Here is a 115,343-nt window from a genome sequence, read left to right as displayed (position 1 = left end):
TGCGCTTCGTGTGAGATAGAACCAAAACTCATTGCGCCAGTTGCAAAGCGTTTTAAAATGCTTTCAATCGGTTCTACTTCTTCAAGAGGAATAGAGCCAGCTGGGTTTTTAATAAAGTCTAATTGGCTACGTAATGTTGCTGCGTTATCACCTTGGTCATCAACCGTTTTCGAATATTGCTTAAATTGAGCGTAATCTTTATTACGTGTCGATTGCTGTAGCAATGAAATGGTTTCAGGGTTGAATAAGTGCTTCTCACCACGTTGTTTCCATTGGTAAACCCCACCCACGTCCAACATTTGCAGTGGAATTTCGCGAGTTGGGTAGCCCACACGGTGACGGATCAGCACTTCGCGTGCGATGTCATCGATGGTTAAACCTTGGATACGAGAAACGGTACCGGTGAAATACTTATCCACCACTGATTTACTGATACCGAGAGCTTCAAAGATTTGAGCGCCATGGTAAGACTGCAGTGTTGAAATACCCATTTTAGAGAAAATTTTCAATAAGCCCGCATTGATGCCTTTACGGTAGTTGTTGAATAAATCTTCGGTCGGTACTTCAGGATCCAGTTTTCTCTTCTTCTGAAGATCAACAATGGTTTCTGTGACTAAATATGGGTTAACTGCATTAGCACCGTAACCGATTAGGGTGGCAAAGTGGTGCGTCTCACGTGCATCACCAGTCTCAACCACAATGTCACACTTAGCACGTAAACCTTTACGGATAAGGTGATGGTGAACAGCGCCGACTGCAAGCATGGCAGGGATCGCTGCGTGGTTAGAGTTGGTTGCACGGTCAGTCAGTAGGATGATGGAGTAACCATCAACCACTGCATCTTCTGCGTATTGGCAAATACGTTTAAGTGCACGCTCTAACTTGCCCGCTTCATCGGTTGCTCGGAAGACTATATCCAAGGTTTTTGCTTGAAGGTGTTCATTATCAATGGCGCGCAATTTCTCGAGCTCATCATTTGATAAGACGGGCGACTCCAACTCAACTTTACGGCAGTGTTCAGGTGTTTCAGATAGCAAGTTGTGGTCACGACCTAAATAGGTATTAAGTGACATCACCATACGTTCACGAATTGGATCGATAGGTGGATTGGTTACTTGCGCGAACAATTGCTTAAAGTAGTGAGATAGATGCTGTGATTGATGCGATAGAATGGCGAGAGGCCAGTCTGCACCCATTGACATTAAAGGTTCATAACCGGTTTCTGCCAACACATGAATAATATCTTTTACTTCTTCAGAGCTAATGCCGAATGCTTGTTGATGCTGCAATAAACGCGCTGGTGATGGCTGGTGATGCATGTTGTCTGCATCGGGTAGCGTTTTTAGCGTCAGTAAGTTATCCATTACCCACTGCTCATAAGGTTGAGAGTTAGCAATCGAATCTTTTACTTCTTCATCCGAAATGATGCGACCTTGTTCTAAATCGGCAACAAAAATACGCCCTGGTTGTAGACGACCACGGTATTCAATATTTTCTGGTGCGATTTCTACTGCGCCAGATTCTGAAGCCATAATTAAAAAATCATCTTTAGTTACGGTATAGCGAGATGGGCGAAGACCATTACGGTCAAGTGTTGCGCCTACCTGAACACCATCGGTGAAACAGACAGAAGCCGGGCCATCCCAAGGTTCCATGATATTGGCGTGATATTGATAGAAAGCACGACGCGCCGGATCCATGTTTTTATTTTCTTGCCATGCTTCAGGAATAAGCATCATTAAAGCATGTGGCAAGGTACGCCCTGAAAGAACAAGCAGTTCTAGTGCCATATCAAAGTTAGATGAATCGGAGCCATTTTCTGAGCAAATCGGCAATAACATGTCGATTTCAGCTTGTGAAAACAGATCAGATTCTAAGATGGCTTCACGAGCTTTCATCCAGTTTAAGTTACCACGTACAGTGTTAATTTCACCATTGTGTGCAATGTAACGAAATGGTTGCGCTAAGCGCCATCTTGGAAATGTGTTTGTCGAGAAACGAGAATGAACAAGAGCCAGAGCGGTGACCATTGTTGGATTTTGTAAATCCAAAAAATATTGAGGTACTTGGTCTGTGGTTAGCTGGCCTTTGTATACAAGCGTTTTGTATGAGAGGGAATTGATATAAAAATCATCATCAATATTTGATACAGATTCAAGGCAAACACGAACGGTATAATTTCGTAAAACGTAAAGTTTACGTTCTAGCTCTTCAGGTGACATACTTGCGCCACCAGAAATAAAGACGTGTTCGAATTGTGGTTCAGTGCTAAGAGGGTCTTCACCTATCATTGAATTATCAACAGGTAATACGCGGTAGCCTAAAATTTCTAAATCTAGACGATTAGCGTTACGTGCTAGAATATCTCGGCATTGTTGTCGCTTGTGTTCATCTTTTGGAAATAGAACAACACCTACGCCATACTTTTCAAATGATGGTAGTTTGATACCAAGAGTAACCGCTTCCTCTAAAAGAAACTCATGAGGTTTTTGCAGTAGAATACCTGCACCATCACCACTACAAGGATCACAACCTTGACCACCGCGGTGTTCCATACGAGCCAGCATATCAAGTGCTTGAGTGACGACTGCATGAGATTTGCGGTTCTTCAAGTGAGCAACAAAACCGATCCCACAGGCATCGTGCTCCAGCTCAGGAGTGTACAATCCTTGTGTACTTTGCTCTCTACTTACCATAGATACATCCTTCCAAGTTAAATAGCAGTGATAGAATCAGCATCTATGCTTATCTTGTCACCACTTTGTCCTTTTATTTACTTATAATCTTTCACTTACATTGCTCGGTAGTAAGTGCGATTCCTTTCAACTATTCGCAGAAAACTATGTGCGAAAAAAGTTATTCCTTAGTTCTTATTGTTACGGAAAGAAAAACATCCAGTTTTTTATTCTCAAATAACTCAGATTTAAAGCGATTTATATATTCACTTTATCGTGATGATCATCACGAAAAAGACAACATCGTACAACTATCCTACATTTTTGTACTATGTAATTCCAACGAAACTTCACCTGAAAGTGATAAATATTTCATCGTTTTTGCATATTAACAGAGTTAAAGTGCGTGTAAATGCAAATAATATGCTGTTTTTTTGAATGTTTATTTTTTTGGGAATGAGTTGTGAGGGGGGGGGGAATGAATGAAGCTTGTAAATAAGCAACTTTTTTGAGCTTTAGGTCATGTGTAATAGGTTGAAATTTTCTAGTATGAAAATGCATAATAAAAATGTCATAAAATGAATGATATGTCTAAATTTCGAGTCAAATGATTGTGTGAGTATAAAGAAAAAGGGAAAGAGAATCTTTTTCGATAGATAAAATGAGAATAAAGGTGCCACCATGTTATTAATTTCCTTGTAAGATTGAGGGATGAATCGTATTTAAATTGAGCGTGGATAGCGGATGGAATGGTTTTCGATCGCAAAACATGGCGTGGGTTTTGATGTAACATTGATTCTTGCCTGCCTATTTACCGTAATATTTATTCAATATAGAAGTCGAACTCGTCTCTTGAATTTAATTCATGAGGCCACGACAGCAATTTTCTTACTTGAAAAAGATTCTGGTTTGGTTATGGATGCCAACCAGATGGCCATACAATTGCTTGGTATTCGTCGAGTTGGAAAGCGTTACTTTTTACCTCCTTTAATCACGCCAGAATCATTATTGATGATGATAGAATCGGCGAAGAAAGAGCCTTGTCAAACATGGATGGTGTCAGAGCTTAATTGCCGTCAAGTGAACCTAGTCTTGAATCCTACGACTGTTCGTAAACGTAAAGTTTGGGTTGTTCACGCACATCCGGTCAGTGATTTTAAAAAATATAGTTGTTTAGACCGTCTGCCATCGCACATGGCTCAAACTGCATTAGATTCGTTATCTGAATTGGTTTTTTTAAAAGTTTAGATAACAGTCTATTAGGTACAAATAAGGCTTACGAGCGATTTTGGTTGGAAAGAAAAGAGGAAGGATGCGCCTCGCTTGAAGTAGATATTTCATCAGGTCGTTCAACTCATAAACGATGGACAACAACCATTGATGGTGAAAGTTGTCTATTAGAAACTCATATTAGCCCTTTGATGGGCCCTGATGGTGTGGCTATTGGGATGCTAGGCATTAGTCATGATGTGACGGATTGGTTTACGATGCAGAAGTCCTTTAGCGCTGAAATGGATAAACGCCAAACGTTAGAAATTGAGCTTGCACAAAGAGAAACCTTATTGCAATCCATTTTATCGGCTTCTCCCGATCCCATTGCGATCTTTAATGAAAATAGAGTACACGAAGCGTGCAATCAGCCGTATGCCGATTCGCTTGGTGTTGCTTCTATTAGTACACTTTTGGGGCGACGATTAGATGAAGTTTTACCGGAAAGTCTTGTAGGTCGGTTTACAAAAAGTGATTTAGAAGTGTTAGAAAAAGGACGCACACTGCGCTTTATCGACATGGTTAATCGAAAGAATGGTGAAACCATCTGGTATGACGTATTAAAAGCGCCTTATGTTGATCCCGTTTCGACTACTACAGGTTGTTTGTTGATTGCTCGGGACGTGAGCGAACGTTTTTTAGCAGAGCAAAAACTAGCGACTGCCAATGCTGAATTAGAAAAGTTGAGCTTTTTTGACGGATTAACGAACATTTCTAATCGTCGTCGTCTTGATAACCAACTTAATGCGCTTTGGGCATTGCATTTACGGCAACAAAGCCCGCTGACTATTATGATTTGCGATATTGATTATTTTAAATCTTTTAATGACCACTATGGACATCAACGGGGCGATGAGGCTTTAATTAAGGTTGCTGAGGCATTTTCTAAGGTTACCCAGCGTGGTGCCGATTTAGTTGCACGTTATAGTGGGGAAGTGTTCGTTTTTTTATTACCTGAAACGGAAATGCCAGGTTGTATGGTTATTGCGGATAAGATTCATCAAGCGGTTGCCGATTTAAATATTCCACATGAATATTCACCGATTAGCAACCAACTAACTATTAGCTTGGGATTGACAACGATTATTCCACAACGAGAAATATACCCTGAATTTACCCTTGATCTTGCCGGTAAAGCACTTTATGCCGCTAAGAATGCGGGTCGTAATCAAACCCAGATTAGTGTGTATAAACCATCAGATGATTTCAGTTCAAAAGATGGACGAGGAGAATAATGAAACCGTTAAAAAATTTAGCTCGTTATTATGTTGATCTGCTTGTTAAGTTGGGCATCGCTCGTTTTTCTATACTGCTAGCATTAGCTTTAGTGTGTTTTTCTGTATTACTTCAAGTGTCTGTCAGCTTGGTATTACGGGGGGAAATTGAGAATATTGTTATTATTCGATCGGTTTTCTTTGGTTTATTAATCACACCTTGGGCGGTTTATTTTTTGACTGTTGTCGTGGATCAGCTAGAAAAATCCCGGCAACGTTTGACTAGTATGGTGTTTAAACTCAAAGATATGAGAGCTCGTGATCGTGAGTTAAATGTTGAATTGCAAGAAAACCTTAGAAAACTGCATCAACAAATGGAAGAGCGTGAGAAAGCGGAAGTTGAACGTTTTGAGGCGATTCAAGATTTAGAAAATGAAGTTTATCAACGTGAAAAAACCCAAGTGGAACTGGCAGAAAGAACGGCTTTGATGCGATCTTTTTTAGACGCCTCTCCTGATTTAATCTATTACCGAAATACGAATGGTGAGTTCTCCGGGTGTAATAAGGCTTTTGAAGAGTTGGTTGGTTTACCAGAAAAAAAATTGGTTGGATTATCTATCTATGATGTTTATAGCGACGATTGTACTCGCCAACAAGTTGAGGCGACTGATGCGAAAGTTTTTCAATATAACAAAGAGTTAACGTATGAGATTTGGCTTCAATATCCAGATAATAAACGAGCCTATTTTGAGTTTCGTAAATTACCGTTTTATAACAAAGACAACCAATTGCTTGGTCTAGTCGGTTTTGGCCGAGATATTACCGAGCGTAAGGTGTATCAAGATGCACTGGTGAAAGCGAGCCAGGATAAAACCACTTTTATCTCTACGATTAGTCACGAATTACGCACACCCTTAAATGGTATTGTTGGGTTAAGCCGCATTTTGCTTGATTCGAAACTGGATGAATATCAGCGTAAATATATGCAAACGATTAATGTTAGCGCTATTACTCTAGGGCATATTTTTAATGATGTAATTGATTTAGATAAGTTTGATCGCAGTGAACTTGAGTTATTAGCCGTTGAAACTGACTTTCATAGTTTTATAACCGACATTGAAAGCATTTCAGGTTTGATGGCAGAGCAAAAAGGTCTTCGATTTGAATTAGATCGGTTAAGTGAGTTGCCTCATGGCATTCTTGTTGATGCAACACGTCTAAGACAAGTTCTGTGGAATTTAGTCAGCAATGCCATGAAATTTACAAAAGAAGGGGGCGTGTCGGTCAATGTAAGTGCTGATTTTGATAATGAATATGCCGAGATTCAATTTGACATAGAGGATACGGGGATAGGTATCCCTGAGTCTGAGATAGACAATATATTTGGCATGTACTATCAAGTTAAATCAGGAAAAGACAATTTACATGCAGTGGGAACCGGTATAGGTCTTGCTGTCTCGCAAGAAATTACGCATAGAATGGGGGGCGAAATTACGGTTAATAGTGAGCTTGGTTTCGGTAGTACCTTCAGTGTCTCAATTCGTGTTCCAGTTGTTAAGCTTGGTTATGAGTCTGAACCGCATTTTTATTCCAAATCCAGTTTGCGTATTTTTATGGTAGAAGATATTGAGCTAAATATTACAGTGGCTTGCTCTGTTTTGGAAAATCTAGGGCATAGCGTTGAGGTAGCCATGAGTGGTGAGGAAGCTTTAGCTAAATTTCATCCTCAAGATTATGATTTAGTGTTACTGGATATTCAATTACCCGATATGACCGGGTTTGATATTGCTCAGCAATTACGAAGAACTTATAAAAAATTACCTCCACTTGTGGCCTTGACAGCTAACGTGTTGAAAGATAAGCATACATATCTACAAGGTGGGATGGATGATGCGATAAGTAAGCCTTTATCCGTTAAAGCAATATATAAAATTATTGAACAATGTATCGAAGGATCATTGCATAATGATTTATATCTTCACTCTGGATCATTAAAGGAAGAGACTCTCCCTTTTGTGTCATTAGAAAAAAAGAGCATTGCGTCCCTAGACTTGGCCAAGACTGAAGATGAGGAAGGAGTGTTAGATAAAGAGATGCTTAACGCTTATATTGACATTGTGGGCTCCCAGTTAGTGATGAATAGCGTTGTCATGTTTGAAGAAACGATGCCTAATTATATGACGTTATTAAACCTTTACCTTGAGTCGGGTGATGACGAAAATTTAGTTTCTGAAGCGCATAAAATAAAAGGTGCGGCTGGCTCGGTTGGTTTACAACGAATTCAGCAGTTAGCACAGAAGGTGCAGTCGCCAGAAGAAGAGAATTGGAAGCGGTCAGTTGGTAAATGGGTAACCGACATCGATCAAGTCTATCAATCAGATATCAATACACTGAAACAGTGGTTACAACAGAAAGGTTAACAAATTTATATTTTTGATTATTGTATCTTTTAAAAAAAGCCTCATTAAAAGTTAATAAGGCTTTCTATTTAATAAAAAATTATTCGCTTACGAGGTCACCACAAAATCGGTAGCCTTCACCATGAATAGTTGCAATGATTTCCGGCGTGTCGGCAATTGATTCAAAATGCTTACGGATACGACGAATAGTGACATCCACAGTACGATCATGTGGCTTAAGCTCACGACCGGTCATTTTTTTTAATAAATCGGCGCGAGTTTGAATTTTGCCAGGGTTTTCACAAAAGTGAAGTAAAGCGCGAAATTCTGAACGTGGCAGCTTGTAACTCTCGCCCATCGGGTTAACTAAAGAGCGGCTGTTGATATCAAGAGCCCAACCATTAAATTCATATTTTTCAACAATACGCTTTTCGTCGTGAGCATCGTTTTTATGCATTGAACGGTGTAATAAGTTACGGGCACGAATGGTTAACTCTCGAGGATTAAATGGTTTGGTGATATAGTCATCTGCACCGATTTCTAGCCCCAAGATTTTATCAACCTCATTATCTCGGCCAGTTAAGAACATTAGCGCAACATTCGCTTGTTCACGCAGTTCTCTTGCAAGTAATAGACCGTTTTTACCTGGCAGATTGATATCCATAATGACCAAGTTGATTTGATTCTCAGAAAGAATCTGGTGCATGTTATCACCATTGATGGCCTCAAAAACAGTATATCCTTCTGCTTCAAAAATAGTCTTCAGCGTATTGCGTGTGACTTGTTCATCTTCAACGATAAGAATTTGTGGGGTATGCATAGGAGTACCTAAATCGTGACTAAAATAATGCTTATGTGAGTAATTCTAGATAAAAATAACATTTAGTTAGGGAATTCAAGAGAAAGACACTTTTTGATGAATCGTAATTTCTGATTTATCCATCTTCTACTGTAAGTATTACTGCTATAATCCAACAAAATATGGGATATCGTCAGTAACTTTCTCTAATTTACTCAATGTAGATGAGTTTACAGTCTTAACAGCTTGCTAACAATAAGAGGATGTTGACTAATATTCACTTTGTTGATTTGAATCAATCGAATAAAAGAATACTCTATATTCACATATACAATAACCACATAATTTAAATGAAATTTATTGCATATTAACGGTTTATGTTTGTATGCGTTATTTTTACTAAAATATAACAAAAGCCAGGGAGGCAATATGAATGATTTATTACCTGAGTTATGCGATCAATTTGAAGATAACCTTATATTACTTAATTTACCTCTTAGTAATTACGGTCAGAAAGTTTCTTTTTATGGTGAAGTCGTCACTTTGCGCTGTTACCACGATAATAGCTTAGTGCGTGAAGCGTTAAGCCAAGATGGTACAGGTAAAGTGTTAGTGATAGATGGAAATGGTTCTCTAGAAAAGTCGCTACTTGGTGATCAACTAGCGTTGTTCGCAGAACAGAATCATTGGCAAGGTGTTATTATAAATGGTGCGATCAGAGATGCATATGCTCTTTCTAACATACCCATTGGTGTGAAAGCGTTAACCACCAACCCATTTAAAACAGAGAAAAGAGGAGGCGGTGAAATGCAAGTCAGTCTAAACTTTGGTGGTGTCAGTATACACCCCGGTGATTTTATTTATTCGGATTGGAATGGTGTGGTCATCAGTACCGAAGCATTGGATTTATCGGTATTAGTATGATTTTCACTTTTAGTTAAATCTATTCTCTCTTGTGATTTTAAAGTCTTACTTTTGTTACTTTATGCTGTTTTTTTTATGTTAGGCGTTTCTTTATTTCTATATAGATAAAGTTATCGGAGTTATTGATGCGTGATGAAATGATAGCTAGAGAATAATTTTTGTCTATTCTATCGAGTTCTTAGACCTAAATAGGAATAAATTCAACTTTTCATTGACTCTGCCTCGTTTAATCGGTAAATCTAGAAGCTGTTCAAGTGAATGAAGAAAGCTAATTATTATGTTTTTTACCAGCGCGACGATTATGACCTCAATTATTACCGACACGATTAATGTTGGGGCAGGCTGGTAAGCGAAAGTTTTCAAAAAAAGGCCTGTATCCCACCAGATACAGGCCTTTTTTTATGCAAAATTAAAAAATAAGAGTGGAGGAATGGATGCGAGTATTAAAATTTGGAGGGTCATCACTGGCCGACGCTGATCGTTTTTTAAGAGCAGCAGATATTATTATTAATAATGCTCAGCAAGAAGAAGTTGCCGTTGTGTTATCTGCTCCTGGGAAAACGACGAATAAACTTGTTGCGGTCATTGAAAACACCTTAAAAAATGGTGAAGCTGAATTAAATGTTAATGAGTTAGAAGCCTCGTTTTATGCTTTGTTTTCTGAGATTAAAGATCAGGTTTCTAACCTAGAAAATACTGACTTTGATAATCAAGTGAAAACATCAATGTTACAATTGCGCCAATATGTGCACGGTATAGCACTATTAGGCATGTGTCCTGACCACGTTAACGCCCGGATCATTAGTAAGGGTGAAAGAATCTCAATTCAACTAATGAAAGCGGTTATTGAAGCAAAGGGTAAGCAAGCCAGTCTTATTGATCCCGTCGCTTATCTTTTAGCAAAAGGCAGTCACCTTGAAGCCATGGTTGATGTCGATGCTTCAACGTTGAATTTCCGTCAATCACCATTGCCTATTGGCCATATTAATATTATGCCTGGTTTTACTGCGGGTAATGAGCAAGGTGAATTAGTTACCCTTGGCCGTAATGGTTCCGATTATTCTGCGGCCGTCCTTGCTGCTTGCCTACGTGCGGATTGTTGTGAGATTTGGACGGATGTTGATGGCGTTTATAATTGCGATCCTCGATTAGTTGAAGATGCCCGCCTATTGAAATCCCTTAGTTACCAAGAAGCGATGGAGTTATCTTATTTTGGTGCTTCGGTTCTTCACCCTAAAACCATTGCTCCTATCGCACAGTTTCAAATTCCATGTTTAATAAAAAATAGCTTTAGCCCTCAAGGTGCGGGAACACTGATAGGTCAAGATACGGGTGAAGATAATCTTGCTATTAAGGGGATTACGACACTTAGCCACTTAACTATGGTTAACGTATCTGGCCCTGGTATGAAAGGCATGGTTGGTATGGCGAGCCGAGTCTTTGGCGCAATGTCAATTTCTGGTGTATCTATTGTTTTAATTACTCAATCCTCCTCTGAATACAGCATCAGTTTTTGTATTGAAGCGGCGGATAAAATGAAAGCAGAACAAGCGCTTCAAGCAGCATTTGAACTGGAATTAAAAGACAGTCTTCTTGATCCGATTGAATTTACGGATGATGTTGCAATTGTCACTTTAGTTGGTGACAAAATGCGCACCGCACGTGGTGTTGCATCTCAATTCTTTTCTTCATTAGCCGAAGTGAATGTAAATGTGGTCGCGATTGCTCAAGGCTCTTCTGAGCGTGCTATTTCAGCTGTGATCCCAGAGGACCGAATTGCGGTTGCGGTTAAAGCCTGTCATGAAAACTTGTTTAATTCTAAGCACTTCTTGGATGTTTTTGTTGTTGGTATTGGTGGTGTCGGTGGCGAGTTAGTGGATCAATTCCAGCGTCAGCAAGCTAAGTTAGCGGAAAAAGGAATTGTCATTCGAGTTTGTGGTTTAGCGAACTCAAAAGGATTATTGCTTGATAGTGATGGGTTACCTCTTGATAACTGGCGCGATCGCATGAACCATGCTACAGAAGAATTTAGTTTATCTCGTATGATAGCTTTGGTACAACGTAATCACATTATTAATCCTGTGCTGGTCGATTGTACGTCAAGTGAAACGATAGCTAATCAATATATTGATTTCTTAGCGGCGGGTTTTCATGTTGTCACTCCAAATAAGAAAGCCAATACTGCCAGCATGAGCTTTTACCACCAGTTGCGTGAAACGGCGCGTAATAGTCGTCGAAAGCTCATGTATGAAACCACCGTGGGCGCCGGTCTGCCTGTGATTGAGAACTTACAGAATTTAATTTCTGCAGGTGATGAGTTAGAAAAATTTAATGGTATTCTTTCTGGTTCACTATCTTATATTTTCGGTAAGCTAGATGAAGGCATGACGTTAAGTCAGGCCACGAATATTGCAAAAGACAACGGTTTTACCGAACCAGATCCTCGTGATGATCTTTCCGGTATGGATGTAGCGCGTAAGTTACTTATTCTTGCTCGTGAGGCCGGAATGGAGCTAGAGCTGGATGATGTCATTGTTGAGCAAGCACTTCCTCCTGGTTTTGATGACTCAGGTAGTGTGGATGAATTCATGGCTCGTTTACCGCAAGCGGATGGCTATTTTGCTGAGCTGTCAGCGAAAGCGGCGGCTGAAGGCCGGGTATTACGTTATGTTGGTAGTATTGATGATGGTCAGTGTCGAGTGAAAATGATTTCGGTGGATGACAATGATCCAATGTACAAAATCAAAGATGGTGAAAATGCATTAGCGTTTTATAGCCGCTATTACCAGCCAATCCCATTAGTCTTACGTGGTTATGGCGCTGGTACGCAAGTGACCGCAGCGGGAGTATTCTCCGATGTCATGCGTACTCTTGGCTGGAAATTAGGAGTGTAACATGACATTAAAGAATAAAAGTGTGGTGGTGTATGCGCCAGCATCGATTGGTAATGTTAGCGTTGGTTTTGATGTATTAGGCGCAGCCGTTTCTCCTATTGATGGGACATTGCTTGGCGATCGCGTATTGGTCTCCCCAAGTAACACTCCGTTTGAATTAAAAACGGCAGGCAGTTTTGTGGATAAACTGCCGACAGATCCAACTGAAAACATTGTTTACGATTGCTGGCGTGTGTTTGCTCGTGAGCTTGATAAAAAAGGCATCAACCTTTTGCCGTTAGAAATGACATTAGAAAAAAATATGCCAATTGGTTCAGGGTTAGGATCGAGTGCTTGTTCGATTGTGGCGGCATTGGATGCGCTTAACCGCTTTCATGGTGAACCTTTATCGGAAATGGAACAGCTGGCCTTAATGGGAGAAATGGAAGGGCAGATTTCAGGTGGGGTGCATTACGATAATGTTGCGCCATGTTATTTGGGTGGTTTGCAATTAATGCTAGAAGAATTAGGCATTATTAGCCAAGAAGTACCTTGCTTTGATGATTGGTATTGGGTTATGGCGTACCCGGGGATTAAAGTCTCTACGGCCGAGGCTCGTTCTATCCTGCCCTCTCAATATCGTAGGCAAGATATTATTGCTCATGGTCGTCACTTGGGCGGGTTCGTTCATGCGTGTCATTCTGGGCAACCAGAACTGGCCGCAAAATTGATTAAAGACGTGATCGCGGAACCTTACCGTGAGAAGCTATTAGCTGGTTTTGCCGATGCGCGTAAATATGCGATGTCAGCGGGTGCTCTGGCTTGTGGTATTTCAGGCTCAGGGCCGACCATCTTTACTATTTGTTCGAAAAAAGATGTCGCGGAACGTGTCGCACATTGGTTAGAAGATAATTACCTACAAAACGAAGAAGGTTTCGTGCATATTTGTCGCTTAGACAAGGATGGTTCGAGAGTAACAGGAAGTGAATTATGAAGCTGTACAATATCAAAGAAAACGATGAACAAGTCTCTTTTGGTCAAGCGGTCCGTCAAGGGCTAGGTCGTAATCAAGGATTGTTCTTCCCGTCCGACATTCCTCAATTTGATAATATCGATGCATTACTGTCTGAGGGTTTTATTGCTCGTAGTAGCAAAATTCTTTCGGCCTTAATTGGTGACGAACTTTCTGAGCAGCAAGTTCATCAGCTTGTGGATTCAGCGTTTCAATTCCCAGCACCGATTAAATCAGTAAAAAATGGCGTGTATGCTCTGGAATTATTCCATGGCCCGACTTTAGCGTTTAAAGACTTCGGCGGCCGTTTTATGGCGCAATCTTTGGCGGCGGTCACTGCGGATAAAGGGCAAAAAATTACAATTTTAACAGCCACTTCAGGGGATACTGGCGCGGCGGTTGCTCATGCATTTTATGGCATGGAAAATATCAATGTAGTGATTTTATACCCGAAAGGCAAAATCAGTCCACTTCAAGAAAAACTGTTTTGTACATTAGGCGGTAATATTCACACTGTCGCGATTGATGGTGATTTTGATGCTTGTCAGTCGTTAGTCAAAAAAGCATTTGATGATCAAGCCTTACGTGAAGAGATCGGCTTGAACTCGGCGAATTCAATCAACATCAGCCGTTTAATGGCGCAAATTTGTTATTACTTCGAAGCGGCTTCGCAAATGAGTAAAACAGAACGCGAAAACTTAGTTATTTCAGTCCCTAGTGGTAATTTTGGCAACTTAACGGCAGGTTTACTTGCTAAAGCACTAGGTTTGCCTATTAAGCGCTTCATTGCAGCCACTAATGCTAATGATACTGTGCCGCGTTACCTTGAAACGGGTAAATGGGATCCTAAGCCGACCGTAGCAACGACATCAAACGCGATGGATGTTAGCCAGCCAAATAACTGGCCACGTATTGAAGAGCTTTGTCGTATTAAAGGTTGGGGATTAGATACGCTTGGTAAAGGTATGGTGACTGATGAGCAAAGTGCAGCCTCTGTTGTTGAATTAAACCAAATGGGGTACTTATGTGAACCTCATGGTGCGATTGCCTATCGTGTATTGAATGAACAACTACAAGAGGGTGAAACGGGATTGTTCTTATGTACCGCTCACCCCGCGAAATTTAAAGAAGTCGTGGATGATATTTTAGGCTTGGATATTGATGTGCCAGCACCTTTAGCGAAGCATGGTGCGATGGAATTGCTTTCAGAAGATCTTGCAGCTGATTTTGATTTATTGAAAGCGGTGTTGAGAAAAGTACAGAAGTAAATAAGAAAGGCTAGTTTATTCGCCTCTTGTTTCTGGGAAAAAATAAAGTGACTGTTTTGTAATTAGTTCAGAAAATAAAAAGGTGCTCATAAGAGCACCTTTTTGGATCTTTCTAGAAGCTAAGAACTTGTTTCCTGTTTCCTTAGAATTACATCGTTTCTGTAAACGTACGAGCGATAACATCGCGTTGTTGTTCTGTTGTTAACGAATTGAAACGTACAGCGTAACCGGATACACGAATCGTTAATTGTGGGTAGTTTTCTGGATGTGCGACGGCATCTTCAAGAGTTTCTCGTGAAAGTACGTTAACGTTTAAATGTTGGCCACCTTCAACGCGAGGCGCAGTTTCAATTACGACTTCACGGAATTCGATTTCACCTAGTGTATCGACTGCAACGACTTGATCTGCTTCAAAACCTGATTGAGCAGCAACACAGCGAGCTTCATTTTTTTCGCTGTCTAAAAGCCAGATTGAATTTAATAATTCGTCGTTTGCTGCTTTCGTAATTTGGATACCTTGGATCATATTGATCTCCTTTACCACTAAAGTGGAGTTAATAGGTTGTATGTTTGATGATTTGTTGGATGCATTATATACATAATAACCATGTTTTTAATATTGATTTGAGTCAAAAAATTACTAACTTAAGTTTTCATTCTTGGTGGATTATTCACTGTAAATCAACAAGTTATTAATAAATATGATTTTATTGTACCTTTACTACTATTTGATGCTAGAAATGCTCTGAGGTACCATCGCTTATTCTTAGTAAGATATCTCGATAATAAGAATCATAAATTGATATAGATAAGGTAGATATGAGCAAGTTGAGTTGGTCTAATATTATTGAACAGCAAAAAAAACAAAATTATTTCAAAGAATTGCTGTTGTTTGTTGAGGCTGAAAGAGCACAAGGAAAAACGATTTATCCTTTGCAAGAGAATGTTTTTTCAGCTTTTGAATATACGTCGTTTCCGGAGGTTAAGGTCGTGATCTTAGGTCAAGATCCTTATCATGGCCCCAATCAAGCTCATGGATTGGCTTTTTCTGTTTTGCCTAATGTTAAGATACCGCCTTCATTAATGAATATGTATAAAGAACTTGCTCATGATATTGATGGATTTGAGATCCCTCAACATGGTTATCTTGCTTCTTGGGCTCAGCAAGGAGTATTGCTACTAAATACTGTTTTAACAGTTGAACAAGGAAAAGCACATTCACATGCTAAAGCTGGTTGGGAGAGGTTTACCGATCATATAATTAGTACCATCAACGAGCAACATGATGGGGTTATTTTCTTGTTGTGGGGGGCTCATGCTCAAAAGAAGGGACAATCAATTAATAAAGATAAACATCATGTGTTGACGGCACCTCATCCTTCACCGTTATCGGCACATAGAGGTTTTTTTGGGTGTCGGCATTTTTCTCAAGTGAATCAAATTCTAAGATCTGAGAATAAATCGATAATTCAATGGCAGTCGAGCTCAAAAGATGAAACCTTATCACTACGACGTTAATTGACGTTTTATTGACCAAGGACAATGGCAGTTTCTCCTAATATTCCTATATTGTAAGCATGAGATGAAATAGTGTCTGGACACTTAAGGGAGGGATTATGCTTGGAGAAATGATTAGTCGAGAACATAGTTATATGGTGAGGTTATTAGTTGTTCTTGATGAGAAACTTAAGAACCTTCAGCAAGATAAAGAAATTAATTATCATATTGTCCATGATGTGATTACCTATTTACAGAGCCATTCTGAGCATACCCATCATCCTAAAGAAGATATTATCTACCATTATTATATGCAGCATTATGGTAATGTATCGACTATCGCTAACTTAGCCAAAGAACATAAAATATTGGCTAAGGTTACTCAAGATTTTGCAGAATTAATCGATATGGTGTTACAAGATGCGATAGTGCCTAAAGATGTGTTTATTCGGCAGCTTGATCACTTTATCCATGAACAAAAACGACATTTAGATTTTGAAGAACGCGAAATTCTGCCTAAATTGAAACGTGAGTTTAGCTTGCAAGATTGGAAAGAAGTTGAAGCTCTATGGGGAGAGGAAGTGAATGATCCGCTCTTTGGGCAGGATATCGAAAAAGAATATTATCGATTATCTGAATATATCAATAAGAGTTAAAATGTGTCAGAACAGGCGCTATCAGCGCCTGTTTTTAGAGGTCGCTTAACGGCCTAATTGAATTCAATATCGTCGAGTTTGTATTCTCGTGAGTAATCCAATTCCATCAATTCTTTTTGTAATTGACGTTTATCTTGAATCGCTTCAATCTCTCTCCATTTTCGTTTGGTTGCTTTAACCTTATTTGAACGGTAAAGACTAGGTTCCATTGCCATGATGTCGTCTAATTGAAAGCTTTCCATATTTGATCCCTCTCTTTTTAGATGCTGAATTCCATGTTCAGAATGAATAGATATCACACAATCCTAAAGTTTAACCTTGATGTATTTCTCATTTATTTCTAAACCATGAAGTTTTTATGTCGTTCTGCTATTGAGTTCATATTTTAAAACTAATGTCTAAAAAATAGACATGTAAAAAAATATTACGGATAAAAATGGAATCAATTAGAGCCGAGGTTGTGTTTTTTATGTTTCAGTTGTTATTTACTTGTTATCGTTTGTCGTTTTTCAATTGATTTCACAAAACCGATACAAAATTAAAGGAAATGAATAGAGGTTAGCCCTTTCTCTATCAAGGTTTCGTTCTTATTGTGATTTACTCATCTTCTATGAAAAAATGCATATCGAATTATGGTTTTTTATGAGTAAAAGATTCTTTTTGATGCATGAAACTTGGTTAAATATACTAATTATGCTGTATGAAATGGTTCAATAATGCATAGTTATGAAAATAATTTCATATTGATTTTTGGTGCTTAGATCTGCATTATCTTTCCAGTCAGAATATCTGATGGGTATCAAAGCGTGTTCTTTGGTGCGTCTTTATCTTTCAAAAAACACTAAAATAAACGAATTTGAATTGAATGATAAAGGCAATGAGGGAGCTCATCTGTTATATGGATGAGAGGTTAATATTGTCATAATTCTAGGTGAGGTTTGTGTGACAGATCTAATTGCATTATTAAATGATCTTCTGTGGGGATCTATTTTAGTTTACTTGTTGGTTGGTGTAGGTATTTACTTCACCTTGCGTCTTGGTTTTATTCAGTTGCGCCATTTTGGACATATGTTTTCGGTTTTAAAAAATAGCCGACAATCAGATGAAGCGGGGATTTCTTCTTTCCAAGCATTTTGTACTAGCTTAGCGGCGCGTGTTGGAACCGGTAATATGGCGGGTGTAGCTGTAGCATTAACCGTTGGTGGCCCTGGTGCTATTTTCTGGATGTGGGTTATCGCTATGGTTGGCATGGCGACTGCTTTTGCTGAAAGTACCCTTGCACAGCTATATAAAACGCGCGGTGAAGATGGTAATTATCGTGGTGGCCCTGCTTATTACATGGAGAAAGGACTGGGCATGCGCTGGATGGGCGTGTTGTTTTCGGTACTTCTTATTATTGCATTTGGTTTAGTATTTAACGCGGTTCAATCTAATTCGATTGCTGATGCGATGCATACTGCATTTAATTGGAACAAAGCCATGGTTGGTGGTGTGCTAGTCGTACTTTCTGGGTTTGTTATTTTTGGTGGTATTCGTAAGATTGCTCGTACCGCTGAAATTCTAGTACCAATAATGGCCGTTTTCTATTTGATTCTTGCTGTCTTCGTGATCATTATGAATTTGGATAAAGTACCTGGTGCGATTGAGCTTATTTTCAAAAGTGCATTTGGTCTGCAAGAAGCCGCTGCTGGTGGTGTGGGTTATGCTGTCATGAACGCGATCAAAGTGGGTGTGGCTCGTGGTTTGTTCTCGAACGAAGCAGGTATGGGTTCTGCGCCTAACGCAGCAGCCGCGGCAACGCCGTATCCTCCACATCCAGCTTCGCAAGGTTATGTGCAAATGCTTGGTGTCTTTGTTGATACGATCGTTATTTGTACGGCAACGGTTTCAATTATTTTACTTTCAGGTGAATACGTTCCTCATAGTGAAGTAACGGGTATTATCTTGACGCAAAATGCATTGAGCGCACAAGTCGGCGAATGGGGTAAAATCTTTGTTGCGATTGCGATTTTCTTTTTTGCATTCACATCAATCATTGCAAACTACTCTTATGCTGAAAGTAACATTATGTTTATTTTCAAGAAGTCACGTTATGCGAAACAAATTTTCCGTTTTGTCGTTTTAGGGATGGTTATGTTTGGTTCGTTGGCGACATTACCGACGGTTTGGTCGTTAGCGGATGCTTCAATGGGGTTGATGGCGATTGTTAACTTAATTGCCATCTTACTACTTTCTGGCATCGTGATTAAGCTAGCGAAAGATTACAATAGGCAATTAGATGAAGGTAAAGTCCCAACATTTGATGCGAATGATTTCCCTGAGTTGACTTCTCAAATTGAGAATGGCGTTTGGAATAAAAAATAAATAGTATCGATTGTGAAAAGCAATTGAATTGATTGGAAAAGCCATACAGCGATGTGTGGCTTTTTTGTTATACTGGCTTTGTCATTATACAAACAAGAAATGGATTGAATATGCTGATATTGGTTTCTCCTGCTAAAACGTTAGATTATGAATCACCGTTGCCGACGAAAAAGCATACTATGCCGGTATTGACTGAACACTCTGCTCAATTGATTGAGGTTTGCCGTGAGCTGGGTCCGGAAGATATCTCTAGCTTAATGAAGGTGAGTGACAAGATAGCAGGCTTGAATGTCGCTCGCTTTGCTCAATGGAACCCAACGTTTGATTTTAATAATTCCCGCCAAGCTATTTTTGCGTTCAAAGGTGATGTCTATACCGGGTTAGATGCACAAAGCTTGTCTGAAAATGATATCGATTATGCTCAGTCTCATTTACGTATGTTGTCTGGTTTATATGGATTATTGAAACCACTTGATTTGATGCAGCCATACAGACTTGAAATGGGGACTAAACTTGCCAATGAGCGTGGTAATAATCTGTATCAATTCTGGGGTGATATTATTACGGATGAAGTCAATAAAGCCTTACACGAGCAAGGGGACAATCTTTTAGTCAACTTAGCCTCTAATGAATACTTCAAGGCAGTGAAGCCACAAAAAATTGATGGAACGACCATTACACCAGCATTTAAAGACTGCAAAAATGGCACTTATAAAGTGATCAGTTTTTATGCCAAAAAAGCACGTGGAATGATGGCACGTTACATTATCGAAAATAAAGTGAAAACATTAGATGAATTAAAGCGCTTTGATGTTGCGGGTTACTCTTTTGTGCCAGCGGAATCGAATAATAATGAGCTTGTTTTTAAACGTGAAGAACAGAACTAACAATCCGCTACGCTTTTTCTTAAACGGCTTTTGCCAGAACGTTTTGCATTCTGCACCTTGAAATCACTTGCGTATAACATAATAAAGGGAGCACATTGTGCTCCCTTTTTGATCCTGCATAATGAACCATGTTCGATATTATTTTTTCTTTTTCTTCTTTTTTAGCGCCGCTTGTTTTTTAGAAATAGTTGCCGCCGCCGCTTTAACTTTCTTTTTATTCTTTTTCTTAATTACTGGCTTTTTAGTATTAGGACGAAGGCCTTGAACATAGCGTTCTTTGATTTCATCTTTGGTGTAACGCATTACACGCTCAATCATTGATTGGTCATGAGCTTCGACTAAAGAGACAGCATTTCCTTTTTTACCTGCGCGAGCAGTACGACCAATACGGTGTAAATAGACGTCGGCAGTACGTGGCATATCGTAGTTAATGACATGGCTCACATCGGGTAGATCAATACCACGAGCTGCAACGTCGGTCGCGATAAGCACATTTACGTCACCATCGCGGAAACGAGTGATGGCATTATTACGACGATCCTGTGGCATTTCACCTTGGATCCACGCACACACTACTTGAGCACTTTCCAAGTGGCCACGCAGTTCGGCTAAACGCTCACGAGTTTTTACAAAGATAATGGTACGTTCAGCTTGGATTAAAATTGCTTTAAGTAATTCCAGTTTGTGCGCAGCGGTATCGGCGCGGTGATACCACTGAGTGATCTTTTTACGTTCACGGCGAGAAGGATCGGCTTCTAACTTAACTGGATTCTTAAGAAGATCTTCTGTGAAACCTTCTACGCCACGGCCTTCTAATGTTGCTGAGAATAAAAGGGTTTGTTTACGCCAGCGACATTCAGCTGATAAGCGATCAACCACAGGACCAAAGCCCATGTCTAACATGCGATCAGCTTCATCAAGAATAAGCCATTCAATCGCGCGACAATCAAAGCGTTCTGCCTCAATGTATTCCATTAAACGACCAGGAGTTGCTACCACGATATCTTGCGTTGTCGCCAATATATCAGCGTGATCTTGATACATTACACCACCAGTGATAGTGAAAATGTTCAAATTAGTATTTTTGGCTAAGGCACGAGTTTGATCGGCTACTTGCATTGCTAGCTCACGAGTAGGCGTGAGAATCAATACACGAGCAGGACCTGCTTTCTTGCGCGGAAAATCTTGTAAATACTGCAGAGCAGGTAAGGCAAAGGCTGCGGTCTTACCGGTGCCGGTTGGTGCGGAAGCAAGTACATCCTTGCCATCAAGAGCTTGTGGAATTGCATCTGCTTGAATTTGAGTAGGGCGCTCAAAGCCCATTTCTTCAATCGCTTCGATAAGGTTTTGGTCTAGATCGAGTTCTGCAAAAGTTCTGATCACGTAATTTCTCCAGCAAGCCTTCCGGCGTTGTTAAACATGGTTCTAATAAAGATAGTGTGAACACATGCCACACGCAGAAAAAGGTTCGTTAAAACGGTCGCGCATTATACTTCAAGATCACACTTTCAGCGAGAGATCTCTGAGTTTTTCCTTAGCATGCTGAAAGGTCAATGCTAAGGGATCTTTCTATATTACATTTTTAGATAGAAATCTTGGGTTAATTCAATGAAAGCTTGGCTATAGTGACCATCTTGATGGATGGTTAATTGGGTATGTTCGGTATTAACTGGGTATCGAGTTAATGCGATTAGCATACGATAACTTTGTTTATTAACCGTGGTGTTTATTTCGCAAAGACGACTGACAAACCAACCTAGTGATTTAGCTCGTTCAATGAAGGTTCTTCCTTCCTCTTTTGGGAGTATAAAGCTCGCTTCACCCTGTGCAGATAATAAAGACTGGCAAGCTGTTAATAGTTGATTGTGGCCTAACGTTAACGTGTGACGAGCATTTGCTCTTGCTTGCCATTGGCTTACTTCACCTGAATTAAAATAGGGAGGATTACAGATAATGTGATCATACTGTTTGTCGTTTTTTTGCTGAGTGACATCATTTTTTTCGACAGTAATACGATCAGCCCATGGGCTATTTTTGACGTTTATTTTAGCCGAATTAATAGCATCAGAATCAATATCAATAGCTTGAATTATACTAGTTTGGTTTCGTTGCGCAGACATTAATGCGAGTAAACCTGTGCCTGTACCAATATCCAATATTGTATTAGCAGACAGTAGATTCGCCCATGCTCCCAGCAAAATAGCATCAGTACTGACCGCCATGCCCGAATGCCCGCCAATGATTGAAAACTGCTTTAAATGGAAATCTTTTATTTTATTCATTTAATCATTCAATACCTTGCGTGGTTTTTAATGCCAATAAATATAATATATATAGTTTTTTATGTCGATTTTTTGGTTTTTGTTTGTAATTTGTTAAGTTTTTAAGGCTGTTTATTTTTATTTTTATAGTCTAATAAACTGCATTTGTGTTGCGGTGTTGTTATTTTATGATGTTTTTGTTGGTCAACTTGCCACTTTGTCTGAATTTCGTCATTATCTCATTAAATGGGACTATCGTTAGTTGTTTTCACTTTCGTTATTCTGGAATTTATCTACCTATTATTTTATTAAGGTTTTATTTTGAACCAAAAGTTAAAAATAACCGATGTTTGGGCTTTAGGCTTTATGTTGTTTGCGTTCTTTTTGGGCGCGGGGAATATTATTTTTCCACCTTTAGCGGGTCAATTGGCTGGTGAAGCTGTTTTTTCAACTATGTTGGGCTTTCTTAGTACGGCGGTAGGTTTACCTTTACTTGGTATTATCGCGATTGCTCTTGTGGGAGGTGGTTGGGATAAACTCACGCAAGATTTACCAAAGACAGCCGCAACTGTTGTTGCTGTGTTGTTTTTCATTATTATCGGCCCGGCTTTTGCGGCACCTCGTACCGGTCTTGTAGCTTATGAAATGGGATTAAAGCCATTTATTTCTGAACCGTCACAATTTCATTTGACCGTTTTTTCTATCATTTTCTTTGCTGTTGCTATGCTCTTTGCTTGGTCTCAAGGTAAGCTTCTTGACGTGATAGGTAAGATATTAACGCCAGTGCTTTTCCTTGGTTTGTTGATTTTATCTGTCATGGTTTTTATTAACCCCCAAGGTGAGATCATTGCCGCTCAAGCTAATTATGCATCTCAACCTTTTAGTACTGGTTTTCTTGATGGTTATAACACCATGGATACTTTTGCTTCATTGATGTTTGGGACCTTGATTATAGAAGCCTTGCGTAGCAAGAGTATCACCGATAAACGTTCGGTCACTCGCTATGTCATTTATGCTGCTTTTATCGCTGCAGGGGGCTTAGCACTTGTGTATATTTCATTATTCTATCTTGGAGCAACCAGTAATGGTATTGCTGCCGGTTTAGATAATGGTGGCGCGATTTTAAGTGTTTATGTTCAAGCGTTATTTGGAACGGAAGGACAATTTGTTTTAACGACGATTGTGTTGTTGGCGTGTTTAACCACTTCAATTGGTCTGATTTCTGCTTGTGCAGACTATTTTAGTTCATTGACTCCGATAAGCTATAAAGCGTGGGTAATCGTGGTTGGCGCGGTATGTGCGTTGGTGGCGAATGTTGGTTTGGCTCAACTTATTGCATTGTCTGTACCAGTGCTCTTTGCGCTGTACCCAGTTGCGATTGCGATTGTGTTATTAACATTAGTTCGTTCACGTTTACCAAACCGTCCTTTGGCATATCGTGTGGTTGTGTGCTTGTCATTAGTATTTGCGTTAATTGACGCTGCGAAAGCGATGAATATTGATGTATCGGCTTTTCACTTCTTACCATTATTTGATTATGGTATGGCGTGGATGCTACCGACATTAGCGGCTATCGCAGCCATGATATTTGTGCCTAAGCCTCAACAGCAAGAGAATGAGAACAGTGAGTTAAGCGAAGATATGGCGTAAATATACGATTGATTTGACGCCACATGGTTGGTTAAAAAGGCTGAGTGATTTTAGTATTATCACTCAGTCTTTTTTGTTGTTTGAAAGGGGGGGGGGTTATAGGCTGTTGTGATATTCCACGAGAATTTGTTCACACCAAGTTTCAATGCGCTCATCACTTAATTCATATTGTGAATCTTCATCTAATGCTAGGCCAACAAAATGGCTTTGATCGCTAATTAATGCTTTGGATTTATCAAATTGATAACCTTGATTAGGCCAATACCCTAGAAATTGAACACCGGTTGGGAGTAGCTCATCATGCAGCATCCCCATCGCATCGAGAAACCATTCGCCATAGCCTTCTTGATCGCCTAGCCCGAATAATGCGACGTACTTGCCGCTTAGAGATAGCCCATCGAGTTGCTGCCATACCGCACTCCAATCTTCTTGAATTTCACCAAAATCCCAGGTTGAAATACCTAAGATCAGAAAATCATAATCTTGTAATGTTGTCACTGGGGTATCTTTGATGTTGTAAATATCAACCAGTTCTTCCCCCATAATGGCACGAATCTTCTCTGATGCCATTTCGGTATAGCAAGTACTTGAACCGTAGAATAAACCAATCTTCATAAGTTAACTTTGATCATTTTATTAAGTTTGTGGGTAATTCTAACGAGAAAATGCTGTGCTTTATATGTTTTGATTGAAAATAGTGGTAAATGATAAAAGGCTACCGTACCCTCAATTCGGCTTAAATTAGAATGAAAGGAAAGTATGTGAATGCAAAAGAATCTGAATTAGCTCTAGTGGAGCGTTTTTTAGATGCCATTTGGATGGAGCGAGGCTTGTCTGAAAATACGTTGCAATCTTATCGCCATGATTTAGACAAATTGGTGTCGTGGATTCACGATAATAAACTTGAACTGATTTCCATATTGACCTCGGATCTACAAGCTTACCAAGCATGGCTTTATGATAAGGGGTTTAAGCAAACTTCTCGCGCGAGAATGTTATCGGCCATTCGTCGTTTTTTTCAGTACCTCAATCGTGAAAAAATTCGTAATGACGATCCTAGTGCATTATTGATTGCGCCTAAATTGCCGAAGCGATTGCCTAAAGATCTTTCTGAAGAGCAAATTGAAGCGTTATTGGATGCTCCTATTGTGGAAGATCCACTCGAACTACGTGATAAGGCCATGCTTGAACTTTTGTACGCAACGGGCTTGCGTGTGACAGAGTTAGTCAGTTTAACTATGGAGAATATGAGCTTGCGTCAGGGAGTGGTTCGGGTAACCGGTAAAGGCGGTAAAGAGCGCCTAGTACCAATGGGAGAAAACGCCATTGAATGGATTGAAACCTTTATAGAACAAGGCCGCCCAGCCTTATTAGGGGAAAAAAGTTCGGATGTGGTCTTCCCCAGTAAACGCGCGCAACAGATGACTCGTCAAACCTTTTGGCATCGGATTAAGTTTTATGCGGTGCATGCTGGAATCGATAGTCATGCTTTATCGCCACATGTTCTTCGCCATGCTTTTGCCACGCATTTATTGAATCATGGCGCGGATCTCAGAGTAGTACAAATGCTACTTGGACATAGTGACTTATCGACCACACAAATTTATACTCATGTGGCGACTGAACGATTAAAACAAATTCATCAGCAACATCATCCTCGAGCTTAACTGCAATTTTCTTAATTTTTATAGCCATTTAAGGTGAGTACATGCGTTTATTATTTTTAACTAATAATGCTTTTCGAGGCGGTCTTTTTGCCTTGATATTCGCGGTTGTTAGCTTTTCATCACACGCGGCCGAGTCTTCAAGCCAACAAGACATTACTTCTCGGTTTGCTAAATTAGGGTTACAAGTGACCAATGTAGCGGATTCACCAGTGAAAGGGTTAGTGGAAGTAACGACGAATCAAGGTGTGTTCTTTGCTACACCAACAGGCGATTTCTTCTTACAGGGCAAGATGTATAGCCTAGATTCATCGGGAAACTTTACCGATTTAATGGCTCAGAAATACGCCAAGAAAATTGAAAAATTTGCGGATGACATGATTGTTTATAAAGCTGAAGATCAAAAATATGTGGTCACGGTTTTCACGGATATCACTTGTGGCTACTGCGTAAAATTGCATAAAGAAATGCAAAAGTATAATGATGCAGGCATTACGGTTCGTTATATGGCTTATCCACGTCAAGGGCCGACAGGCAATGTTGCGAACACGATGGCGAAGGTGTGGTGTGCGGATCATCGTAAAGCCGCATTAGATGAAGTGAAATTGAATCGTCGTTTTGACTTTGACTCAAAGAATCTGCCTAAATGCCAAAAAATGATTGAAGATCAATATGCTTTTGGTGCTCAACTTGGTATTAGTGGAACACCAGCTATTTTATTGTCTAATGGTCAGTTAGTGGGTGGTTACTTACCGGATAGTGATTTGTTGAAAACACTTCAATCTGCGGGCCTATAATGAATTCAGTGATTAATGCCCCAATAGAAATGACGTTTTTTTCTCGCTTTGAAGCCGATATTCTGGCGGGAAAAAAGAAGATTACGATTCGAGATAAGTCTGAAAGCTATTATATACCAGGTTCCATAGTCACCGTCTCCACATTGGAAGAAGGGCGAGTGTTTTGCCAGTTAAAGATTATCTCGATCGACCCATTGGCTTTTTCAGCGCTCACGGAGTTTCATGCAGAACAAGAAAATATGACGTTGCCGCAATTAAAATCGGTTATTCGAGATATTTACCCTAATATCGAAGAACTTTACGTTATACATTACCAATTGTTATCGAATTAGTGGTTCGTTAATCTCCATAATTTTAATAAAACCCCTTAAAAAGAGTGTTATGACTACGATTACCCGCCGCCCTGATGTTGACCTTTCGCGCTTACCAGAGTCGATTCCTGCTTTGTTACGTCGAATCTATTTGAATCGTAATATTGATGATGTTTGCCAGCTTGAAAAAGGGGCGAAGGGATTACATTCTTATCAATCCTTGCATGGAATCCGGTTAGCGGTTGAGCTGCTGTTTATGGCGATTAAAGAGCAAAAACGGATTATTGTGGTTGGGGATTTTGATGCTGATGGTGCAACTAGCTCAGCATTATCGGTATTGGCAATTCGTATGCTGGGTAGCTCAAATGTTGATTATTTAGTACCGAATCGTTTTGAAGACGGTTATGGCTTAAGCCCTGACGTTGTAGATCAAGCGATTGAACTTGGTGCTCAAGTGATCATGACAGTGGATAACGGCGTTTCATCGATTGAAGGGGTTCGTTATGCTAAAGAGCAAGGTTTAACCGTTATAGTCACGGATCATCATTTACCTGGCAGTGAATTGCCGATTGCTGATGCGATGGTTAACCCGAACTTGCAAGAGTGCGCTTTTCCTTCTAAAGCGCTGGCTGGAGTGGGCGTTGCCTTTTATTTGATGTTGGCACTTCGCGCTCAAATGAGAGCCGAAAATTGGTTTGCAACTCAAGATATTCCTGAGCCTAATTTAGGCGTACTGCTTGATTTGGTGGCGCTTGGTACTGTGGCGGATGTTGTCCCTCTGGATGAAAATAATCGCATTTTAGTACATCAAGGCTTACAGCGTATTCGTGCCGGCAAAGCAAGGCCGGGTATTCAAGCGTTAATTGAAGTTGCCAAACGGGATGCAAAACGTTTAGTCGCTGCTGATTTTGGTTTCGCATTAGGGCCAAGAATTAATGCCGCAGGACGATTAGAGGATATGTCCTTTGGTGTTGAATTACTTTTATGTAATAACATTCATGCTGCCCGCCGGATGGCAAGTGAATTGGATGGCTTAAACCAAATGCGTCGCGAAATTGAGCAGGGTATGAAACAAGAAGCGATGGCATTTTGTGAGCGATTACTCAATAGTAAAGAGGCTAACGCTAGTGGCCTTGTTGGTAAAAATAATGCGATGCCTTATGGGTTAACGCTATTTCAAGCGGATTGGCATCAAGGGGTTATCGGCATTTTAGCATCGCGCATTAAAGATGAATTTCATCGTCCCGTTATTGCTTTTGCTGACGGTGGGCAACTTGATTCAGGTGAAAGCATCTTAAAAGGTTCATGTCGCTCAATTCCAAGCTTACATATGCGTGATGTTTTGGATCGTATTGATACACAACATCCCGGTATTATTTTAAAATTTGGAGGGCATGCTATGGCGGCAGGCTTAACCATTTACCAAAATAAATTCGAGCAATTTAGTCAATTATTTGATGTGGCTGTAAGACAAGAGCTGGATGAATCTGCTTTAGAAGGGGTTATTTTGTCCGATGGTGAATTAAAACCTGAAGAGTTTTCTATGCATACAGCGGAAGAAATCCGTGCTGGTGGTCCATGGGGGCAAGCATTCCCTGAACCTTTATTTGATGGTGAGTTTAAGCTGTTGCATCAAAAACTGGTGGGTGAAAAGCATTTGAAAATGATGTTAGAGCCACTGTTTAAAGGTCATCCAACAGGCATTATGATTGATGCAATTGCTTTTAATGTTGATTTACGCCGTTGGCCGGATGCTTCGGTGAAAATCGTTCACTTAGCTTATAAACTCGATATTAATGAGTTTCGTGGCAATCAATCATTGCAATTGATGGTTGATCATCTAGAAGCTAAATGAAACGAGTAAAATCCCTGTATATTCATCACCAATTTAGGTAGAATTCTGCGCCTATATTCGTATAAGAATTGACCCAATATCTCAAATAAGTGATAAGCCAACATGTTTGAAATCAATCCGATTAAAAACCGCCTTCAGGACGTTGCCGAGCGCACGAATGTTCTGAGGGGGTATCTTTGACTACGATGCTAAGAAAGAGCGTCTAGAAGAAGTAAATGCCGAACTTGAACAACCTGATGTCTGGAATGAACCTGAGCGCGCTCAAGCGTTAGGTAAAGAACGTTCAGCATTAGAAGCCGTCGTTGAAACCATAGATCAACTGGATCAAGGTTGTGATGATGTTGAAGGACTATTAGAACTTGCGGTTGAAGAGCAAGATCAAGAAACCTTTGACGAGATCGAACCTGAACTTGCTGATCTTGAAGCGAAATTAGAAAAGCTTGAGTTTCGCCGTATGTTTGCCGGTGATCACGATGCTTCTGATTGCTATATCGATTTACAATCAGGATCTGGTGGTACCGAAGCGCAAGATTGGACTTCGATGATGCTACGTATGTATTTACGTTGGGCAGAAGCCAAAGGGTTCAAGACGGAAGTGATTGAAGTATCAGAAGGGGATGTGGCTGGCCTTAAAGGCGCGACCGTTCGTATTTCTGGTGAATATGCTTATGGCTGGCTACGAACTGAAACTGGCGTGCATCGCTTAGTTCGTAAATCACCATTTGATTCAGGTGGTCGCCGTCATACCTCATTTGCGTCGGCATTTATCTACCCTGAGATTGATGACAACATCGAAATTGATATTAACCCATCGGATTTACGTATTGATGTATATCGTGCATCTGGTGCCGGTGGTCAGCACGTAAACACCACGGAATCAGCGGTTCGTATTACGCACGTACCAACTAATATTGTGGTGCAGTGTCAAAACGATCGTTCTCAGCATAAAAACAAAGATCAAGCGATGAAGCAGCTTCGTGCAAAATTGTTTGAGTTTGAATTGCAAAAGCAAAATGCTGAAAAACAAGCCAATGAAGATTCCAAATCGGATATCGGTTGGGGCAGTCAAATTCGCTCTTACGTATTAGATGATTCGCGTATTAAAGATCTACGTACTGGTGTCGAAAACCGCAATACTCAAGCAGTATTAGATGGCGATCTCGATAAGTTTATTGAAGCAAGCTTGAAGTCAGGGCTCTAAGTTCGGCAACAAGCTAAGCACACAGAATTCCTCTTCTTTAAGAAGATAACTCATTTTTTATAAGGGCACATGATGACTGAATCAAACAGCCAAAACCAAATTGATGCAGCAGAAGAAAATAAACTGATCGCTGAGCGTCGTTCTAAACTGGATCATATCCGTCAAAGCTGTAAAGCAAACGGCCACCCAAATGACTTTCGTCGTGAGCATTTAGCGGCGGATCTTCAAGCTGAATTTGGTGAAAAATCAAAAGAAGAATTAGAAGCGCTGAATCATGTTGTTGCGATTGCAGGTCGTGTGATGGCAAAACGTGGTCCATTTCTAGTGATTCAAGAAACGTCTGGCCGTATTCAAGCGTACGCAGCAAAAGATGTACAAAAAGAATTAAAAGAAAAATACCAAGGTCTAGATATCGGTGACATCATCGGTGTGAAAGGGGCATTGCATAAGTCAGGTAAAGGCGATCTTTACGTGAATATGGAAAGCTATGAATTACTAACGAAAGCCCTTCGTCCTTTACCTGAAAAATTCCACGGCTTAACTGACCAAGAAATGCGTTATCGTCAGCGTTATGTTGATTTGATAGTAAACGAAGATTCACGTAATGCGTTTATTATTCGTTCTAAATTAGTCATGGCAATCCGTAATTTTATGTCTAAAAAAGCGTTTTTAGAAGTGGAAACGCCAATGATGCATGTGATCCCTGGTGGTGCAACGGCACGTCCATTTATCACTCACCATAATGCGTTAGACATTGATATGTATCTGCGTGTTGCACCAGAACTTTATTTGAAGCGTTTGGTTGTCGGAGGCTTTGATCGTGTATTTGAAGTGAACCGTAATTTCCGTAATGAAGGTTTGTCTCCACGCCATAATCCAGAATTCACGATGATGGAATTCTACATGGCGTACGCTGATTATAACGATCTTATGGATCTGACTGAAGAAATGCTAAGTACGGTAGCACTTGAGGTTTTAGGCGCTACGTCTATGCCTTATGGTGAAGAAACGGTGGAATTTGGTGGTCAATATGCCCGTATGAGCATGATTGATGCGATTAAACATTACAATCCAGATCATTCTGATATCGCAAATCTTAATGAAGAAACGGTAAAAGATCGTGATTTCATGGTTAAGATTGCCAAGTCAGTACATGTTCAAGTTGAAAGCTTTTGGACTTGTGGGCAATTACTTGAAGAAATATTTGGTGAAACCGCTGAACCTCAGTTGATTCAACCAACTTTCATCACAGGTTACCCTGCCGATATTTCACCGTTGGCTCGTCGTAGTGATTCAAATCCTTTCTTTACTGATCGCTTTGAATTTTTCATCGGTGGACGTGAAGTGGCAAATGGTTTCTCTGAGCTTAATGATGCAGAAGATCAAGATGCACGCTTTAAAGCACAAGTCGATGCCAAAGATGCGGGTGATGATGAAGCGATGTTCTATGATGCTGATTATATTAATGCGTTAGAGCATGGTTTACCACCAACGGCGGGTCAAGGTATTGGTATTGATCGCTTAGCGATGTTATTTACTAATACACATACTATACGTGACGTGATTTTATTTCCTGCGATGCGCCCACAGCAATAATATTGTTGTATATGAATATGCTAAGGTGAATAAAACGAAATAATTTAATAGCATTAGCATGAACGAATTAAACCCACCGACTAAGGTGGGTTTTTTGTTTTATCGTGACTCGATTTAAGATAAAACATGAATCATGCATTATTAAGTGACGTAGTTATAGACTTATTTTAGAAAAAATTTAAATTTGTTATTTGCCTCTATTTAATACCAATGATGTCTTACTATTGAGACATTCATGCAGCATAATATCGATATAGTGAAGTTTTTAGCCATTATTTATAATTAAATGGCCATAATTGGTCTGAACGGAAAATAAAAAGGATATTTTATGGATACTCAATTTAAAATGGATTCCGTTCCCGGTTCATTATTAGTGATTGGTGGTCGTCATGATTCTTGGCTTGATAATATTTCACTTGCCGGTTGGAAGTGCTATCGCTGCGATGATTTACGCCTTGGACAGCAACAGATTGATAAAATTGGCCCGTGTATTGGCTTGGTTGATTTAAGTTGTGATGATTTCAGTTTAAGTGCCATCGCTTATTTAGTGAGTAATAATAAACAAGTACGTTGGATGGCTTATATTAAAGATCAACAGCTTAACCACGATCCTATTTGCCAGTTTATTGTTAACTTCTGTATTGATTTTTTTACTGCGCCGATGCCGGATAAGTTGTTATTAAGCAGTATTGGTCATCAACTTGGAATGTTGAAATTAGAAAAAAAAGTGTGGCCAGATAATCCTATCGAGACACAAATATCTCTTATTGGTGAGTCTTTGGTCATCAAACGCTTAAGAGAACAAATTAAACGTATCGCTAATACGGATGCCACTATTATTATTTCAGGCGAGCAAGGTGTTGGCAAAAGCCTAGTGGCTAAGTCTATCCATCAGTACTCACCTAGGTCGAAAGCCCCAATGGTGGTTATTAATTGCAGTGCATTATCGGAAAAGCGTTTTGAGCGTGAAATATTTGGTATTGATGTGGAAAACCCCCATCCAGATTGTAAAACGAAAATAGAAGAAGCGGATGGGGGAACACTTATTATTAAAGACATTACAGCACTACCACAATCTCAGCAGAAAAATTTACTGCAATTTTTATCAAGCCAAACCATTGAAACAAGCAGTGGAATAAAGTCAATTGATGTGAGGATTTTGGTGACAACCTATAAAAATTTAGAACAAAGTGTTCGAGATAACGAATTTAATGCTGAGCTATTTTATCTCCTTAATATATTAAAAATTCATGTATCACCTTTAAAGGAACGTAGCCTCGATATCGGTTTAATTGCTCATTATTATGTTCAGCAATTTAGCAGAGAATATAATACTCAAGCTAGAAATATTTCAGCAACCGCAATTAAAGTATTGGGGCAATACCAATGGCCGGGTAATATCCGCGAATTGATTAATCAGGTAAAACGAGCTGTCTTGATGTCAGAAGGGGGAACGGTTGAGCTGCATCATTTTGATTTACCCAAACAAGCAAGTAAGGCAAGGAGTTTAAGAACAATTAGAGAGGACTCTGAGCGTGATGCTTTATTCTATGTATTAGAATCATATGATGGGCAAGTTGCTATGGCTGCAAAGGAACTTGGAATTTCTAGAGCAACCATGTATCGATTATTAGGTAAGCATAATTTGATATCCGAGGGTCGGAACTGCCCTTGACCATGTGGAGTAGTATTTTCTTATCGATCCAATTAACTTATCCCAATCATTGATTGAGAAAGATTGATAACGAAAGGATATTCTATATTTTAATTCAATTGATTCGATATTCCATATATTAGCTTCATATTGAATGTTTAAATAAGGTTAATAGATTGTTTTCATTTAGATCCAAAATAAATACTTGAATAGAGTACAAAATTGGTTAAAATTTAATCGTGAATTTCAAATCACGAACTTAAAGTGTTTAGGATTAATTAGTTACCAAGGAGGCACATCATGAAAAACTTTCGTTTTGTAACATTTTTGTGCGCCCGATTGGTGAAAATTATTAGTCATCACTGTCACCCTATTTCTCATCGAGTAATAGGGATGTCTACCATGATGTCCGATAAACGAAATAACTAATTATTCCGTAACCTCTTGGCTGCGGAAATAGCAGCCGATAGGATACCTGTCTTTATCTCCCTTCATGCTGCTATTTTCCCCATCATTATTTTGGAGAAAATTATGCGTCATTCTATTTATATTCAACTTGCCACATTATTGATTAAAGCGGATATCAAGCGTGATGAAAATGCTTGGAAAAGAAAGATACGCCGTTCTCAATATGAAATTCCTTGGCATAATGAACATTTATTACGAGATATTGGTTTAGATATCACTGGCCGACCATTAGGTGAAAAATCACGTCCATCAGTGAAAGCGGAACGTCGCGTGAGCTTAATGCGTCGATTACTTCAAGCTCGACAGAGTCCATAAGATGGAGTGCTGGTAAAGAATATTTACTAGCACCTGAAAAAAGGGAAGCGACTCATAGTGGATTGCTTCCCTTTTTTAATTATGAAAAGTATGATTTAAATGAACTTGGCCTTTTATGGGCAAGGGTTTGAATACTCAAGGCTTACGGCAAAAAGATCTTTTATGATGCCATCTGAAAGTTCAATATCAATACTATCAATATTGGCTGTAAGTTGCTTCATGGTGGTGGCACCAATAATATTAGATGCAACAAATGGGCGTTGGTTAACAAAAGCGAGCGCCATTTGTGCAGGATTGATACCGTATTTGTTTGCGACATCGATATAAGCTTGTGTTGCGGCTTCACCTTGTGGGTTCATGTAGCGAACAAAGCGTTCAAATAAGCTGCAACGGGCGCCCTTGGGGCGAGCTCCATTCAAATATTTGCCACTTAATACGCCAAAGGCGAGTGGAGAATAAGCTAATAATTCAACACCTTCGTGATGGCTGATTTCAGACAGACCGATCTCGAAGCTTCTATTTAGTAAATTATACGGATTTTGTATTGAGACTATTCTTGGTAAATCATGCTTTTCAGCCAAACGCAGCAAGGTCATAACCCCCCAAGGTGTCTCATTGGAAACACCAATGTAACGAGTTTTTCCCGCCTTTATTAATTCAGCTAAGGCTTCTAAGGTTTCAACTAAAGAAACTTCTTGTTGTTCGTCTAGATAGGGATAATTGAGTTGGCCGAAGCTATTTGTACTACGTTGTGGCCAATGGATTTGGTAAAGATCGACATAATCTGTTTTCAGGCGTTGTAAGCTCGTGTCTATTGCAAGGTGAACATTACGACGGTCAAGGCTCATATTGTCGCGAATATGAGTCATTCTACCTGGGCCCGCTACTTTCGTTGCCAAAAGAATTTTTTCCCGTTTCCCTGATTTTTCTAGCCAATTTCCTATATATTCTTCTGTGGATCCTTGGGTTTCAGGTTTGGGAGGCACTGGGTACATTTCTGCGGTATCGATGAGGTTTATGCCGCGTTCTACCGCATAATCTAATTGATTGAAGGCATCGGTTTGTGAGTTTTGCTCTCCGAATGTCATTGTACCTAAAGAAATTTTACTTACTTCAAGGGTTGAATGCGGGATCTTGTGATATTTCATTGCACTTCCTTGTCATGATATGAAACGAATATTTCCAATATATAGGAAAACATCGGTTTGAGTAAGTGAAGAAAGATCGATAGGGATAATGTTTTATTTTGTTCTAGACTAAAACAATAGCGTTGTTTTGAATCACTCAACGTTGACAGAATATGAACATGCCGAAGGAAGATAACATGAAAAAGCAGCAGCTCGATCATTGGCTTCAGGCACGCAAAAATGAGTTATGTGATCCACCCAAAGTCTTTGTGGTAAGTTGTGCGGATCTTTCACATTATTCATTAGCGGTTGAATACAAACATAAGTTAGAGCCAATTTTAGTGAAAGATCAATTAGCCTATTTTAATTCTTTGGAATCAGTAAAAGATGAGTTGAGAAAACTTGGTTTATCATCGGCTTATCTAAGATTACATAATGCGTATGATGAATTTGGTCATCATGGTGATGTGATTTACCAAGATATTGAACTGTATTTGGTTTCTTAGTTTTAGATTATTTAAATGAACGATCTTTTTACTAAAGAACCAATTACCACTGAAGCCATATTCATTAAATATATGGTGAGAGCTACGTAAGCCCTAAATGATGCTTTAATATTTGTTCGGTAAACTGAGTGCGTAAATAAAAGCCTCTTGGCATGGCCTTTATTGGTTGGCCTAATTCGCTGTAAGCTTCCGTGACGACTTGGCTGTTTGCAGCTTTCGGTCTTAATTGCATAACATGCCCATGCTTTGCTGTGATTTGTTCAACTTTGCCTAATACAATAAACTCCATTAGCTCTTCCCAATCTTGCTTGAGTTGCTGCTCTTCTTCTGAGGTCGGGCTCCAGATTAAAGGTAGTCCGACACGACGATCTGCAAGCGGGATCTCTCTTTCTCCTTCGATAGGAATCCACAGTACTCTGGATAACTTATGCCTTACATGACTATCTTCCCATGTTAAACCATGGACACCAGTAAGAGGCGCGACGCTGACAAAAGTTGTTTCTAATGGTTTACCACTGTAGCCGATTGGGATTGTTTTTAGTTCGATCCCTAGGTGTTCAAAATCAGGCTGAGGTTTACTGCCAGACTCCGCGCCTAAATGCCATTCCAATAATTGACCAACCCATCCTTTTTCTCTTTTTAAGTTATCAGGAATGGCCATGTTGGCTTGTTGGGCTAACAAACCAAAAGGTCTACCAACAATATGTTGTGCACGAATAAGAAGTTCTTGTTCAGATCGAGGAGGTAATGGCATAGTTTCTTTTGCTAATCGATAATTTGTAAGTTTAAAAACAGGATCATGGTACAACATTTCTTTATGTGGATCTTACTAGTATCAAATTATAGTTATCCACAGGAAGGTGGTATGGTAAAAATAAAAGCCTTATTCTGGATCAATTTATTCACATTTGAAGTAAGTTTAGAACATGATTGAGCTATTATTAACCCATTTATAGGTTTCTTGTGTGGATAATGTTTAGCGTGGTGGATCTTTGACCGATCAACATTGAACAAGGATCTTTTTGGATCTTTATTGCGGTGGGATACTTTGATTTTTTATTATATTATTGTTTTTTAATGAAATAGTTATCATATGTAACGTGGCGAGACTGCTTTTTATTCAGTGGTTGCTATGGTGTTTTTTTCTTTTCTCATTTTCTTCACACATTTATTCACAGAAATAGTGAATAAAATCCACCTCGCACTATTATTTGTGTTGATAACTGGGGTTGATATAAATTTTTATTCAAGAACTGCGTGTTAGCTAATAAAAAACGCCAGTTTGTGCACTTGAAATTTGCCCCTTTTGTGGATATGTGAAAAAATCAGCCTCAACAGAGATTTATATTAGAGGTTAGCCGTGATTGATGGCGATGGTTACCGCTTAAATGTGGGAATTGTAATATGTAACAACCATGGTCAGGTCTTCTGGGCGAAACGATACGGACAGCACTCTTGGCAGTTTCCACAAGGTGGAATGGATGAAGGGGAAACCCCTGAAGAAGCCATGTACCGAGAGTTGTATGAAGAGGTTGGTCTGACCAAAAAAGACGTGAAGATCATCGGAGTGAGTCGGCATTGGTTGAAGTATAAATTACCAAAACGCCTTGTTCGTTGGGATTCAAAACCGGTTTGTATTGGACAGAAACAGAAGTGGTTTCTACTGAGATTAGAATGTGATGAATCGAACATCAACATGACTCTAGGTCGAACCCCTGAATTTGATGGATGGCGATGGGTAAGTTTTTGGTATCCAGTTCGGCAAGTTGTTTCTTTTAAACGTGATGTTTATCGACGAGCGATGAAAGAGTTTGCGGCTTTTGCTATGCCTTTTCGTGAACTAAAGGTAAAAGGTAAGCGTAAACTGCGTCGATGATTAACGCTTTAAGTTGATAATCTCGTTATGGTCTTAAAGCAAAAATAGGGTGTAATGAAGAATGCTGATTCAACTGAGGGATATTGTTGAACAGGTCTCTAAGGTAGATGATGTTCGTCAAGCTTTGGATATCTTGGTCAAGGACACTTGTAAGGCGATGAAAACGGAATGTTGTACCGTTTATTTGGCTAATAATGAAAAGAATCGGCTTGAATTGATGGCAACCCAAGGCTTAAAATTTTCAGGTCAAACGATTCATATTCCTTTTGAAGAAGGTTTGGTTGGTTTAGTGAGACGCAGCGCTGAACCTATCAATTTGGCGAATGCTCAAGAACACCCTAATTTTAAATATTTTTCAGAGTTAGGCGAAAATATTTATCAATCTTTTCTTGGAACTCCGATTATTCACCGCCGCCAAGTCCTGGGCGTTTTAGTTATCCAGCAACGATCTTCTCGTTTATTTAGCGAAGTTGAAGAATCATTTCTCGTCACACTTGCGGCTCAATTAGCGGTGATTATTGCCCATACTCAAGCACAGGGGCAGTGGCTTTTAAATAAAACTAAAGTTCGTTCCCTTAAAGGAATTCCTGCTTCAAGTGGTATCGCTATTGGTACGATGTGGTGGGATGATACCCACCCTGATTTGTCTCAAATATCTCCCGCATCTTGCTTAAATGTGACTCAAGATCAAGAGTGGTTAGCTTTAGCTATTGAAAGTGCGATTGCTGATTTTAGACGCATGAGAAAGCGTTTTGACACTGAATTGAATAAAGATACGCTTGCGATTTTTGAACTCTTCATACACTTACTGCATGATCCTATGTTAAGAGCAGATCTTAATGCTCAAATAGAAAAAGGGGATCGCGCCGATTGGGCTGTACGGCAAGTTATTGAAATATATTCAGACCGGTTTGCAAAAATGACCGATGCCTATTTGCGGGAACGCTCGAATGACATTAAAGAGCTTGGGCAGCGTTTATTGTATTTTCTGCATAACAGTGAAGTGAGAGAGACCTCTTTCAAACATCCGGTTATTCTTGTTGTTCGAGAATTAACCGCTTCGATGTTGGCAGCTATTCCGAAAGAAAAACTCCTTGCGGTGATTTCCTTGGAAGGCGCTGCCAATTCTCATGCGGCTATTTTATCTAGAGCGCTTGGCGTTCCTGCCATTATGGGGGCGAAGATCAAGCCTGAGTCCGTGATGGGAAAATTGGGCATTGTTGATGGTTATAGTGGCGATATATTTATTGAACCTGCGGCTCAACTACTTAATGAATATCGATCTCTGGCTAATGAAGAAGAAGAGCTGTCAGAACTGATTGCTCAAGAATTATCTCAACCAGCATTTACACAAGATGGTCAACGTGTTGAACTAATGCTTAATGCTGGGTTAAGCGCTGATACTAATATTTCGATTAATCAAGGAGTTGATGGTGTAGGGCTATATCGAACGGAAATTTCTTTTTTGCTGCAGCATCGTTTTCCATCGGAAGAAGAACAAACTCAGCAATATCGAACGATTTTATCTTCCTATCCAGATAAAAGAGTAGTGATGCGCACTTTGGATATTGGTGGAGATAAAGCTTTGCCTTATTTTCCTATTGAAGAAGACAACCCATTTTTAGGGTGGCGTGGTATTCGCTTTACTCTCGATCATCCCGATATATTTCTTATTCAATTACGATCCATGCTAAAAGCCAGTACAGGTTTGGGCAATTTGAACATTATGTTGCCGATGATTTCTGGTTGTCAGGAAATTGATGAGTCCTTATTACTGATTGAGCGAGCCTATTTGGAAGTATCTGAAGCAGATGAAAACATCCAGCGTCCTCAGATAGGCATTATGCTTGAAGTACCATCGATGCTGTATTTATTACCATTAATAGCGGATAAAGTTGACTTTGTTTCTGTTGGGACGAATGATTTAACCCAATACCTGTTGGCGGTTGATCGTAATAATTCGCGGGTATCGGACGTTTATGAACATGTCCATCCTTCCGTTGTTATGGCTCTCAAACATATTTTTGAAACTTGTAAACAATATGATTTACCAGTCTGTATTTGTGGAGAGTTAGCAGGTGATCCTATTGGAGCATTATTACTTATTGGGCTCGGATACCGTTCGTTGAGTATGAACACTTCGAATGTGGCCAGAATTAAATATATTTTGAGAAAATCAGACTCCAAGCAATTAGAAGATTTAGTTGAAAAAGCGATTAAGCAACCTTACGGTAGCGAAATTCATAGCATGATGTTGACTTATTTAGAAGAAAGAGAATTAGCCGGCTTTATTCGTGCAGGCAAAAAGTAGAAAAGACTGCATCCATTTAGTGTTTACTTTATGATATGCGTCATTCAGTGAGCCTGTTTGGATTAGCATTGCACTATTTGTCTCTTTGCTTGTCAGACATTATTCACCATCATTATTTCCATTTTTTACAGAGAGACTTTTATGAGTCAGGGATATTTTATTTTCCCGCAGATTGATCCGATCATTTTTTCAATTGGACCGATAGGCGTGCGTTGGTACGGATTAATGTATTTACTTGGCTTTGCTTTTGCGATGTATATAGCAAACCGCCGAGCGGATAAAGCTGGTAGCGGCTGGACTCGTGAACAAGTTTCAGATTTATTATTCGCTGGATTTTTGGGCGTAGTTTTAGGTGGACGCATTGGTTACGTACTTTTCTATGGCTTCGATTATTGGATGGCCGATCCTCTATATATTTTCAAAGTATGGACCGGTGGTATGTCCTTCCACGGAGGATTATTAGGTGTTATTACCGCGATGTGGTGGTATGCACGTAAAAATAAACGTACTTTCTTTGGTGTTGCTGACTTTATTGCTCCTTTAGTACCATTTGGATTAGGTGCAGGTCGTATCGGTAATTTTATTAATGGTGAATTATGGGGGCGTGTCACCGATGTGCCTTGGGCGGTAATTTTCCCGACGGGTGGGCCTTATCCAAGACATCCTTCTCAGTTGTATGAGTTTTTCTTAGAAGGCGTGGTGTTATTCTTTATTCTTAATTGGTTCATTCGTAAGCCAAGACCTGCTGGTGCAGTCTCTGGATTATTCTTGATTGGTTATGGTACTTTCCGTTTTTGTGTAGAGTTTGTTCGTCAACCTGATGCGCAATTGGGCTTGTTTGAAAACTTTATTTCAATGGGGCAAATTTTATCAACACCAATGATTTTGATTGGTGCATTAATTATGATTTGGTCTTATAAAACGCAAAAGCCCACGACACAGGCAACAAGCAAACCAACCAAAGCAATGAAAGGGAAGTAAGTTTGAAACAGTATTTAGATTTATGCCAACGTATTATTGATGAAGGCCATTGGATTGAGAATGAGCGTACTGGTAAGCGCTGTTTAACGATCATTAATGCGGATTTAACTTATGATGTTGGTAATAATGAATTTCCTTTAGTGACCACACGCAAAAGTTTTTGGAAATCGGCAGTCGCTGAGCTTTTAGGGTACATCCGTGGCTATGATAACGCGGAAGATTTTCGTAAGCTTGGTACCAAAACTTGGGATGCTAATGCGAACTTAAATGATGCTTGGCTCGATAATCCTTACCGTCAAGGTGAAGATGATATGGGTCGTGTTTATGGGGTTCAAGGCAGAAGTTGGGCCAAACCAGATGGTGGGCACATCGACCAATTACGTAAAATTGTCGATGACTTAACCCGTGGTGTTGATGACCGCGGTGAGATTCTAAACTTCTATAACCCAGGTGAGTTCCATATGGGATGTTTACGCCCGTGTATGTACAGCCATCACTTTTCATTACTAGGTGATACCTTATATTTAAACAGTACGCAGCGCTCTTGTGACGTCCCTCTTTTATAACCCTATCTATTAAATGAACAGTTAGTAATTAGATATATGATCCGCACCAGCAGTTTTGGACACCGAGTTAAGTGAGTACAATCACTAACGAGGTGAACCATGACAAGCAAGAAAAAACGTATTATCCATTCCCCTGAATTTAAAGCAGAAGCCCTGAAGCTAGCAGAGAAAGTGGGAGTAGCTGCGGCAGCGAGACAACTGTCGTTACACGAATCCCAGATCTATGGTTGGCGTAAGTCAGCTAAGAGCGACACCAGCACCAGTCAGCGGGAAAAAGATCTAGCCGCTGAAGTTGCCAAACTCAAACGACAATTGGCTGAGCAAGCTGAAGAGCTAGATATAGTAAAAAAGGCCGCCACCTACTTCGCGAAAAACCTAAAGTAGATTGCTACGAATTTATGCTCGAACACCTGCTGTGCTTCAGAGTTGCCCGCATGGCTAAGGTGTTCGGTGTTTCACGAAGTGGGTTTTATTACTGGATTAAGCATCGCCACAAGGCCATCCAGCGCGAGGTAACTCGCCAAGAGCTTGATACGAAGGTCAAAGAGGCTTTTGATAATAGCAAAGGTCGTGATGGCTCAAGGCGCATCCAGAAAGAGCTGGCTGAGAACGGTGATAGCCGTAATGTTAAAACCATTGCCGCCAGTATGAAGCGGCAGGATTTAACGCCGAAAGCGGCACGTAAGTTTAAGTGTACGACGGACAGCAAACATAAAATGCCAGTTGCTCCGAACCTGCTGGCTCAGGATTTTAAGGCAGAGGCTCCGAATCAAAAGTGGGCGGGAGACATCACCTATGTTGCGACAAGCGAAGGCTGGCTGTATTTGGCGGTAATCATTGACCTTTATTCCAGGCAAGTAGTCGGTTGGTCTATGGATACCAGAATGACGGCAACTCTGGTTTGCGATGCGTTATCAATGGCCTTGTTCCGTCGAGGGTTCCCTGAGCAGGTTATCGTTCATAGTGACCGAGGTAGTCAGTACTGCTCAAAAGATTATCGAGACATCATAACTGCTTATAATCTAAAGCAAAGTATGAGTAGGAAAGGAAACTGCTGGGATAATGCTTGTGTTGAGAGCTTCTTCCATTCATTGAAAGTTGAAGCGATCCAGTATGAGCCGATCATGACGCGAGACGAGATGCGCCAAACGATCTTTGAATACATAGAGGTTGATCTGCTCCAGCCAGACTGGACACTTCATTAAGCGACATTTTGCTGTTCAAAGTTAACAGGGCTTAGATACCCAAGAGCACTGTGCCTTCTTGTCCGATTATAATCAACCTCTATGTACTCGAAGATCGTTTGACGCATCTGGTCTCTCGTCATAATCGGCTCATATTGGATCGCTTCAACTTTCATCGAATGGAAGAAGCTCTCAACACAAGCATTGTCCCAGCAGTTTCCTTTCCTACTCATACTTTGCTTTAGATTATAAACAGTTATGAGGTCTCGATAATCTTTTGAGCAGTACTGACTACCTCGATCACTATGAACGATAACCTGCTCAGGAAATTCGCGACGGAACAAAGCCATTGATAGAGCATCACAGACCAGCGTAGCCGTCATTCTGGTATCCATAGACCATCCGATTACTTGTCTTGAGTAAAGGTCAATAATTACTGCCAAGTACAACCAGCCTTCGCTTGTCGCAACATAGGTGATGTCTCCCGCCCATTTTTCATTCGGAGCCGCTGCGTTAAAGTTCTGAGCCAGCAAGTTTGGAGCAACTGGCATTTGATGCTTGCTGTCTGTCGTGCACTTAAATTTACGTGCCGCTTTCGGCGTTAAATCTTGACGCTTCATACTGGCCGCAATGGTTTTCACATTGTGGTTATCACCGCTCTCAGACAGTTCTTTTTGGATTCGCCTTGAGCCATCTCGGCCTTTGCTGTTATCAAAAGCTTCTTTGACCTTTGTATCAAGCTCTTGGCGAACTGCCTCGCGTTGGCTAGCCTTATGGCGATGTTTAACCCAGTAATAAAACCCACTTCGGGATACCCCGAATACCTTAGCCATACGTACAATATTGAAGTACATCAGGTGTTCGAGCATAAATTCGTAGCAATTTACTTTAGATTTTTCGCGAAGTAGGTGGCGGCCTTTTTTACAATTTCTAGCTCTTCTGCTTGCTCAGCCAACTGCCTTTTGAGCTTGGCAACCTCTGCGGCTAGCTCTTGTTCTCGCTGACTAGTATTGGTGTCTTTCTTCGAGTTCTTCCGCCACCCGTAGATTTGAGATTCATGTAAAGAAAGCTGCCTTGCAGCCGCAGCTACTCCCACTCTCTCTGCTAGTTTTAGGGCTTCTGCTTTAAATTCAGGGGAATGTTTAATTCTAGTTTTCTTAGTTGTCATTGTTCACCTCGTTAGTGATTGTACTCACTTAACTCAGTGTCCAAAACAGCTGGAGCGGATCAGGTTGATTATAATCGGACAAGAAGGCACAGTGCTCTTGGGTATCTAAGCCCAGTTAACTTTGAAAATCAAAATGTCGCTTAATGAAGTGTCCAGTCTGGCTGGAGCAGATCAATATCCTCGTTTTTGTTTGTACTGAACTTTAATGTGCCGTAGTTAATTTGCATAGTATGCAATCCTATCTATAGTTAAGATGGCTTAGTGCACACTTCGAGGGTGTATGGATAACTCTGTTGTCATCTCTGTTGGTAAGAGGCTTGATGTCTCAAACTCTGTAGCTCATGAAAATTATGATTCGTATCCAAATGACTTTTTATTGTCTGAAGGTGTCGTTGTTTTTAATGAGCGAATGGAATTGTTACCGCTCGTATCTGATTTTCTAACTCACTATAGAATTAATCATAGTGACTATTCCGTAAAGACCTACGCAAACAACCTGCTCTATTTGGTTAAATATCTTACTACGTATGATGATAATTACATCGGCTCTAAGCGAGACGATTGTCTATTGACCGTACATGCAACAGAGATTCAAAAGTACTTTCAATATTGCAGAAGTAATAAAGATAAGAACGGCATAAAGAAAAGGTCTATAGGTGGAAAAACCATATCCAATAGAGATGCTACTTACTGCAGGTTTTTCTCTGAATTTCTATGTAACTCACCCGCCGGTTACAAGTCTCTTAGAGAGGAAAACCCTTATGAGAATGGCAGTCTAGTCATAGCCGCTAAAGAGTCGTTAATTAAACCCGCACTTTTCTTAGAAATAGAAGCTTTGATCCGTGTAGCCCACCATGAGAGAGAAAAGTGCCTTATCCAATTTATGTACGATTCAGGTGTACGCCGTGGAGAGGTGGAAAGTATATGTCAAGAAAATATCTTAAGGTTATCTAGAGAGTGTCGGAAGAGCATAATTGTGGATAAGAATACAATTCAGTTACCTTCAGAGTATGTTGCTATGGAAATCAAAGGTAATAAAGGTAGAGGAAGAGAAATCAAATTTAGAAATACGGTTGTTTCAAAAGAAACAATTAATAGAGTTCAAAGATATCACTCAAGCCTTGAATATAAAAAACATAAAAGAAAGTGGGGTCAAACCAGTACTCCAGCCTTCTTGAATCAAAATGGTGATCCATACACACCAAACGCTGTTAGTAAGTTAGTCACAAAATTATCTAATAGAGCGTTGAAGCTTGGATTGATACCTCTACCACTCTCTCCACACAAAATTCGACATGGTTTTGGTGCAATGCTTCTAAATTCAGAGGATCTAGGTAGGTCACAACTGGACAGACTATTACTGTTACAGCAATGCTTAGGGCACAATTATTTAACTACAACCGAAGGCTATACAAAAATACCTGTCGGAATCTGGGCCAAATTTGTAGATAGCAGTGGAGCAGCACTCAAAAGATATCAGTTGATGAAAAAGCTAAAAGATAGAACCAGATCGAAGAAAGGAAGCATTAAGTGAAGCTTGAGGAAAATAGAGATCGTCTTCTCAATTGGTGGCAGGGGTTGACGGATGAGCAAAAAAAATCAGTTCCGACAACAACGAGAAACTCCATCGACTTGCGAGATCTATTCGCTGATGCACCGATAAGCTACCAAAAAATTCGTAAAGACTTGAAATATGAAATCGATAAGATAAACGCAGAGCTTAGGTCGTTAGGTGTTTTGCCCGATGTTGATGCATACAGAGACCGTTTACTTAATTGGTGGCAAGGGTTGACGGATAAGCAAAAAAAATCGGCTCCGCTCAGAAATGGTAAAACAATCGACTTGCGAGATCTATTTGCCGAGTCTCCGGTAAGTTATGGGGTGATACGCCGGTACTTGAAAAAAGAGATTAAGCAGATAGATACTGAGCTTAAGTCACTAGATGTTTTATTTGATGTGGAAACATACAGAGATCGTTTACTTAATTGGTGGCAAGGGTTGACGGGGGAGCAAAAAAAATCCGTATCGACCTTAAATGGCAACACCATTGATCTGAGAGATCTATTTGCCGAAGCTCCGATAGGTTATGGGCAAATACGCCAATACTTAAAAGAAGACATTAATAAGATCGAAGCAGAGCTTAAATCGTTCAATGTTATATTCGATGTTGAAGCATACAGAGAGCGTCTGCTCGATTGGTGGCAAGGGTTGACTGATGAGCAAAAGCAATCAGTTCCGACTACAAATTTCTGCACCATCGACTTAAGAGATCTATTTGCCGAAGCTCCGATAGGTTATAGGCTAATATGTCGATACTTAAAAAAAGACATTAATAAGATCGAAGCAGAGCTTAAATCGTTCAATGTTATACCTGAAGTTGAAGCGTACAGAGAGCGTCTGCTCGATTGGTGGCAAGGGTTGACTGATGAGCAAAAGAAATCAGTCTCGACCACAAAAAGTAACACCATCGACATGCGATCTTTATTTGCTGATGCTCCAGTAGGATATGGCCTAATACGCCGATACTTAAAAGAAGACATTAATAAGATCGAAGCAGAGCTTAAATCGTTAAATGTTATATCTGATGTTGAAGCTTACAGAGAGCGTTTACTCGATTGGTGGCAGTCGTTAACGGATGAGCAAAAGAAATCAGTCCCTACCACAAAAAGTAACACCATCGACTTGCGAGCTTTATTTGCTGATGCTCTGGTAGGATATGGGCTAATACGCCGATACTTAAAAGAAGACATTAATAAGATCGAAGCAGAGCTTAAATCGTTAAATGTTATATTCGATGCTGAAGCATACAGAGATCGTCTACTCGATTGGTGGCAGTCGTTAACGGATGAGCAAAAGAAATCAGTTCCGACCACAAAAAGTAACACCATCGACTTGCGAGCTTTATTTGCTGATGCTCCGGTAGGTTATGGGCTAATACGCCGATACTTAAAAGAAGACATTAATAAGATCGAAACAGAGCTTAAATTGTTCAATGTTATATTCGATGTTGAAGCTTACAGGGAGCGTCTACTCAACTGGTGGCAGTCGTTAACGGATGAGCAAAAGAAATCAGTTCCGACCACAAAGAATCGCACCATCGATTTACGTTTTCTATCTGCCGAGTTTCCAGTAAGTTATCAGCACGTACGCCGATACTTGAAAGAAGACATCGATAAGATAGATAAAGAGCTTAAAGTATTAGGTGTCTTGCCTGATATTGAAGCATGTAGAGAGAGTCTGCTCAATTGGTGGCAGTCGTTAACGGGAGAGGAAAAAAAGGCTGTTTCAACCTCAAAGAATACAATCGACTTGCATGATCTATTTAATAAAGCCCCGATAAACTATGAGGCTTTACGAGTACATTTGAAAGAGGATATCAAAAAAATAGATGCAGAGCTTAAAGTCTTAGGCGTTCTATACAATGATGATGATGAAGTGATTGCAAAATTAATGCATGAGTTCATCTCTGAGTGCAAATCCAACCCTGAGTTGTTATGGGATATAGAACTATCAGTTAAAGGGAAAACAAGGTTGAAGCTGGTAGCAGAAGAACCAGATAGTTACTGGGAAAAAATTGGGTTCGTCTCTACAACATACCTGTCAAAGAAGCTTTTCTGCAGAGTCGCAAGGTTACAATCTCCAGCTTTGCTTGAGCTTAGAAAGGTGCTCAACCAATTGCTATTGAAGCACGAGGTCACTTTTCCTTATCATGAAATTAAAAGCAGTAGCCATTCTGTTTGTGCAGACCTTAATTACCGTAGAGTTTTTCTTAAGTGGAAAAACAGTTTAACGGATAAAGAAAAACTGGTATTGCCAATGCAAGGTAAGGCACTTCGGTTAAAAGCGTTCAGTGAATTAATTCCTATCGAACGCAACTTAGCGAAATTTCCATTGTTCCAGTCAGAATATCAACGTTTTTCAAGTGAGCTACTTGAGCTTAAAGGTATTGATTATAAAACGCTCAAAGAGCGTACAGAAATACGTAAAGAAAAAGCGTTAGAAAAAGGGGGAAGTAATATATCGCTATTTAAGATGTTACGAGATAAAAAACTGGTTTCCATAGAGGACTTTAGCTCCAAAAAGGGGCATTACGAAGATGTGAAACTTGCATTTGCAGTTTCATCTTTAAAGGTAACATCAAATTCATCCATAGGATCTTACCATTTGGGGTGTAATCAATATTGTGATTTCTTAGAAAGCAAAGGTATTTCACCAGAAAGCACGTACAAAGATTGCTTTGATTTATGGTCTTTGAGAAGTTTTAAAGAGTATATAGGCGAAAAAATTAAAATAGGGGCATTATCAACAAGCACGGCGAACACACTGTTATCAATGTTACGAATAACCTTGGATAAACTTAAAACAATTCGAAATTTAAACTTTAGTTATTATCCTGCAAATGGGTTTGAAATAGTTAGGAACTGGGTCGCATACAAGCCTTACTCGCCAAATGAAAGAAATCAAATACACGAAATGCTAGAAAAGGAAATGGTGCTAGCTAAAAAAAAGCTAGCGCCATACCAGAGATTAGATAGAAGTAGGGCTAATCTCGATGACCCAAAGATCCAAGCAAGGATTATTTTTGAAGATGACTGTAAATGTGACCCTGTACACTGGTATTCAAAAGATCGCACTAAAGGACAGAATCGGTTTGCTGCTTTTACTAGCAGTAGAAGGCTTTCTGTAAATGAATTGTACGATGAATGGGGACTGATTACTCGAAAAGTGATAAGTCGTGAGCTCGGTGTGTACATATTAAAAATGGCGCAAGTTCTGGGGATGAATCTTAACTCTATTCTTGATCTAGAATTGGATGATTTCCAAGAGCACCATCCACTTACTAATAAGCCCTGCTTAACTTACTGGAAAGAGCGTTCTACAGGGGAGAAGTTGTTACATCTAGACTTATTTCATGCTGACCTGCAATGGCTAACAATAAGCCAGAAGAGCTTTGTAGAAAGTGTGTTTAATGAAGTTATTCAGTTGACCTCAGAGGCAAGAAAATATGCACCAGATGAATTGTCAAATAGACTTTTTATAACTTATTACAAAAACACCTCCACTATAAGCGAGGTGACTATGTCTTTATTTTACTCTGAATTGGTAGGAAAATATCAACTAAAAGATGATAAAGGTGAACCTTTGGTTCTCACCACAACCAGATTCAGACCAACGCTTGTGAGTGAGTTAATCGATGCAGAAGTTTCAATAAGAGAGATCCAATACCTGCTAGGGCATGCTTCTATTTTAACGACGATAAACTACCTAGATACATTAGACTTTGATAGAGTTGCGCAAGAGAAAGCAAGAAAAGCAATAGAGAGTATTTATACTAACTCTGTTCATGCAATTAAGCACAGTTCTAATCAGAAACAACAGCGTAGATTTGATGATTGTGAGATCATCATGAAAACTCCCCTTGGTGGCTGCAAAAATATATTTTCTCCCCCCGACTTCATCAAGAAGTCATCCCTTTACGTCAAGGGAAAGCCATGTAGTCAGTACAATAAGTGCTTATCTTGTGAATATGTAATGCTAACAGAAAAACACCTTCCAGAGCTATTTTCGATGCAAAGAGACTATCTGGCATCGTTAGAAAGTGGTGCTGTTGTTAATACGCCCTATTTTTTCGTGGTACAAGAAAATATCTCACTGCTTGATGACATATTGAACCCAGAAACGTCGGAATTTGAAGAAGATATTTTGATACAAGCCAAAGAAGACTCATTATTTATTGAAACCACAATACTTGATTCATGGGGAGGTTAACAATGGACCAACGGCAGTTAGAACATTTACAGAAAATAAATCAGTATTGGAAAGAGATTTTTTCTAATTTATCCGTTTTAAATAAAATTAATAAAGACGAGGATGATGATGAAGTTAATCCGTATATAGCCCAACTTGCTATGTTAAGAGTATCAAATAATAGCGTATTCAGAGATATGGTTTGGGACTACGATGAGGATACTGAAAATCGAGCTGCCTCAGTTACTTTATCAGCCGTTCAGCTTAATTTTAGTCGCCATATGCATATCCCACTTGGAGTCATCACTGAGATAAAGTGTTTATTTTTAGCTGTTAATGCATCACCAAAAGACTTCGGGCATAGAAAAAATGAAATAAAGCCGAATACTTTGATTTCAACATTTCAACGTGGGCTTAGCTTTTTAGATTTTGTTTTCTCCGAACTGCAGAAGAGACTCGGCGAAGATTATGTACAATTTGAATGTAATAAACTTTCCAAAATCTCGTTGCTAGATTTTGAAGAAGCAGCAGCAAAGACCACGTTAGCCATTACACGCAAGAAGAAAGGGAAGTTATCTGCTTATCAAGCATTTTTTGATTACTTAAATACGCAAAAAGCAAAACAAGTTGTTGGCATAGAGTGTGACGCCGATTTTGACGTGATAAGAAAAGCGTATGAGAAAGGTAACAAGAAAAAGTATGATAGTAAAAGTGAAAAACTTCCCTACCTTGAAACAAATATATTCGATTTAACTCTTAGGAAAGCTTCATTTAATGTAGTGAGCTTTTTAAAGTCAGTTGATGAGAAAGTGAATGATCCTGTTATGGAACAGCATTATGATGTACTAGCTACAATGTATGAAAAGTTCCCATATTCAAAAAAAGAATTTCACGACTATGGTGCTTATCGTTTATCTCAGCAAGGCTATTCAATCACTTATATCAACACTGCTTTTCCCGAAAATGAAGTAGCAAAATTAGTTTCTAATGTGCCAGTTACTATTTCAATGGTAAATACACGTTTTCGGAATAAATATGAAAGTTCCAACATTTTTCGTGTCTCCTTTAATAAGGCGTATTTATCGGCACAGTGGGTTATCGGGACACTCATGGGGGCAAGACCAAATGTGTATTCGGACCTAAAGCTTGATGGCTGTTTGGATTTGGAAGACAAAACCATCGTATCGGAGGAGCATAAGGGGAGAGATAATCGATGGAATTTGTTTAATGATCGCTGGGTGGCGATACCAATTATTATCGACGCATTTAAAGTGATAGAGTTGATAGGTGGTAAAATATTCCAAAAAAAATATGTATTTTCAAGTACTTATACATTAAGTGCTGGGGAAATAAACACACCTACAACAAGCCTATCTTGGATTACTGAACAGGCCTTCTCGGCAATAACAGGACTATCTCTAAAAGATATTAATAGCAAACTCAATGGTTATGTATTCAGACACAGTTTAGCGCATCAAATGTATAGAGCAGATGTTGGCTTGCCTATAATTTCGTACCAATTAAAACACATAGTATCAGCAACAGATGCTCTTTCACGCAAGGGGAAAGTCAGTCAAACAACGCTCGGTTATGGTGGTATCGCGAATCAATTAACAAATGATCAGAGCAAGTCGCTAGATATGAGACATGCAGCTGAACTAGAGGCGATTAAAGCAAATTTTGACCCGACTGGAAAATATATGGGGGGAAAAGCCGATGAGCATATATTAACAATTAAAAAGTTTTTTAATGGCTGTATGGAAGCAGGATATTCAGAAGATGAAATATATGAGGCGATGGTTAAGCAAGGGTTAGCTATTATCAATGTAGGGAGTGGGTACTGTTTTGGTGGAGTCGAAAATTTTGATGAGACCTTACCATGTATCGGTGGTTTGAGGTGTAACCCTGTTCGTTGTCATAATGCGGTAGTAACCAAAGCGAATGCACCAAAATGGCGAGAAATATACCTTTCAAATCTAAAACTGATCGGTCTAGATGGATACGAGGATAGGCAAGATCAAATTGGCGAAGCTATAGAAGAGTCGAAAAGGGTTTTAGAATATTTAGGTGAGGACTTGATCTGATGGCTGAATATGATAAAAAAAATCAAGAACTTTACGATGCAAATACCGATAAAATCTGGTCTGCATTGGATTCCATAAGGCAAGATAAAAAGCTAAAGCTTACTACTAAGCAAATAGTTGAATTAACTGGACTTCATCGTAATAATTTTGGTCCTCAAGGCGCGAGGGGATGGGTAAGTGGTGAGCTTGATCTGATAAAGAAGCAGCGAGCAGAAGATATTAGGCGTAGCAACGTAACTAAGAAACAACAAGAAAATAACTTGCAGGAGTTACTTGATCAGTCCAAGTTAGAGATCTTGCATTGGTTTACTAAATACTCAGAATTAGGAAGAGATCTAGATAAATTAACAATTCGTTCTAACCGTGATTATGAAAGTCTTGAATGGCATAAAACAATGCTCGAAAAAGAACGTAAAGCCAAAAAAGAGCTTGAGGAGAGGATTGAGTTATTGGAGTGCTTATTAAATGCGGAGTCAGTCAATAATGGGGCTTAGCGCCCTATTATTGTTAAAACTAAACCGAAAATGGGTATTTGATTGGTTCGTGATGTTGGTAGTCAACCACTTCGAAATCATCGACTGTTACCCACGTTTCCAAGTCATTTAGTGACTTGATATTAGGATTAATAAGGAGCTTCGGTGCCGCGTAAGGCTCTCTCTTAATCTGCTTTTTCATTAGCTCTATTTGGTCTTCATAGATATGAGTATTGACGATCTTATGGAACGCTTTGCCTGCCTTTACCCCTGTGATCTGAGCTGTGATCTGAAGCAGCCAAGCCACTTGAATTTGATTGAAGACTAAGCCAAGAGGTACGTCACAACTGCGTTGAGTGCTGTTTAAATAGAGGGTATCACCAAGCAGTGAAAAGTGGTGGCTGTACATGCAGGGGCGCAAACAGCCCATGTGGAACTCACCAGGGTTGTAAAAGTTAAGGATTTCACCCCGGTCATCAATGCCTTTGTTTAGATGATCGATGATCTTCTTATATTGATCGACAAAACCACCATCAGGTTTCGACCATTTACGTCCCTGAACGCCGTATACACGGCCCATGTCATCTTCACCTTTACGATGCGGGTTATTAAGCCACGCTTCATTGAGGTTGGCGTTAGCGTCCCAAGTCTTGGTTCCTACTTTTCGGAAGTCAGCTGCGTTGTCATAGCCACGTAAGTAGCCAAGCATTTCTGCAATAGCGCTTTTCCAAAAAGTTTTTCTTGTTGTTACTAGAGGAAATTCATTAGCGGCTACATCATATTCTAAATCTGCATTAATAACAGTTAAACAGCGTTTTCCTGTTCTTTCGTTCTCAATCCAAATTCCTTCATTAATAACTCGCTTACACAAGTCTTCGTACTGGCTGTGTTTGCTCTTCATTATATCTACCAAATATCTTTTCTATTCATTATATTGTGATTTTTTATCTTATCCCTCTATCCGTCACAAAAGGTTAGAAAGTGATAATTTTAGGCACAGTACCATATAACATAGGATTTATAGTATAACTAAAAATTCATGGATCGTAAAAAGTGATAAGTTGTGCAAAAAATGTACTCTTCCTGAATGCATTGATTATATTTGACAGGGAAATACACCTTAGATCTATTGAAATCATACTAAATAATTGGCAGCCGCTTTATTTAAATGATACATAATTAGTACCCATACTATTTTTACATACTATTGTAATGTAACTATTCACCCAGGAGCTATTGACAGCAAATTTATGTGACTGAGTTAACTTGATCCCACATTCAACTTGAGTGATCTGATCTGCTCCAGCCAGACTGGACACTTCATTAAGCGACATTTTGATTTTCAAAGTTAACTGGGCTTAGATACCCAAGAGCACTGTGCCTTCTTGTCCGATTATAATCAACCTCTATGTATTCAAAGATCGTTTGGCGCATCTCGTCTCGCGTCATGATCGGCTCATACTGGATCGCTTCAACTTTCAATGAATGGAAGAAGCTCTCAACACAAGCATTATCCCAGCAGTTTCCTTTCCTACTCATACTTTGCTTTAGATTATAAGCAGTTATGATGTCTCGATAATCTTTTGAGCAGTACTGACTACCTCGGTCACTATGAACGATAACCTGCTCAGGGAACCCTCGACGGAACAAGGCCATTGATAACGCATCGCAAACCAGAGTTGCCGTCATTCTGGTATCCATAGACCAACCGACTACTTGCCTGGAATAAAGGTCAATGATTACCGCCAAATACAGCCAGCCTTCGCTTGTCGCAACATAGGTGATGTCTCCCGCCCACTTTTGATTCGGAGCCTCTGCCTTAAAATCCTGAGCCAGCAGGTTCGGAGCAACTGGCATTTTATGTTTGCTGTCCGTCGTACACTTAAACTTACGTGCCGCTTTCGGCGTTAAATCCTGCCGCTTCATACTGGCGGCAATGGTTTTAACATTACGGCTATCACCGTTCTCAGCCAGCTCTTTCTGGATGCGCCTTGAGCCATCACGACCTTTGCTATTATCAAAAGCCTCTTTGACCTTCGTATCAAGCTCTTGGCGAGTTACCTCGCGCTGGATGGCCTTGTGGCGATGCTTAATCCAGTAATAAAACCCACTTTGTGAAACACCGAACACCTTAGCCATGCGGGCAACTCTGAAGCACAGTAGGTGTTCGAGCATAAATTCGTAGCAATCTACTTTAGGTTTTTCGCGAAGTAGGTGGCGGCCTTTTTTACTATATCTAGCTCTTCAGCTTGCTCAGCCAATTGTCGTTTGAGTTTGGCAACTTCAGCGGCTAGATCTTTTTCCCGCTGACTGGTGCTGGCGTCGCTCTTAGCTGACTTACGCCAACCATAGATCTGGGATTCGTGTAACGACAGTTGTCTCGCTGCCGCAGCTACTCCCACTTTCTCTGCTAGCTTCAGGGCTTCTGCTTTAAATTCAGGGGAATGGATAATACGTTTTTTCTTGCTTGTCATGGTTCACCTCGTTAGTGATTGTACTCACTTAACTCGGTGTCCAAAACTGCTGGTGCGGATCACCATTGATAAATCCAGAAATTCCACAATGATTAAAAATAACAACGTCAGTGGCGATCTCGCAGGACGTAATGTCATTAAAAAGCAATAAGCTAAACATGATGAATATTGTTCGTGGCAATACAGCCCAAGGCGATCTCGCAGGCAGAGACATCTACAAAAACTACAATGTCGCACGGGAACTGACGGCAATGGCCAAGCTAGTCGAGCAGTATCTTGCTGAGACGCTCGAAGGCTGATCCGAATGTTTGCAGACCACAAAATCAATGCGTAAGCGCACCTTGATGCGCAATGCCTTTTTTCAGTAAAATCTTAAATACTCCCGCATCAGAAACATGCATTACCATGCTTCACTAAAAGCCTGAGAAATTTGACTCCCCATCATGTATGAGTGACGCCAAAAGCAACCTAATTCACGCTCTGCCGATAAAGCGGGAGGAAGCTCCATCACTGCTAAATGATCCGGTAAATGCACATCTCTTACCCAGCCATACGGCAATAATGCATGACCATAACCTGCGGCAACTAAAGCCATTCGATGCTCAACACCAAGGCCATATGTACGAGTCAAGCCGGAGCTTAATAATTTACTTAAGCCTTCAGTAATTAGCGATGGAACAAAATCATCCTCGCTAAGTGGTAGTAATCCAGGCTCACAGAGCATAAGAGGATGGAGTTCAGGCTGAAGTTTATCGGCTCGCACTAGTAAGACAAAGTGTTCCTTGAATAAGCTTGTATATGCCATCCCCTCAGGAACCGACTGTGCTGCACTAATTAGCAAATCAATTTCACGGTTCTGTAAACGCCGTAACAGACCTTGATGCTTGCCACTAACCAACTCGACTTTAGTTTTACCTGAACGGTGAGCACAAATCTGGATGATCCGTAACAAGTTATCCGGTGCCAGTGAGGAAATCACTCCAATACGTAAGGTTTGCCCAAAGGGAAGAGCTAAGCCATCATCACGTAACCCCTCAAGCCGAGTCACGCCTTCTAAAATCACGGCGATTAAGTCTAAAACTTCCTTTCCAAAGGCAGTGGGTGTTATTTTACTCCCCCTTTCAAAAATGGGCTGTCCGAGAATTTCCTCTACTTTTTTTACTTGATAAGACAAGCCCGAGGTCGAAATACCCATGTCTATGGCCGCATAACGAAAACTACGTTTCATTGCGACGGCCTCAACTAAAAGCAAGTCACGCACAGACACTGCTGCTAGCTTGTTCGAAATTACTTCACGCACCGTCATAAACATTCGATTCCAATTGATGAAAAAAACTTGCTATAATATTTTTAATCAATATGATAATTAATCTCATTCTTATTCTCAACTGGAAAAGTTATGACCTCAATACCCCGTTGCTTTGCCGTGCTAGTAGCGACAACCTTGTTATCAGGTAACTTGTCAGCGCAAGAATTTAACTTTACTGATGTAACCGGACAGGAAATTAAGTTAGAAGCCCCTCCTGGACGTATCATTACTCTGCCCAAACCAGCTGCAGCTACCTTCATCGCAATAGATGGTTCTACCGAGCTGTTAGTGGGTATGAATGAGGGCTCTAAACGAGCCTTTGAGAGCGGTATGATGAGCGTTATGTTTCCTGAAACTGTTGATATCTCCAGTGACATTTTGTCGGAAAACGGTGGTTGGATGCCCAACGTAGAGGCCATCGCAGCACTTAAACCGGATTTAGTCATCCAGTGGGGTGAGCGCGGCGATGATATCGTAGCTCCACTTCGCAATGCAGGTTTGCCCGTTGCTCTAATGGTAGGCGGTGGCAATGCGGGTACAGAAGAGCAGGCCCGAGCCAATATGAAAATGGTGGCTCATATCACGGGTAATACTGAAAAACTGTCAAAGCTTATTGATTGGCGTGACCGTGTACAAAGTGAAATTACTACTGGTTTAAAACAAGTAGGCTCTCATGCAACACCAAGCATTTTGCATTTGCGCTCTGCCAAATCCAGGTTGACTGCTACTGGTGAGAAAAGTTATCAACAGACCTTCATCGAGCTGGTTGGCGCTAAAAATGTAGCTCAAGGAGCTGGCGTACAAAGCACTGTTAGCGTGGAACAGATTCTTGAATGGAACCCAGATATTATCTTACTTTCCGCAGCAGAGACGGATGCTGGATTAGAAGTGATATACGACGACCCATTACTTTCTCGCTTAAATGCCGCCGTACAAAAACGCGTTTATAAGACACCTCAAGGTGGATATATCTGGGATAGTGCTTCCCATGAAAGCCCCTACACATGGATGTGGCTGGCCAATCTTACTCATCCCGATATTTTCTCTTTTGATCTACGTCACGAATTAAAAGAAGGCTTCAAATTACTTTATAACTTTGACCTATCGGATGAGCAGATAGATCGAATTCTGCGTATTGCTATGAACGGCGACAGTCACGGTTATCAAGAGTTTCGTAAACAATGAACACATATACGCGATCGATTCACTCGTCCTCAGAAATGGTTGAGCCAGTTACCCTGAGCACTTGGCGTGCTAGTCATTGGCCTCTTTTGTCCCTACTGCTTATAGCGACTGTGCTAATCGGGCTATCAGTAGGTCGATACAGCGTAGCGCTAGATGAGATTGTAGCCATCCTATATGCAGCCTTACGAGGTGATAACTCACAGCATATGGATGCGTTGGTGATCTTGAATGTACGCTTGCCGCGCATATTATTGGCAGGAGTATGTGGGGCTGGGCTTGCCATCTGCGGGGTAGCCTTACAAACCTTATTTCGTAACCCTCTCGTTTCACCTAAAGTGCTAGGTTTATCCTCAGGTTCAGCATTAGGAGGATCACTGGCAATTTTGGCTGGAGTAGGGGGGCCGCTACTGATGGGGGCTACGTTTGTATCAGCATTTGCTGCTCTGTTTTTAGTAGTGCTGATTTCAAATATGGCGGGTCGTACTTTGATGACTATTGTGCTTGCTGGAATTGTTATTGATGCTTTATTTGCAGCAGGTATTTCGTTAGTTCAATATGCCGCGGATCCAGAAACGAGTTTACCTGCCATCGTCTTTTGGCTGATGGGAAGCTTTGCAACGGCGAGTTGGGAAAAATTTGCACAAACTGCTCCTATACTCATTGCCAGCATTTACCTACTGAATAGAATGCGCTATCGCATTGCTGTACTCGCTATGGGTGACGACGAAGCTAAGTCGTTTGGCATCCATGTTGCACGCTCCCGGATGGTCGTCTTCGCGTTGATTTCTATCATTATCGGCGCCTGCGTAACCGCATCGGGCGTAGTGGGGTGGGTAGGACTCGTAATCCCACACTTTGCTCGTATGTTAGTAGGCGAAGATCACCGCCGGCTCTATTTCACGAGTCTTATGCTGGGTGCCACTTTCATGATTTTGACTGATACGTTGGCTCGTAGTTTAACTGCTGCAGAGATTCCTTTAGGCGTACTCACAGCTCTAGTTGGCGCCCCCGTCTTTGTGTACTTACTATGCACTCGTCGACGTGAAAGGGCTTAATCATGCAAACCGTCTTTACCTCTCATCTCAGTTTAACTGGAGCGTGCGTACGTTTTAGTGAACGTGTGATTTTTCAGGATTTAAGTTTTAACGTACAAAAGGGCGAAACGTTGGCCATTTTGGGCCCAAACGGACGCGGTAAGACTACGTTGCTAAAAGCTCTATTAGGCTCACAACGTTTAGATCAAGGACAACGGCAGGTACCCCACCTCATCGGCTATGTACCTCAATACCAATACGGTAGTGAAAACCATTGTTGCCTCGATGTGGTACTCATGGCACGAGCCGCCTTGCTTCCCATGTTCAGCCTTCCTTCACAGCGGGATCGTAAGCTAGCTCTTGAAGCATTGGAAAAAGTAGGCGGAGGGCATTTTGCTTATCGTTTATATGGCTCTCTATCCGGCGGCGAGCGCCAATTAGTGTTGCTTGCTCGTGCTTTAGCTACTGGTGCTGAGGTACTCATACTTGATGAGCCGGCTTCAGCTTTAGATTTAGCTAATCAGGACTTATTGCTTAACGTCTTATTCGAGTTACGCCGAGTACGTAGCCATTCGGTCGTTTTTACCACTCACCATCCGCAACACGCTCTGCATCTCGCAGACAAAGTACTGCTGATGCACACCAACGATCAGATTAAATTTGGTCCAGCTGATGAGCTGTTAACCGAGTCTGAGTTATCCCGTTTATACAACGTCAGACTACGCCGTCTAATGGTGCAAACGGGAGAACATTTTCAAAGCACAATCTGCCCGGTTTTTGGAATACGTGAACCGGATCAAGATATGCCCATTTCTTATCCTCTAAACAAAGGTAAATACAATGAGTAACGATACAATCTCCTATCTGGAAAATGGACATGAATTTACAGTCCACTTTGATGAGTTATTAAAATACCACGGTGCCGGTTATCCGGGTGGTGTAGCCCACGGGCTAAAAGTTATGCAGCGAGCCTGGCCCTTGCTAGATAATGGTCGTTTGCCTGAACGACGTGAAATTCGCTGTGTCACAGCCTTTGGAGGCCCAGGGGGTAGAGATGCGATTGAGTTTGTTACCCGCGGTCTTACTGAGGGTCGCTACATTGTTGATAACTCAGTAGGGCTCGAAGAAGAAGAGTCCCCCGGTGGTCGTTATTACTTCCGTTTCGAGTACCGTGGCACCGCTGTTGAAATCACCATCCGTCCCGGACACGTACGCCCCGAGTTCATTCAGTTAGCACGCAAGAAAGACCGCTCACCAGAAGAAGAGATCATTTTGGCTGAAATGAAGCTCGAAATGGGAGAACGCTTGTTAGTCCAGCCCGCAGAAGATATTTACAACGCTACCGTATTATCGTAATAAGTCATAGCCATGAATCAAGAACGCCAAACTTGGCTCGGGCTACTTGCCCGAGCTAACCGAGATTATCTGGAAAATATCTGGGCTACTTACAATCCGGGTGTGCCTATACAAAAACTCGCTGGCCCTGAAACGGGGTTGGTGCAGCTCAATACACAAGCTTGTAAGGCCTCAGTGTCATTTCAGTTTGGTGAGGCTTCTTGTACTCGCTGCGTAATCGCTATTGGGAAAATTCAAGGTTACGCAGTACATTTGGGCTCCGATCTACGCAAAGCGGAGTTAGCGGCCTATCTAGACGCCTTTCTACAAACGGCCCCCTCCCACCAACGTGAGCTGGTGCTGCACCCTATACGCCAACAGTTAGAGCTAAAAAAGGCTGAGAGGGAGCAACTGACGGCTGCTACTTCTGTACGTTTCTACACCACACAAAAAACTTAGAATCATGAAAATACCTTTACGATCTGAGCACAGACATGACGATGAGTTACATCGGCACACGCGTACTTATCGGCGACTACTGCATGCCTTTGGTTACCCAATGCGCATACAGCAACTAGAAGAGCGCGCTATTCATTGCATCGTTGACTGCCTTCTAGACAGCCAAACGACGGTAGCTATTGAGGTGGAAAATAAGGAATTAACAAGCCGTATTTTGAATACAGGCGTAATCTTGAGCCAAACTCCCGAATGGGTTTTTGCAGGTTCTCAACGGCATCACTTACAACATATTCCAGCAGGAAGCCGTGAGGCGCCTGAAAGTGGGGCAACCCTTGTCATGGAAATAGCCGCCATATCACCTACAAACGGGGGGCTTGCTATACGAGCCACCGGTGCAGGACTCAACAAACCACACACTTTATATTTTTCAGGGTTACATCAAAATGTAGTCATTGATCATATTGCTTTTCGTGCCGATTACCCGCGTGGAGTGGACCTACTACTATGCGCTGACACGCAGCTGGTTGTATTACCACGTCACTTAACTTTGGAGATCATTTAATGTACGTACCAGTAAAGGGTGGTGAACAAGCAATTGCTGCTTCCCGTATAGCCGTAGAACGGAGTCGCCGAGGCGACGACACAATCCCCGAGATTGAAATTAATCAAATCATGGCACAAATGTCGTTAGCTCTTGATCGGATCATGAGTGAGGGGGGCTTATACGATCGACGTTTTGCTGCTATTGCCTTTAAGCAAGCTCAGGGAGACATTGCCGAAGCGGTATTTCTCGTACGTGCTCATCGCGCGCAATTAGCCAATTTTGGCTCAAGCCAAAACATAGATCTAAAAACAATGCATTACAGTCGCCACATTTCCGCCACGCAAAAAGAGTTGGCTGGAGGGCAAATTTTAGGCGCCACTTACGACTACACCCACCGCTTACTGAATATGGATTTAGAACACTCTCGCCCTCAGTGCGAGTTACCTAAATCAGTGATAACAGCTCCCTCATCGCCCTCTAGCTCTGAGCCACTGTACGCAGATCTTATCCGCACCGAAATATCTAAAGCTCCGATAGACATTACGCGAACTGTTTTGCCTTCTTTACCTGATCCTTGCGAGCGTCTCGCTCATCTCGCTCGTGGCGAAGAAGGCTACTTAACTGGATTAGCTTACGAGAGTTTGCGTAAAGCCTCAACGAGTCATCCCTATGTAGCGCAATTAATGAGAGGGAGCGTTGAAATATTCGTAGAGCTGGAAGACCTCAATTTAACCGCATCCATTGGTGAGGTTGAGTTAACTGCCTGCACTACTGTGGCTCCAAGTTTTAGCTCATCTCCACATTTAGAAGCGGGTTTTGGTATTGCTTTTGGAGCTAACGAGCGTAAAGCCGTCGCCATGGCAATCGTAGATCAGCACTTTAAAATTGAGGGTGCTACCAGTGATGCACTCATGCATACCGACGGAGTCGCTGCATCCGGCTATGTCAGCCATTTGAAATTACCTCATTACTCTGACTTTGATGCTGATTTAGCGCGTTTACGCCGAGTTCAGGCTAAGGAGGAAATATGAATTATGCCTACCTTGATCTACCGTCCAAACAAGAAATACGTCGTAAAACCCTAAAAGCACTCTGTCTACCTGGACGTCAAATACCTTTCTCAGCTCCTGAGCTACCCATTGCCTATGGTTGGGGGGTAGGAGGCATGGCTATTACCGCTGCCTTATTAGAACCGAATGACACGTTAAAGGTAGTCGATCATGGTTCGGATGATACCGTTAATGCCCTGAATATCGGGGATTTTTTTACTAAAACGGCAAACATATCAATTACGACAACAAGCTCAAAGGCTACTCTCATTCAAACGCGTCAGCGAGTCCCTGAAAGCCCGTTGCGGGAAGAGCAAATTGTGGTGTACCAAGTTCCTCGACCTGACCCTCTACGTGGATTTATTAATGATGCGGCCGAAGCACTGACACGGCACGCACATCATGATTACGGTGTCGTGTTAAGCGCTCTATTTGAAACATGGTTGCAACAAGATGAGGCGTGCTTAGGATACGACCACCCTGTGATTGTTAATGATGGGGTCTTAATGTCACCGTCGCCTATTCCTGCTATGGATAACCCCCGCATGGGGATGATGCCTGCTATTCAGATTTTTGGCGCCGCACGCGAGCGACGAATTTATGCATTGCCTGCCTATACACCCTTAGCAAACTTAGCTTTTGTTGACCTGCCTGCTAGCCTGAAAAAAGTCGATACAGCATGTTGTATCTGCGGCTCATCTGTTCATTATTTGGATAATATTGGTACGTCAAACACCCCCCATTGGGTATGTTCCGACTCCGAAGCATGCAAGGAGCGCGCTCATGTTTAGCTTGCCAGATCCCGTGCTGACAGCACAGGCTATCTCACTTGAAATAGCTGGGCACCGTATTTTGTCGGATTGTCACCTCAAGCTTTATCCTTCCGAGGTTCTCGCTTTAGTCGGCCCCTCAGGTGCTGGAAAATCAAGTCTTCTGAATATACTTGCTGGACGACAGCTATCTAACAACTGTCAGGCTCTTTCCCTTTTAGGCCAGGATTTACTACGTACCAGTCTTTATCAAACTAACCTTTTACGTCGGCGGGCGTGTGGCTATGTGGCTCAGGATGCCAGCACAACCCTAAACCTGAGACAAAGTGCCGCCACTAATATCGTACGTCGTCTTTTTGATTTAGGTGACAACCGTGCGGTTGATGCACTCAAACAAGCACAAAAATGGGGCCAGCGACTTGGTTTATGTCCAGAACGATTACATGAGCCAGTGAAGAACTTTTCGGGAGGGATGCGCCAACGCGTACAAATCGCTGCGGCCATGATCCATCAGCCGAGCATTTTATTTTTAGATGAACCCACTGCTGGTCTCGACTCAGTCGCTCAAGCAGATTTTTTAGATGTGCTCTCTAATTTGAGAAACCAAACACAGACTGCCATGGTGTTTGTGACTCATGACTTACGTCTAGCTCGACTCATTGCTGATCGGGCCATCGTGATGGATCAAGGCCGCATCGTCAGCGAATCCATTATGGATCGTTTGCTTACTGAGCCTGAGCATCTCATCGCCCAAACTCTTGTTAAGGCAATGATTTAATGAATAAACCAACTGTGATTTTGCAGTATGAAGGCAATGGCATACATCATGGGCCACTTCGCATAACGGCACAAACAGGGCAGATCGTACAGATCTGGGGAGCGTCAGGCTCAGGAAAATCGACTTTGCTCTCACGAATTTGGGGAAGTCGAAGCTTAGGAACGGCACACTTGTGCATACGAACCCACGATCAGCAGTTCACACCAAGCACAATGACACCCGCCCACTTTGCATTTCTACGCTCACGATTAATGTCGTACGTAGGGCAACATCCTACCGTACTACCTCGCGAAAAACTTGTGGATTGGTTTGCTCTAGTCCCCACAAAGACAGTGCTCGACGGACTAAGACTGCTGGACCTCTCTCCTAGCTTACTCTCTCGCTATGCCTGTGATGTCTCTGGTGGCGAACTACAGCGTTTTATGTTGCTTCACGCTTATTTTTCTTCTCCTCCAATCTTACTTTTAGATGAGCCCTGTACAGGATTGGATCCAGAGCGTAGTCATCAGGTGAGCACGCTTTTATTACAGGCTAAAGCCGCTCAGAAACTGGTTATTTACACCAGTCATACGAGTGCCAGTTGGGTGGATCAGTCAATCTCTTTAGACGGTTAAACCGTCTACATTTAATTTAAGCTGGAAAAGTACTCATAATGAAAAAAATTTTATTGGGATCTGCGTTGAGTGTAGGTTGCCTAAACTTCGTTCATGCCGATACCTCAGTCACACTGTATGGTGTGTTGGATGCTGGAATTACTCATCAACGTATTAGTGGCATGTGGGACGGTTCTCCTTACTCATCCAAATCCACTGGGCTACTCAGCGGTGGCCAATCCGGAAATCGATGGGGCTTAAAAGTCACTGAGTCATTGGGTAATGGCACGGCAGCAGTCGTACAGCTAGAAAGTGGTTTTGAGTTAACTACCGGTGAAAGCAAGCAAGGCGGACGTCTATTTGGTCGTCAAGCAACCTTAGGATTACAAAATAAAAGCTGGGGTCGAATCGACGTAGGTCGTCAAACCAATATGGCCTCGAAATTCCGCAGCAAAGTACTTGATACGATGGACTCTAGCTATAACCAGTTAGCAGTAGGCGCATCATTTAGCTCCATGAATACTGTCCGTTATGACAACATGGTGTTATATCAAAGCCCGAATGTAAATGGCTTCCAAGCCGGTGTTGGTTACTCGTTTGCTATTGATGGAGAGCAAGTAGGCAGCATTAATGGTGAGAAAAAGGATAATACCGCGCTGACCTCCGGTCTGCGTTATGGGAACGGTCCTTTTGAGGCTTTTATCACGTACGATCAAATCAAACTTAGAACGCAGGACACGACGATGCGAGCCTGGTCATTAGGCATAGAAGTGGCCCCTAATTTTCGGACATGACTTTAAGTGATTGATCTGTTTGTATAGTACCTAAAAATACTGGAACAGATTATGACTAGAAAACGTAGAAACCACTCACCCGAATTTAAAGCTAAGGTGGCGCTTGATGCTGCTAGAGGTGATAAAACTGTCGCTGAGTTAGCTCAGAAATACAGTGAGCTTACGGCAGCATAGCTCAACTTAACTCGCCAGCTCTGGTTTACTAAGTGCTTATCCAATATAAGGAAGGCACCATGCAAAACCAGAAAAACCTGATTCAGGCCACTGCTGACTTTGAGCACTGGCGACAAACCCGCATTAATAAACATGCCAGTATCCCCGATGAACTACGCTGCTTAGCACTCAAGCTGCTTGAAGAATATCCGATCAGTCACGTGACCAAAGCACTACGGATCTGCACCACCCAGCTCAATGACTGGCGCAAGCAACTTCCCGTTAAGTCGTCCGCTCCTGATTTTGTTCCGTTACAGATAGAGCCTGATTTACTACCTAAATCAGACCTGAGCCTTCAGCTCACTCTTCCTAATTCAAGTCAGATCTGTATCAGCGGCCTTGTCTCTCCTGACTTATTGCGAGCTCTGATACAAGAAGCAGGAGAAGTAAAATGATCCACCTGACTGCTGAGAGTAAAATCCTGCTTGCGACTCAACCAGCCGATTTTCGCTGTGGTATTGATGGACTCGCCGCCCTGTGTCGTCATCAGCTAAAACAGTCGCCTCGTAGCGGAACCCTGTTTGTGTTTACCAACCGCCGTCAAACCATGCTTAGAGCATTATGTTATGACGGCTCTGGCTTCTGGTTAATCAATAAACGCCTGAGCAAAGGCCGCTTTCAAGATTGGCCCCGTCATCACCAAGATGGGGTGACCCCTGTCGCCGCGAAGCAGCTTAAAGCTCTGTTGGTGGGGCTGCCTGGCTGGCAAAAAGTATGACCGTACGCACACTATTCCCCCTTAAGTTATCGATCCTCACGATCATGTTGACCGATCCCACAATGCTGGAATAATTGAGCGCATCAGCACTGCAAGCCAGCCGACAGGAACTTAAATGGCGCAAGACTTTACCGATATTGACAGCGAAGAGCTGGACGGGCTTATCCAGCGAGTGCACGAGGCAAAGGAGCACGACTTAGCACTGAGTGCGGAAGATTGCCACATCTTGTTGAAGGCATTAAAGACGCTGGCTGCCTTGCAAGAGCGTCTGTCTGATAACGATATCACCCTGCATAAATTGCGTAAGTTGGTTGGCATGGTCAAGTCATCAGAAACGATGGACACTCTACTCGGCCAGAAAAATAAGAAAAACAAAAACCGCGGTCAAAAACGTCCTAAGCCTAAAAATACCCAACCCAGCACACCACCAGTGAAACCGAAAGTCACTCAGCATAAACTGGACGATCTAAAGAAAGGCGATAGTTGCCCCGAGTGTCAAAAAGGCAAGTTATATAAATACGAGCCCGCTACGCTGTTGCGGATCACTGGGCAAAGTCCGTTCGTCCCAGAGCAACACGTTATGGAGCGGCTACGTTGCAATGCCTGTGGTCAGTACTTCACTGCCAAGTTACCTAATGACGTGATAAATGATGGAGAGCCAAGCCAGAAGTATGGTTACAGTGCCCGCAGCCTGATGGCTCTTCACAAGTTTTTTGCAGGTGCACCCTACTATCGTCAGGAGAGTACGCAAGCGCTGATGGGGATTAAACTGACCGCCTCAACCATCTTTGACCAAGTCGAGTTAGTCGCCAATAGCTTGCAACCCATTTATAACTTGTTAAGAGTGTTTGCCGCAAACGCAGAGCACTATTATTTAGATGACACGACCAACCGAATTTTAGACAAAGTCCCGATAGAAAAGCCGCAGAGAAATGGAACAAAAACCCGAGAGCGCAGTGGTGTTTACAGCTCCGGTTTAGTCGCGGGCTTAAAAGAGGGTCGTACTGTCGTGTTGTATCAGACCAATATCGGTCATGCCGGCGAGTTCATCGACGAGATTTTACATGACCGTGGCCGGACACTCGCGCCCCCGATATTGATGAGTGATGCCTTATCCAGCAACCGCCCATCGCTTGATTACGTGGTCGAACACAGTCTGTGCAACAGTCACGGACGACGGCAGTTTGCCGAAGTCCTTAATCAGTTTCCAGATGAAGTGGAGCAAGTACTACAGTGGTATGGTGAAATCTGGCGACACGATGATGAAGCCAGGGAGCTAGGACTTAACGCGGGGCAACGGTTAGCTTGGCATAAAAAGCTATCACTTCCGGTAATGGAGCAGATCCGAAACTGGGGTCAGGCCGAGCTGAACAGGGGAAGTACAGAAGAAAACAGCGGGCTTGGTAAAGCAATTAATTATTTTACTAAGCATTATGAGGGGCTGACCGCCTTCTGCCGTCTCGAGGGAGCACAGCTGGATAATAACCGAGCGGAGCAAGCACTCAAGCTAGTTGCTCGCAACCGAAAAAATGCCCTGTTCCATAAAACACAGGCTGGTGCGAGCATTGCGGATGTGATCATGGCGATGATAGCGACATCAGCCGAAGCGGGTATAAATGTGCTGGATTACTTTAATACGATACAGCGAATGGAAAGTGAAGTTAAGGTTAATCCACAACAGTTCTTGCCCTGGAATTATCAGTCCAATATCTAATCAAAACAGGCTCTGGCTTTCGGCCAGAGCCGCTTCTTAATACCTATGTACACTATCTTCTCGTAAGCTCACGAAATACAACCTGCACGCGAACCAAATCTCTACATGGAAAAAAGAACTGCTCGAAAATGCAGCCATGATTTTTGCCTCTGAAAACCAGTCAGGCAAGGACAGCTCTGAAGAAGTGGACAAACTGCACGCCAAGATTGGCCAATTGACCATGGAAAATGATTTTTTGGCCAAAGTGCTCGGTCGTTAGACCGAGCCCAGCGAAAGAGCTCGCTGGTTAAATCCACCCTATTGCCAATAAAGCGCCAGTGTGAGCTTCTCTGTATTGCTCGCTCTACTGCTTACTATCAACCCATAGGGCTCTCTGCTGAAGAGATTGGCCTTCAATCGCTGATACTGTGAGAACAATTGGAAACGATGCTGAAGACTTAAATGTATATAGTAGGTTCACGCTTACCGAGATAGCAACTGAGACAAAGCGTTCGTCAAATCGCGATTTTCTACGTGCTTTGTTAGTGGCTTTCGAAGAAGATCAATCTGATCCAGTCAAGAACATCCCTAGTTCATTTGGGTTAACTGATGCCGCTATTGCAGCTGTAGCTACTTGTGCTTTAAGGTTAGATAATGTGATAACGGAAGACAACGTTAAAACAATGCGTCATAGTCGAAGAAAAAATGCCATACAAAGCATTTAAGAGTGATTTCTCACGCTTGGCATTTTCGCTTCGCTCAAGTATAGCCAAGCGTGCGTCACACCTTAATGCGGCGATAAGCTAATCGAGATATTCGGTAATAATGAAATTAGATTTAATATCAATTATTAAAAGTAGCTCTATCAAAAAAGCATTTGGAGGCCTTTTGGCTGTATCAACGCTTTTAGGTGGATATGTAGCCATACTAGATATTTGGGGTGGTGACGATACTGTGCTAACACAATCTCCTGAAACTCAGTATGATCTGTGATTACAAGATCCACAGAATTTGATTCTATGGTTCTTAACCATGTTATGGCATCTAAGTTAGATACATCTATTTCTTTAAAGTTATTTTTCTCAGGCTGTAGATGTGTCATCTTTGCTACTTACATGGATTTTTATACAGTAAATTATGACATCTATTGTAGATAAAATCATCTCGATTCTAAATTATTGCCAGCAAGTCGGGGGGTTAATGGATTACATTGATTTAGATTTCTGGTAATTAGTATGAAACTTTATTACTTTAGATTTTGAGGTTGATAAGTAAGATAGTGGATTTAGTATGACACTTTATTTTTTATCCTAAGATTAAGCCCCTTGTATACTGGGGCTTAATAGTATTTTTAGTATGATACTTTATTCTTCTCTCACAGATGTTGATGAGTTGGTTCTTGGGCATGGCGTAGATCCAGAAAACTTTAAAGAGAAGCCTGTTGAGCCGCCAACAGGATTGAGTGAAGAAGATTTAGAACGTTGGATAGAGTATCAATCTGACCAATATGACTACTCATTTGAACGTGGCAAGGATGCTATCAACGATTATTTCTCGACAACGTTCAAAGGAACCGAACAGATCATCAAAAACAACGAAGGCTTCTTTTCGAAGCTCGCCAATATTGATGAAGTGTATGTTTTAGGTCACTCATTGGCTGACGTTGATTTACCCTACTTCCACAAGCTAGCTCAATCAGTCAAACCTGATGCTAAATGGGTTGCGACTTTCTATGATCCTGATGATGAGGAAGGACACTGTGACACTCTAACGGGACTTGGAATAGCCAACGTTTCAGTTGTCAGAATGGAGCAGCTCTAATGTTATATATGGCTCTATGCTGCCCCAAAACGTGTTATGGCTGTTCTTTTGACTATTTCAAAGGAAAGCAAAAGGCAAGGCATGACTTTGTTATTTACGCTTGGTGGTTAGGGGCGCCGCTGGTCAAGCAGCTAATACAAGTTATTTTTTCTTGTCTTGTCTCAATGGTGGTGACAGCGGAATTAAGTTCATCTATTAGTTCTTTGATAACTCCTTTTTTTAGCCGCCCTGACATATATTCGCGCTTTAGGTTCAATTGTTTTGAAAGCTGGAGTAAAGCAGGTAGTTCTAGTTGATCTTTTTCTTGGTCATTAACTATACGGTATCTCTGCCTCATAAAGCCTATGAACTCCGCTATTTCCATAGCACTCCATTGAGCAATAGCTTCAGCAAGTCGTTCGTTATCGATACTATGGAAAAATGCCTGATTTTCAATGTAACTTTGAGGCTTATAGATGGTATATCGCCAATCTTTTAGAAAGCTGTCTGTAATAGCTTCTCTCTGTTTAGTTTTAGAACGCTGGATTACTTCATCGATGGCCTTCTTAAAATTAGTCGTATTGATTTTATTTGATGAGTAGCCTCTATTAGGAAAACGGGAATGGTTTACCGTATCCAGATCAATAACGCCATCTTCTAAAACTCTTTCTTCAAGCCTCTTGGAAAGCTCATCGATATTAGCGTCTTCAAAATACCCTCGTTCATACATAAATAGGTATGTATCACAACATGTTATCCAATCTGACCAATTCACATTGGGCGTAGTAAAGAGTAGATCTACCAGTTGTGCAATACCTTCCTCGAACTCTTCTTCAGAAGTAAAACTATAAAAGGTGTGTGTTTTGAAAATATCTATTGGTTTCTCTAGTCTTGGTAGTTGGAATCGCTCAATACACTCGTCATCACTCAGTTCTGGTATGAGGTTAGTAAAGCAATATTCAACTAAAGTATCGCTACAGGCTAATCCGTTAAGCAGTGAAGTCAGTTGGTCGAACAAAGCTTTTTGTTGCAGCTCATCTTTGGTGAGTTCTTTCCCCTCATTTTGACTTCCATTACGGCGTTCTACCGCTGCTGCCAATCGGTGTGATTGCCATTTTTGAGCACTCTCAAGTATTGATACAAAGGCGTCGAGATCTAGTTTGTTAACGTAGCTATAGATTGTAATAAGAACAATATGTTGAGTTAACCTTTCGGCACAGAGTTTTTCATTGACCCCTTCGATAAGATTAATTCTATTCATTAGTTTAATGGTTCGGTTTACAGCTCGTTGAAGTACTCGTAAGTTATTGATATCTAATTTATGCATTTGTGCATGGTTAATAGTTTGAAAAAACGTGTGTTCCACCACAATATCCAGCTTTCCATCGTAAATATCAGCAATAATGGTACGTAGTTCTTCAGTCGTTCTAGTGAGTTTGATTACGTCACTGAAAGATTTTTCAACTTTGGTTTTATCTTTAAATGCAGTGGCGTTTGCGACGGCAATAATCTTGATTTTGTTGTGCTCGGCAAATCGTAAGCAGGTTCCCATGATGTCTGCTATTAGCTTTTCATCTGTCAATCGCTCCAAGTCATCGACTACAAGAGTGATGTCTTTCATGTTTTGGATCGCTTTTTGGCGCAGAAAGCCAGTAGTGCCAGATATGACACCTTGAATTACTCCGGCTTCACTAGCATCAGCATGATCCGCACCAGCAGTTTTGGACACCGAGTTAAGTGAGTACAATCACTAACGAGGTGAACCATGACAAGCAAGAAAAAACGTATTATCCATTCCCCTGAATTTAAAGCAGAAGCCCTGAAGCTAGCAGAGAAAGTGGGAGTAGCTGCGGCAGCGAGACAACTGTCGTTACACGAATCCCAGATCTATGGTTGGCGTAAGTCAGCTAAGAGCGACACCAGCACCAGTCAGCGGGAAAAAGATCTAGCCGCTGAAGTTGCCAAACTCAAACGACAATTGGCTGAGCAAGCTGAAGAGCTAGATATAGTAAAAAAGGCCGCCACCTACTTCGCGAAAAACCTAAAGTAGATTGCTACGAATTTATGCTCGAACACCTGCTGTGCTTCAGAGTTGCCCGCATGGCTAAGGTGTTCGGTGTTTCACGAAGTGGGTTTTATTACTGGATTAAGCATCGCCACAAGGCCATCCAGCGCGAGGTAACTCGGCAAGAGCTTGATACGAAGGTCAAAGAGGCTTTTGATAATAGCAAAGGTCGTGATGGCTCAAGGCGCATCCAGAAAGAGCTGGCTGAGAACGGTGATAGCCGTAATGTTAAAACCATTGCCGCCAGTATGAAGCGGCAGGATTTAACGCCGAAAGCGGCACGTAAGTTTAAGTGTACGACGGACAGCAAACATAAAATGCCAGTTGCTCCGAACCTGCTGGCTCAGGATTTTAAGGCAGAGGCTCCGAATCAAAAGTGGGCGGGAGACATCACCTATGTTGCGACAAGCGAAGGCTGGCTGTATTTGGCGGTAATCATTGACCTTTATTCCAGGCAAGTAGTCGGTTGGTCTATGGATACCAGAATGACGGCAACTCTGGTTTGCGATGCGTTATCAATGGCCTTGTTCCGTCGAGGGTTCCCTGAGCAGGTTATCGTTCATAGTGACCGAGGTAGTCAGTACTGCTCAAAAGATTATCGAGACATCATAACTGCTTATAATCTAAAGCAAAGTATGAGTAGGAAAGGAAACTGCTGGGATAATGCTTGTGTTGAGAGCTTCTTCCATTCATTGAAAGTTGAAGCGATCCAGTATGAGCCGATCATGACGCGAGACGAGATGCGCCAAACGATCTTTGAATACATAGAGGTTGATTATAATCGGACAAGAAGGCACAGTGCTCTTGGGTATCTAAGCCCAGTTAACTTTGAAAATCAAAATGTCGCTTAATGAAGTGTCCAGTCTGGCTGGAGCAGATCAGCACCACACATTCGTGCGAGCTTACCACTAAGACGAGTTAAACCATCGAGGTACTTAGAGCCTTCCTCTTGGTTAGATATGTAGAGTGAGACTATCTGATCTTGGAACTCAGTGACGCTTTTGATACCGAAAGCTGAAACGTAATGATAATCACCAAATTCTTGAGGATTGGATTCAATTAGTGGGCATAGCTCATTATAGATTAAGTGAGTTTTTCCAATCCCCCAAGCCCCATCAAGCAAAATGATTGGAGGGTGACTAGAGTCCTTTAGTTGCTCAATAATCTGTTGTGTTGCTTTGTTTGTCATGGTTATTCACAATAAATTAGTTTTATCTAGTGTATCTTATCTAACTAGTTCATATGACCGCTAATTAATCGCTTGTTGAGTCTGTATGCTGGTAATGTAGACATGTCAGAAATAGAGGGTGTCGTATACCACGTTTAATTAAGAGCAACAAATGGGGTAAATCTTGCTTTTTCTAGTTAGTTTTCATTATCCCATTTTAGCCTGGCTTTCAAGAAACTATAAAGTCATTTCTAACTCTCTTTTGTCCATCAACGTTTCAGCGTGAGTATAGCTGGCACGGAAATGCCCCATTGTGTGTCAACCTAAGATTTAGGACACACTTCCTTTATCATGATTTGAACTATTTTTTCTAATAACTAAATATGTAGTCAGTTATGTATGTAATGTTATACCGACACTGTCTTCATTCTGAGTTGTTTTATTTAATTTTGATTAAATAAAACAATAAGATAAGTAAATTTATTCGGTATGTCACTCTGCTTTTATATGGAATATGTCTAGTTAAAAGATACTGTTAGGCACCAGTAAAGTTGCGCGTAGGGTAATAGTTATATGAAAACACTAGAGTTTGTAGCGTCAGCAATAGATTCTCTTGCATGGCCAGTAACAGTAATTTTATGCATCCTGATCTTGAAAGAACCTTTGGGGAAATTGCTTTCGCGTGTATCTAAGTTTAAGTACGGCGAAATAGAGGCAGAGTTCCAAGAACGCTTAGAAAAACTAGTAGTTTTTGAACAAAGTGAGGCAGCTAAAGCAAATCCTGATACTGCTGAGGCATCCGTGTTTCTTGAGGATTTAGCGGAAACCTCACCTAGAGCTGCAATATTGGAAGCGTGGCTTAAAGTGGAAAAGGCGACTATTGCATTTTGTGTTGCTAAAGGGCTGCCTCAGAATTTATCTCATCAAGGCCTATTCAAGATCGCTAGAGAGAAAGGGCTTGATATCGATGCGTTTCAAACGGTTCACCAAGAGCTTCGTTTGCTACGAAACAAAGCTGTGCATGTAACTGACTCGGATATTACTTCGCCAACGGCACGCCAGTATGTAAAGAATGCAAATTTTTTAGCAGATGAATTCAACATGAGGGTAAATGATGCCTAACAAACGCCTCAAGAGGGACTGTCAACGCTCGGCGTTCAGCCGCGGTGGTTTCGGTAGTTGTGTTTGAGTTTAGTGTTTGTGCGTTGCCAGCCCCTTAGGCTTCAAGGAGGAGTAATGGAAGTAAGTAACTACGAGTTGTTTAATGAGTTTGCTGGCAAGATTCTTGCGAACTTGCTTGAGCATATCCCACTTGAGTCTACGGATGATGCGGGAACTATTGCCGGTTGTACTGGAAGCTTCAAGCTGGGAGAGTCAGTCCCGAAAGACTGGACGATCTTTCGAGAGACCGTTATTTGGCTTAGAGATGAGGGTTTCATTAAGTTTGGAATATCGGATTTTCAGTATGAGCAACCAGAATTTAGATATCGACTACCCAAAGCAAAGCTAACTTACAAAGGCTTAGAGGCATTAAAAAGTATTCCCGACCCCCTTAATCCAACGAGTTCAAACACCTTAGCTGACTCTCTAGTTGATGGAGCGAAAGAAGGTACAAAGGGGGCAATGTCTCTGTCTCTTATACACAAATCATTATTTCTGGAACTTTAACGACATTCATAGATCAGATCTCCCATTGATGAGTCTGAATTAAGGAATAAACATGATTGTCAAAGCTGCTGAGTGGGCACAGAATAATTTTGGTAATGCTGAGCTAGGTGATAAAAGACGGACAAAACGACTCGTTACTTTAGTTACTGACTTAGTCAGTAACATTGGTATGTCGGTAGTAAAATCATCACAAACATCGGACAAAATTGAGGCTGCTTATCGCTTTATTCGAAATGAAAAAATCAAGGCTCAAGATATTGAAACGTCAGCATTTAACACTACAGCAGAGCTCGTTAACAATTATGATTTATTGCTTGCTTTAGAAGATACAACATCCCTTAATTTCAGTTATAAATCCGTCAACCCTGAACTTGGCCCTTTAGGGAATAGTACAAAAGCTAGGGGGATGATGGCTCATTCTGTATTGTTATTTGCACCAAATGAACAAAATGTTGTGGGCCTTATCGAACAACAGCGTTGGTGCCGAAGCCTCTCCTCTCATGGTAGAGGAAGTAAACATTTAGAATATAAATATGAAGATAAAGAAAGCTTTAAATGGCAAAGAGCTTCAACTCATGTTGCCAAGAGACTTAAATCGAATATGAGTAAAGTTATATCTGTCTGCGATCGTGAAGCAGATATTTATGAATATCTTCGATATAAAACTCAAAATAACCATCGTTTTGTTGTTCGTTCGATGCAAAGTCGGAGACTCACAGAGGAAAACAATAAACTCTATTCTTTTTCAGAAAATTTAGTCAGTGTTGCTCAAAGAACAATTTGCATATCTCAAAGAGGCGCAACAAAAACCTCAGCAGCTAGGAAAAAGAGATTAGTAAACTGCGATATCAAATACTCACCTGTTACATTAAAAGTTCCGGGGAATAAGCGCGGTAATCTTGAAGATATAAGTCTTTATTATGTTGGCTGCCATGAGAACTCAACTGGCTCTAAAGAGCCATTGAGATGGCATTTATTGACTTCTGAAAAAATCAATAATGCTGATGACGCAAAGCGAATCATAGAGTTCTATGAGAAAAGGTGGCTAATTGAGGACTACCATAAAGCTTGGAAGTCTGGGGGGACAAAAGTCGAATCATTACGCATGCAGACAAAAAATAGCCTTGAAAAAATGACTGTCATATTGTCATTTATTGCTATTAGGATTCAGCAGCTTAGGTATGTAGGGTTAAATAAAGATAAAGCTAAAAATACCAGTTGTGAAACACTATTGACGCCTTTGGAGTGGAAGTTACTTTGGATAAAAGTTGAAGGTGTACAACCTCCTAAATTAACGCCCAATATTCATTGGGCTTACATTAGCCTAGGTAAATTAGCAGGTTGGAACAATAGTAAACTAACAGGGAGAATAAGTTGGATCACCCTATGGGAAGGATGGTTTAAGTTGCAGACTTTGGTTGAAGGATATCGAATAACCCAAGACTTCATTTTTGATTTGTGATCAAGAGACAGGCAATGTCTGACCTTACGAAACAAGCATTTACACTATTGTTTTCATCTATGGTTGGTGGCTAGAAGCCTACAAATGATTTAAGCAGATTCGTAACACGTGACAGTTATTATTTGTAGTGAGTTTTGTATTTATGGCGCAATGCGACGGCTTTTGTATTGTGTTGCTCACTACTTAATTGGGCGTAAGCTTTATTAATGGAGATCGTATGCTTTTTTCAAAAAGAAAGGGTTTTGTATCAGTAAGAGATACTATTCAGAAGGATAGTATGGATGAACCATTACGCTCGGGGTTGTGGAACGCAATGCATATATGTATTTGGAAGCAAATCGAATACTCAAGGTACGAGCAGTACTTTGAGCAGGCTAACGTATATGGTTTATTTCAGCATTATTGGCACAATTATTTTAAGCGTCCGCTTGATAATTTACCTCATGACATAGAGTCGGCTCATCGTGTGGTACGGAAATACTTTTTTGAATGTAAGTGGTATGAAGCTTATGACTTCATTGAATTTACAGCGTCATATTGCCCAGAGAATATGGCTCCTGAATTCATCAAGTTCTGCAACCATATTTTTGAAAAAGAGCTGTCCGCTTATAGGTTTGTGGATGGTGTACTTACTGACATTACGTCTGAAGAAGAAGTCGCTAGTATCGAAGAGGCTATTGATACTTCATCTAAATTCTCAGGAGTTAATCAACACCTTAAGAGAGCCTTAGCTTTACTTTCAGATCGAAAGCAACCGGACTACAGAAATTCTATAAAAGAGTCAATCAGTGCTGTTGAAAGCTTATGTAAATGTCTAACTGAAGATGACAAGGCAACATTAGGTGCGGCTTTAAACAGAATAGAAAAAAGTCACCAGATTCATCCTGCATTTAAGAAAGCTTTATCAAACTTGTATGGATTTACCAATGACTCGGGGGGTATAAGACATGCTCTTTTGGAAGAGGACATACTTACATATGTCGACGCAAAGTTTATGCTGGTTTCATGTAGCTCATTTGTCAATTACATGATTGGTAAGGCGGGTGAAAAAAACTAACAAACGACTAAGGTTTCAAGATGCTTTTTCTTACGTGAGCTAATGTGCCTAAGTTATTTAAGCTAAGAAGCTTTTGTCCAAGGACGTGTTGACGTCGATCTCGACAAACACGTCCTTGCCCCATTGTACGCTAGATCTTTTACTCATTCACATGCTGTTAATGTGAGTTTGCCCTACGAAGACTTATCCGAAAGTAAGTTGTAATACTAACTGAATACGTGTTTAGTTTATCAGCCTGAATGGCGCTTTTTATCGCTAACTTACTGATTGTAAATTGAGTTCACAAAGTAGAGACGGCAATATAGGTTAACGGCTCTTAGCAGCCCCAATGGTGTCAGGTTTAGGAGGAATGATGGAACTTCGGAATGAGATATTAGATGACTACACTCGCTACTGCGAGCGTAAAATCTTAGACGAGTTTAAGGTAGATACTCCTACTCATTATGAGCCTATTTATTCCTATCAAAGATATAAATGTCGAATTATTGATAGCATTCCCAGAGAAGTGAAAGAAGCGAATAGTTTTATTGTTCCAAATAAGTTTCAGTCTGCATATACCGCTATTAAGAGCGATATTGAGGCTGGTAATCCTTTAAGGAAATATCAAAGTAGGAAGCTCAAACAACTGGACTATGATGATGACATGCTATCGCATTGGGGGATTCAACATTTGCATCTAAGCCTTGAGTGCCAAAGTGATGGTTTTGTAAAAAGAACTGGTGAACTGCTGTTTGTTCATTTTGATTGTGCTTATGCTCATATCATCGGCATTTTCAATCACCGCTCTTGGTGTGATTTAGATTTAATAGAAGTTATGCATGAAAACTGGGCAGATCGAATGTCAGCTTTCAGGATGGACTCTGGAATGCAAAAGTTAACCGAGGCTGAGTACAAAACTTTAAGAAACAAGCATGCTAACGCCAATATAATCGTTAATGACGGCACAGAGTATATGAACCCAGGATGTGGAGTTACAGCAAATGGCTCACCTATAAATGCTGTTATAAATTCGCAGAAAGTCATCGCCATGCTCAATCATCAATTTGAAACTATCAAAGCCAATATGCCTCAAATACTCGAGTCAGCTCAATGCAGTGAAGAGCTTAACAGTGCAACAATTGGTCTGGAAGTGGACAATGAAACTAAGCAGCTAGTATTCACAATCAAAGAAATCGACTTCTTCTTCACGATTTAAGTCTACAAGATAATTGGGCTTCGTTTCCTGGTTAGGCAGAATAGGGATTTTCTCGTAAGTATCTATTCATACTCGAAAATCTCATTTACAGAGACAGCTATTTGACCTAGTTATTCTTGTGCTTATAAAGTGATTTCATATAACAATGTGGCCAATTTCAATTTGCCACTACACAAGGAAAATAAATGACTAGTGCGTGGCCATATCCGGGAGCTAAGTGGTACAAGTTCGATTTCCATACGCATACTCCTAAATCAACAGACTCAATGTGGGCGAAGTACGATCATAATTTATCTCCCCAAGATTGGCTTTTAAAGTACATGGCTGAGGGGATTGATTGCGTTGCAGTAACAGATCATAACGGGGCTGGTTGGGTGGATGCCCTGCAAAGCACATACGAAGAAATGAAAGTTAATCTGCCTGAAGGGTTCAGAGATATAACTGTGTTCCCTGGGGTCGAACTTACAACCGAGGATGAGTTTCATTTAATAGTTGTATTCGCGCCAGGTACTAGTCAAAAGAAAATCGAACAGTTCATTACCTCCGCTGGTTACAGAGGAGATTGTGGTGACCACAGCGGCTCAGGTTCTATGAGTTTACTCCGAGTTCTTAACGAAGTTATAACCCTGCCTGAATTTGACTGCATTCCTATAGCGGCACACGCAGATCGAGATAACGGTCTTCTACAAACCAAGAATGAATCACAGTCACCCGTAGCTAACGATAGGTATCTTCGTAAAATATTCGAAACAGGATTACTTAGCGCCATTGAAGTTGTCGATACTGAAGTTGATAAGCCGCAGAGCTATATTCAAAGCAGACTTAACTTATCAGAAGTTGTTGGATCTGATAGTCATGGTTTTCGTGGAAATGATAAACCAGGTAGTCGATACACTTGGGTCAAAATGGAAACCCCTACGCTCGCATCTTTAAAACTTGCTTTGATAGATGGTCAAGAGTTCTCTATTAAGCGGTTTGATGACCTAATTCAATTCAATCCACATGAAACACCTGATAACTTCATTGAGTCGATACAAGTTAAAGATGCTCGATATATGGGGCAAGGGAGACTTGCTTCGTCGCTCTCATTTAGCCCTTATTCAAATGCGATTGTAGGAGGAAGAGGTACTGGTAAGTCTACTATTACGCACTCTCTACGAGCTGTATCAGGGAAACAGTCTGAGCTAGATGAAGATACTACGCCATACCAGACATATTCCAAATTCATGCAAGTACCAAAATCAAAGGACGATTTTGGAGCTCTTAAGGAAGGTACTAAAGTAGAGCTAATTTATATGCGGTTGGGTAAGCGTTATCGTCTAATTTGGTCGCAAGTCACTAACGAAACAACAGTTTTTGAGGAAGACGGGGGTGATTGGAAAACAAGTCAAGACCAGGAAATTACCAAAGACCGATTCCCTATTGACCTTTATAGCCAGGGACAAATAGCAACTCTAGTTGGTGAAAATAAGCAGCCGTTACTTGAGTTAATAGATCGTTCGGCAAATATTGACCATGAGGAACTTCAAACGGCCCAATTGAAGTTCTGCGCAAAGAGAGCTGAGGCTAGGAGTTTGAAACAAGTTGCTGATCAGATACCAGCACTCAAGAGGCAACTACAAGACATAAGAGCAAAAATTCAAAAGCTCTCACAGAGTAACCATCAGAAAATTCTTACTGAATACAACAAGTTTCAGAAACAGAAACAACTATTTGAGACCAAGAAATCTGAAACATGGGACTTGATAAATAGATTAAGCGGATTTTTCTTGCACGAGGAAATAGTCTCCACTATTGCGACACCTTCAGACTTTGACGCAGACATTCAAGCTTTTACTAACTCTCTAGATACTGCTGTTGGTAAAACAAAAAATGCCATAAAAGATTCTATTGAAGGACTACAGACAAGTGTTAATGACATAGAGGCCGTTTTAATAAGTAGTAATTGGAAGGCAAAGTTTGACCAAGCCGTAAAACAATATACTGATTTACAACTTCAACTACAGAACGAAGGGATCAATAACCTAAAAGAGTATGGCCAACTTGTTCAATCTGAGAAGGAGTTAGCTGATAAGTTAGTTAGGGCAATGAATGCACAACAGCAGCTTCAAGAAAAAGTTAAACTGGCTAACGAGGATCTTAAAGAGATAAGGCAGCAAAGACTTAAGCAAACAGAGCGTAGAAAACTATTTCTTCAAGAAGTGCTTTCTGATAATCACTATGTAAAGATCTCTGTAAGACCATATGGTTGCAGCGCTATGGTCATGGAACATGCATTTCGAGATTTGCTTTCAGCTAAAACTGAGTTCGCATCGGATATTTATATAAAGGGCGAAAACGGTAAACAAGGTGTTGTTTCGTCTTTTTTGAATGCGGCTAAGCTTCCGAATCAAGAGGATCGTGATAGAGCCATTTTTGATATACAAAGCTTGCTTTACAAAGTATCTACTGGAGCAGATAAGCAGACATTCTCGGCCAGATTCAGGAACAAACTGGTGAATATGAATACTCAGCATCAAGACTTTGCTGACTCTCTCTTGTACTGGTTCCCAGAGGATGGTTTGGACGTTGAGTATAGCCGCACAGGGGACGGGAAAAACTTCACTCCAATAACCCAAGGCTCAGCTGGTCAAAGAGCTGCTGCAATGCTGGCTTTCTTATTGGCGCATAGCGAGAAGCCACTTTTTATCGATCAACCAGAAGACGATTTGGATAACTCTTTAATATATGACTTGATAGTGTCTCAAATTAAGGCAACTAAGAGCAAGCGTCAGATAATCATGGTCACACACAACCCCAACATCGTGGTAAACGGTGATGCTGAGATGGTACATGCACTTGACTTTAATAATCAGTGCTTTATTAAAAATAAAGGCTCGATACAGGACAGTGAAATGCGTGAAACTATCTGTAGGATTATGGAAGGTGGAACCACGGCCTTTAACAATAGATATAAGCGTTTAATATAGCGGCTGACAGAAGCGAGAAGTTGGCCACTCGATTAGAGGTTTTGCCATACTTTTGATAATCCGTGAAAAGCTAATTTAGCAAAATCACTGACAAACTTTTGTCCAAAACGTTTTTAAAATTGATCAATATTTATTGTATTCATCGTGAGTTGTTCACTCGCAACGTGCTTGAGAAGTAATCAAACTTTATGTAACAATCGTCAGTTATTTACATCGAGTACACTGTGCTAAGTTAAAAATGCACATTAGAATTTTTTTGCTTTCATTCTCTCACTTAGGCGTAATGTGCCTTTTTTAAGGGGTATAAACAATATTGGCTTAAACTTTAATATGGTTCAAGTTTATGTGTTTTTAGCGATTATGGCGCAAATCACGGGTAAGAAAGCGGGAGTTGCGTATCATAAAATTGTTAATGGTCATATTTATGAAGATCAACTGACGCCAATGCGTGATATTCAACTAAAGCGAGAACCGTTTAATGCACCGAAATTTCATATTAACCCTAAGATAAAAACATTAGAAGATTTGGAAACATGGGTCACATTGGATGATTTTGAAGTGACCGATTATCAATGCCACGATCCGATTCAATATCCTTTTTCAGTGTAAATAGCCTTTAAGAGTATCTAGCCTCAATTACTTTTGTGTAATTGAGGCTTTTTTATTTCTCGGAAAAACCATATTATAACTGGCTAATATTCGGATTTTTCGAGGTTAATTATGTCGCATTTAAATTACAACCATTTGTATTATTTTTGGATGGTATGTAAACAAGGATCCGTAGCTAAAGCCGCAGAAGCATTATTTCTTACTCCTCAAACAGTGACTGGGCAAATTAAAGCCTTTGAAGAGCGAATGAACGGCAAGCTGATGAAGCGCAGTGGTCGTAGTGTTGAGCCGACAGAGCTTGGCCAACTGGTGTTTAAATACGCCGATAAAATGTTTGGCCTTAGCTATGAAATGCTTGATATTGTTAATTACTCACAACAAGATAATGTGCTATTTGATGTTGGGGTTGCAGATGCGCTCTCTAAGCGATTAGTGAGTAAGATTTTGCTCAATACCGTGCCAGAAGATAACAGTATTCACCTACGCTGTTTTGAATCAACGCATGAACTATTACTTGAGCAATTATCCCAGCATAAATTGGATATGATATTGTCTGATTGTCCCGTTGACTCAAGTCAAAGTCCTGGCCTTTATAGTAAAAAGCTTGGTGAGTGCAAAATGAGTTTTTATTCTTCCTTACCGATCACTGATAGCGACTTTCCTTCTATCTTGACGGAAAGAAAGTTATTGATTCCAGGGAGAAGGACATCAATGGGACGAAATGTGATGCATTGGTTTGAAAGATTGGGAATTACGCCTAATATTTTAGGTGAATTTGATGATTCTGCTTTAATGAAAGCATTTGCTCGTTATCATACCGATGCTATTTTTTTAGCACCGAATTTATACCTTTCTGAAGTGAAAGATGAAATTCCTCTTCATTTGATTGCCGAAGTCGAAGATCTAAAAGAAGAGTATTACGTTATTTTTGCAGAAAGAATGATCCAACACCCATCTGTAAAAAATGTGTGTGATGCTGATTTTAGTGGGTTATTTCGAGAACAATAGACGTTAACTATTGAGAATCGTATTTACTATATAACGAATAATAAGATAGCCAATAATGAGAGGCAGTAAGATGGATTTGAGAAAAATAGAAAATAATCTTTCTCAAGCCGTGGTTCTTCTGAAAGCCATGGCAAATGAAAATAGACTACAGCTATTGTGTATTTTACATGGAAAAGAGTTATCAGTCGGGCAGTTATGTGAAAAGTTGCCTTTGAGTCAGTCGGCTTTATCCCAGCATTTAGCATGGTTACGACGAGATGGCTTAGTCAGTACACGTAAAGAATCTCAAACAGTGTATTACTCATTACAGAATAAAGAAGTGAAAGCAATGATTAAGCAATTGCATAAATTATACAGTTAAACATAAGTTATTGATTATTAATGCGTTGCATTCATCAAGAAAATAATGATGTATTTAACCAGAGCTCAAATTTTAGATATAAAAAAACCGACCAATGGTCGGTTTTTTAGCAATTTAAGCAACTTTAAAAATTAAAGTGCTTTGATCGCTGCAGCAAAACGAGACTTGTGACGAGCAGCTTTATTCTTATGAATAAGGCCTTTAGTCGCCATGCGGTCTAGTAATGGTGTAACTTCAACTAGTGCAGCAGTTGCAGCTTCTTTATCGCCAGCAGTAATAGCAGCGATAGTTTTTTTCATGTAAGTGCGCATCATAGAACGACGACTAGCATTGTGCTGGCGACGTTTCTCAGCTTGGATAGCGCGCTTCTTAGCAGATTTACTGTTTGCCAAGGGTCTAACTCCCAAAAAACTTTAGTTCGGTGACAATTTAAGGGCGAGGACTATGCCTTTTTCCAAAAAAAATGTCAACAGATTTGTGCGAAAACCAATCTTTACCAAACAAATTTTGGTGAAGTATGGCTATCGCGGTTAAGATGGCGTGGATTCTATCAGCATTTGAATACCAATGCTATTAATTATCTCATTACAAAGTCACTCAAGTGTTTAAGTTTTGTTGATTACTGAAACTTTTTCTTTGAGTGCTTAGTTTCGTATTATGAATTCTTTATATTTGAGGCACTTGTGAGTAGAAAACTGCTTAGATCGGGGCTTGTTGTTAGCTCCATGACGTTTGTTTCTAGGGTGTTAGGCCTTGTTCGGGATGTCGTCGTTGCAAATTTGATGGGGGCTGGCGCGGCGGCTGACGTGTTCTTTTTTGCTAATCGAATTCCCAATTTTTTACGACGATTGTTTGCCGAAGGTGCATTTTCACAAGCGTTTGTGCCGGTACTCACCGAGTATCATGCCTCTGGGGATATAGATAAAACTCGGGATCTTATTGCGAAAGCATCTGGGACTCTCGGCGTTTTAGTCACTATTGTTACCTTATTTGGTATTTTGGGGTCGGGTCTCGTCACTGCTATTTTTGGTGCCGGCTGGTTTATGGATTGGGTGAATGATGGCCCTGATACCCATAAGTTTGTTCTTGCTAGTTTCTTATTAAAAATCACTTTTCCTTATCTTTGGTTTATTACTTTTGTTGCTTTATCGGGCGCCATTTTAAATACCATCGGTAAATTTGCGGTTTCTTCATTCACCCCCGTTTTTTTGAATGTAATGATGATTCTTGCTGCACTTTATATTGCGCCAAACATGGAGCAACCGGAAGTTGGTTTGGCGATTGGTGTTTTATTGGGGGGATTGGTTCAATTCTTATTTCAAATCCCATTTTTATTCAAACAAGGTATGTTAGTTAAGCCTAAATGGGGATGGAATGATCCTGGTGTAAAAAAAATCCGCACTTTAATGATTCCCGCTTTATTTGGCGTATCCGTCAGTCAAATTAATCTGCTGTTTGATACTGCTGTAGCCAGCTTTTTAATGACCGGTTCAATCAGTTGGCTTTATTATTCTGATCGTTTGTTGGAATTTCCACTGGGGTTGTTCGGAATCGCTATTGCCACGGTTATATTACCCGCTCTATCTCGTAAACATGTGGACTCAGAAAGCCAAGGATTTTCAAGTACTATGGATTGGGGGGTGCGTATGGTTATTTTGCTTGGCGTGCCTGCTATGTGTGGTTTGATCGTATTAGCTAAACCCATGTTGATGGTGTTATTCATGCGTGGTGAATTTGCCCCAAGTGATGTACAAAATGCTTCGTTAGCCTTGTGGGCTTATTCTGCAGGTTTATTGAATTTTATGTTGATTAAGGTTTTGGCTCCGGGCTATTACTCTAGGCAAGATACTAAGACGCCAGTTCGTTACGGCATTATTGCGATGGTCACTAATATGGTCTTTAATGCTATTTTTGCATATTTCTACGGTTATGTAGGATTGGCGATGGCAACTTCATTATCTGCATTAGTCAACATGGGGCTTTTATATAGAGGCTTACATATTGCGAATGTTTATCGACTATCTAAAGAAACGATTGTTTTTACGATTAAAATCGTTATTGCGGGTGGGTTAATGGTTTCTGTTATTGACTGGCAAATGGCCGATTTTGATGTGTGGCTTCAATGGACAGCATCATACCGAGCGATGTGGTTAGTCGGCTTGATTGGCTTAGGTGCACTAGTGTATTTGATTTCGGCTTTGGTATTAGGTATTCGTCTTAAGCATTTAAAAGCCAATTAATCGGATAAAACTGACTTGGATTGTATGCGCTATGCTCGCATCTTAAAGGCATTGCGTATATAATTCGCCGGTTTAAAGTTGAACAAAAAATTTGGTAAATAAGAACCATATGGAATTAATCCGAGGCATTCACAACATTAAGTCACACCATCAGGGGTGTGTACTAAGCATTGGTAATTTTGATGGTGTTCATTTAGGACATCAACAAGTATTGAAAAAGCTTTGTGAGCAAGCGAAATCTCTGTCGCTTCCTGCCGTCGTGATGACGTTTGAACCTCAACCTATGGAATTTTTTGCTAAGCAAGCAGCGCCGGCTAGGTTAACGCGCTTACGTGATAAATTTGTTCAACTAGCAAAATGTAAAATAGAGCGCTTAGTTTGTGTTAACTTTAACCAAGATTTTGCTAATTTAAGCCCCAAAGACTTTATCCGAGATCTCTTGGTTAAACGTTTAGGCGTTAAGTATTTAGTGGTTGGTGATGATTTTTGTTTTGGCAAAGATCGCAAAGGCTCCTTCTCTGATCTTCTTGAAGCCGGAAAAGAGTATGGTTTTGAAGTCGTGAGCACTCAGAGTTTTTGTGTTGTTTCCAATTCGTTGGCGAATGAGTTACCAGTACGAGTGAGTAGTACTGAGATTCGACAAGCGTTAGCGCAAGATGACTTACCTCAAGCTGCGAAAATGCTGGGGCGAGATTACAGCATTAATGGCCGAGTTTCACACGGGAGAAAGTTGGGGCGGACGATTGGTTTTCCAACCGCAAATATTCCGTTAAAACGTAATGTTTCTCCTGTTTCTGGTGTTTATGTCGTCAAGGTGATTGGCGCGGATAAGCAATCTATTATCGGTGGTGTTGCTAATATTGGTAATCGCCCAACGATAAATGGTATTCGTCAACAACTTGAAGTTCATTTATTTGACTTCAAACAAAATTTATATGGTAAGCAATTGGAAGTAGTGTTGTTGCATAAACTGCGCGACGAACAAAGATTTGAATCGTTTGACTTACTTAAGCAACAAATAGAATTAGATGCTCAAGCTGCAAGGGTGTGGCTGCTTGAGCATCATATGTTTTCAGAGCCGGTTTGCTAACATAACCGCTCTACGAAAATTTTCATTTAATATCGCCCAATGTAACGGAATTAAGAATCGATGACTGATTATAAAGATACTCTGAATCTACCTGAAACAGGGTTTCCAATGCGCGGAAATCTGGCTAATCGTGAGCCAGAAATGCTTAAGCATTGGTACAAAGAAGATCTTTACGGCGCAATTCGTGCCGCAAAGAAAGGTAAGAAATCCTTCGTATTACACGATGGCCCTCCTTATGCCAACGGTGATATTCATATTGGTCATGCTCTAAACAAGATTCTTAAAGATATTATTATTAAGTCAAAGACGCTTTCTGGCTTTGATGCGCCATACGTTCCTGGTTGGGATTGTCATGGTCTTCCAATCGAACTAATGGTTGAGAAGAAAAAAGGCAAGCCGGGTCAAAAAATCTCTGCGGCTGAATTCCGCGAAGAGTGTCGTAAATACGCGGCAGGCCAAGTAGAAGGTCAGAAAGAAAGCTTCAAGCGTTTAGGGATCATGGGCGAGTGGGACAAACCATACCGCACTATGGACTTTGGCACCGAAGCAAACATTATCCGTGCTCTAGGCAAAATTGCAGACCAAGGCCATTTGTTGAAAGGCTTTAAACCGGTTCACTGGTGTACTGATTGTGGTTCAGCATTAGCAGAAGCGGAAGTGGAATACAAAGACAAAGTATCGCCTTCTATCTATGTTCGCTTTAAAGCAACAGATGAAGCTGCTGTTCTTAGCAAATTTGATTGCAAAGAAGGCCATCAGGGCCAAGGTGATGTGTCGATTGTTATCTGGACAACCACGCCTTGGACTATGCCTGCTAACCGCGCAGTATGTTTGCGTGATGATCTTGAATATGTATTGATTCAAGTTGAAGCGAATGGTGATCAACCAGCAGAACGTATTATTGTGGCATCAGAGCTTGCTTCTTCTGTTATGGCTGCGGTGAATATTGAGCATTTCCATAACTTAGGCTTTGCGAAAGGTTCGGATTTAGAGCTGAGTCGTTTTAATCACCCGTTTTATGATTTTGATGTGCCTGCTATTTTAGGTGATCACGTTACGACTGAATCTGGTACAGGTATTGTTCACACAGCACCAGGTCACGGACAAGAAGACTTTGTGGTCGGTAAACACTACGATCTAGAAGTGGCCAATCCTGTCGGTTCAAACGGAGTTTATTTACCTGATACAGAACTATTTGCCGGACAACACGTCTTTAAAGCCAATGATTCTGTACTGGAAGTGTTAAAAGAGCATGGTGCATTGTTGCATCATCATGCTTACGAGCACAGCTACCCACACTGTTGGCGCCACAAGACACCGATTATCTTCCGTGCGACACCACAGTGGTTTGTATCGATGGATCAAGCGGGTCTACGTACAAAAGCATTAGGGGCTATTAAAGATGTTGAGTGGATGCCTGAGTGGGGTCAAAGCCGTATTGAAGGTATGATTGAAGGTCGTCCTGAATGGTGTATCTCTCGTCAGCGTACTTGGGGCGTGCCAATCGCTTTATTCGTACATAAAGAAACCGCTGAATTACATCCTAATTCTCCTGAACTTATTGAGAAAGTTGCTAAGCTAGTAGAAGAGAAAGGCATACAAGCTTGGTGGGATCTTGATGCCGCTGAATTGATGAGTGAAGAAGATGCCGATAACTACGAGAAAGTACTTGATACGTTAGATGTATGGTTTGATTCAGGTGTGACCCACTACGCTGTTGTAGATAACCGTGATGAGTTCAATGGTCATAGCGCGGATCTTTACCTAGAAGGTTCAGATCAACACCGTGGCTGGTTCCAATCTTCATTGATCACGTCGATCGCAATGAAAGATGAAGCACCGTACAAGCAAGTGTTAACACACGGTTTCGTAGTAGATGGTAACGGCCGTAAGATGTCGAAATCTATCGGTAACGTGGTTGCGCCAAAAGATGTGACTAACAAGCTGGGTGCTGACATTTTACGTCTATGGGTTGCTTCAACTGACTACACTGGTGAAGTAGCGGTTTCTGATGAAATCCTAAAACGTAGTGCTGATGCGTATCGTCGTATTCGTAACACTGCACGTTTCTTTCTAGCTAACCTAAACGGTTTCAACCCTGCAACCGATATGGTCGCGCCAGAAGATATGGTGGCACTGGATCGTTGGGCGGTAGCTCGTGCACAAGCGGCACAAACTGAGATCGTCAAAGCGTATGAAGAATACAATACTCACGGCGTAACACAGCGTTTAATGCAGTTCTGTTCAATTGAAATGGGCTCATTCTACTTAGATGTGATTAAAGACCGTCAGTACACCGCGAAACAAGGTGGCCACGCACAACGTAGCTGTCAAACTGCACTTTACTACATCGTAGAAGCGCTGGTTCGTTGGATGGCGCCTATCATGTCATTCACTGCCGATGAAATCTGGAACGAAATGCCAGCCAAACTTCCAAACGGTGAGGCTCGTGACACATTTGTATTTACCGGTGAATGGTTCGATGATTTGTTTAGTCTTGCAGAAAGCGAAGAGCTAAATAATGAATTCTGGACACAAATCCAAACGGTTCGTGCTTCAGTGAATAAATTGCTAGAAGCGGCTCGTAACGACAAAACTATTGGTGGTTCACTGCAAGCGGAAGTCACTCTGTACGCAGATGACGCATTAGCTGCAACCATCAATAAGCTTGAAGATGAATTACGTTTCGTTCTATTAACGTCTAAAGCGCAAGTTAAGCCGTTAAGTGAGAAAACAGACTCTGCCAAAGAAACCGAAGTTGAAGGTTTATTTGTAGAAGTGGCGGCTTCAGAAGCTGAGAAGTGTGATCGTTGTTGGCACCATGTGGCCGATGTTGGCACGATTGCAGGTCATGAAACCGTATGTGGCCGTTGTGTGACTAATATTGACGGCGACGGCGAAGTCCGCAAGTTCGCATAAGGATGAGTTCTCTTAATATGAGTGACCTCATTAAACAAACAGGACTGCGCTGGTTATGGCTAGCGGCCCTTGTATTTTGCTTAGATATTGGCATTAAGTTATTGGTTATGAATACGATGGGATACGGTTGGGCAAACCGTATTGAAGTTTTCCCATTTTTTAACTTACTCTATGTGAATAATTATGGCGCAGCATTTAGCTTTTTGAGTGATCAAGAAGGATGGCAACGCTGGTTCTTTACTGGTATTGCTTTTGCTGTAAGTGTGATGCTGATGGTGTGGATGCGTAAACTGCCAGCGAAAGAAAGCTGGAATAATGTTGCCTATGCCTTAGTGGTTGGTGGAGCTTTAGGTAATGTATTTGATCGCCTAGTACATGGGTTTGTTGTTGATTATCTTGATTTCTTTTGGGGTAATTATCATTGGCCAGCATTTAATTTGGCTGACTCTGCTATTTGTATTGGTGCCGTTATGATCGTGCTTGATGGTTTTCGCTCTAAAAAAGAACAACCAGAGGCTTAATACGTTACTCAAGCCTCAGTTTAAAAGCGCTATTGGTTTTTCCAATGGCGCTTTTTTATATAATATTGTCAACCTTAAAAACGATAAAAATAAGGAAGTTTTGTGCCAATAATTACTAGTACTAGTGTTGTGACTTTACATTTCACGATTAAACTAAAAGATGGCTCAGTGGCAGATAGTACTCATAATATGGGGAAACCCGCTAAGTTCGTGATGGGCGATGGCAGTTTAAGCCCAAACTTTGAGCAATGTTTACTTGGCTTAACTATTGATGATATTCAATCGGTTGAACTTCAAGCCAAAGATGCGTTTGGTTTACCCAATCCAGATAGCATTCATTATATGGATCGTAGCCGTTTTAGCGGGCAAGAATTGGAAGTGGGTACCATCATGGCCTTTAATGGTCCTGACGGTATGGAAATCCCTGGTATCATTTCAGAAGTGTCAGGCGAGTCTGTAACCGTTGATTTCAATCATCCATTATCTGGACAAGATGTTATCTTTGATGTCGAGATTTTAAACGTTGAATAACATCTATCGGTTGTCAGAGTAAAGGTTATAGGTAGAATAGCGTCATTAACGGACGCTTTTGCGATACAAAGAGATGACTGAAAACATGAAAATTTTATTAGCCAACCCTCGCGGCTTTTGTGCTGGCGTTGATCGTGCCATTAGCATTGTTGAACGTGCACTCGAAATTTATCAGCCACCGATTTATGTGCGTCATGAAGTTGTGCATAATCGCTTTGTGGTTGAAGGTTTAAAGCAGCGTGGTGCAGTGTTTGTTGAAGAGCTTTCTGAAGTGCCAGATGACAATATTGTTATTTTCTCAGCTCATGGTGTTTCTCAAGCAGTACGCCAAGAGGCGAAAGATCGTCAGTTAACGGTGTTTGATGCGACTTGTCCATTGGTCACCAAGGTTCATATGGAAGTGGCACGTGCTAGCCGTAAAAATATGGAGGTGGTGCTGATTGGTCATGCAGGGCATCCTGAAGTTGAAGGCACGATGGGCCAATACGCGAGTCATACCGGGGGAATGTATCTAGTTGAACGCCCAGAAGATGTCGCTCATTTAGTGGTGAAAGACCCTTCTAACTTGCATTATGTTAGCCAAACGACTTTGTCTGTTGATGAAACCTCCGATGTGATTGACCAACTGCGTAAGACCTTCCCTGAAATCCAAGGGCCTCGTAAAGATGATATTTGTTACGCGACTCAAAATCGCCAAGATGCGGTACGGATTTTAGCCAGCAGTGTCGATGTGATGGTCGTCGTCGGCTCAAAGAATTCATCTAACTCAACACGTTTAAAAGAATTGTCTGAAAAATTGGGCACTCCCGGTTATTTAACAGATTGCGCCGAGGATATTAATCCGGAGTGGTTTGATGGGAAAGTAAAAGTCGGTGTGACCGCAGGGGCTTCTGCGCCAGAAGATCTGGTGAATCAAATCATTGATCGTATCCGTGAACTTGGTGCAACAGATGTTGAGGAGGTTCTCGGACGTGAAGAAAATATGTTCTTTGAAGTGCCTAAAGAGCTGCAAGTGAAAAATATAGATTAAAAAATATAGGTCAATAGCACCCTAGAAACTGAATGAATGGATTGTTGTTATTTGAGTGGTCAGTTGACTAAGTAAAGATAAAAAGAAAGGTCGATGGATTTATTGTCCACCGACCTTTTGCTTTTTAGGTTACCATCTGAACGACGAGTGGCTGAATCTCGTTTAAACCGTTTCGGGTTTGGTATTTAATTTATCTTCTTCTGCTTGGTCAAATTCAGGGTCACCTTTGCCTTTCGAGATTTTAATTACGTAGCCAGTAATCAATAAGCTCGCAATAATTCCGATGATGGTCGATATCTGCATATCCATACCAAAACCTAGACTGTGATTATTCAGTATGAACGTAATACATACGGCGGTCATGAATATTGCAGGAACCGTTGTGATCCAATGGAACTTATTAAAGCGAAGCAGATAAGCCGAAGCAGTCCACAGCATCATTACGGCTGTTGTTTGGTTAGCAAAACCAAAGTAACGCCAGATAATACCAAAATCTACTTGAGTTAAAATAGCGCCAAGGATAAATAGAGGCATTGCCATTAATAGACGGTTTTTCAGTGATTTTTGTTCCATATTAAAGTATTCAGCCAAAATTAAACGACTTGAACGGAACGCAGTATCACCAGATGTGATAGGAAGAATTACCACACCCAAGAATGCTAAGATACCACCAAAAACACCCAGTAATCCAAATGATGAACTGTAAACCACGTTACCTGGTCCACCATTTGCTACTGCTTCTTGTAAGGCATCCATTGAACCAAAGAACGATAGAGCAACAGCGCACCAGATTAATGCGATAACGCCTTCACCAATCATCGCGCCAAAGAAGACGAAGCGTCCATTCTTTTCATTTTCCAAGCAGCGAGCCATTAATGGTGATTGAGTGGCATGGAAACCAGAAATAGCACCACAGGCAATGGTAATAAATAGCGCTGGCCAAAGTGGTAGATCATTAGGGTTCATGTTGGTGAACATGTCGCTAAATTGGTAACCCGCTAAGATGGAGTGCTCACTAGAGAATACAATGGCAGCGATAAGACCGACTGACATGAAGATTAGTAAAGCGCCAAATAATGGGTAGAAACGACCAATGATTTTATCGACAGGTACAATGGTTGCGATAACGTAGTAAGCAAAAATGATGGCAACCATTAGTCCCATTGAAACCGTGGTATCCGTTTGCTCGTTCACAAGGTTTGTGATCATCCCTGCTGGCGCAGAAACAAAAACAACACCAACCAGTAATAGTAGCACCAAAGCGAAGATGTTCATAAAGTGCTTGGCATTTTTACCCAAATAACGGCCTGTTAGCGTTGGAACCGAAGCACCACCGTTACGGATAGAAAGCATCCCTGAGAAGTAATCATGTACCGCGCCGGCAAAAATACAGCCTAATACAATCCATAGCATCGCTGCAGGGCCATAAAGAGCTCCCATGATAGGGCCAAAAATGGGACCAACTCCTGCAATATTTAATAACTGAACTAAATAGACTTTCTTGTTCGACATTGGCACATAGTCGACCCCATCTTGCTTTGAGTAAGCAGGAGTAGTTCTATTCTCTTTAATGCCAAATACTTTCTCAACGAAAGTTCCGTAAATAAAGTAGCCAGCGATTAATGCAGCCACACAAAAAAGGAACATCATCATAATTATTGCCCTGTTCAAAATGGTTTGAAAATTCAGCTTATATAATAAGTCTGGCTCTAGTAACAAGCTTGTAACCTTTTGTTGAGTGGTAACATATCGAGTTAAGTGGTCATGGGTAGCAGTAAGTGGTTTTTTTACGAGGTAAATGATGGGTTTTTGATTTGCAATGAGTGTGACCTGTGTAATAGTTGTTGCAGTTTTGAGAAAAATTAATCATTAAGGAATGCTATGAATATTAAAAATATGGTCACAATCAAGAGTGTAAAAACGATCTTGGTTGTTTTTGCGTTAGCCGTTTTAGCTGCATGTGCAAATACCGCTGAAGATTTCGCGAAAGCAGGGGATTGGACATCGGTTGGTTATTCTGATGGCGTAAGAGGTAAACCACATCGTACCGCAGGAGATTTTAAAGAGTATGACGGTGTCAATGTTAACGACTATGCTGATGGTTATCTAAAAGGGGTGCAGGAATATTGTAATCCTAACCATGCTTATCAAATTGGCTTAAGTGGCAGCTATTATGAAGGTGTATGTGAAGGAACAGCCGATTCTCAAAAATTCAGAATGGAATGGCAGCGCGGTTGGAATGATAGCCAGTTGAACCAATAAATCCTGTTTTAGATTTCCCCATCATATTGATGAAAGTGTAATAGGTACGAATGAAATCATGCATGAAGAACAAATAGGATTAATGTTGGCGGCGGTTGGCTTAGTCGGATTAGGTTGCCAATGGCTAGCTTGGAGAATGAAGCTACCTGCCATTTTATTTTTATTAATCGCAGGCTTTATTATTGGCCCGATTACTCATGTTTTTCAGCCTAATGAAATGTTTGGAGAATTACTTTTTCCTTTGATTTCTTTAGCGGTAGCGGTGATCTTATTTGAAGGTAGTTTAACCTTAAATTTTAAAGAAATTAGAGAAGTAAACCGAACCGTTATTAATATTGTCACTATCGGGGCTCTCGTTACTTGGGCATTAACCAGTGTCTTTACGTTTTATATTCTTGAATTTAGTTGGCCATTGGCATTGCTGTTTGGCAGTTTGACGGTTGTGACAGGGCCTACGGTGGTTGTGCCTTTATTAAGGACGGTGAGGCCTAAATCTAAACTGGCGAACATATTGCGCTGGGAGGGGATTCTTATTGATCCCATTGGGGCCTTGTTCATTGTTATTGTTTACGAGTTCATTGTTTCTAGCAGTAAGATCCACAGCCTTGAAGTTTTTGGCTTGATATTATTAATTGGTATAGTTTTGGGGGCGGTGGCTGGTGCCTTTTTAGCACAGATATTACGCCGTAGGCTATTGCCCGAATACCTTCAACCTTTTGCGGTGCTCACTTTGGTATTGGGTGTTTTTTCTATTTCAAATGCGTTGGAATCAGAATCAGGGTTATTGGCCGTTACCGTTATGGGAATGTGGTTGGCTAACGCGAAAGACGTCAATATCAAAAATATTCTACACTTTAAAGAAAACTTAACTATTTTGCTGATTTCTGGTTTATTTTTAATGCTTTCGGCTCGAATGGAACTCAGTGATTTTGCAGCTTTAGGAGTCGGTTCTGTTGTTCTTTTTGCTGTGATTCAGTTGGTCTCTCGGCCAGTTGCGGTGTTTTTAGCTACCATTGACAGCAGTTTAAACATGAAAGAGAAATTCTTTATTGCTTGGGTGGCGCCACGCGGAATTGTTGCCGCTTCGATTTCGTCTTTATTTGCGATCAAGTTGGTGGATGCAGGGGTGGAAGAAGCAGCATTATTGGTGCCTTTAACTTTTATGGTGATCGTGGGCACTGTGGTATTACAAAGTATCACAGCTCGACCGTTAGCCAACTTTCTGAAAGTTTCTGAGCCTTCACCTCGTGGGTATCTCATTGTTGGTGCGAATGATGTTGGCCGCATGATTGCTTTGTCGCTTAAAAAATATGGTCACCGCATCGTGATTACTGATTCTAACTGGGAGTATATTCGCAAAGCTCGTATGCAAGGCATTGAAACGTATTACGGTAATCCTATTTCTAGTCATGCTGAAGAATATTTAGACTTAATCGGCATTGGTAATGTGATTGCAGTGACGCCGGATAAGCATTTCAATATTGTGGTGGCGAAGCACTTTATGAGTGACTTTGGAGAAAGGCGTGTGTTCTTCTTAAATGGTCGCAGTAAAGATAGTCAACATGAAAAACATCGCGTTGTTGAAGATAAGCACGGCAGAGCTTTATTTGGTGATGATGTCAGTTATAAAAAACTGGCAAGCTTGGTTAATCAAGGGGCAGAAGTGAAACACACTAAGCTCAGTGAAGAGTTTACTTGGGCTGATTATGTGATGAAATATGTTGATGGACACCGTTTGTCGCTATTTACCATTGATCCTAAAGGTTCTATTCATATTTTTTCAGCGGATAGTCAGCATCAAACGGATAAAGGTTGGACGGTGGTCAGCTTAATAAAAGAATAAATTTAGGTCTACGCTCTGGATCGGTTTGCATCTCGTTGCTTGCGATATATCGCTGAGCAACGGAAGATCGACCGATTTATCCTACTACGACACACGCCGTGTGCTTTTGTTTACCAAAACCAATGATTTGTGCCAAACTGGCTTTACTGACCGGAATGGAAGCGGATGATGAAATATCATTTTTTGCTTCGCTATGTGGATCATGAATAAAGAAAAATTGTTCGTTCATACCTGATAAAATAATCCAGTGCGGCTCTTTATAACCGTTGAACCGATAAGTACTGATCAACAGTAATACGCATTTACCTTCTTCTATCCAACGCTCGATTTCCCCGTTATTTGGTGGTGCCATTATGTGATGAATCCCAAGTTCATCGGCTTGTTGGCAAAAATCTTGATGTACGATTTCAATCACTTCTTTTTTATTCGTATCTCGAACACTATCAATGAAAGGGGTTGAATCTGATCTCGTCCATAACTCAACATTAAAGCCACGCTTCTTGGCCGCCAAGGCTAAACCGTGTCCACTACATCCACCGTGACCTGCCGCCATAAAAATGGTTGTGGCTTCACGCCATAGCTGTAATTCTTCTTTTCTGCTTGGCATGAAGATTTTATCAAGCGTTGAAAAGGCCATTAATAAACAAGCGGCACCGCAAGTAAAAGGCGTGGTTTGAATATACAGAGGCATTGGAAGCAAGGTTTTAGGCAAACTGGCTGTTAGGCGTTTCTGCATTCGGATGCCATCGGCTAAATCATCATAATAATGAATTAATGTTTTTAAAGGTTTATAGCCTAATTTTAGATATAAATTTTTGGCAGCTATATTGTCATTTCTGACTTCTAGGCGTAATGTTGTAGAGCCTTGTTCTAAAGCAGATTGTTCGCATATTTCAACCAGATGTTGCGCAATTTGTTGCCCACGAAATTTTGGGTTAACCGCAATAGAATACAGACGTGACAGTTGCGTTCCTTGATGAAAAAGGAGCAGAGCATAACCCGCTATTTGCTGCTGATTTTGAGCAATAAATACCATGCTATGTTGGGATTGTAGAAAGCGTTTCATCTGTCTTGGCGCAATGACGTCACTGCTGAATACTAAGCTCTCTAGTTCAATTAATGCAGGTAAATCTTGTCGGGTTGCTCTGCGAAATTCCATCTTATTGTCCCACCTAATGATGATTGTTGGGTAAGCCTAACGTTATGGGCTACACAATAATTAGATACGACAAATTGTGTTTTTGCTAGAGGTAAATGGATTCATGGCAAATTTTGTTATTGTGACTGATAAAGACAGCGACTGGCGTCAATATTTCCCATCCGATCAAGTCGTTACTGTCGATACTTACCTACAACCGAGCTTTCTATCAGAACGGTCTGAAAAGCATAAAAGTGTACAAGTGCTTAACTTGTGTCGTGATTATGGTTATATGAGTAATGGTTATTATTGTTCATTACTTGCAGAAGCACGTGGTCATCGTGTTTTACCCCGCGTGATGGCGATTAATGATGTGAATCAGCCATTTGTTATCTCTCTGCCTGAGCAAGACCTGAATAAGTTTTTTGGTGATTCTGAGCAAGTCGCGAGCAAAATCTACTTTGGACGCACCAATGTAAAAGGGTTAGAAAAAGTGGCTCGCCGTTTGTTTGAGCATTTTATGATCCCGGTTTTAGACATCAAATTGAAAAAGCATGGTAAGCATTGGCAATTGGTGAAAGTCCAACCGTTTCCGTTTCAGGATTTGAACAACGAGGAGCAAGATGTTTTTGCTCAATCATTGGAGCAATTCTCTAATAAAGTATGGCGGGCATCGCCTAAGCCAAGTAAACAATATCGTTATGATATTGCTATGCTGGTGGATCCGGAAGAAAAAATGCCACCATCCGATTCTGTAGCGCTTAACCGTTTTAAGAAAGCTGCAAACCGTTTAGGTATGAGTTTACAAACGATTACCGCCGATGATTTTTCTCGCTTGAGTGAATTTGATGGTTTATTTATTCGCGCAACAACCAATATCAGCAACTTTACTTATCGTTTTGCGAAACGTGCAGAAAAGTTAGGTTTAGTCGTGATGGATGATCCTGAATCGATTATGAAATGTACCAATAAAGTATTTTTAACTGAGTTACTTGAAAGGCATAAAGTACCCGCTCCAAAATCTATGATTTTGCGCAATTTTGATCCAAATTGGAAAAAGAGTTTATTAGAACACATGAGCTTTCCGCTCGTACTGAAAATTCCTGATGGGGCATTTTCGGTTGGGGTAGTAAAAGTTACTGATGAATCAACATTAGAAGAAAAAGCCGCCGAACTGTTTGATAAAAGTGCTTTGATTTTGGCTCAAGCTTTTATGCCGACGGATTTCGATTGGCGTATTGGTGTCATGAATCGCCAAGCGATCTATGCGTGTCGTTATCATATGAGCCGAGGCCACTGGCAAATTTATCAACACCATAATAGTGGCAGAACTACATCTGGTGGCTTTGATACCCTTGATCTCAAACAAGTACCAAAGAATGTAGTGGATACTGCGGTGAAAGCGGCGAACTTGATTGGCGCTGGTTTATATGGTGTTGATTTGAAAGAAATTGATGGGCAAGTGTATGTGATTGAAGTAAATGATAACCCAAGTATTGATAATAAAGTGGAAGACCTGTGGTTAGGGGATTTACTTTATGATCGCATCATGACGGAATTTTTACGTCGCATTCAATTACGTGGCTTTTAATTCATAGTGCTTGTTCGGAAATAACTATTCCACATGGCTAGCTTGGTTTTTCTTTGTTAGGCTTATTGTGGAATGGTTAATAATGAAGCGAATCTTTAATGGAGTATTTATTATGAAAACAGTGACTAAATTTGTCTTTGCTGTTCTTACTATTGGAGTACTTTCTGGTTGTGCATCTAATGATGAAATGGTGGAACAACAAAAGCAAAATACCGAGCAAATTGAAGTATTGAAGAGTCAGCTACAAGAGCAAGATCAGAAAACGACAATGACTTGGGAAGCGGTAGCTCAATTGCAAGACGATCAAGAAACACTTAAAAATCAAGCAGAACAAGCGAAGAATAAGTATAGAGTGAAAGAACATGACACTTTATTTTCTATCGCACAAGAGCATGGAATGACATTGGAAGATTTGATCCAATTGAATTCTCAGATCAAATCACCGAATAAGATTACTATCGGTCAAGAAATTAACTTGAAGTAATATGCCTGCCTTGTTTGGAAAAGCTGCCTTGGTGGCTTTTTTATTATTGGGAGCTAGATAATACCCAATACTTCTTTCAATGGTTTTAAATAACGTCGACTTACGGGCACTAAGTTACCACTGTGTGTGACGACTTCCGCTAGACCATTTTCAAGTAATTTTATTTCTTTTATTGCTTTGGTATTAATCAAATATTGTCGATGGCAACGTAGCAGTTCCGTTTTCTCTTCTAACGTTTTTAGAGTCAATTGGCTAGTGGTAGTTTGATGGGCAGTTTGAATGTGTACACCAGAAAGATCACTGAAGGCGGATTCGATATCATTCAATGGAATTATCATGATCCGGTTATGCCCCATGCATGGAACTTGTTGCAGCTGTTTTGGTGTTAAGGCTTCTATTTGAGTTTGAGTGTACACCGCTTCTTGATTTTGTTTTGCTTTGACCAAACGCTGAATACTTTTATATAAACGTTTAGGATCAACTGGCTTTAATAAGTAATCAAAAGCATTATCTTCAAACGCTTGAATGGCGTATTGATCGTAAGCGGTTACAAAAATGATGTGTGGCATTGTATCCGGATCAAGCATCCCCAGTAGCTCAATGCCACTGATTTGAGGCATATGAATATCAACAAATACGGCCTCTGGTTTAAGGGTGTTGATTTGCTTGAGCCCTTCAACTGCATTACTGGCTTGGGCAATCACTTCCACCATATTGGTTTCTTGAAGCAGTTCGGTTAATTCTTCACGAGCAAAAAGCTCATCATCAATCACAATTGCCGTTAACATGACATCCCTTATTTATTTCTTTCATTTGGATCGTGGAAGGATTTTAGTTACCAATTTTAGCATTTGGGATCAGAAAACTCATTCGAGTAAACTTTCCTTTTTGACAATGAGTTTGCAGCTCTGCCATGTTCCCAAAGTAATTCGTTAGTCTTTTATTGACGATATCCATGCCTAATCCTTGATGATCGGGCTTGGGTGGAAGAAAACTGCCAGCATTATCTTCTACCGTGATTCGATAACCCAATGAATTTTTCTGGCTGTAAATACGGACTTTACCGCCTTCTAATAAGTTACCTATTCCATGTTTAATCGCATTCTCGACCAAAGGCTGAAGCGTAAAGCTGGGCAGTAGTTTATCAATTAGATCCTCTGTAATATTGATATCGACTTCCAATCTGTCGGTAAAACGGGCTTTCTCTATTGTGAGGTAGGCATTAACGTGAGCAAGTTCATCTTTAAAACTGACGGTTTCAATATTTTGCTTTAAGTTACTTCTGAAAAAGTGCGAAAGATGTTGAATGAGCTCTCGTGCTTTATTTGGATCACGACGGATCACGGCGCTGATGGTGTTTAAAGCATTAAATAAAAAGTGTGGATTGACTTGAGCGTGCAGCAGTTTAATTTCAGCCTGAGTCAGTAGCGTTTGTTGTTGTTGAAAATCACCATAGAGTATTTGGCTCGACAGTAACTGAGCAATTCCTTCGCCCATTGAGCGATTTATATTGGAAAGTAACTTTCGTTTAGGTTCGTATAACTTGATTGTCCCGACGACGTCTTTTCCTGTTCTAAGCGGTATGACTAAAACCGAACCGAGTTTACAGTTGCTAGAAATGGAACATTGATAAGGAGAGTCTCTACCATCTAAATACATAACTCGGTTTTCTTCCATCGCTTGTATTGTACACTCGGAAGAAATCGGGGTATTGGGTTTATGGTGGCTATCCCCGATACCAATAAAGGCTAATATTTTTTCTTTATCCGTGATTGCAACGGCTCCGACATTAGTTTCTTCGTAAATAATACGAACGATTTTATCGGCGTTCTCTGAATTAAATCCAGAATTCCATATTCCAACGCTGCGCTCAGCAATGGTTAGTGCACGGCGAGAAAAGGTGGCGGAATATTTCTCATAGATGGTTTTTCTGTCTTGAAGAATACTGACGAATAACGCTGCGCCAACGCAATTGGCAATGATCATAGGTGCTGCAATGGAAGATACCAATGTCAGTGCTTGATCAAATGGCTTGGCAACCGAAATGATGATCAGCATTTGGCTTGCTTCTGCAATAAAGGTAACAATAAGTACGATGATAGGATTAAATAAAAGGTCTGATTTATCTTTTTTGACCAAATAAAGATGCAATAAGCCTCCAATCAGTCCCTCTGCTGTTGTTGATATCGCACAGGCAACGTCAGTGAAGCCTCCTAAGCTATAACGGTGCATACCTCCAGTTAAACCGACCGCAAAACCGACAATAGGACCACCAAATAACCCACCCATCACCGCTCCTATTGCACGAGTATTTGCGATGGCATCATTAAAGCTCAAACCAAAGTAGGTGCCCATAATGCAAAATAATGAGAACATGACATAGCAACTGAACTTATGCGACAAACGAGAAGAAATGTTCAGCAAGGGAAGAAATATTGGTGTTTTACTTAACATGTAAGCGAGCACTAAATACACACACATTTGCTGTAGTAACGAGAGAATTAAGTCCATAGCACCATTTTAAAGTCAGGGTTATTAGCCTTGTGTAATAATAATTTTACACGTGTAAAATTTTAATTACTTAAACATTGTGTTGTTAACAAGCTTGTAAAGATTGTAAATACTGTTATTTTTGATTCATGAAGCGCTGAGAGTGAACTCAGATTATAATTGTATTAAAAAGTTTACAGGTATTTATCATGCACAAGAGTGAATTAAGCAATATCAACATCAGCGATGAACAAGTTATTATTACTCCGAATGAGTTAAAAAAGAAGATCCCATTAAGTGACCATGCACGTCATTTCATCCAAGAGTCTCGTCAAACGATTTCTAATATTATACATAAGAAAGATCACCGCTTGTTGATCGTTTGTGGTCCGTGTTCTATTCATGATCTTGATGCAGCTAAAGAATACGCGAAACGCCTTAAAGCATTATCGGCCCAACTCGACGATCAAATCTACCTTGTTATGCGAGTTTACTTTGAAAAACCACGTACGACAGTGGGGTGGAAGGGGCTGATTAACGATCCACATTTGGATAATTCGTTTGATATAGAGCATGGGTTGCATATTGCTCGTCAACTTTTGGTTGATTTAGCTGAAATGGAAATTCCATTAGCCACAGAAGCGCTCGATCCAATTAGCCCACAATATTTAGGTGATACATTTAGTTGGGCGGCGATTGGTGCTCGTACGACAGAATCTCAAACACACCGTGAAATGGCTAGTGGTTTGTCGGTTCCTGTTGGATTCAAGAATGGCACCGATGGCAGCTTATCGACGGCTATTAATGCCATGCAAGCAGCATCTTCTAGCCACCGTTTTATGGGGATTGATAGCGATGGACAAGTGGCATTATTGACGACTCAAGGCAACGGTAATGGTCATGTGATTTTACGTGGTGGTAAACAAACCAATTACGACTCTGTCTCGGTAAATGAGTGCGAACAAGAGATGGCGAAGCATAATCTAGATGCGGCTTTAATGGTCGATTGTAGCCATGCTAACTCGCGTAAAGATTACCGTCGTCAGCCATTAGTCGCAGAAGATGTGATTCACCAAATTCGCGAAGGTAATAAGTCGATTATTGGCCTAATGATTGAAAGCCATATCAATGAAGGTAATCAAGGTTCGGATATTCCACTGTCTAAAATGCAATACGGGGTATCGATTACCGATGCTTGTATTAACTGGGATACCACAGAAACCTTGTTACGTCATGCACATAAAGAATTAGTTCCGTTTTTACAAAACCGCTTAAAAGGGTAGAGTAAGGGGATCAAAAAGGAATTAAGTGCTAGTGAAGTTAGGAAAAATAAATGGCTGTTGAATTAAATGAATTAAGAGATCAAATCGACGCCGTGGACAAACAAATCGTTGAGCTTCTGGCTCAACGCTTGTCTTTGGTAGAAAAGGTCGGCGAAGTAAAAAGTAAACATGGCTTGCCAATTTACGCACCAGATCGTGAAGCAGCGATGTTGGCTTCTCGTCGTGAAGAAGCTGAAAAGCGCGGCGTGCCACCACAACTTATTGAAGACATTTTGCGTCGTACTATGCGTGAATCTTATGCCAGTGAAAAAGATTCCGGCTTTAAGTGCTTAAACCCAGAGTTGCGCTCTATTGTTATTGTGGGTGGTAATGGTCAGCTTGGTGGCTTATTTAAGCGTATGTTTGAGCTTTCTGGATACCAAGTGAAAATTTTGGGTAGTCAAGATTGGGATAACGCAGAAGATATCGTAAAAGATGCCGGAATGGTGGTGGTCAGCGTACCTATTCACTTAACCGACTCAGTGATTAAGAAATTACCAATATTACCCGATGATTGCATTTTATGTGATTTAACCTCAATCAAAGCTGAGCCTTTAACTGCGATGCTAGAAGCGCATGCTGGACCGGTGATTGGTTTACACCCGATGTTTGGCCCCGATATTCCAAGCATGGCTAAGCAGGTGATCATTTGTAGCGATGGCCGAGCGCCGGAAACGTATCAATGGTTATTAAAGCAATTTGAAATTTGGGGCGCGAGCATTTGTGCGATTGATGCTGAAGAGCATGATAACGGCATGACGTTGATTCAAGCGCTGCGTCACTTTACTTCATTTGCTTACGGTTCTCACTTGTCTAAAGAAAACCCAAATTTGGATACCTTAGTACAATTAAGTTCACCGATTTATCGTTTAGAACTGGCGATGGTTGGACGTTTGTTTGCTCAAGATCCCGATTTGTACGGTGATATTATCATGTCGTCACAACGTAATATCGACATGATCAAACGCTTCCACCAACGCTTTGGCGAAGCTATTAAAATCTTGGACAATAAAGACAAGAAAGCTTTTGTGACTCAATTTAATACAGTTTCCGAATGGTACGGTGATTACTCACAGCAGTTCATGCGTGAAAGCCAAAACCTATTAAAACAAGCCAATGATGCCATGCATCGTAGTAAGTAACCTGCATTAACAAACATTGATAATATCTTCGCCTCCTTTGAAATTAAGGAGGCTTTTTTATGGCTATTACTCGTTGACGGTTGTCCAACCGTCTTCATTCAAGCCAAAATCTTGTAATCCTTTTTTTCTCTTTATTTTATCTTGTCTGGTGAGTTTGCTTGGTTGGTTTGCAATATCATTGATTGGTTGTTTACTACTCATTGCCAAGAATAGTTGCAAGTTAACTGTGCGATTAAGCTGCTTAACGAGGCTTGCCCAAGGCACGTATGATTGCTTGTTAAATAGCTGCTCGAGGTTGTCGGGCTGCCATTGTATAAAATCTTGTGGATCTAACGTTTTGCCAATAAAACGAACTTCGTAATGCAAATGTGAACCTGTTGAGTTACCACTGCTACCACAAAAGCCAATTCTATCGCCTTTTTCAACAAATTGTCCGGTTTTTACCGAAAATTGGTTGAGGTGAGCATATAAAGTAATAAAGCCAAAGGCATGGCGAAGTTTGATCAGATTGCCATAACCTTGATTGCTTGGACGAGTTATTTCAACGACACCATCTGCAGTGGCAAAAACCGGAGTGCCTAACGGGCAGGTGAGATCCATGCCTAAATGGCGCTTCCATTGCCCGCTAATCGGATGTAATCGGTCCCCGTAAGGTGAGGAGATTCGTCGGTAGTCGACAGGAATATCATTGGGGATCATGCGAAACAAACTAGCTTCAATGGCTGGAGGAAGAGGGAAGGTGATTTGCTCTGAGTTGTCTATTGTGGCGAGAGCTTGTTCGAAGTTTATTGTTGGGGGCGCTATTGAATCATCGCCTAGGTTATCGATTTTATCATGATCTTGCTCCTGCAAAGAGTCTTGCAGATTTCGATTGGTGGTAAGTTGTTGCTGGTACTGCTCTTTATAATGTTGTAATTCTTGATTGAGACTATCGAGTTCATCTCGGCTGTTTTGCCACTGGATGATAGTTACCCATGTTATTGAAAATAAAAAGAGAATAGAAGCAATCGAGAATATTTTAAATGGTTTTTGACCTACTATGTGCTTAAAGATCATCATAGGCCAAATACTCTGTTTGCGCTTTGCGGTAACTCGAGAGTGTAGGGTGTTCGGCAATGTGGAATCGAAGTCAGACATAAAATACACAAGGTTAAAAATCTAGCTAGCTTATGGTCTACAGTAATTTGTAGGGTGGGAAAAGGTTGGACTAAATTAGACGATAAAATTTACAGCGCTGTTCTCATTTTGAGGTTAGGAAACCAACTCGGAAATATAAACAGAAAAATCAGCAGAAAAAATAAAGCCATCACTTCACATAGAGCAATGGCTTTCGTTGTTAGGTATCCGCCTAGGTAGGCTACGATATGACTACCTAGCTGATTTTTACCTATCGACTATAACTACTTAGTTACACGCTTATACTTGATGCGGTGAGGTTCAGCCGCCGCTGCACCTAAGGTTTGTTTCAACCACTCGCTGTACTCTGTGTAGTTACCTTCGTAGAAGTTCACTTGGCCTTCATCGCGGTAATCAAGAATGTGTGTTGCGATACGGTCTAGGAACCAACGGTCATGCGAGATAACCATGGCACAACCTGGGAACTCAAGTAACGCTTCTTCAAGAGCACGTAGCGTTTCAACATCCAAGTCATTGGTCGGTTCATCGAGTAGTAACACGTTACCACCGGCTTTAAGCAGTTTGGCAAGGTGGACACGGTTACGCTCACCACCGGATAATTCACCAATGATTTTTTGTTGATCAGAGCCACGGAAGTTAAAGCGTGAGCAGTAAGCGCGCGCTGGAATTTCGAAGTTGTTGATCTTGATGATATCTGCGCCTTCTGAGATCTCTTTGAACACGGTGTTGCTATCATTCATGCTGTCACGGAACTGATCAACAGAAGCCAGTTTAACGGTATCACCCAGTTCAACCGTACCTGAATCAGGTTGCTCTGTGCCACTTAACATTTTAAATAGCGTTGATTTACCGGCACCGTTGGCACCCACGATACCGACGATGGCACCTTTAGGCATGCTGAAAGATAGGTTATCAATTAGAACGCGATCACCAAATGATTTGGTTAGGTTTTTCACTTCAAGAACCTTATCACCTAAACGCTCACCCGGCGGAATAAACAGTTCATTGGTTTCATTCCGTTTTTGGTGATCGGTTTTATTCAATTCTTCAAAGCGCGCCATACGAGCTTTTGATTTTGCTTGGCGACCTTTTGGATTTTGACGAACCCACTCTAACTCTTTCTCGATGGTTTTCTTACGTGCGCTTTCGGTTGACGCTTCTTGCGCTAAACGCTCATCTTTTTGTTCTAACCATGAGGTGTAGTTACCTTGCCATGGAATACCTTCACCACGGTCAAGCTCTAAAATCCAACCGGCTGCGTTATCGAGGAAGTAACGGTCATGGGTAATCGCCACCACAGTACCGCTATAATCTACAAGGAAATGCTCAAGCCAAGCCACAGATTCTGCATCCAAGTGGTTGGTTGGTTCATCGAGTAGCAACATGTCTGGCTTTTCAAGTAGTAGACGGCAAATCGCAACACGGCGGCGCTCACCACCTGATAAGAATTCAATTTTTGCATCCCATTCAGGAAGGCGTAGTGCATCAGCAGCACGCTCTAATGCATTTTCAAGGTTATGGCCATCTTTTGCTTGAATCAAAGCTTCTAGTTCTCCTTGCTCTTTGGCAAGGGCATCAAAATCAGCATCCGGTTCAGCGTAAGCCGCATAAACAGCATCAATTCGTTTCAGCGCATCCGCGACATCTGCTACTGCTTCTTCTACAATTTCACGAACCGTCTTGGATTCATCGAGCACCGGTTCTTGAGGTAGGTAACCTACGTTTAATCCAGGTTGAGGACGCGCTTCACCATCAATGTCGGTGTCAAGGCCAGCCATAATGCGCAAAAGAGTTGATTTACCTGAACCATTAAGACCTAGAACACCGATTTTGGCACCAGGGAAAAAACTTAGTGAGATATCTTTCAATATTTGACGTTTCGGTGGCACGATTTTGCTCACACGAGACATGGTATAGACGTATTCAGCCATAGCCGCTCAGATCCTATTTTTAGCATATTTGAAAAGGATAGTTTACTCTTTCTAACAGAAGATTCACACTAGATGAGTGAAACAAGGTTATTATAAAAAAGTCATATTTTATAGGTTTCATATTGTTTTTATGAGACATTTCTAGGGAAAGCCAATATCCATGCCGCATTTAAAAAAGACGATTTTTTCTTGTCTCGCCTCCGCGACTTACTTGCTAGCAAGTGGGATTACTGTTGCTCAGCCGGTTGCTGCAACACAAGTTGCTGATAAGAAAAATAATGACGCCAATCTTATCGTGTTATCTCCTTTGGAAAAACAGCGGCAAGTCTATCAACAAGCTCAAGACTTATTAGATAATGACGACGTTGCTGGCTATCAACTGATTCGTCCACAAATCACTTCTTATCCGTTAACCCCTTATGTCGATTACCGAGCTTTCATTTCAGATATTGAAAATCGAAGTCCAAAAGAAGTGAATGAATTTGAAGAGAAATACAAAACAGTTCCATTTTCTAGTCGTATTTCAGGCAATTATCTAAATGCCTTGGCTAAAAGCAAGCAATGGAAGGTAATAACGCAATATCAAACTCAAGAACCTAAAGGGCAAAGTTATCAATGTTATTACTACTACGCTAAATGGACTGAGGGTGAAAAAACGTTGGCGTATAAGGGGGCAAAACAACTTTGGTTAACTGGCAGTAGTGTTTCTTCAGCATGTGATAATTTATTCTCTGAATGGGCAAGTGCGGGTTTAAGAGGTGATGATGTTGTTTTAGAACGCATGCTTTTGACGTTTCAATCGTCAAATTCACGGTTATTCAGTTATTTAGATAATTTATTGAAAAGTGATTCCGCGAAAGAAAAGTCACGAGATTTACAACACTTGTACTTGAAACCGAATGGCGTTTTAGAGTACAGCCAAAAAAACAAAGTTACCTCGTTTAGCCAAACATTAACGGAACTGGCATTTAGCCGGTTGATCAGAATGAATACTCAACAAGCTGTAGAGTATTTCGATGAGGTGATGAGGTTACAAAAAATTCCTAAGTCAACTCGAGCTGATCTTGCTAATTTGGTGAGTGCTTGGCTGATGAATACCGATAGTCGTGATCTGGCTAAGTGGCGTGATAATACGCTTAATCAATATGGTCAAACGTCTCGTTTAGAACGCCGAGCTAGGCTAGCCATTCAAAATGGTGATTGGACGTCGCTTGATCATTGGATCGAAAAATTGCCAGAAAGTGATAAAAATACAACGCGTTGGCAGTATTGGAAAGGCCGTGTTGAATTATCTCAAGGTAAAGATAAACAAGCTAAGCAACGTTTAAACAAAATATTAGGTCAACGTGATTTTTATAGCGTGGCAGCGGCTAATTTGTTAGGCGAACCGATTCGTTATCAAAGTAAAGTGTTGAATGGACCGCTAGCTGATATTTCAAATGATAAAGAAGCACTTGGTCGTATCCAAGAAATGATTGCCGTCGATAAAATTAATGCGGCAAAAAGTGAATGGCGTTGGTTGCTTTGGCACAGCACTGAAAGTGAAAAGAAAGCGCTAGCACACTATGCCACTAAGAAACGTTGGCATAATTTTGCAGTTGTCGCGACCATTGAAGCAAAAATGTGGGACTATACTAGTATGCGTTTTCCCATTGCCCACCGCTGGTGGTTTAATTTTTACTCGAAAAAAAATAATGTTCCTTTAATTACTTTACTGTCGTTAGCGCGGCAAGAAAGTGCGCTGGATATTGAGGCTCGTTCTCCAGTCGGAGCTCGAGGTATTATGCAAATTATGCCGACAACAGCTAAACACACGGCCGATGTGTATGATTTAGAGTATGATCATCCCGATGAGTTGTATGATATTCAAAAAAATATTGAAATTGGTAGCTCATACTTGGGAGGGTTGATGGATGATTTTGATAACAATCGTATCTTTGCTTTCGCCGCTTATAATGCAGGCCCACATCGGGTGAAAACATGGCGCGCACGAACCAATCAAAGTATTGATGCGTATTCATTCATTGAAGCGATTCCATTTAATGAAACTCGTGGGTATGTGCAAAATATTTTGATGTTTGAAACTTATTACCGCAATCTACTTGGTCAATCTGGTTCTTTTTTAACGCCAGATGAAATAAAGGAAAAATATTAAATTCATGGCTAACTCTACTGATATAAAAGACGTTCCCGAATTTGAACGATGGCAAGATGTTCTTCATTTATTAGAGCAATCTTGCCAGCAGAAGCAATTGGATTTTTTATTGTCGGCATTATTGACTTTTGATGAACGAGAAGCCTTACTTGCCAGAATGAATATTTTCCACGAATTAATCAAAGGTGATCGTTCTCAGAGGCAGATTAGCCAAATGCTTGGGGTGGGGGTTGCCACTATTACCCGTGGTTCGACTGAGCTTAAAAAATTAGAGCAAGATAAAAAACAGCAGCTTCAACATTTGTTGCAAGCTGCTGTTTTAAATAAAAGTCGCTAAAGGTTTGCAAGAGCAAACCTTGTTAATCGGGTCATCATCCTAGTTTTGCTTTAAAAGTGACTAGGATTTATAAATGGAATTAATGCCAGTACTAAAGCTTGGTGGTAAACCGAGCTTCGAGTTAACTGATTGTGCGTGAGTAAACCTATTGCTCCGCCTTTCTGTTTAATGTTGTCAGTGGCGAAGACTTCATCCATGACATGACCAAGCTCTTTACCCTGACGAACTTTTTCTAATACGACAGGAGGGAGCATTAAGCAAGCTGAACGAGATTCGCCTCGTTTGATACTGTCGTTATGGCAATTATCTTCAATGATCATCCAGGCGTAAGTAAAATTCCCCTCAATACCTGCTTCTAAACCAACATAAAAATCACCGTTGTTGATTGCCAACTTAGCATTTTTAACTCGATTTAATGCCCCGAGTTTGGTTTCGTGATCATTCATTGGTTGATCGGGGACTTCACTTGAAACTGACACTCCGTCAAAAGTGAAATCAGCGTCGGGAAATGCTGCTTCAAATGCACTTTCAACGGCTTTGATTTTTGCGGGATTAAGTGAGGAAACAATCACTTTGATTAATTTATTTTCCACTAACTTATGACTCCAATTTAACGTGGGTTGGTTTGATATTTTCGATTGGATAGCAACCCAGTACTTTTAAATGACGAGTAATTTTGGTTAGTTCTATAATCGCTTGCTGCATTTCTTGTGAATCTAAATGTGCTTCTAAGTCTACATAGAACATTTCTTCCCAAGGGTTCCCCATAATTGGGCGAGACTCAAGTTTAGTCATGTTGATGCCATAATGTTGAAGAACCAGTAACGTTTGTACCAAAGAGCCCGCTTCTTGTGAGGTCGACATGATGAGGGTTGTCTTTGCGGGTATTTGAGTTGAGACTTCAACGGGCTTGCGTGCTACAACGATGAAGCGGGTATGGTTTTCGGTCTGATTTGAGATATTTTCTTTGATTATTTGTAGACCATATAATTTACCACTTGAAGCGTTACCAATGGCCGCTACATCTGTTCGCTTGAAATCTTTTACTTTTTGCATGGCGTCGGCGGTACTTGCACATGACTCCAAGGTAACACTGTTGAGATGGCTTAAAAACTCACTGCATTGCTGGTGGGGCTGCGGATGCGAATACAACGTTTTAATGTCTTCTAAACGCATGTCTTGCGGGGCTAGTAAGCAATGATCAATTGGTAGAGTAAGCTCCCCAACAATGTACAAAGTAGTGTGTTGAAGCAAATCGTAGACTTCATTGATTGATCCTGAGCTGGTGTTTTCTATAGGAAGAACACCGAAATCAGCATGACCTGATTCTACCGTGGAAACAACCTCTTTGAATTGGCCACAATTTAGTTCAATCAACTCCGTATTTTTACGGCTAAAATACTCGCGGCTGGCTAAGTGTGAATAAGAGCCTTTCGCGCCCAAAAATGCAACTCTAGCCAGTGGTTTTCTACTTTGTTGTGGATTGGCAAGGTTTTGTAAATAGGCTTGTTGCAGTAATACGGAGTCTTCAATGATGGTATGGAATAGCTTAGTGATATAGGTAGCATCAAGTTGGTATTTTTCTTTACCGTTATTAATCAACTTTACGAGCAGCTCTTGTTCACGCTTTGGGTCTCTAACGGGTTTAGAGGTTTCGACTTTACTTTTAGCCACTTGAATACTGAGTGAACGTCGCTCAGATAGAATATTCAGTAATTGATCATCAAGTTCATTAAGTCGAAGTCTAATTTCTTCAAGTGAATAGCGTGGTTGAGTCATAACTTATTCCTATAAAAAAGCCCCCCAGAGTGGGAGGCTTTCTGTCCGTTTTTGGCTTGTTTTTAAAACGACATCTAGCCCCACCTAGTTAGGATGGAAAAAAGAAGCCAAAAAAGAACAGATTGAATGAATGCATAATATATATTTTCCTAGAATGAGCTAACACCATAAGCAAGCGACGAGAAAGCGTCAAGCAAAAAAATAGCGCTCAAGTGAGCGCTACAAGGGTTTGTTATTATTTTTAGAAGTAACTATTCCACTTCAGCTTCTTCTTCTACGTCAAGTTTCTCTACTTTAGTTCGTTTTGCCTCTGGCTTATGGCTAAGTTTGTTTAACTGACGTTCCAGTTTATGTTCTACTTCATTAATTGCTTTATATAAATCTTCATGTGAAGCTGATGCAACCAGTTTCCCTTTTGGAACGGTAATAGTTGCTTCAATTTTTTGTTGATTTCCTGGTTCAGTACTAATATTGGCTTGGCAATTAATGAGATCGATTTGCCACTTTTCAAGTTTTTGGAATTTAGCCTCAATATATTCACGGATTGAAGAGGTCACTTCGATATTTTTGCCAGTAATGTTTATTGTCATAGGTTATTTTCCTCTTGCGACCTTGATTAGTTGTTTTCAGATTACCCTTTTGGGATGAAATGAATGTGATCTAAATCATTTTTTTTCGCGATGATTTTTTATTAATAAGCAAATGTGATCCTAAACAAAACTTGGTTATTTTTAAGATGAAAAGACTTGTTCTTCTGTGGGAATGAAGTAGGTTTAATCGAATGGCTACTAAAGATCTATATTTTTAGGGCTTTTTTTTAATCTAAGTAAATCATTGTTTATTTTTTGACATTAAAAATGGCATAAAAAAGCAGCGATTATTACGCTGCTTTTTAGTTTCAGTGATAATTTTTTGTTCGCTTATTTTTCTTTATTTAAATCGATGAGAGCTTGCGTTTGCTTGATCCCATCTTCTAAGTTTAATGCTTTATACGCTTTGAGTTGAATTTTTAATGACTCATGAGCCGCTTTGGTATCGGGATAGGTTTTTTGGATCTCCTGACAACGATTAATAGCAGCGATCCAAGCTTCTCTACGTAAGTAAAAATCAGCAGAAGCTAAGTCATATTCTGCTAAACGATTTTTTAACGAGACTAAGCGAATACGTGAGTCGGCCGCATATTGGCTATTAGGGTAGCGTTCTAATAAGCGCTTGAAATCAGAAAATGCGGCTTTGACTGGTTCAGGATCTCGATCAGAGCGATTCATATTAAATAGAGAATGCATGAAATTAGAATCTTGAGCCATGTGGGTTAAGCCACGCATATACATTATCCAGTCAGAACGTTCATGCGTTGGATTTAAACGAGAAAAACGCTCAATAGTTGCTAACGTTAATGGATAATCGCCATTTTTGTAATAAGCATAGATTAAATCAAGTTGTACTTGATCTGAATAAGGGCCAAATGGATAGCGAGAATCGAGGGCTTCAAGTTTCTTTATGGCCTCAGTCCAGCCTCCAGATTGAAGTTCCTGGTGTGCTTGTGTATAGAGATCCGATGGTGGGATATCTGGTACTGCGTCTTTATTATCAGCGCAACCTGCTAATAATAGTAAGGTAATTAGACCTAAAAGGTATTGGCGTTTCATTGTGAGGAGAAAATTCCTTGAATTAAATATTATCGTGTCCGTTACTTCTTACAACTTAACAGATACAATGGTGAATAACACTATTTTACCAATAACGGTGAATAGACCTATTTTATCCATATTAATGGATATTAGTCTCATGGTTTTTTAAAAAGTTCGATATGGCCCAGCAGATAATACGCACCGATACAGTAAAAGATTCTCAATTAGGGCAACGCTTAGATCAAGCGATTGCTGAATTATTTTCAGAATTTTCTCGTTCTAGACTTAAAGAATGGTTGCTTGAAGGCAAGGTTCAAGTTAATGGTGAAGTCGTCACTAAAGCGCGTACTCGAGTTATGGGTGGTGAAGACATTACCGTTCAAGCCGAGTTAGAAGATGAACAACGTTGGGAAGCTCAAGATATCCCACTTGATATTGTGTATGAAGATGATCATATCATTGTTATCAATAAACCTCGTGATCTTGTGGTTCACCCAGGCGCTGGCACACCGGATGGAACCGTTTTAAATGCATTATTGTATCACTATCCTTCGATAGCTGAAGTCCCTAGAGCGGGTATTGTTCATCGTTTGGACAAAGATACAACGGGTTTGATGGTGGTGGCTAAGACCGTTCAAGCACAAACGCGTTTAGTTCGAGCGCTTCAAAAACGTAATATTACCCGTGAATATGAAGCAATTATTATTGGCAATATGACGGCGGGTGGATTGGTTGAGAAACCGATTGGCCGACATTCGACTAAGCGTACCTTAATGGCGGTTAATGAATTAGGTAAGCCTGCGATTACCCATTACCGTGTGGCTGAGCATTTCCGTGTTCATACTCGTATTCGTTTACGCTTAGAAACGGGCCGTACGCATCAGATTCGTGTGCATATGGCTTATATTCAACATCCATTATTGGGTGATATTGCTTATGGCGGTCGTGCGCGTATTCCTAAAGGGGCATCGAAAGAATTAACGGATATGATTCGTAGCTTTGATCGTCAAGCGTTACATGCGGTAATGCTGAAATTTAAACATCCAGCAACGGGAGAAGAAATGGCTTTCCGTGCGCCGGTTCCTAACGATATGATTGTGATGGCTGAAGCTCTACGCCAGGATGCGAAAGAGAATAAAGAAGAGGAATAAGTCTTAATGAATATGGTCACTCCAAATTGGCCTGCGCCTAAAAATGTAAAAGCATTTAGTTCTACGCGTTGGGGTGGGGTATCGCAAGGTGCATATCAAGGTTTGAATCTTGGTATGCATGTTGGAGATGATGATATTCTTGTGCAAAAAAATAGAGACTTAGTGAAGGCTGGTGGCTTAATGCCAACCTCACCAATTTGGCTAAATCAAACACATTCTAATGTGGTGGTAGAGTTAACCAAACCGACTCATCAGGTTATTAATGCAGACGGATCCATGACCACTCATAATAAAATTGTGTGTACGGTGATGACCGCAGACTGTTTACCTGTGCTATTAACTAATACCGATGGCACTCAAGTTGCTGCTGTTCATGCGGGTTGGCGCGGGTTGGCAGACGGGATTTTAGAAAATGCCGTCAACAAGTTTACTAAACCGAGCCAAGTTATGGCTTGGATTGGACCTGCAATTGGTGCTAAAGCATTTGAAGTGGGAAGTGATGTCTTTGATGTTTTTACTCACTTTGATTCGCATGCTCGAGATGCGTTTGTTCGGTATTCCTCTCAAGTGTCGGTAAAAGGTAGCCAAAAAAAATGGCTGGCCAATATGTCGTTACTTGCCACGCAACGTTTAAATCTTGCCGGTGTAGAACAAGTTTTTAATAGTCAACGTTGTACATTTTCCGAACCTGAAAATTTTTATTCTTATCGACGAGATGGTATGACAGGGCGTCAAGCCACCTTTATTTGGATTGAATGATACCGATGAAAAAAACATCACTTCCTCTTGAAAATCTTCCCCTAAGCATCCATTTATAAGTCATAAATAACGTTTCTTTTGAGGTATCTTGTTGTGAGATGCCTTTTCTGAAAGTGGAGGCTTATTATGCGTTTTGACAAATTTACTAGCAAGTTTCAACTTGCTATTTCTGATGCGCAATCACTCGCGTTAGGACGAGATCATCAATTTATTGAACCTGTACATTTGATGCAGGCTTTATTGGACCAAGATGGTAGTACCATTCGGCCTATCTTCACCATGCTCGGTGTCGATGGTACCCAGTTGCGTTCAAAATTAAGCCAAGAATTAGACAAACTACCGAAAGTAACCGATACGGGCGGTGACGTTCAGTTGTCAAAGTCACTTGGCAATTTATTAAATCTTTGTGATCAATTTGCTCAGCAAAGAAAAGATGCGTATATCTCATCGGAAATTTTCTTGTTGGCCGCGGTGGAAGACCGTGGTCCTTTAGGCAAATTATTTAAAGATTTTGGATTAACGAAAGACAAAGTCTCTAAGGCGATTGATGAGATTCGTGGTGGGCAAAATGTTGACGATCCGAATGCGGAAGAAAAGCGTCAAGCCTTAGAAAAGTACACCATTGATTTAACGGAGCGAGCAGAGCAGGGCAAACTTGATCCTGTGATTGGGCGTGATGATGAAATTCGTCGCACCATTCAGGTTTTGCAACGTCGTACCAAAAACAACCCAGTATTGATTGGCCAACCGGGGGTTGGTAAAACGGCGATCGTCGAAGGTTTAGCTTTGCGTATCGTTAATAACGAAGTACCGGAAGGATTACGTAATCGTCGCGTGCTTTCGTTGGATATGGGCGCATTGATCGCTGGTGCAAAATACCGTGGTGAATTTGAAGAGCGCCTAAAAGCGGTATTGAATGAACTGGCGCAAGAAGACGGCAATGTGATTTTGTTCATCGATGAATTGCATACCATGGTGGGTGCCGGTAAGGGCGAAGGATCGATGGATGCCGGTAATATGCTAAAACCTGCTTTGGCTCGTGGTGAGCTTCACTGTGTGGGGGCGACGACCTTGGATGAATATCGTCAATATGTTGAAAAAGATCCCGCTCTAGAGCGTCGTTTCCAAAAAGTGCTGGTCGATGAACCTACGGTTGAAGATACCATTGCGATTTTGCGTGGTTTGAAGGAGCGTTATGAACTGCATCACCATGTTGAAATTACCGATCCGGCCATTGTCGCAGCGGCTACATTATCGCATCGATATGTATCGGATCGGCAGTTGCCAGATAAAGCGATCGATTTGATTGATGAAGCGGCATCGAGTATTCGCATCCAAATGGATTCTAAACCAGAATCGATGGATCGTTTAGATCGCCGTATTATTCAATTAAAAATTGAGCAGCAAGCACTGTTAAACGAAAGTGATGCGGCAAGTACCAAGCGCCTTGCCATTCTTAACCAAGAACTGGAAGAGAAAGAGCGTGAATATTCAGAGTTAGAAGAAGTGTGGAAAACCGAAAAAGCCTCACTTTCTGGCACTCAACATATTAAAACGGAACTGGAACAAGCCCGTTTAGATATGGATGTGGCTCGTCGTGCTGGTGATTTGCAACGAATGTCTGAGTTGCAATATGGCAAGATCCCAGAGCTAGAAAAGCAATTGGAGAATGCCTCACAAGCCGAGAATATTGAGCTGACATTGCTTAAAAATCGCGTGACGGATGCTGAAATTGCTGAAGTGCTATCACGCCAAACCGGTATTCCAGTATCGAAAATGCTTGAAGCGGAGAAAGCCAAATTACTTTCGATGGAAACAGTGTTACATGAACGTGTGATTGGCCAGAAAGAAGCGGTAGATGTAGTGTCGAATGCGATTCGTCGTAGTCGTGCTGGGCTATCCGATCCGAATAAACCG

Annotated in this window: 99 protein-coding genes, 5 pseudogenes and 2 other annotated features (2 of these 106 running past the window's edge); of the genes and pseudogenes, 78 read left to right on the top strand and 26 right to left on the bottom strand. The window is 40.9% G+C overall.

Features of this window, described 5'->3' with window-relative positions; all coding sequences use genetic code 11:
- Positions 1-2,696: the 5' portion of a glutamate synthase large subunit gene (gene gltB, locus VCASEI_RS10820; protein WP_086961826.1), read on the bottom strand. Its footprint begins 1,849 nt before the window's first position; 2,696 of the gene's 4,545 nt are visible here — the first part of the coding sequence; the start codon lies at positions 2,694-2,696; its stop codon lies off the left edge, out of view.
- Between the two features lie 723 nt (positions 2,697-3,419).
- On the opposite strand from gltB, the gene VCASEI_RS10815 reads away from it, so the two are divergent.
- The 3 genes from VCASEI_RS10815 to arcB are packed head-to-tail and all read left to right on the top strand — an operon-like array spanning position 3,420 to position 7,578.
- A complete protein-coding gene (locus VCASEI_RS10815) occupies positions 3,420-3,923 on the top strand; it encodes a hypothetical protein (protein ID WP_086961825.1) in 504 nt (167 codons plus the stop codon).
- A gap of 44 nt (positions 3,924-3,967) precedes the next feature.
- A complete protein-coding gene (locus VCASEI_RS10810) occupies positions 3,968-5,179 on the top strand; it encodes a diguanylate cyclase domain-containing protein (RefSeq protein ID WP_086961823.1) in 1,212 nt (403 codons plus the stop codon).
- On the top strand, positions 5,179-7,578 hold the full coding sequence (gene arcB / locus VCASEI_RS10805) for an aerobic respiration two-component sensor histidine kinase ArcB (protein ID WP_089110784.1): 2,400 nt from the start codon (positions 5,179-5,181) through the stop codon (positions 7,576-7,578). The genes VCASEI_RS10810 and arcB overlap by 1 nt, the downstream gene beginning before the upstream one ends.
- Positions 7,579-7,657: 79 nt before the next feature.
- Here arcB and arcA read toward each other — a convergent pair whose 3' ends face one another.
- The gene (arcA, locus tag VCASEI_RS10800; RefSeq protein ID WP_086961819.1) at positions 7,658-8,377 is read right to left on the bottom strand and encodes a two-component system response regulator ArcA; all 720 of its coding nucleotides are present in this window, start codon (positions 8,375-8,377) and stop codon (positions 7,658-7,660) included.
- Between the two features lie 408 nt (positions 8,378-8,785).
- Between arcA and VCASEI_RS10795 the strand changes: the two genes are divergently transcribed.
- From VCASEI_RS10795 to thrC, 4 genes are all read left to right on the top strand, one after another.
- On the top strand, positions 8,786-9,280 hold the full coding sequence (locus VCASEI_RS10795; protein WP_086961817.1) for a putative 4-hydroxy-4-methyl-2-oxoglutarate aldolase: 495 nt from the start codon (positions 8,786-8,788) through the stop codon (positions 9,278-9,280).
- 278 nt (positions 9,281-9,558) lie between these two features.
- Positions 9,559-9,682: a sequence feature (Thr leader region), on the top strand.
- Between the two features lie 32 nt (positions 9,683-9,714).
- Positions 9,715-12,174, top strand: a complete 2,460-nt coding sequence (gene thrA / locus VCASEI_RS10790; protein WP_086961815.1) for a bifunctional aspartate kinase/homoserine dehydrogenase I — start codon at positions 9,715-9,717, stop codon at positions 12,172-12,174.
- Between the two features lies 1 nt (position 12,175).
- A complete protein-coding gene (gene thrB / locus VCASEI_RS10785; protein WP_086961813.1) occupies positions 12,176-13,147 on the top strand; it encodes a homoserine kinase in 972 nt (323 codons plus the stop codon).
- Positions 13,144-14,433 (top strand): threonine synthase, encoded by a 1,290-nt coding sequence (gene thrC / locus VCASEI_RS10780; RefSeq protein ID WP_086961811.1) that lies wholly within the window; start codon positions 13,144-13,146, stop codon positions 14,431-14,433. Before thrB ends, thrC begins: the two co-directional genes overlap by 4 nt.
- Before the next feature lie 148 nt (positions 14,434-14,581).
- Here the strand turns inward: thrC and grcA are convergent, their stop codons facing one another.
- Positions 14,582-14,959, bottom strand: coding sequence for an autonomous glycyl radical cofactor GrcA (gene grcA, locus VCASEI_RS10775; protein WP_086961809.1), 378 nt, complete (start codon positions 14,957-14,959; stop codon positions 14,582-14,584).
- A gap of 293 nt (positions 14,960-15,252) precedes the next feature.
- On the opposite strand from grcA, the gene ung reads away from it, so the two are divergent.
- Together ung and VCASEI_RS10765 are read left to right on the top strand one after the other, a co-directional pair.
- Positions 15,253-15,951 carry a uracil-DNA glycosylase gene (ung, locus tag VCASEI_RS10770; RefSeq protein ID WP_086961807.1) on the top strand — a complete coding sequence of 233 codons (699 nt, stop codon included), beginning with the start codon at positions 15,253-15,255 and terminating at the stop codon, positions 15,949-15,951.
- Positions 15,952-16,049: 98 nt separating this feature from the next.
- A complete protein-coding gene (locus VCASEI_RS10765; RefSeq protein ID WP_086961805.1) occupies positions 16,050-16,586 on the top strand; it encodes a hemerythrin domain-containing protein in 537 nt (178 codons plus the stop codon).
- Between the two features lie 53 nt (positions 16,587-16,639).
- Here the strand turns inward: VCASEI_RS10765 and VCASEI_RS10760 are convergent, their stop codons facing one another.
- Entirely contained in the window at positions 16,640-16,828 is a 189-nt protein-coding gene (locus tag VCASEI_RS10760) for a DUF3545 family protein (protein ID WP_086961803.1), read from the bottom strand.
- Positions 16,829-17,528: 700 nt separating this feature from the next.
- Between VCASEI_RS10760 and VCASEI_RS10755 the strand changes: the two genes are divergently transcribed.
- Positions 17,529-18,950: an alanine/glycine:cation symporter family protein gene (locus tag VCASEI_RS10755; RefSeq protein WP_086961801.1), complete on the top strand. Its 1,422-nt coding sequence runs from the start codon at positions 17,529-17,531 to the stop codon at positions 18,948-18,950.
- Positions 18,951-19,060: 110 nt separating this feature from the next.
- Entirely contained in the window at positions 19,061-19,837 is a 777-nt protein-coding gene (yaaA, locus tag VCASEI_RS10750) for a peroxide stress protein YaaA (protein ID WP_086961799.1), read from the top strand.
- Positions 19,838-19,975: 138 nt separating this feature from the next.
- Here the strand turns inward: yaaA and srmB are convergent, their stop codons facing one another.
- Positions 19,976-21,220: an ATP-dependent RNA helicase SrmB gene (gene srmB / locus VCASEI_RS10745; protein WP_086961797.1), complete on the bottom strand. Its 1,245-nt coding sequence runs from the start codon at positions 21,218-21,220 to the stop codon at positions 19,976-19,978.
- 191 nt (positions 21,221-21,411) lie between these two features.
- Positions 21,412-22,119, bottom strand: coding sequence for a tRNA1(Val) (adenine(37)-N6)-methyltransferase (locus VCASEI_RS10740; RefSeq protein WP_086961795.1), 708 nt, complete (start codon positions 22,117-22,119; stop codon positions 21,412-21,414).
- Positions 22,120-22,419: 300 nt separating this feature from the next.
- Here VCASEI_RS10740 and brnQ point away from each other — a divergent pair, with 300 nt between their 5' ends.
- The gene (gene brnQ, locus VCASEI_RS10735) at positions 22,420-23,748 is read left to right on the top strand and encodes a branched-chain amino acid transport system II carrier protein (RefSeq protein ID WP_086961793.1); all 1,329 of its coding nucleotides are present in this window, start codon (positions 22,420-22,422) and stop codon (positions 23,746-23,748) included.
- Between the two features lie 96 nt (positions 23,749-23,844).
- Here brnQ and fldB read toward each other — a convergent pair whose 3' ends face one another.
- Positions 23,845-24,363 carry a flavodoxin FldB gene (gene fldB / locus VCASEI_RS10730; protein ID WP_086961791.1) on the bottom strand — a complete coding sequence of 173 codons (519 nt, stop codon included), beginning with the start codon at positions 24,361-24,363 and terminating at the stop codon, positions 23,845-23,847.
- Between the two features lie 146 nt (positions 24,364-24,509).
- Here fldB and xerD point away from each other — a divergent pair, with 146 nt between their 5' ends.
- From xerD to VCASEI_RS10690, 8 genes are all read left to right on the top strand, one after another.
- On the top strand, positions 24,510-25,415 hold the full coding sequence (gene xerD, locus VCASEI_RS10725) for a site-specific tyrosine recombinase XerD (RefSeq protein ID WP_258954856.1): 906 nt from the start codon (positions 24,510-24,512) through the stop codon (positions 25,413-25,415).
- A gap of 41 nt (positions 25,416-25,456) precedes the next feature.
- On the top strand, positions 25,457-26,209 hold the full coding sequence (gene dsbC, locus VCASEI_RS10720) for a bifunctional protein-disulfide isomerase/oxidoreductase DsbC (protein ID WP_089110785.1): 753 nt from the start codon (positions 25,457-25,459) through the stop codon (positions 26,207-26,209).
- 11 nt (positions 26,210-26,220) lie between these two features.
- Positions 26,221-26,541, top strand: coding sequence for a N(4)-acetylcytidine aminohydrolase (gene yqfB, locus VCASEI_RS10715; protein WP_086962121.1), 321 nt, complete (start codon positions 26,221-26,223; stop codon positions 26,539-26,541).
- 49 nt (positions 26,542-26,590) lie between these two features.
- Entirely contained in the window at positions 26,591-28,375 is a 1,785-nt protein-coding gene (gene recJ, locus VCASEI_RS10710; protein ID WP_086961785.1) for a single-stranded-DNA-specific exonuclease RecJ, read from the top strand.
- A gap of 102 nt (positions 28,376-28,477) precedes the next feature.
- Positions 28,478-29,576 (top strand): peptide chain release factor 2 gene (gene prfB / locus VCASEI_RS10705; RefSeq protein WP_107928100.1). Its coding sequence is split into 2 segments (ribosomal slippage): positions 28,478-28,552 and positions 28,554-29,576, totalling 1,098 coding nucleotides; the frame shifts between segments, so codons are not numbered across the junction.
- 72 nt (positions 29,577-29,648) lie between these two features.
- Positions 29,649-31,172: a lysine--tRNA ligase gene (gene lysS, locus VCASEI_RS10700; protein WP_086961783.1), complete on the top strand. Its 1,524-nt coding sequence runs from the start codon at positions 29,649-29,651 to the stop codon at positions 31,170-31,172.
- A 328-nt stretch (positions 31,173-31,500) separates the two neighbouring features.
- Positions 31,501-32,847 carry a sigma-54 dependent transcriptional regulator gene (locus VCASEI_RS10695; RefSeq protein WP_089110786.1) on the top strand — a complete coding sequence of 449 codons (1,347 nt, stop codon included), beginning with the start codon at positions 31,501-31,503 and terminating at the stop codon, positions 32,845-32,847.
- Positions 32,848-33,357: 510 nt separating this feature from the next.
- Positions 33,358-33,609 (top strand): DUF1127 domain-containing protein, encoded by a 252-nt coding sequence (locus VCASEI_RS10690; RefSeq protein WP_089110787.1) that lies wholly within the window; start codon positions 33,358-33,360, stop codon positions 33,607-33,609.
- A gap of 113 nt (positions 33,610-33,722) precedes the next feature.
- Here VCASEI_RS10690 and VCASEI_RS10685 read toward each other — a convergent pair whose 3' ends face one another.
- A complete protein-coding gene (locus VCASEI_RS10685) occupies positions 33,723-34,757 on the bottom strand; it encodes an NADP(H)-dependent aldo-keto reductase (protein WP_089110788.1) in 1,035 nt (344 codons plus the stop codon).
- 176 nt (positions 34,758-34,933) lie between these two features.
- Between VCASEI_RS10685 and VCASEI_RS10680 the strand changes: the two genes are divergently transcribed.
- Positions 34,934-35,242 (top strand): DUF6482 family protein, encoded by a 309-nt coding sequence (locus VCASEI_RS10680; protein WP_089110789.1) that lies wholly within the window; start codon positions 34,934-34,936, stop codon positions 35,240-35,242.
- A gap of 82 nt (positions 35,243-35,324) precedes the next feature.
- On the opposite strand, the gene mutH is transcribed toward VCASEI_RS10680, so the two are convergent.
- On the bottom strand, positions 35,325-35,996 hold the full coding sequence (mutH, locus tag VCASEI_RS10675; RefSeq protein ID WP_086962119.1) for a DNA mismatch repair endonuclease MutH: 672 nt from the start codon (positions 35,994-35,996) through the stop codon (positions 35,325-35,327).
- 606 nt (positions 35,997-36,602) lie between these two features.
- On the opposite strand from mutH, the gene rppH reads away from it, so the two are divergent.
- From rppH to VCASEI_RS10650, 5 genes and pseudogenes are all read left to right on the top strand, one after another.
- On the top strand, positions 36,603-37,118 hold the full coding sequence (gene rppH / locus VCASEI_RS10670) for an RNA pyrophosphohydrolase (protein ID WP_086961774.1): 516 nt from the start codon (positions 36,603-36,605) through the stop codon (positions 37,116-37,118).
- A gap of 61 nt (positions 37,119-37,179) precedes the next feature.
- Entirely contained in the window at positions 37,180-39,429 is a 2,250-nt protein-coding gene (gene ptsP, locus VCASEI_RS10665) for a phosphoenolpyruvate--protein phosphotransferase (protein WP_086961772.1), read from the top strand.
- Positions 39,430-39,570: 141 nt separating this feature from the next.
- The gene (gene lgt, locus VCASEI_RS10660; RefSeq protein WP_086961770.1) at positions 39,571-40,410 is read left to right on the top strand and encodes a prolipoprotein diacylglyceryl transferase; all 840 of its coding nucleotides are present in this window, start codon (positions 39,571-39,573) and stop codon (positions 40,408-40,410) included.
- A 2-nt stretch (positions 40,411-40,412) separates the two neighbouring features.
- A pseudogene (locus tag VCASEI_RS10655) lies at positions 40,413-40,970 on the top strand (thymidylate synthase); the annotation flags it as partial.
- A gap of 105 nt (positions 40,971-41,075) precedes the next feature.
- A pseudogene (locus VCASEI_RS10650) lies at positions 41,076-42,151 on the top strand (IS3 family transposase); the annotation flags it as partial.
- 26 nt (positions 42,152-42,177) lie between these two features.
- On the opposite strand, the gene VCASEI_RS10645 reads toward VCASEI_RS10650, so the two are convergent.
- Positions 42,178-43,328 (bottom strand): IS3 family transposase gene (locus tag VCASEI_RS10645; RefSeq protein WP_110957783.1). Its coding sequence is split into 2 segments (ribosomal slippage): positions 42,178-43,085 and positions 43,085-43,328, totalling 1,152 coding nucleotides; the frame shifts between segments, so codons are not numbered across the junction.
- A 60-nt stretch (positions 43,329-43,388) separates the two neighbouring features.
- Here VCASEI_RS10645 and VCASEI_RS19885 point away from each other — a divergent pair.
- The 5 genes and pseudogenes from VCASEI_RS19885 to VCASEI_RS10625 form a co-directional block, all read left to right on the top strand.
- Positions 43,389-43,472 (top strand): annotated as a pseudogene (locus VCASEI_RS19885) (IS3 family transposase); the annotation flags it as partial.
- A 136-nt stretch (positions 43,473-43,608) separates the two neighbouring features.
- Complete coding sequence (locus VCASEI_RS10640) at positions 43,609-44,862, top strand: tyrosine-type recombinase/integrase (RefSeq protein WP_110957800.1); 1,254 nt, start codon at positions 43,609-43,611, stop codon at positions 44,860-44,862.
- Positions 44,859-49,097: a tyrosine-type recombinase/integrase gene (locus VCASEI_RS10635; RefSeq protein ID WP_238321375.1), complete on the top strand. Its 4,239-nt coding sequence runs from the start codon at positions 44,859-44,861 to the stop codon at positions 49,095-49,097. The genes VCASEI_RS10640 and VCASEI_RS10635 overlap by 4 nt, the downstream gene beginning before the upstream one ends.
- A 2-nt stretch (positions 49,098-49,099) precedes the next feature.
- A complete protein-coding gene (locus tag VCASEI_RS10630) occupies positions 49,100-51,160 on the top strand; it encodes a hypothetical protein (protein WP_110957799.1) in 2,061 nt (686 codons plus the stop codon).
- Complete coding sequence (locus VCASEI_RS10625) at positions 51,160-51,654, top strand: hypothetical protein (protein WP_110957798.1); 495 nt, start codon at positions 51,160-51,162, stop codon at positions 51,652-51,654. Before VCASEI_RS10630 ends, VCASEI_RS10625 begins: the two co-directional genes overlap by 1 nt.
- Before the next feature lie 19 nt (positions 51,655-51,673).
- Here VCASEI_RS10625 and VCASEI_RS10620 read toward each other — a convergent pair whose 3' ends face one another.
- Positions 51,674-52,534, bottom strand: coding sequence for a thymidylate synthase (locus VCASEI_RS10620; protein ID WP_110957797.1), 861 nt, complete (start codon positions 52,532-52,534; stop codon positions 51,674-51,676).
- 422 nt (positions 52,535-52,956) lie between these two features.
- Positions 52,957-54,107 (bottom strand): IS3 family transposase gene (locus VCASEI_RS10615; protein WP_110957796.1). Its coding sequence is split into 2 segments (ribosomal slippage): positions 52,957-53,864 and positions 53,864-54,107, totalling 1,152 coding nucleotides; the frame shifts between segments, so codons are not numbered across the junction.
- 131 nt (positions 54,108-54,238) lie between these two features.
- Between VCASEI_RS10615 and VCASEI_RS19445 the strand changes: the two genes are divergently transcribed.
- Positions 54,239-54,406: a hypothetical protein gene (locus tag VCASEI_RS19445; RefSeq protein ID WP_019282986.1), complete on the top strand. Its 168-nt coding sequence runs from the start codon at positions 54,239-54,241 to the stop codon at positions 54,404-54,406.
- A gap of 101 nt (positions 54,407-54,507) precedes the next feature.
- Here VCASEI_RS19445 and VCASEI_RS10610 read toward each other — a convergent pair whose 3' ends face one another.
- Positions 54,508-55,419 carry a LysR family transcriptional regulator gene (locus VCASEI_RS10610; protein ID WP_016239113.1) on the bottom strand — a complete coding sequence of 304 codons (912 nt, stop codon included), beginning with the start codon at positions 55,417-55,419 and terminating at the stop codon, positions 54,508-54,510.
- An 87-nt stretch (positions 55,420-55,506) separates the two neighbouring features.
- On the opposite strand from VCASEI_RS10610, the gene VCASEI_RS10605 reads away from it, so the two are divergent.
- From VCASEI_RS10605 to VCASEI_RS10520, 19 genes and pseudogenes are all read left to right on the top strand, one after another.
- Positions 55,507-56,601, top strand: coding sequence for an ABC transporter substrate-binding protein (locus VCASEI_RS10605; RefSeq protein WP_019282987.1), 1,095 nt, complete (start codon positions 55,507-55,509; stop codon positions 56,599-56,601).
- Complete coding sequence (locus VCASEI_RS10600) at positions 56,598-57,656, top strand: FecCD family ABC transporter permease (protein ID WP_029388397.1); 1,059 nt, start codon at positions 56,598-56,600, stop codon at positions 57,654-57,656. Before VCASEI_RS10605 ends, VCASEI_RS10600 begins: the two co-directional genes overlap by 4 nt.
- A gap of 2 nt (positions 57,657-57,658) precedes the next feature.
- A complete protein-coding gene (locus VCASEI_RS10595) occupies positions 57,659-58,483 on the top strand; it encodes an ABC transporter ATP-binding protein (protein ID WP_016239116.1) in 825 nt (274 codons plus the stop codon).
- Positions 58,476-58,991, top strand: a complete 516-nt coding sequence (locus tag VCASEI_RS10590; RefSeq protein WP_019282989.1) for a hypothetical protein — start codon at positions 58,476-58,478, stop codon at positions 58,989-58,991. The genes VCASEI_RS10595 and VCASEI_RS10590 overlap by 8 nt, the downstream gene beginning before the upstream one ends.
- Positions 58,992-59,003: 12 nt before the next feature.
- A complete protein-coding gene (gene phnG / locus VCASEI_RS10585; protein WP_021565143.1) occupies positions 59,004-59,429 on the top strand; it encodes a phosphonate C-P lyase system protein PhnG in 426 nt (141 codons plus the stop codon).
- A gap of 4 nt (positions 59,430-59,433) precedes the next feature.
- The gene (locus VCASEI_RS10580; protein WP_089111079.1) at positions 59,434-59,991 is read left to right on the top strand and encodes a phosphonate C-P lyase system protein PhnH; all 558 of its coding nucleotides are present in this window, start codon (positions 59,434-59,436) and stop codon (positions 59,989-59,991) included.
- Positions 59,991-61,004, top strand: a complete 1,014-nt coding sequence (locus VCASEI_RS10575) for a carbon-phosphorus lyase complex subunit PhnI (protein WP_089111078.1) — start codon at positions 59,991-59,993, stop codon at positions 61,002-61,004. Before VCASEI_RS10580 ends, VCASEI_RS10575 begins: the two co-directional genes overlap by 1 nt.
- Entirely contained in the window at positions 61,001-61,813 is an 813-nt protein-coding gene (locus tag VCASEI_RS10570; RefSeq protein WP_019282993.1) for an alpha-D-ribose 1-methylphosphonate 5-phosphate C-P-lyase PhnJ, read from the top strand. The genes VCASEI_RS10575 and VCASEI_RS10570 overlap by 4 nt, the downstream gene beginning before the upstream one ends.
- Positions 61,806-62,570 carry an ATP-binding cassette domain-containing protein gene (locus VCASEI_RS10565; protein ID WP_019282994.1) on the top strand — a complete coding sequence of 255 codons (765 nt, stop codon included), beginning with the start codon at positions 61,806-61,808 and terminating at the stop codon, positions 62,568-62,570. Before VCASEI_RS10570 ends, VCASEI_RS10565 begins: the two co-directional genes overlap by 8 nt.
- The gene (locus tag VCASEI_RS10560) at positions 62,570-63,184 is read left to right on the top strand and encodes an ATP-binding cassette domain-containing protein (protein WP_016239123.1); all 615 of its coding nucleotides are present in this window, start codon (positions 62,570-62,572) and stop codon (positions 63,182-63,184) included. The genes VCASEI_RS10565 and VCASEI_RS10560 overlap by 1 nt, the downstream gene beginning before the upstream one ends.
- A 38-nt stretch (positions 63,185-63,222) precedes the next feature.
- Entirely contained in the window at positions 63,223-63,957 is a 735-nt protein-coding gene (locus VCASEI_RS10555) for a porin (protein ID WP_019282995.1), read from the top strand.
- 51 nt (positions 63,958-64,008) lie between these two features.
- On the top strand, positions 64,009-64,131 hold the full coding sequence (locus tag VCASEI_RS19440) for a transposase (protein WP_162621047.1): 123 nt from the start codon (positions 64,009-64,011) through the stop codon (positions 64,129-64,131).
- Positions 64,132-64,190: 59 nt separating this feature from the next.
- On the top strand, positions 64,191-64,565 hold the full coding sequence (locus tag VCASEI_RS10550) for a hypothetical protein (protein WP_110957753.1): 375 nt from the start codon (positions 64,191-64,193) through the stop codon (positions 64,563-64,565).
- The gene (gene tnpB / locus VCASEI_RS10545) at positions 64,562-64,888 is read left to right on the top strand and encodes an IS66 family insertion sequence element accessory protein TnpB (RefSeq protein ID WP_004393962.1); all 327 of its coding nucleotides are present in this window, start codon (positions 64,562-64,564) and stop codon (positions 64,886-64,888) included. The genes VCASEI_RS10550 and tnpB overlap by 4 nt, the downstream gene beginning before the upstream one ends.
- 115 nt (positions 64,889-65,003) lie before the next feature.
- Complete coding sequence (gene tnpC / locus VCASEI_RS10540; protein ID WP_110957795.1) at positions 65,004-66,602, top strand: IS66 family transposase; 1,599 nt, start codon at positions 65,004-65,006, stop codon at positions 66,600-66,602.
- 73 nt (positions 66,603-66,675) lie between these two features.
- Positions 66,676-67,007: pseudogene (locus VCASEI_RS10535) on the top strand (IS3-like element ISVpa4 family transposase); the annotation flags it as partial.
- Between the two features lie 2 nt (positions 67,008-67,009).
- Positions 67,010-67,306 carry a hypothetical protein gene (locus VCASEI_RS10530; RefSeq protein ID WP_019282997.1) on the top strand — a complete coding sequence of 99 codons (297 nt, stop codon included), beginning with the start codon at positions 67,010-67,012 and terminating at the stop codon, positions 67,304-67,306.
- A 100-nt stretch (positions 67,307-67,406) separates the two neighbouring features.
- On the top strand, positions 67,407-67,574 hold the full coding sequence (locus VCASEI_RS19435; protein ID WP_162621046.1) for a hypothetical protein: 168 nt from the start codon (positions 67,407-67,409) through the stop codon (positions 67,572-67,574).
- Positions 67,575-67,937: 363 nt separating this feature from the next.
- Positions 67,938-68,402 (top strand): AbiH family protein, encoded by a 465-nt coding sequence (locus VCASEI_RS10520; protein WP_226983472.1) that lies wholly within the window; start codon positions 67,938-67,940, stop codon positions 68,400-68,402.
- A 94-nt stretch (positions 68,403-68,496) separates the two neighbouring features.
- Here VCASEI_RS10520 and VCASEI_RS10515 read toward each other — a convergent pair whose 3' ends face one another.
- Positions 68,497-70,110: a hypothetical protein gene (locus VCASEI_RS10515; RefSeq protein ID WP_110957794.1), complete on the bottom strand. Its 1,614-nt coding sequence runs from the start codon at positions 70,108-70,110 to the stop codon at positions 68,497-68,499.
- A 36-nt stretch (positions 70,111-70,146) separates the two neighbouring features.
- Here VCASEI_RS10515 and VCASEI_RS10510 point away from each other — a divergent pair.
- Positions 70,147-71,297, top strand: a protein-coding gene (locus tag VCASEI_RS10510) for an IS3 family transposase (RefSeq protein WP_110957751.1) whose coding sequence is annotated in 2 segments (ribosomal slippage) — positions 70,147-70,390 and positions 70,390-71,297 — 1,152 coding nt in all. Because the reading frame shifts where the segments join, the coding sequence is not laid out codon by codon here.
- Here the strand turns inward: VCASEI_RS10510 and VCASEI_RS10505 are convergent.
- Positions 71,294-71,635, bottom strand: a complete 342-nt coding sequence (locus VCASEI_RS10505; protein ID WP_110957793.1) for a P-loop NTPase fold protein — start codon at positions 71,633-71,635, stop codon at positions 71,294-71,296. The genes VCASEI_RS10510 and VCASEI_RS10505 overlap by 4 nt on opposite strands.
- A gap of 552 nt (positions 71,636-72,187) precedes the next feature.
- Here VCASEI_RS10505 and VCASEI_RS10500 point away from each other — a divergent pair.
- From VCASEI_RS10500 to VCASEI_RS10460, 9 genes and pseudogenes are all read left to right on the top strand, one after another.
- Positions 72,188-72,736 carry a hypothetical protein gene (locus VCASEI_RS10500; RefSeq protein WP_110957792.1) on the top strand — a complete coding sequence of 183 codons (549 nt, stop codon included), beginning with the start codon at positions 72,188-72,190 and terminating at the stop codon, positions 72,734-72,736.
- Between the two features lie 114 nt (positions 72,737-72,850).
- On the top strand, positions 72,851-73,282 hold the full coding sequence (locus tag VCASEI_RS10495) for a hypothetical protein (RefSeq protein ID WP_162621045.1): 432 nt from the start codon (positions 72,851-72,853) through the stop codon (positions 73,280-73,282).
- Positions 73,283-73,334: 52 nt separating this feature from the next.
- Entirely contained in the window at positions 73,335-74,744 is a 1,410-nt protein-coding gene (locus VCASEI_RS10490; protein ID WP_110410729.1) for an IS4-like element ISPrst1 family transposase, read from the top strand.
- Between the two features lie 217 nt (positions 74,745-74,961).
- Positions 74,962-75,801, top strand: coding sequence for an AbiJ-NTD4 domain-containing protein (locus VCASEI_RS10485; RefSeq protein WP_089110686.1), 840 nt, complete (start codon positions 74,962-74,964; stop codon positions 75,799-75,801).
- Positions 75,802-76,153: 352 nt separating this feature from the next.
- A complete protein-coding gene (locus VCASEI_RS10480; protein ID WP_089110687.1) occupies positions 76,154-76,996 on the top strand; it encodes a hypothetical protein in 843 nt (280 codons plus the stop codon).
- 185 nt (positions 76,997-77,181) lie between these two features.
- Positions 77,182-79,965, top strand: a complete 2,784-nt coding sequence (locus tag VCASEI_RS10475) for a TrlF family AAA-like ATPase (protein ID WP_089110688.1) — start codon at positions 77,182-77,184, stop codon at positions 79,963-79,965.
- Between the two features lie 312 nt (positions 79,966-80,277).
- Positions 80,278-80,574: pseudogene (locus VCASEI_RS10470) on the top strand (thymidylate synthase); the annotation flags it as partial.
- 111 nt (positions 80,575-80,685) lie between these two features.
- A complete protein-coding gene (gene nhaR / locus VCASEI_RS10465) occupies positions 80,686-81,582 on the top strand; it encodes a transcriptional activator NhaR (protein WP_086961766.1) in 897 nt (298 codons plus the stop codon).
- A gap of 70 nt (positions 81,583-81,652) precedes the next feature.
- On the top strand, positions 81,653-81,943 hold the full coding sequence (locus VCASEI_RS10460; RefSeq protein ID WP_086961764.1) for an ArsR/SmtB family transcription factor: 291 nt from the start codon (positions 81,653-81,655) through the stop codon (positions 81,941-81,943).
- 131 nt (positions 81,944-82,074) lie between these two features.
- Here the strand turns inward: VCASEI_RS10460 and rpsT are convergent, their stop codons facing one another.
- Positions 82,075-82,335, bottom strand: a complete 261-nt coding sequence (gene rpsT, locus VCASEI_RS10455) for a 30S ribosomal protein S20 (RefSeq protein ID WP_017056126.1) — start codon at positions 82,333-82,335, stop codon at positions 82,075-82,077.
- A 291-nt stretch (positions 82,336-82,626) separates the two neighbouring features.
- Here rpsT and murJ point away from each other — a divergent pair, with 291 nt between their 5' ends.
- The 6 genes from murJ (at position 82,627) to ispH (ending at position 90,274) form a co-directional block, all read left to right on the top strand.
- Positions 82,627-84,183, top strand: a complete 1,557-nt coding sequence (gene murJ / locus VCASEI_RS10450) for a murein biosynthesis integral membrane protein MurJ (protein ID WP_086961762.1) — start codon at positions 82,627-82,629, stop codon at positions 84,181-84,183.
- A gap of 109 nt (positions 84,184-84,292) precedes the next feature.
- Positions 84,293-85,273, top strand: a complete 981-nt coding sequence (gene ribF, locus VCASEI_RS10445) for a bifunctional riboflavin kinase/FAD synthetase (RefSeq protein ID WP_086961760.1) — start codon at positions 84,293-84,295, stop codon at positions 85,271-85,273.
- A gap of 60 nt (positions 85,274-85,333) precedes the next feature.
- Entirely contained in the window at positions 85,334-88,192 is a 2,859-nt protein-coding gene (gene ileS, locus VCASEI_RS10440; RefSeq protein ID WP_086961758.1) for an isoleucine--tRNA ligase, read from the top strand.
- Positions 88,193-88,194: 2 nt separating this feature from the next.
- On the top strand, positions 88,195-88,713 hold the full coding sequence (gene lspA, locus VCASEI_RS10435) for a signal peptidase II (RefSeq protein WP_394347152.1): 519 nt from the start codon (positions 88,195-88,197) through the stop codon (positions 88,711-88,713).
- A gap of 102 nt (positions 88,714-88,815) precedes the next feature.
- Positions 88,816-89,244: an FKBP-type peptidyl-prolyl cis-trans isomerase gene (gene fkpB / locus VCASEI_RS10430; RefSeq protein WP_086961756.1), complete on the top strand. Its 429-nt coding sequence runs from the start codon at positions 88,816-88,818 to the stop codon at positions 89,242-89,244.
- 73 nt (positions 89,245-89,317) lie between these two features.
- Entirely contained in the window at positions 89,318-90,274 is a 957-nt protein-coding gene (gene ispH / locus VCASEI_RS10425; RefSeq protein ID WP_162621044.1) for a 4-hydroxy-3-methylbut-2-enyl diphosphate reductase, read from the top strand.
- A 162-nt stretch (positions 90,275-90,436) separates the two neighbouring features.
- Here ispH and VCASEI_RS10420 read toward each other — a convergent pair whose 3' ends face one another.
- Positions 90,437-91,927: a carbon starvation CstA family protein gene (locus VCASEI_RS10420; protein ID WP_086962117.1), complete on the bottom strand. Its 1,491-nt coding sequence runs from the start codon at positions 91,925-91,927 to the stop codon at positions 90,437-90,439.
- Positions 91,928-92,155: 228 nt separating this feature from the next.
- Between VCASEI_RS10420 and VCASEI_RS10415 the strand changes: the two genes are divergently transcribed.
- Both VCASEI_RS10415 and VCASEI_RS10410 read left to right on the top strand, forming a co-directional pair.
- Positions 92,156-92,536 carry a DUF2799 domain-containing protein gene (locus VCASEI_RS10415; protein WP_086961754.1) on the top strand — a complete coding sequence of 127 codons (381 nt, stop codon included), beginning with the start codon at positions 92,156-92,158 and terminating at the stop codon, positions 92,534-92,536.
- 58 nt (positions 92,537-92,594) lie between these two features.
- Positions 92,595-94,379, top strand: a complete 1,785-nt coding sequence (locus VCASEI_RS10410) for a cation:proton antiporter (protein ID WP_086961753.1) — start codon at positions 92,595-92,597, stop codon at positions 94,377-94,379.
- Between the two features lie 76 nt (positions 94,380-94,455).
- Here the strand turns inward: VCASEI_RS10410 and VCASEI_RS10405 are convergent, their stop codons facing one another.
- Positions 94,456-95,538, bottom strand: coding sequence for a GNAT family N-acetyltransferase/peptidase C39 family protein (locus VCASEI_RS10405; protein WP_086961752.1), 1,083 nt, complete (start codon positions 95,536-95,538; stop codon positions 94,456-94,458).
- Between the two features lie 103 nt (positions 95,539-95,641).
- Between VCASEI_RS10405 and VCASEI_RS10400 the strand changes: the two genes are divergently transcribed.
- Together VCASEI_RS10400 and VCASEI_RS10395 are read left to right on the top strand one after the other, a co-directional pair.
- Complete coding sequence (locus tag VCASEI_RS10400) at positions 95,642-97,108, top strand: RimK family protein (protein WP_089110691.1); 1,467 nt, start codon at positions 95,642-95,644, stop codon at positions 97,106-97,108.
- A gap of 112 nt (positions 97,109-97,220) precedes the next feature.
- Positions 97,221-97,592, top strand: a complete 372-nt coding sequence (locus tag VCASEI_RS10395) for a LysM peptidoglycan-binding domain-containing protein (protein ID WP_162621043.1) — start codon at positions 97,221-97,223, stop codon at positions 97,590-97,592.
- A 53-nt stretch (positions 97,593-97,645) separates the two neighbouring features.
- Here VCASEI_RS10395 and btsR read toward each other — a convergent pair whose 3' ends face one another.
- The gene (btsR, locus tag VCASEI_RS10390) at positions 97,646-98,380 is read right to left on the bottom strand and encodes a two-component system response regulator BtsR (RefSeq protein ID WP_089110693.1); all 735 of its coding nucleotides are present in this window, start codon (positions 98,378-98,380) and stop codon (positions 97,646-97,648) included.
- Positions 98,381-98,423: 43 nt separating this feature from the next.
- Positions 98,424-100,103, bottom strand: a complete 1,680-nt coding sequence (locus VCASEI_RS10385; RefSeq protein ID WP_089110694.1) for a sensor histidine kinase — start codon at positions 100,101-100,103, stop codon at positions 98,424-98,426.
- Positions 100,104-100,291: 188 nt separating this feature from the next.
- On the opposite strand from VCASEI_RS10385, the gene VCASEI_RS10380 reads away from it, so the two are divergent.
- Positions 100,292-101,365, top strand: a complete 1,074-nt coding sequence (locus tag VCASEI_RS10380) for a 3-deoxy-7-phosphoheptulonate synthase (protein WP_086961747.1) — start codon at positions 100,292-100,294, stop codon at positions 101,363-101,365.
- 50 nt (positions 101,366-101,415) lie between these two features.
- Positions 101,416-102,546 carry a bifunctional chorismate mutase/prephenate dehydrogenase gene (gene tyrA, locus VCASEI_RS10375; protein WP_086961746.1) on the top strand — a complete coding sequence of 377 codons (1,131 nt, stop codon included), beginning with the start codon at positions 101,416-101,418 and terminating at the stop codon, positions 102,544-102,546.
- Positions 102,547-102,612: 66 nt separating this feature from the next.
- Here tyrA and VCASEI_RS10370 read toward each other — a convergent pair whose 3' ends face one another.
- Together VCASEI_RS10370 and ettA are read right to left on the bottom strand one after the other, a co-directional pair.
- Entirely contained in the window at positions 102,613-103,683 is a 1,071-nt protein-coding gene (locus VCASEI_RS10370; protein ID WP_086961745.1) for a M23 family metallopeptidase, read from the bottom strand.
- Positions 103,684-103,946: 263 nt separating this feature from the next.
- The gene (gene ettA / locus VCASEI_RS10365) at positions 103,947-105,614 is read right to left on the bottom strand and encodes an energy-dependent translational throttle protein EttA (RefSeq protein ID WP_086961744.1); all 1,668 of its coding nucleotides are present in this window, start codon (positions 105,612-105,614) and stop codon (positions 103,947-103,949) included.
- Positions 105,615-105,774: 160 nt separating this feature from the next.
- Here ettA and sltY point away from each other — a divergent pair, with 160 nt between their 5' ends.
- Positions 105,775-107,769, top strand: coding sequence for a murein transglycosylase (gene sltY / locus VCASEI_RS10360; RefSeq protein ID WP_086961743.1), 1,995 nt, complete (start codon positions 105,775-105,777; stop codon positions 107,767-107,769).
- Positions 107,770-107,773: 4 nt separating this feature from the next.
- On the top strand, positions 107,774-108,106 hold the full coding sequence (gene trpR / locus VCASEI_RS10355; RefSeq protein WP_086961742.1) for a trp operon repressor: 333 nt from the start codon (positions 107,774-107,776) through the stop codon (positions 108,104-108,106).
- A gap of 50 nt (positions 108,107-108,156) precedes the next feature.
- On the opposite strand, the gene yjjX is transcribed toward trpR, so the two are convergent.
- The 4 genes from yjjX to bamD all read right to left on the bottom strand — a co-directional run bounded on the left by yjjX (position 108,157) and on the right by bamD (position 111,534).
- Positions 108,157-108,699 (bottom strand): inosine/xanthosine triphosphatase, encoded by a 543-nt coding sequence (gene yjjX / locus VCASEI_RS10350; RefSeq protein WP_086961741.1) that lies wholly within the window; start codon positions 108,697-108,699, stop codon positions 108,157-108,159.
- Positions 108,700-108,703: 4 nt separating this feature from the next.
- Positions 108,704-109,885 (bottom strand): prephenate dehydratase, encoded by a 1,182-nt coding sequence (gene pheA / locus VCASEI_RS10345; protein ID WP_086961740.1) that lies wholly within the window; start codon positions 109,883-109,885, stop codon positions 108,704-108,706.
- Between the two features lie 10 nt (positions 109,886-109,895).
- Positions 109,896-110,018, bottom strand: a sequence feature (Phe leader region).
- Between the two features lie 118 nt (positions 110,019-110,136).
- A complete protein-coding gene (gene hpf, locus VCASEI_RS10340; RefSeq protein ID WP_086961739.1) occupies positions 110,137-110,475 on the bottom strand; it encodes a ribosome hibernation-promoting factor, HPF/YfiA family in 339 nt (112 codons plus the stop codon).
- Positions 110,476-110,805: 330 nt separating this feature from the next.
- Entirely contained in the window at positions 110,806-111,534 is a 729-nt protein-coding gene (gene bamD, locus VCASEI_RS10335) for an outer membrane protein assembly factor BamD (protein WP_086961738.1), read from the bottom strand.
- Positions 111,535-111,695: 161 nt separating this feature from the next.
- Here bamD and rluD point away from each other — a divergent pair, with 161 nt between their 5' ends.
- From rluD to clpB, 3 genes are all read left to right on the top strand, one after another.
- Complete coding sequence (rluD, locus tag VCASEI_RS10330; RefSeq protein WP_086961737.1) at positions 111,696-112,667, top strand: 23S rRNA pseudouridine(1911/1915/1917) synthase RluD; 972 nt, start codon at positions 111,696-111,698, stop codon at positions 112,665-112,667.
- Between the two features lie 6 nt (positions 112,668-112,673).
- The gene (gene pgeF, locus VCASEI_RS10325) at positions 112,674-113,426 is read left to right on the top strand and encodes a peptidoglycan editing factor PgeF (RefSeq protein ID WP_086961736.1); all 753 of its coding nucleotides are present in this window, start codon (positions 112,674-112,676) and stop codon (positions 113,424-113,426) included.
- Between the two features lie 126 nt (positions 113,427-113,552).
- Positions 113,553-115,343: the 5' portion of an ATP-dependent chaperone ClpB gene (clpB, locus tag VCASEI_RS10320; protein WP_089110695.1), read on the top strand. Its footprint extends 786 nt past the window's final position; the window shows 1,791 of its 2,577 coding nt (coding positions 1-1,791); the start codon lies at positions 113,553-113,555; its stop codon lies beyond the right edge, outside the window.

The sequence above is a fragment of the Vibrio casei genome (genome assembly GCF_002218025.2).
In the GTDB taxonomy this organism is placed as follows: domain Bacteria; phylum Pseudomonadota; class Gammaproteobacteria; order Enterobacterales; family Vibrionaceae; genus Vibrio; species Vibrio casei.
The sequence above is the reverse complement of the archived record's forward strand: the minus strand, read 5'-3'. Positions and strand labels throughout refer to the sequence as shown.

Bases quoted from the DNA above. Each gene is read 5' to 3' on its own strand.
- VCASEI_RS10815 (WP_086961825.1), top strand. From the start codon at position 3,420: ATGGAATGGTTTTCGATCGCAAAACATGGCGTGGGTTTTGATGTAACA.
- arcB (WP_089110784.1), top strand. From the start codon at position 5,179: ATGAAACCGTTAAAAAATTTAGCTCGTTATTATGTTGATCTGCTTGTT.
- arcA (WP_086961819.1), bottom strand. From the start codon at position 8,377: ATGCATACCCCACAAATTCTTATCGTTGAAGATGAACAAGTCACACGC.
- VCASEI_RS10795 (WP_086961817.1), top strand. From the start codon at position 8,786: ATGAATGATTTATTACCTGAGTTATGCGATCAATTTGAAGATAACCTT.
- thrA (WP_086961815.1), top strand. From the start codon at position 9,715: ATGCGAGTATTAAAATTTGGAGGGTCATCACTGGCCGACGCTGATCGT.
- thrB (WP_086961813.1), top strand. From the start codon at position 12,176: ATGACATTAAAGAATAAAAGTGTGGTGGTGTATGCGCCAGCATCGATT.
- thrC (WP_086961811.1), top strand. From the start codon at position 13,144: ATGAAGCTGTACAATATCAAAGAAAACGATGAACAAGTCTCTTTTGGT.
- grcA (WP_086961809.1), bottom strand. From the start codon at position 14,959: ATGATCCAAGGTATCCAAATTACGAAAGCAGCAAACGACGAATTATTA.
- ung (WP_086961807.1), top strand. From the start codon at position 15,253: ATGAGCAAGTTGAGTTGGTCTAATATTATTGAACAGCAAAAAAAACAA.
- VCASEI_RS10765 (WP_086961805.1), top strand. From the start codon at position 16,050: ATGCTTGGAGAAATGATTAGTCGAGAACATAGTTATATGGTGAGGTTA.
- VCASEI_RS10760 (WP_086961803.1), bottom strand. From the start codon at position 16,828: ATGGAAAGCTTTCAATTAGACGACATCATGGCAATGGAACCTAGTCTT.
- yaaA (WP_086961799.1), top strand. From the start codon at position 19,061: ATGCTGATATTGGTTTCTCCTGCTAAAACGTTAGATTATGAATCACCG.
- VCASEI_RS10740 (WP_086961795.1), bottom strand. From the start codon at position 22,119: ATGAATAAAATAAAAGATTTCCATTTAAAGCAGTTTTCAATCATTGGC.
- fldB (WP_086961791.1), bottom strand. From the start codon at position 24,363: ATGAAGATTGGTTTATTCTACGGTTCAAGTACTTGCTATACCGAAATG.
- dsbC (WP_089110785.1), top strand. From the start codon at position 25,457: ATGCGTTTATTATTTTTAACTAATAATGCTTTTCGAGGCGGTCTTTTT.
- recJ (WP_086961785.1), top strand. From the start codon at position 26,591: ATGACTACGATTACCCGCCGCCCTGATGTTGACCTTTCGCGCTTACCA.
- lysS (WP_086961783.1), top strand. From the start codon at position 29,649: ATGACTGAATCAAACAGCCAAAACCAAATTGATGCAGCAGAAGAAAAT.
- VCASEI_RS10695 (WP_089110786.1), top strand. From the start codon at position 31,501: ATGGATACTCAATTTAAAATGGATTCCGTTCCCGGTTCATTATTAGTG.
- VCASEI_RS10690 (WP_089110787.1), top strand. From the start codon at position 33,358: ATGCGTCATTCTATTTATATTCAACTTGCCACATTATTGATTAAAGCG.
- VCASEI_RS10685 (WP_089110788.1), bottom strand. From the start codon at position 34,757: ATGAAATATCACAAGATCCCGCATTCAACCCTTGAAGTAAGTAAAATT.
- VCASEI_RS10680 (WP_089110789.1), top strand. From the start codon at position 34,934: ATGAAAAAGCAGCAGCTCGATCATTGGCTTCAGGCACGCAAAAATGAG.
- mutH (WP_086962119.1), bottom strand. From the start codon at position 35,996: ATGCCATTACCTCCTCGATCTGAACAAGAACTTCTTATTCGTGCACAA.
- ptsP (WP_086961772.1), top strand. From the start codon at position 37,180: ATGCTGATTCAACTGAGGGATATTGTTGAACAGGTCTCTAAGGTAGAT.
- lgt (WP_086961770.1), top strand. From the start codon at position 39,571: ATGAGTCAGGGATATTTTATTTTCCCGCAGATTGATCCGATCATTTTT.
- VCASEI_RS10640 (WP_110957800.1), top strand. From the start codon at position 43,609: ATGGATAACTCTGTTGTCATCTCTGTTGGTAAGAGGCTTGATGTCTCA.
- VCASEI_RS10630 (WP_110957799.1), top strand. From the start codon at position 49,100: ATGGACCAACGGCAGTTAGAACATTTACAGAAAATAAATCAGTATTGG.
- VCASEI_RS10625 (WP_110957798.1), top strand. From the start codon at position 51,160: ATGGCTGAATATGATAAAAAAAATCAAGAACTTTACGATGCAAATACC.
- VCASEI_RS10620 (WP_110957797.1), bottom strand. From the start codon at position 52,534: ATGAAGAGCAAACACAGCCAGTACGAAGACTTGTGTAAGCGAGTTATT.
- VCASEI_RS19445 (WP_019282986.1), top strand. From the start codon at position 54,239: ATGTCATTAAAAAGCAATAAGCTAAACATGATGAATATTGTTCGTGGC.
- VCASEI_RS10610 (WP_016239113.1), bottom strand. From the start codon at position 55,419: ATGTTTATGACGGTGCGTGAAGTAATTTCGAACAAGCTAGCAGCAGTG.
- VCASEI_RS10605 (WP_019282987.1), top strand. From the start codon at position 55,507: ATGACCTCAATACCCCGTTGCTTTGCCGTGCTAGTAGCGACAACCTTG.
- VCASEI_RS10600 (WP_029388397.1), top strand. From the start codon at position 56,598: ATGAACACATATACGCGATCGATTCACTCGTCCTCAGAAATGGTTGAG.
- VCASEI_RS10595 (WP_016239116.1), top strand. From the start codon at position 57,659: ATGCAAACCGTCTTTACCTCTCATCTCAGTTTAACTGGAGCGTGCGTA.
- VCASEI_RS10590 (WP_019282989.1), top strand. From the start codon at position 58,476: ATGAGTAACGATACAATCTCCTATCTGGAAAATGGACATGAATTTACA.
- phnG (WP_021565143.1), top strand. From the start codon at position 59,004: ATGAATCAAGAACGCCAAACTTGGCTCGGGCTACTTGCCCGAGCTAAC.
- VCASEI_RS10580 (WP_089111079.1), top strand. From the start codon at position 59,434: ATGAAAATACCTTTACGATCTGAGCACAGACATGACGATGAGTTACAT.
- VCASEI_RS10575 (WP_089111078.1), top strand. From the start codon at position 59,991: ATGTACGTACCAGTAAAGGGTGGTGAACAAGCAATTGCTGCTTCCCGT.
- VCASEI_RS10570 (WP_019282993.1), top strand. From the start codon at position 61,001: ATGAATTATGCCTACCTTGATCTACCGTCCAAACAAGAAATACGTCGT.
- VCASEI_RS10565 (WP_019282994.1), top strand. From the start codon at position 61,806: ATGTTTAGCTTGCCAGATCCCGTGCTGACAGCACAGGCTATCTCACTT.
- VCASEI_RS10560 (WP_016239123.1), top strand. From the start codon at position 62,570: ATGAATAAACCAACTGTGATTTTGCAGTATGAAGGCAATGGCATACAT.
- VCASEI_RS10555 (WP_019282995.1), top strand. From the start codon at position 63,223: ATGAAAAAAATTTTATTGGGATCTGCGTTGAGTGTAGGTTGCCTAAAC.
- VCASEI_RS19440 (WP_162621047.1), top strand. From the start codon at position 64,009: ATGACTAGAAAACGTAGAAACCACTCACCCGAATTTAAAGCTAAGGTG.
- VCASEI_RS10550 (WP_110957753.1), top strand. From the start codon at position 64,191: ATGCAAAACCAGAAAAACCTGATTCAGGCCACTGCTGACTTTGAGCAC.
- tnpB (WP_004393962.1), top strand. From the start codon at position 64,562: ATGATCCACCTGACTGCTGAGAGTAAAATCCTGCTTGCGACTCAACCA.
- tnpC (WP_110957795.1), top strand. From the start codon at position 65,004: ATGGCGCAAGACTTTACCGATATTGACAGCGAAGAGCTGGACGGGCTT.
- VCASEI_RS19435 (WP_162621046.1), top strand. From the start codon at position 67,407: ATGAAATTAGATTTAATATCAATTATTAAAAGTAGCTCTATCAAAAAA.
- VCASEI_RS10520 (WP_226983472.1), top strand. From the start codon at position 67,938: ATGATACTTTATTCTTCTCTCACAGATGTTGATGAGTTGGTTCTTGGG.
- VCASEI_RS10505 (WP_110957793.1), bottom strand. From the start codon at position 71,635: ATGACAAACAAAGCAACACAACAGATTATTGAGCAACTAAAGGACTCT.
- VCASEI_RS10500 (WP_110957792.1), top strand. From the start codon at position 72,188: ATGAAAACACTAGAGTTTGTAGCGTCAGCAATAGATTCTCTTGCATGG.
- VCASEI_RS10495 (WP_162621045.1), top strand. From the start codon at position 72,851: ATGGAAGTAAGTAACTACGAGTTGTTTAATGAGTTTGCTGGCAAGATT.
- VCASEI_RS10490 (WP_110410729.1), top strand. From the start codon at position 73,335: ATGATTGTCAAAGCTGCTGAGTGGGCACAGAATAATTTTGGTAATGCT.
- VCASEI_RS10485 (WP_089110686.1), top strand. From the start codon at position 74,962: ATGCTTTTTTCAAAAAGAAAGGGTTTTGTATCAGTAAGAGATACTATT.
- VCASEI_RS10480 (WP_089110687.1), top strand. From the start codon at position 76,154: ATGGAACTTCGGAATGAGATATTAGATGACTACACTCGCTACTGCGAG.
- VCASEI_RS10475 (WP_089110688.1), top strand. From the start codon at position 77,182: ATGACTAGTGCGTGGCCATATCCGGGAGCTAAGTGGTACAAGTTCGAT.
- nhaR (WP_086961766.1), top strand. From the start codon at position 80,686: ATGTCGCATTTAAATTACAACCATTTGTATTATTTTTGGATGGTATGT.
- VCASEI_RS10460 (WP_086961764.1), top strand. From the start codon at position 81,653: ATGGATTTGAGAAAAATAGAAAATAATCTTTCTCAAGCCGTGGTTCTT.
- ribF (WP_086961760.1), top strand. From the start codon at position 84,293: ATGGAATTAATCCGAGGCATTCACAACATTAAGTCACACCATCAGGGG.
- ileS (WP_086961758.1), top strand. From the start codon at position 85,334: ATGACTGATTATAAAGATACTCTGAATCTACCTGAAACAGGGTTTCCA.
- lspA (WP_394347152.1), top strand. From the start codon at position 88,195: ATGAGTTCTCTTAATATGAGTGACCTCATTAAACAAACAGGACTGCGC.
- ispH (WP_162621044.1), top strand. From the start codon at position 89,318: ATGACTGAAAACATGAAAATTTTATTAGCCAACCCTCGCGGCTTTTGT.
- VCASEI_RS10420 (WP_086962117.1), bottom strand. From the start codon at position 91,927: ATGATGATGTTCCTTTTTTGTGTGGCTGCATTAATCGCTGGCTACTTT.
- VCASEI_RS10415 (WP_086961754.1), top strand. From the start codon at position 92,156: ATGAATATTAAAAATATGGTCACAATCAAGAGTGTAAAAACGATCTTG.
- VCASEI_RS10410 (WP_086961753.1), top strand. From the start codon at position 92,595: ATGCATGAAGAACAAATAGGATTAATGTTGGCGGCGGTTGGCTTAGTC.
- VCASEI_RS10405 (WP_086961752.1), bottom strand. From the start codon at position 95,538: ATGGAATTTCGCAGAGCAACCCGACAAGATTTACCTGCATTAATTGAA.
- VCASEI_RS10400 (WP_089110691.1), top strand. From the start codon at position 95,642: ATGGCAAATTTTGTTATTGTGACTGATAAAGACAGCGACTGGCGTCAA.
- VCASEI_RS10395 (WP_162621043.1), top strand. From the start codon at position 97,221: ATGAAAACAGTGACTAAATTTGTCTTTGCTGTTCTTACTATTGGAGTA.
- btsR (WP_089110693.1), bottom strand. From the start codon at position 98,380: ATGTTAACGGCAATTGTGATTGATGATGAGCTTTTTGCTCGTGAAGAA.
- VCASEI_RS10385 (WP_089110694.1), bottom strand. From the start codon at position 100,103: ATGGACTTAATTCTCTCGTTACTACAGCAAATGTGTGTGTATTTAGTG.
- VCASEI_RS10380 (WP_086961747.1), top strand. From the start codon at position 100,292: ATGCACAAGAGTGAATTAAGCAATATCAACATCAGCGATGAACAAGTT.
- tyrA (WP_086961746.1), top strand. From the start codon at position 101,416: ATGGCTGTTGAATTAAATGAATTAAGAGATCAAATCGACGCCGTGGAC.
- VCASEI_RS10370 (WP_086961745.1), bottom strand. From the start codon at position 103,683: ATGTCTGACTTCGATTCCACATTGCCGAACACCCTACACTCTCGAGTT.
- ettA (WP_086961744.1), bottom strand. From the start codon at position 105,614: ATGGCTGAATACGTCTATACCATGTCTCGTGTGAGCAAAATCGTGCCA.
- sltY (WP_086961743.1), top strand. From the start codon at position 105,775: ATGCCGCATTTAAAAAAGACGATTTTTTCTTGTCTCGCCTCCGCGACT.
- trpR (WP_086961742.1), top strand. From the start codon at position 107,774: ATGGCTAACTCTACTGATATAAAAGACGTTCCCGAATTTGAACGATGG.
- pheA (WP_086961740.1), bottom strand. From the start codon at position 109,885: ATGACTCAACCACGCTATTCACTTGAAGAAATTAGACTTCGACTTAAT.
- hpf (WP_086961739.1), bottom strand. From the start codon at position 110,475: ATGACAATAAACATTACTGGCAAAAATATCGAAGTGACCTCTTCAATC.
- bamD (WP_086961738.1), bottom strand. From the start codon at position 111,534: ATGAAACGCCAATACCTTTTAGGTCTAATTACCTTACTATTATTAGCA.
- rluD (WP_086961737.1), top strand. From the start codon at position 111,696: ATGGCCCAGCAGATAATACGCACCGATACAGTAAAAGATTCTCAATTA.
- pgeF (WP_086961736.1), top strand. From the start codon at position 112,674: ATGAATATGGTCACTCCAAATTGGCCTGCGCCTAAAAATGTAAAAGCA.